Source organism: Micromonospora sp. RTBAU3-60 (genome assembly GCF_054963695.1).
In genome coordinates, this window is the sequence record NZ_JBUEGB010000001.1 from 1 (window position 1) to 115,343 (window position 115,343).

General features: G+C 71.0%; 94 protein-coding genes and 1 pseudogene. 45 read left to right on the forward strand and 50 right to left on the reverse strand.

Annotated elements, in window-relative coordinates; genetic code table 11:
* The 3 genes from ACY34I_RS00005 to ACY34I_RS00015 all read right to left on the reverse strand — a co-directional run.
* Positions 1–796: ATP-binding cassette domain-containing protein (locus tag ACY34I_RS00005; RefSeq protein ID WP_462751145.1), on the reverse strand; the 796-nt coding region annotated here is incomplete at its 3' end.
* 85 nt (positions 797–881) lie between these two features.
* On the reverse strand, positions 882–1,997 hold the full coding sequence (locus ACY34I_RS00010; RefSeq protein ID WP_462751147.1) for a BMP family lipoprotein: 1,116 nt from the start codon (positions 1,995–1,997) through the stop codon (positions 882–884).
* A gap of 320 nt (positions 1,998–2,317) precedes the next feature.
* On the reverse strand, positions 2,318–3,013 hold the full coding sequence (locus tag ACY34I_RS00015; protein WP_462751149.1) for a GntR family transcriptional regulator: 696 nt from the start codon (positions 3,011–3,013) through the stop codon (positions 2,318–2,320).
* Between the two features lie 483 nt (positions 3,014–3,496).
* Here ACY34I_RS00015 and ACY34I_RS00020 point away from each other — a divergent pair, with 483 nt between their 5' ends.
* Positions 3,497–4,708, forward strand: coding sequence for a low temperature requirement protein A (locus tag ACY34I_RS00020; RefSeq protein WP_462751151.1), 1,212 nt, complete (start codon positions 3,497–3,499; stop codon positions 4,706–4,708).
* 504 nt (positions 4,709–5,212) lie between these two features.
* On the opposite strand, the gene ACY34I_RS00025 is transcribed toward ACY34I_RS00020, so the two are convergent.
* From ACY34I_RS00025 to ACY34I_RS00060, 8 genes are all read right to left on the reverse strand, one after another.
* Positions 5,213–5,812 (reverse strand): DUF5317 family protein, encoded by a 600-nt coding sequence (locus ACY34I_RS00025; RefSeq protein WP_462751153.1) that lies wholly within the window; start codon positions 5,810–5,812, stop codon positions 5,213–5,215.
* 139 nt (positions 5,813–5,951) lie between these two features.
* Positions 5,952–6,185 (reverse strand): hypothetical protein, encoded by a 234-nt coding sequence (locus tag ACY34I_RS00030; protein WP_462751155.1) that lies wholly within the window; start codon positions 6,183–6,185, stop codon positions 5,952–5,954.
* Between the two features lie 302 nt (positions 6,186–6,487).
* Positions 6,488–6,970, reverse strand: a complete 483-nt coding sequence (locus ACY34I_RS00035) for a hypothetical protein (protein WP_462751157.1) — start codon at positions 6,968–6,970, stop codon at positions 6,488–6,490.
* Positions 6,971–7,199: 229 nt separating this feature from the next.
* Positions 7,200–7,868 carry a YcnI family copper-binding membrane protein gene (locus ACY34I_RS00040; protein ID WP_462751159.1) on the reverse strand — a complete coding sequence of 223 codons (669 nt, stop codon included), beginning with the start codon at positions 7,866–7,868 and terminating at the stop codon, positions 7,200–7,202.
* Positions 7,869–7,995: 127 nt separating this feature from the next.
* Complete coding sequence (locus ACY34I_RS00045; protein WP_462751161.1) at positions 7,996–8,748, reverse strand: hypothetical protein; 753 nt, start codon at positions 8,746–8,748, stop codon at positions 7,996–7,998.
* A 15-nt stretch (positions 8,749–8,763) separates the two neighbouring features.
* The gene (locus ACY34I_RS00050) at positions 8,764–10,554 is read right to left on the reverse strand and encodes a copper resistance CopC/CopD family protein (RefSeq protein WP_462751163.1); all 1,791 of its coding nucleotides are present in this window, start codon (positions 10,552–10,554) and stop codon (positions 8,764–8,766) included.
* A 5-nt stretch (positions 10,555–10,559) separates the two neighbouring features.
* Entirely contained in the window at positions 10,560–11,726 is a 1,167-nt protein-coding gene (locus ACY34I_RS00055) for a branched-chain amino acid ABC transporter substrate-binding protein (RefSeq protein WP_462751165.1), read from the reverse strand.
* A gap of 85 nt (positions 11,727–11,811) precedes the next feature.
* Positions 11,812–13,242, reverse strand: a complete 1,431-nt coding sequence (locus ACY34I_RS00060) for an LVIVD repeat-containing protein (protein WP_462751167.1) — start codon at positions 13,240–13,242, stop codon at positions 11,812–11,814.
* Positions 13,243–13,606: 364 nt separating this feature from the next.
* Here ACY34I_RS00060 and ACY34I_RS00065 point away from each other — a divergent pair, with 364 nt between their 5' ends.
* The 7 genes and pseudogenes from ACY34I_RS00065 to ACY34I_RS00095 all read left to right on the forward strand — a co-directional run bounded on the left by ACY34I_RS00065 (position 13,607) and on the right by ACY34I_RS00095 (position 24,442).
* On the forward strand, positions 13,607–14,299 hold the full coding sequence (locus ACY34I_RS00065; protein WP_462751169.1) for an ABC transporter ATP-binding protein: 693 nt from the start codon (positions 13,607–13,609) through the stop codon (positions 14,297–14,299).
* 78 nt (positions 14,300–14,377) lie between these two features.
* Complete coding sequence (locus tag ACY34I_RS00070) at positions 14,378–17,425, forward strand: FtsX-like permease family protein (RefSeq protein WP_462751171.1); 3,048 nt, start codon at positions 14,378–14,380, stop codon at positions 17,423–17,425.
* Entirely contained in the window at positions 17,422–20,406 is a 2,985-nt protein-coding gene (locus ACY34I_RS00075; protein ID WP_462751173.1) for an ABC transporter permease family protein, read from the forward strand. The genes ACY34I_RS00070 and ACY34I_RS00075 overlap by 4 nt, the downstream gene beginning before the upstream one ends.
* Positions 20,403–21,242 (forward strand): ABC transporter ATP-binding protein, encoded by an 840-nt coding sequence (locus ACY34I_RS00080; protein ID WP_462751175.1) that lies wholly within the window; start codon positions 20,403–20,405, stop codon positions 21,240–21,242. The genes ACY34I_RS00075 and ACY34I_RS00080 overlap by 4 nt, the downstream gene beginning before the upstream one ends.
* Positions 21,243–21,605: 363 nt before the next feature.
* Positions 21,606–22,145, forward strand: a complete 540-nt coding sequence (locus ACY34I_RS00085; RefSeq protein ID WP_462751177.1) for a cyclophilin-like fold protein — start codon at positions 21,606–21,608, stop codon at positions 22,143–22,145.
* A gap of 262 nt (positions 22,146–22,407) precedes the next feature.
* Positions 22,408–23,415 (forward strand): PQQ-dependent sugar dehydrogenase, encoded by a 1,008-nt coding sequence (locus ACY34I_RS00090; RefSeq protein WP_462751179.1) that lies wholly within the window; start codon positions 22,408–22,410, stop codon positions 23,413–23,415.
* A gap of 320 nt (positions 23,416–23,735) precedes the next feature.
* Positions 23,736–24,442: pseudogene (locus tag ACY34I_RS00095) on the forward strand (SDR family NAD(P)-dependent oxidoreductase).
* A 149-nt stretch (positions 24,443–24,591) separates the two neighbouring features.
* On the opposite strand, the gene ACY34I_RS00100 reads toward ACY34I_RS00095, so the two are convergent.
* From ACY34I_RS00100 to ACY34I_RS00130, 7 genes are all read right to left on the reverse strand, one after another.
* The gene (locus tag ACY34I_RS00100; RefSeq protein WP_462751181.1) at positions 24,592–25,044 is read right to left on the reverse strand and encodes a RidA family protein; all 453 of its coding nucleotides are present in this window, start codon (positions 25,042–25,044) and stop codon (positions 24,592–24,594) included.
* The gene (locus ACY34I_RS00105; RefSeq protein ID WP_462751183.1) at positions 25,037–26,647 is read right to left on the reverse strand and encodes a gamma-glutamyltransferase family protein; all 1,611 of its coding nucleotides are present in this window, start codon (positions 26,645–26,647) and stop codon (positions 25,037–25,039) included. Before ACY34I_RS00105 ends, ACY34I_RS00100 begins: the two co-directional genes overlap by 8 nt.
* A gap of 5 nt (positions 26,648–26,652) precedes the next feature.
* On the reverse strand, positions 26,653–27,063 hold the full coding sequence (locus ACY34I_RS00110) for a Rieske (2Fe-2S) protein (RefSeq protein WP_462751185.1): 411 nt from the start codon (positions 27,061–27,063) through the stop codon (positions 26,653–26,655).
* Complete coding sequence (locus ACY34I_RS00115) at positions 27,060–28,496, reverse strand: aldehyde dehydrogenase family protein (RefSeq protein ID WP_462751187.1); 1,437 nt, start codon at positions 28,494–28,496, stop codon at positions 27,060–27,062. Before ACY34I_RS00115 ends, ACY34I_RS00110 begins: the two co-directional genes overlap by 4 nt.
* The gene (locus tag ACY34I_RS00120) at positions 28,493–29,713 is read right to left on the reverse strand and encodes an NAD(P)/FAD-dependent oxidoreductase (protein WP_462751188.1); all 1,221 of its coding nucleotides are present in this window, start codon (positions 29,711–29,713) and stop codon (positions 28,493–28,495) included. The genes ACY34I_RS00115 and ACY34I_RS00120 overlap by 4 nt, the downstream gene beginning before the upstream one ends.
* Positions 29,714–29,720: 7 nt before the next feature.
* Positions 29,721–30,098 (reverse strand): Rieske (2Fe-2S) protein, encoded by a 378-nt coding sequence (locus ACY34I_RS00125; RefSeq protein ID WP_462751190.1) that lies wholly within the window; start codon positions 30,096–30,098, stop codon positions 29,721–29,723.
* Positions 30,099–30,191: 93 nt separating this feature from the next.
* Positions 30,192–30,905, reverse strand: coding sequence for a TenA family transcriptional regulator (locus ACY34I_RS00130; protein ID WP_462751192.1), 714 nt, complete (start codon positions 30,903–30,905; stop codon positions 30,192–30,194).
* A gap of 241 nt (positions 30,906–31,146) precedes the next feature.
* Here ACY34I_RS00130 and ACY34I_RS00135 point away from each other — a divergent pair, with 241 nt between their 5' ends.
* Together ACY34I_RS00135 and ACY34I_RS00140 are read left to right on the forward strand one after the other, a co-directional pair.
* The gene (locus tag ACY34I_RS00135; RefSeq protein WP_462751194.1) at positions 31,147–31,857 is read left to right on the forward strand and encodes a DUF1275 family protein; all 711 of its coding nucleotides are present in this window, start codon (positions 31,147–31,149) and stop codon (positions 31,855–31,857) included.
* A gap of 158 nt (positions 31,858–32,015) precedes the next feature.
* The gene (locus ACY34I_RS00140; RefSeq protein ID WP_462751196.1) at positions 32,016–32,792 is read left to right on the forward strand and encodes a M12 family metallo-peptidase; all 777 of its coding nucleotides are present in this window, start codon (positions 32,016–32,018) and stop codon (positions 32,790–32,792) included.
* Between the two features lie 78 nt (positions 32,793–32,870).
* Here the strand turns inward: ACY34I_RS00140 and ACY34I_RS00145 are convergent, their stop codons facing one another.
* The gene (locus ACY34I_RS00145) at positions 32,871–34,550 is read right to left on the reverse strand and encodes a glycosyl hydrolase family 28-related protein (RefSeq protein ID WP_462751198.1); all 1,680 of its coding nucleotides are present in this window, start codon (positions 34,548–34,550) and stop codon (positions 32,871–32,873) included.
* Positions 34,551–34,812: 262 nt separating this feature from the next.
* The gene (gene uxaC, locus ACY34I_RS00150; RefSeq protein ID WP_462751200.1) at positions 34,813–36,240 is read right to left on the reverse strand and encodes a glucuronate isomerase; all 1,428 of its coding nucleotides are present in this window, start codon (positions 36,238–36,240) and stop codon (positions 34,813–34,815) included.
* A gap of 179 nt (positions 36,241–36,419) precedes the next feature.
* Between uxaC and ACY34I_RS00155 the strand changes: the two genes are divergently transcribed.
* The 10 genes from ACY34I_RS00155 (at position 36,420) to ACY34I_RS00200 (ending at position 47,418) form a co-directional block, all read left to right on the forward strand.
* Positions 36,420–37,409 (forward strand): LacI family DNA-binding transcriptional regulator, encoded by a 990-nt coding sequence (locus ACY34I_RS00155; protein WP_462751202.1) that lies wholly within the window; start codon positions 36,420–36,422, stop codon positions 37,407–37,409.
* Between the two features lie 66 nt (positions 37,410–37,475).
* Positions 37,476–38,696, forward strand: a complete 1,221-nt coding sequence (locus tag ACY34I_RS00160; protein WP_462751204.1) for an ABC transporter substrate-binding protein — start codon at positions 37,476–37,478, stop codon at positions 38,694–38,696.
* Positions 38,693–39,838, forward strand: coding sequence for an ABC transporter ATP-binding protein (locus tag ACY34I_RS00165; protein ID WP_462751206.1), 1,146 nt, complete (start codon positions 38,693–38,695; stop codon positions 39,836–39,838). The genes ACY34I_RS00160 and ACY34I_RS00165 overlap by 4 nt, the downstream gene beginning before the upstream one ends.
* A complete protein-coding gene (locus tag ACY34I_RS00170; protein WP_462751208.1) occupies positions 39,835–40,761 on the forward strand; it encodes an ABC transporter permease in 927 nt (308 codons plus the stop codon). Before ACY34I_RS00165 ends, ACY34I_RS00170 begins: the two co-directional genes overlap by 4 nt.
* A complete protein-coding gene (locus tag ACY34I_RS00175; protein ID WP_462751210.1) occupies positions 40,761–41,654 on the forward strand; it encodes an ABC transporter permease in 894 nt (297 codons plus the stop codon). The genes ACY34I_RS00170 and ACY34I_RS00175 overlap by 1 nt, the downstream gene beginning before the upstream one ends.
* Entirely contained in the window at positions 41,651–42,265 is a 615-nt protein-coding gene (locus ACY34I_RS00180; RefSeq protein ID WP_462751212.1) for a bifunctional 4-hydroxy-2-oxoglutarate aldolase/2-dehydro-3-deoxy-phosphogluconate aldolase, read from the forward strand. Before ACY34I_RS00175 ends, ACY34I_RS00180 begins: the two co-directional genes overlap by 4 nt.
* Positions 42,262–43,470: a D-mannonate dehydratase ManD gene (gene manD, locus ACY34I_RS00185; RefSeq protein ID WP_462751214.1), complete on the forward strand. Its 1,209-nt coding sequence runs from the start codon at positions 42,262–42,264 to the stop codon at positions 43,468–43,470. Before ACY34I_RS00180 ends, manD begins: the two co-directional genes overlap by 4 nt.
* Positions 43,464–44,417: a sugar kinase gene (locus ACY34I_RS00190; protein WP_462751216.1), complete on the forward strand. Its 954-nt coding sequence runs from the start codon at positions 43,464–43,466 to the stop codon at positions 44,415–44,417. Before manD ends, ACY34I_RS00190 begins: the two co-directional genes overlap by 7 nt.
* A complete protein-coding gene (locus ACY34I_RS00195) occupies positions 44,414–45,934 on the forward strand; it encodes a UxaA family hydrolase (protein WP_462751218.1) in 1,521 nt (506 codons plus the stop codon). Before ACY34I_RS00190 ends, ACY34I_RS00195 begins: the two co-directional genes overlap by 4 nt.
* Complete coding sequence (locus ACY34I_RS00200; protein WP_462751220.1) at positions 45,931–47,418, forward strand: mannitol dehydrogenase family protein; 1,488 nt, start codon at positions 45,931–45,933, stop codon at positions 47,416–47,418. The genes ACY34I_RS00195 and ACY34I_RS00200 overlap by 4 nt, the downstream gene beginning before the upstream one ends.
* Before the next feature lie 54 nt (positions 47,419–47,472).
* Here the strand turns inward: ACY34I_RS00200 and ACY34I_RS00205 are convergent, their stop codons facing one another.
* From ACY34I_RS00205 to ACY34I_RS00215, 3 genes are all read right to left on the reverse strand, one after another.
* Positions 47,473–48,906: a glycoside hydrolase family 28 protein gene (locus tag ACY34I_RS00205; RefSeq protein WP_462751222.1), complete on the reverse strand. Its 1,434-nt coding sequence runs from the start codon at positions 48,904–48,906 to the stop codon at positions 47,473–47,475.
* Positions 48,907–48,978: 72 nt separating this feature from the next.
* On the reverse strand, positions 48,979–50,394 hold the full coding sequence (locus tag ACY34I_RS00210) for a glycoside hydrolase family 28 protein (RefSeq protein ID WP_462751224.1): 1,416 nt from the start codon (positions 50,392–50,394) through the stop codon (positions 48,979–48,981).
* 10 nt (positions 50,395–50,404) lie between these two features.
* Positions 50,405–51,676 carry a glycoside hydrolase family 28 protein gene (locus ACY34I_RS00215; protein ID WP_462751226.1) on the reverse strand — a complete coding sequence of 424 codons (1,272 nt, stop codon included), beginning with the start codon at positions 51,674–51,676 and terminating at the stop codon, positions 50,405–50,407.
* A gap of 668 nt (positions 51,677–52,344) precedes the next feature.
* Between ACY34I_RS00215 and ACY34I_RS00220 the strand changes: the two genes are divergently transcribed.
* A complete protein-coding gene (locus ACY34I_RS00220; RefSeq protein ID WP_462751228.1) occupies positions 52,345–53,358 on the forward strand; it encodes a LacI family DNA-binding transcriptional regulator in 1,014 nt (337 codons plus the stop codon).
* 1 nt (position 53,359) lies between these two features.
* Here the strand turns inward: ACY34I_RS00220 and ACY34I_RS00225 are convergent, their stop codons facing one another.
* Complete coding sequence (locus ACY34I_RS00225) at positions 53,360–54,328, reverse strand: LacI family DNA-binding transcriptional regulator (RefSeq protein WP_462751230.1); 969 nt, start codon at positions 54,326–54,328, stop codon at positions 53,360–53,362.
* 87 nt (positions 54,329–54,415) lie between these two features.
* Positions 54,416–55,861 (reverse strand): glycoside hydrolase family 28 protein, encoded by a 1,446-nt coding sequence (locus tag ACY34I_RS00230; protein ID WP_462751232.1) that lies wholly within the window; start codon positions 55,859–55,861, stop codon positions 54,416–54,418.
* Positions 55,862–56,045: 184 nt separating this feature from the next.
* On the opposite strand from ACY34I_RS00230, the gene ACY34I_RS00235 reads away from it, so the two are divergent.
* Positions 56,046–57,542 (forward strand): pectinesterase family protein, encoded by a 1,497-nt coding sequence (locus ACY34I_RS00235; RefSeq protein ID WP_462751234.1) that lies wholly within the window; start codon positions 56,046–56,048, stop codon positions 57,540–57,542.
* 24 nt (positions 57,543–57,566) lie between these two features.
* On the opposite strand, the gene ACY34I_RS00240 is transcribed toward ACY34I_RS00235, so the two are convergent.
* A complete protein-coding gene (locus ACY34I_RS00240) occupies positions 57,567–61,781 on the reverse strand; it encodes a HEAT repeat domain-containing protein (RefSeq protein ID WP_462751236.1) in 4,215 nt (1,404 codons plus the stop codon).
* A gap of 304 nt (positions 61,782–62,085) precedes the next feature.
* Here ACY34I_RS00240 and ACY34I_RS00245 point away from each other — a divergent pair, with 304 nt between their 5' ends.
* Complete coding sequence (locus tag ACY34I_RS00245) at positions 62,086–63,057, forward strand: SCO2521 family protein (RefSeq protein WP_462751238.1); 972 nt, start codon at positions 62,086–62,088, stop codon at positions 63,055–63,057.
* On the opposite strand, the gene ACY34I_RS00250 is transcribed toward ACY34I_RS00245, so the two are convergent.
* From ACY34I_RS00250 to ACY34I_RS00265, 4 genes are all read right to left on the reverse strand, one after another.
* Positions 63,036–63,962 carry an SCO2522 family protein gene (locus ACY34I_RS00250; protein ID WP_462751240.1) on the reverse strand — a complete coding sequence of 309 codons (927 nt, stop codon included), beginning with the start codon at positions 63,960–63,962 and terminating at the stop codon, positions 63,036–63,038. The genes ACY34I_RS00245 and ACY34I_RS00250 overlap by 22 nt on opposite strands.
* Before the next feature lie 35 nt (positions 63,963–63,997).
* Positions 63,998–64,927 carry an SCO2523 family variant P-loop protein gene (locus ACY34I_RS00255; protein WP_462751242.1) on the reverse strand — a complete coding sequence of 310 codons (930 nt, stop codon included), beginning with the start codon at positions 64,925–64,927 and terminating at the stop codon, positions 63,998–64,000.
* Complete coding sequence (locus ACY34I_RS00260; protein WP_462751244.1) at positions 64,928–66,769, reverse strand: SCO2524 family protein; 1,842 nt, start codon at positions 66,767–66,769, stop codon at positions 64,928–64,930.
* A 317-nt stretch (positions 66,770–67,086) separates the two neighbouring features.
* Positions 67,087–67,932, reverse strand: coding sequence for an SMP-30/gluconolactonase/LRE family protein (locus tag ACY34I_RS00265; protein ID WP_462751246.1), 846 nt, complete (start codon positions 67,930–67,932; stop codon positions 67,087–67,089).
* Between the two features lie 129 nt (positions 67,933–68,061).
* On the opposite strand from ACY34I_RS00265, the gene ACY34I_RS00270 reads away from it, so the two are divergent.
* The 11 genes from ACY34I_RS00270 (at position 68,062) to ACY34I_RS00320 (ending at position 79,092) form a co-directional block, all read left to right on the forward strand.
* Complete coding sequence (locus tag ACY34I_RS00270; protein ID WP_462751248.1) at positions 68,062–69,081, forward strand: substrate-binding domain-containing protein; 1,020 nt, start codon at positions 68,062–68,064, stop codon at positions 69,079–69,081.
* A gap of 65 nt (positions 69,082–69,146) precedes the next feature.
* Positions 69,147–70,679 carry a sugar ABC transporter ATP-binding protein gene (locus ACY34I_RS00275; RefSeq protein ID WP_462751250.1) on the forward strand — a complete coding sequence of 511 codons (1,533 nt, stop codon included), beginning with the start codon at positions 69,147–69,149 and terminating at the stop codon, positions 70,677–70,679.
* Positions 70,676–71,683, forward strand: coding sequence for an ABC transporter permease (locus ACY34I_RS00280; protein ID WP_222870673.1), 1,008 nt, complete (start codon positions 70,676–70,678; stop codon positions 71,681–71,683). The genes ACY34I_RS00275 and ACY34I_RS00280 overlap by 4 nt, the downstream gene beginning before the upstream one ends.
* A complete protein-coding gene (locus tag ACY34I_RS00285; RefSeq protein WP_462751252.1) occupies positions 71,683–72,801 on the forward strand; it encodes a zinc-dependent alcohol dehydrogenase family protein in 1,119 nt (372 codons plus the stop codon). The genes ACY34I_RS00280 and ACY34I_RS00285 overlap by 1 nt, the downstream gene beginning before the upstream one ends.
* Complete coding sequence (locus ACY34I_RS00290; RefSeq protein ID WP_462751254.1) at positions 72,794–74,092, forward strand: DUF4380 domain-containing protein; 1,299 nt, start codon at positions 72,794–72,796, stop codon at positions 74,090–74,092. The genes ACY34I_RS00285 and ACY34I_RS00290 overlap by 8 nt, the downstream gene beginning before the upstream one ends.
* Positions 74,089–74,844 carry an SDR family NAD(P)-dependent oxidoreductase gene (locus ACY34I_RS00295; protein WP_462751256.1) on the forward strand — a complete coding sequence of 252 codons (756 nt, stop codon included), beginning with the start codon at positions 74,089–74,091 and terminating at the stop codon, positions 74,842–74,844. The genes ACY34I_RS00290 and ACY34I_RS00295 overlap by 4 nt, the downstream gene beginning before the upstream one ends.
* Entirely contained in the window at positions 74,841–75,605 is a 765-nt protein-coding gene (locus ACY34I_RS00300) for a FadR/GntR family transcriptional regulator (protein ID WP_462751258.1), read from the forward strand. Before ACY34I_RS00295 ends, ACY34I_RS00300 begins: the two co-directional genes overlap by 4 nt.
* The gene (gene dgoD, locus ACY34I_RS00305; protein WP_462751260.1) at positions 75,595–76,740 is read left to right on the forward strand and encodes a galactonate dehydratase; all 1,146 of its coding nucleotides are present in this window, start codon (positions 75,595–75,597) and stop codon (positions 76,738–76,740) included. Before ACY34I_RS00300 ends, dgoD begins: the two co-directional genes overlap by 11 nt.
* Entirely contained in the window at positions 76,734–77,372 is a 639-nt protein-coding gene (locus tag ACY34I_RS00310) for a bifunctional 4-hydroxy-2-oxoglutarate aldolase/2-dehydro-3-deoxy-phosphogluconate aldolase (protein WP_462751262.1), read from the forward strand. Before dgoD ends, ACY34I_RS00310 begins: the two co-directional genes overlap by 7 nt.
* Positions 77,369–78,316 carry a sugar kinase gene (locus tag ACY34I_RS00315; RefSeq protein ID WP_462751264.1) on the forward strand — a complete coding sequence of 316 codons (948 nt, stop codon included), beginning with the start codon at positions 77,369–77,371 and terminating at the stop codon, positions 78,314–78,316. The genes ACY34I_RS00310 and ACY34I_RS00315 overlap by 4 nt, the downstream gene beginning before the upstream one ends.
* 131 nt (positions 78,317–78,447) lie before the next feature.
* A complete protein-coding gene (locus ACY34I_RS00320) occupies positions 78,448–79,092 on the forward strand; it encodes a dihydrofolate reductase family protein (RefSeq protein ID WP_462751266.1) in 645 nt (214 codons plus the stop codon).
* Positions 79,093–79,259: 167 nt separating this feature from the next.
* Here ACY34I_RS00320 and ACY34I_RS00325 read toward each other — a convergent pair whose 3' ends face one another.
* A complete protein-coding gene (locus ACY34I_RS00325; protein ID WP_462751268.1) occupies positions 79,260–80,054 on the reverse strand; it encodes an SCO2525 family SAM-dependent methyltransferase in 795 nt (264 codons plus the stop codon).
* A gap of 182 nt (positions 80,055–80,236) precedes the next feature.
* Positions 80,237–81,877: a RecQ family ATP-dependent DNA helicase gene (locus tag ACY34I_RS00330; protein WP_462751270.1), complete on the reverse strand. Its 1,641-nt coding sequence runs from the start codon at positions 81,875–81,877 to the stop codon at positions 80,237–80,239.
* Between the two features lie 161 nt (positions 81,878–82,038).
* Here ACY34I_RS00330 and ACY34I_RS00335 point away from each other — a divergent pair, with 161 nt between their 5' ends.
* Together ACY34I_RS00335 and ACY34I_RS00340 are read left to right on the forward strand one after the other, a co-directional pair.
* Positions 82,039–83,331: an exo-beta-N-acetylmuramidase NamZ family protein gene (locus ACY34I_RS00335; protein WP_462751272.1), complete on the forward strand. Its 1,293-nt coding sequence runs from the start codon at positions 82,039–82,041 to the stop codon at positions 83,329–83,331.
* A 332-nt stretch (positions 83,332–83,663) separates the two neighbouring features.
* Entirely contained in the window at positions 83,664–84,761 is a 1,098-nt protein-coding gene (locus tag ACY34I_RS00340) for an L-dopachrome tautomerase-related protein (protein ID WP_462751274.1), read from the forward strand.
* 69 nt (positions 84,762–84,830) lie between these two features.
* On the opposite strand, the gene ACY34I_RS00345 is transcribed toward ACY34I_RS00340, so the two are convergent.
* A complete protein-coding gene (locus ACY34I_RS00345) occupies positions 84,831–86,468 on the reverse strand; it encodes a carboxylesterase/lipase family protein (protein WP_462751276.1) in 1,638 nt (545 codons plus the stop codon).
* 165 nt (positions 86,469–86,633) lie between these two features.
* On the opposite strand from ACY34I_RS00345, the gene ACY34I_RS00350 reads away from it, so the two are divergent.
* Both ACY34I_RS00350 and ACY34I_RS00355 read left to right on the forward strand, forming a co-directional pair.
* The gene (locus ACY34I_RS00350) at positions 86,634–87,410 is read left to right on the forward strand and encodes an aminoglycoside adenylyltransferase domain-containing protein (RefSeq protein ID WP_462751278.1); all 777 of its coding nucleotides are present in this window, start codon (positions 86,634–86,636) and stop codon (positions 87,408–87,410) included.
* A gap of 117 nt (positions 87,411–87,527) precedes the next feature.
* Positions 87,528–88,706 (forward strand): hypothetical protein, encoded by a 1,179-nt coding sequence (locus tag ACY34I_RS00355; protein ID WP_462751280.1) that lies wholly within the window; start codon positions 87,528–87,530, stop codon positions 88,704–88,706.
* Positions 88,707–88,827: 121 nt separating this feature from the next.
* Here the strand turns inward: ACY34I_RS00355 and ACY34I_RS00360 are convergent, their stop codons facing one another.
* The 10 genes from ACY34I_RS00360 to ACY34I_RS00405 all read right to left on the reverse strand — a co-directional run bounded on the left by ACY34I_RS00360 (position 88,828) and on the right by ACY34I_RS00405 (position 97,938).
* Positions 88,828–89,202 (reverse strand): VOC family protein, encoded by a 375-nt coding sequence (locus tag ACY34I_RS00360; protein ID WP_462751282.1) that lies wholly within the window; start codon positions 89,200–89,202, stop codon positions 88,828–88,830.
* A gap of 228 nt (positions 89,203–89,430) precedes the next feature.
* Positions 89,431–89,973 carry an OsmC family protein gene (locus tag ACY34I_RS00365; protein ID WP_462751284.1) on the reverse strand — a complete coding sequence of 181 codons (543 nt, stop codon included), beginning with the start codon at positions 89,971–89,973 and terminating at the stop codon, positions 89,431–89,433.
* A 14-nt stretch (positions 89,974–89,987) separates the two neighbouring features.
* Positions 89,988–90,614, reverse strand: coding sequence for a VOC family protein (locus ACY34I_RS00370; RefSeq protein WP_462751286.1), 627 nt, complete (start codon positions 90,612–90,614; stop codon positions 89,988–89,990).
* Between the two features lie 24 nt (positions 90,615–90,638).
* The gene (locus tag ACY34I_RS00375) at positions 90,639–91,247 is read right to left on the reverse strand and encodes an alkylhydroperoxidase domain protein (protein ID WP_462751288.1); all 609 of its coding nucleotides are present in this window, start codon (positions 91,245–91,247) and stop codon (positions 90,639–90,641) included.
* Positions 91,244–91,849, reverse strand: coding sequence for a CMD domain protein (locus ACY34I_RS00380; RefSeq protein ID WP_462751290.1), 606 nt, complete (start codon positions 91,847–91,849; stop codon positions 91,244–91,246). Before ACY34I_RS00380 ends, ACY34I_RS00375 begins: the two co-directional genes overlap by 4 nt.
* A complete protein-coding gene (locus tag ACY34I_RS00385) occupies positions 91,846–92,883 on the reverse strand; it encodes a putative FMN-dependent luciferase-like monooxygenase (RefSeq protein ID WP_462751292.1) in 1,038 nt (345 codons plus the stop codon). The genes ACY34I_RS00380 and ACY34I_RS00385 overlap by 4 nt, the downstream gene beginning before the upstream one ends.
* On the reverse strand, positions 92,880–94,496 hold the full coding sequence (locus tag ACY34I_RS00390) for a dipeptide ABC transporter ATP-binding protein (protein WP_462751294.1): 1,617 nt from the start codon (positions 94,494–94,496) through the stop codon (positions 92,880–92,882). Before ACY34I_RS00390 ends, ACY34I_RS00385 begins: the two co-directional genes overlap by 4 nt.
* Entirely contained in the window at positions 94,493–95,344 is an 852-nt protein-coding gene (locus ACY34I_RS00395; protein ID WP_462751296.1) for an ABC transporter permease, read from the reverse strand. Before ACY34I_RS00395 ends, ACY34I_RS00390 begins: the two co-directional genes overlap by 4 nt.
* The gene (locus ACY34I_RS00400) at positions 95,341–96,285 is read right to left on the reverse strand and encodes an ABC transporter permease (RefSeq protein ID WP_462751298.1); all 945 of its coding nucleotides are present in this window, start codon (positions 96,283–96,285) and stop codon (positions 95,341–95,343) included. The genes ACY34I_RS00395 and ACY34I_RS00400 overlap by 4 nt, the downstream gene beginning before the upstream one ends.
* A 15-nt stretch (positions 96,286–96,300) precedes the next feature.
* A complete protein-coding gene (locus ACY34I_RS00405; protein ID WP_462751300.1) occupies positions 96,301–97,938 on the reverse strand; it encodes a TIGR04028 family ABC transporter substrate-binding protein in 1,638 nt (545 codons plus the stop codon).
* A gap of 570 nt (positions 97,939–98,508) precedes the next feature.
* Here ACY34I_RS00405 and ACY34I_RS00410 point away from each other — a divergent pair.
* Positions 98,509–98,898: an MmcQ/YjbR family DNA-binding protein gene (locus tag ACY34I_RS00410; RefSeq protein ID WP_462751302.1), complete on the forward strand. Its 390-nt coding sequence runs from the start codon at positions 98,509–98,511 to the stop codon at positions 98,896–98,898.
* A gap of 52 nt (positions 98,899–98,950) precedes the next feature.
* Here ACY34I_RS00410 and ACY34I_RS00415 read toward each other — a convergent pair whose 3' ends face one another.
* Positions 98,951–99,832 (reverse strand): alpha/beta fold hydrolase, encoded by an 882-nt coding sequence (locus ACY34I_RS00415; protein WP_462751304.1) that lies wholly within the window; start codon positions 99,830–99,832, stop codon positions 98,951–98,953.
* 109 nt (positions 99,833–99,941) lie between these two features.
* Between ACY34I_RS00415 and ACY34I_RS00420 the strand changes: the two genes are divergently transcribed.
* The 3 genes from ACY34I_RS00420 to ACY34I_RS00430 all read left to right on the forward strand — a co-directional run bounded on the left by ACY34I_RS00420 (position 99,942) and on the right by ACY34I_RS00430 (position 102,207).
* Positions 99,942–100,499 carry a TetR/AcrR family transcriptional regulator gene (locus ACY34I_RS00420; RefSeq protein WP_462751306.1) on the forward strand — a complete coding sequence of 186 codons (558 nt, stop codon included), beginning with the start codon at positions 99,942–99,944 and terminating at the stop codon, positions 100,497–100,499.
* 66 nt (positions 100,500–100,565) lie between these two features.
* Complete coding sequence (locus ACY34I_RS00425; RefSeq protein WP_462751308.1) at positions 100,566–101,009, forward strand: MmcQ/YjbR family DNA-binding protein; 444 nt, start codon at positions 100,566–100,568, stop codon at positions 101,007–101,009.
* Positions 101,010–101,196: 187 nt separating this feature from the next.
* Positions 101,197–102,207, forward strand: coding sequence for an alpha/beta hydrolase (locus ACY34I_RS00430; RefSeq protein WP_462751310.1), 1,011 nt, complete (start codon positions 101,197–101,199; stop codon positions 102,205–102,207).
* Between the two features lie 72 nt (positions 102,208–102,279).
* On the opposite strand, the gene ACY34I_RS00435 is transcribed toward ACY34I_RS00430, so the two are convergent.
* The gene (locus ACY34I_RS00435) at positions 102,280–104,853 is read right to left on the reverse strand and encodes a M36 family metallopeptidase (RefSeq protein ID WP_462751312.1); all 2,574 of its coding nucleotides are present in this window, start codon (positions 104,851–104,853) and stop codon (positions 102,280–102,282) included.
* A 690-nt stretch (positions 104,854–105,543) separates the two neighbouring features.
* Here ACY34I_RS00435 and ACY34I_RS00440 point away from each other — a divergent pair.
* A complete protein-coding gene (locus ACY34I_RS00440; RefSeq protein ID WP_462751314.1) occupies positions 105,544–107,259 on the forward strand; it encodes an LVIVD repeat-containing protein in 1,716 nt (571 codons plus the stop codon).
* An 83-nt stretch (positions 107,260–107,342) separates the two neighbouring features.
* Here ACY34I_RS00440 and ACY34I_RS00445 read toward each other — a convergent pair whose 3' ends face one another.
* A complete protein-coding gene (locus ACY34I_RS00445) occupies positions 107,343–107,981 on the reverse strand; it encodes a DUF305 domain-containing protein (protein WP_462751316.1) in 639 nt (212 codons plus the stop codon).
* A 430-nt stretch (positions 107,982–108,411) separates the two neighbouring features.
* Here ACY34I_RS00445 and ACY34I_RS00450 point away from each other — a divergent pair, with 430 nt between their 5' ends.
* Both ACY34I_RS00450 and ACY34I_RS00455 read left to right on the forward strand, forming a co-directional pair.
* Positions 108,412–108,708, forward strand: coding sequence for a phosphopantetheine-binding protein (locus ACY34I_RS00450; RefSeq protein ID WP_462751318.1), 297 nt, complete (start codon positions 108,412–108,414; stop codon positions 108,706–108,708).
* Positions 108,705–109,919 (forward strand): cytochrome P450, encoded by a 1,215-nt coding sequence (locus ACY34I_RS00455; protein WP_462751320.1) that lies wholly within the window; start codon positions 108,705–108,707, stop codon positions 109,917–109,919. Before ACY34I_RS00450 ends, ACY34I_RS00455 begins: the two co-directional genes overlap by 4 nt.
* A 21-nt stretch (positions 109,920–109,940) precedes the next feature.
* Here ACY34I_RS00455 and ACY34I_RS00460 read toward each other — a convergent pair whose 3' ends face one another.
* From ACY34I_RS00460 to ACY34I_RS00475, 4 genes are read right to left on the reverse strand one after another with little or no spacing between them, the layout of a single operon-like run.
* Complete coding sequence (locus ACY34I_RS00460; RefSeq protein WP_462751322.1) at positions 109,941–111,464, reverse strand: amino acid adenylation domain-containing protein; 1,524 nt, start codon at positions 111,462–111,464, stop codon at positions 109,941–109,943.
* Positions 111,461–112,714 (reverse strand): condensation domain-containing protein, encoded by a 1,254-nt coding sequence (locus ACY34I_RS00465; protein ID WP_462751324.1) that lies wholly within the window; start codon positions 112,712–112,714, stop codon positions 111,461–111,463. Before ACY34I_RS00465 ends, ACY34I_RS00460 begins: the two co-directional genes overlap by 4 nt.
* Positions 112,715–112,739: 25 nt before the next feature.
* Positions 112,740–114,038, reverse strand: a complete 1,299-nt coding sequence (locus tag ACY34I_RS00470) for an MFS transporter (protein ID WP_462751326.1) — start codon at positions 114,036–114,038, stop codon at positions 112,740–112,742.
* A gap of 7 nt (positions 114,039–114,045) precedes the next feature.
* Complete coding sequence (locus tag ACY34I_RS00475; RefSeq protein WP_462751328.1) at positions 114,046–115,290, reverse strand: condensation domain-containing protein; 1,245 nt, start codon at positions 115,288–115,290, stop codon at positions 114,046–114,048.
* Positions 115,291–115,343 lie beyond the last annotated feature (53 nt).

Consider the following 115,343-nt stretch of genomic DNA (forward strand, 5'->3'; position numbering starts at 1 on the left):
GCTTAGGGCCGGCTGGCTGGCCGGCGTCCCGAGCGACGTCGAGACCGCGGATGGTGAGGACGGCGGGACCCGGCGTGCCGGCGGGAAGCGGCGGACGATCGGCCATTCGATCGCCGACCATCAGGGTCACCAGGTGGTCGGGGGTCGCCTCCGCGATGGTTCCCGAACCGCTCACCGCGCCTCGGCGCAGCACCGTGTACCGGTCCGCGACGCTGAAGACCTCCGACAGCTTGTGCGAGATCAGGATGACTGCGTGACCGGCGGCGGCAAGCCGCCGCATCAGGTTGGCGAGTTCGTCCCACTCGCCCGGGCTCAGCGCGGCGCTCGGCTCGTCGAAGATCAGGATCCGGGCGCCGCGGCACAGCAGCTTGACAATCTCCAGTCGCTGCCGCTCCCCCACCGACGCGTCGGCGACCAGCCGGTCGGGCGTGATCCGCAGGCCGGTTGCCGCCGCCACCTCCTGCGACCGGTGGCGTGCCTCGGTCAGACCGTTCCGCCACGGAACGGCGGCTGGTGCGATAGCGAGGTTCTCCAGCTCGGTCAGGGTCGGCACCAGCGTGAAGTGCTGGTGGACCATCCCGATTCCGGCCCGCAAGGCGTGCTCGGGCTTGCGGAAACGCACCGGCTTTCCGTCGAGTTCGATGCCACCCTCATCCGAGGTGTAGAGGCCGGTGACGATCCGCATGAGCGTTGTCTTGCCCGCACCGTTCTCGCCGAGGAGGGCGTGGATCTCACCCCAGGCGATGTCGAGGTCAACGGCGTCGTTGGCGACGAAGGAGCCGAACCTCTTGGTCACTCCGGTGAGCCGGAGAGCAGATGCTCCGGTGCCCGTGTCGCGGCGGACGGGGCCGGAATCGGAACGAGTCTTCATCGACGGCGGCCTAACGCTGCTCGAAGTGGTAGGCCGGCTTGGGAAGGAGAACACCCTTGTCTGCGACGATCTTGCCGTCGGTGATGTCCTTGGTGATCTTTTCGACGAGCGCCTTCTCCTCCGCCGTCCCCTTGCCTGGGCAGAACTCGAAACGCAGCGCGCCGGTGCCCAGGCCGTAGCTGATGGCGCCAGCCGGCAGCTTGCCAGCAGCGGCGTCGGAGACAGCGTTCTTCAGGATGTCGGACCAGCTCACTACGCCGGAGCCGATGATGTGGGGACTCGAGTCGCAGTGCAGGGCGAAGACGTCGTACACGTCGGCGGGGCTGGCGGAGCCACCGGCGGCCTGGTAGACGCCCCCGGAACCGCTGTCGAGGTCGGACAGGATCGAGTCGACTCCACTGGCCATCATGGCTTCGGCAGCCTGCTTGGCCTTGCCGACGTCGTTGTAGTCGCCGGTGTAGGTCTGCACGACCTTGGTGTTCGGATTTTCCAGCGCGGCGCCCTGAGCCATGCCGTAGTACCACGCGGTCGACGCGGGAACCTGGAGGCCGGCGATCATCCCGAGTTTCTTGGTCCGGGAATGGGCCGAGGCGACAGCCCCGACGACGATGGCGTTGTAGCCGACGGCGGCGCTGACCGAGGTCACGTTCTCGGCGTAGGCGTCGAGGTCGGCGGCCACCAGGATGAAGTGCACCTTGGGATACTTCGGCGCCACGACGGCGACGGCCTTGTTGAACGAGGCGCCGTCGGCGACCACGATCTGGTTCTTCGCGGCCAGCGACTCCAAGCCCTGGATCTGCTCCTGTGAGTTGGCGGCGTTGTCAACGATGGAGGACAGCTTGAGCTTCTTGTCAGCCTCGACCGCCGCGTTCACGCCGGCCAGGCCGAACTGGGTGAACCCGCCGTCGTTGCGGGGGGCCTGGGAGATGAAACCGATGTTCTTGGTCCCGTCGGCAGCCGCTGCGTCGCCCGAGGACCCGCAACCCGAGAGTGCGAGGGGTATGGCGGTTACGGCTGACACGATCGCGATCTTGGTACGCATGCGAAGCCCCTTCGTCGGCTGCTGCCCGTTCGGGTAACAGGGGGGTGAAACGGACCGGTTGAAAGACTGGTATGGCAGATGCAAGCGCGTTTACTGCGGGGGAGCGGTAACGTGAACCAGATACTGCTGATCTGACATACCAGTTGTCAAGAGGTTGATCCGACCCGAACTTCGGATGACGTGCCGCAGGTCAGGCGACCCAGCACCGGGACAGACACGGCAGCGGAGGCGAGGGCCAGCCAGGCCGGCACGACTGCGCGCACGCTCCTACCGGGCGCGATCAGCGGCTGTGGGTCGGCGCCGGGCTGGGCTCGCGTGCGAGGTGGCGCTGCGCGCTCCGCTCACGTCCGACGACGAGCCTCTCCTGGCCACGCCAGGGTCGGGCGCGGAAGGCGCCGGACCGGTCAGCGACCGAACTTCGCCGTGACCTCGTCCTGGAGTTCGAGGCGGCCCTGCTGCACGTGGGCGCGCATGGCCTGCTCCGCCGCATCGGCATCCCGCGCGCGGATGGCGTACACCACGGCGCGGTGCTCCGCGAGCGACCGCCGCATTCGCCCCTCTCGCCTGGTCACGATCGACGACAGCAGGCCGCGGTTCAGATGCTGGACCAGCAGCCGGTAATGGTCGCTCAACCGTTCGTTGCCGGCACCCTCGGTGATGAGTTCGTGCAACCGCGCGTCCATGGCGCTGTAGCCGTCGGTGTCGCCAGCCTCGACGCAGTCCTGCATCGACGCCATCACCTCGCCGATCCGCGCGATGAGTTCGTTGCTGGCGCGGTTCGCGCACAGGCGGGCGGTCATCCCCTCGACCGCCTCACGCACCTCGAAGAGATCGAGGATCTCGTGCCGGCTAAGACTCTTGACGAAAGTGCCACGGCGCCGCTCGATCGAGACAAATCCGGCGCCTTCGAGTTCCTTGAACGCCTCACGCACCGGCATCCGGCTGACCCCGAACCGCTCGGCGAGACGCGCCTCTGAGAGCTTCTCCCCCGGCGCGATGGCCCCGGACACGATCTCCTCACGAAGCCTCTGGACGATCACGTCCTTCTTCGAGACGTCGTTGTCGGTGACCCCAGCGGATGCCCTCTGCGCCGCCGACATAGCTCCCAAACTTCCTCTAGACCACTGCCCGAACTCCCCCTGAGCTTGATGCATGATAACCGCTTGCGGTGGCCGTGCCAGCACGGGCGGCGACGGTCCCACTGCCCGCCAGCTACCGGATCTTGCTGCACCGCGAGCAGGAAACCAGGCCGCCGCGCTCCCACAACCGCAGTTGGCAGCGCCCGCCACCAGCGGTAACATCCCTCGACACCTGTTCACAGCGTGTTTTCGGATCGTTGGTTGCTGGTTGGCAGCGTTTCACGCTGTCTTGTGCCCCGTATGTGCCCCAGGCGACTCGCTGGCCCAGGCAAACGATCATCTCGGCGACGAGGTTGACCGCGATCAGTGATTCGGGCATCTACGGTGTGGCCGGCTGCCACACTCTGTCCTGTGGTGAGTGAGGACGACGGGGCGTCCGATGGCAGGTCAGCGCGAGGGCCGCGCGGCGTTCGACCACTACGCGAGGGCGTCGGCGTAACCAGCGTGGAGCTCTTCTTCGATCTGGTGTTCGTCCTCGCGTTCATCCAGGTCGTTGCGTTGATGGACGACACCTTCACCAGTCACGGCGTGCTGAACGGGATGCTTGCGCTGGCCCTGTTGTGGTCGACGTGGTCCATCTATGCCTGGTTGGGCAACAGCCTCCAAGCTCGGGTCGGGCTGATCCGGATCGCGCTGCTGTTTGTGACGGTGGTCGCCCTTGTGATGGCGGTGGCGGTCCGGCAGGCATTCACCGACCTCCCGGGGGCGGCTGTCTCCGGCCCGGTGGTGTTCGTCGCGTGCTTCATGGTCGTTCGGCTGGTTCATCTGGCGCTGCGCTGGTACGCCATTCCAGACACGGGGCCGCGCATCGTCCTGCTGATCGCCGCGCCACTGTTTGTCGCCTCCGTCCTTCTGTTCTCCGCCGCCGTCGTGCCGCAGCGACTGTTTCACGACCCGTGGCTGGTCAAGGCGAGCCAGACCGGGCTCTGGGTGCTCGCCATCGTCATCGACTATGGCCGCGCCCTGGCGATGCGGTCGTGGGGGTGGCACATCATCTCGGTCCGGCACTGGGCGGAGCGGCACGGCCTCATCGTGCTCGTCGCCCTTGGCGAGTCGCTCATAGCGGTTGGCCTGACCAGCAGCGGCGTGCCGATGACTGGGGGGCTCGTCGCGGCCCTCGTCTTCGCCATCGTTACCGCCGCCGCATTGGGCTGGACCTATTTCGACGTCGTCGCGATCGCCGCCGAGCGGACGCTGATCCAGAACCCCGTCCAGCGCCGGGTCGCCTACGCCCGCGACGCCTACAGCTATCTGCACCTGCCGATGATCGCCGGCATCATGCTGCTCGCCCTCGGACTGCACAAAGTGGTGACGATCATCAAAGACAACGAAATTCACCATTCGACCGCGCGACTGGAGAGCCTGGGCCTCTACGCGCTCTACGGTGGAGCAGCCCTGTTCCTGCTCGCCCACGTCGGCTTCCAACTGCGGATCACGCGCCTGCTCAGTCGGGTCATCTGGCCGCGATTAATTACCGTGGCGCTGCTGGTGGCGCTCATCCCGGCCGCCAGCCAGCTATCGGCGGTAGTAGCGCTCGGCCTGCTGGCGGCTGTCTGTGCCAGCCTGGTCAGCACGGAGGTCCTCGTCGCCGGCGGGCGGCGTAGAGAACTGCGCGAAGCTGCTCTAGCCGGGGGATTTCGGCCAGAGGGCCCCTAGATCGGGCCGGCGCCGCCCAACCGACTTGGGAATCGGATTTGATCTCCGGTACGAGCAGCCAAGCCCACGTCCGAAGCGATGACCCGCTGGCCGCGATCAACGGCATGATGTGCCGTCTCGCCCGGGGCGGGCCCGCCGTCAGCACGCCCGATGCGTGCCGAGCCTTCAAAGCCGTCTTCGGGCCATACATCGACTTCCTGCGCCCACGGTTCGGTGCGCGCAGGTCACCGTCCCCGATGACGCCAACTTCTACGGCTACACGCTGAAGACCTGCGGGCGCTCGCCGCACCGCAGACAGTAAAACCGAGCCGTTGTCCTGACAGACCGACTGCAAGGTAAACGCAGAGAAGCGCGCCGGCTGGGGCACCTGCCAGACTGTGCTCCAGCCGGCGAGGATCTGCTAGCTTCCCTCCGTCAGCGGTGCGCCCACGGTGTAGAGCAGCAGTGCCAGCGATGCGAGCGTGAACATCGCCAACACGACGCGGCGCCAGTTGATAGACAGAGTCATGATTCACCCCCCTCGGTCTGTGATGGAACAGGTAGTCCCCGCCGGCGGCGGCACATGGCCAGCACGACCACCGCGCAGGCGCCGCCGCCGATCAGGACATCGCCAGGGCTGATGACCTTGTGCAGCGGTGCGATCGGGATAGTGTCGCCGAGGAACGGTAACCGTGTGTCGGCGTCGGCAGGTTCGTTCTTGGGCGTCGCCAGGCCCGGACGCAGACCCACTGCGGCGGCCACGGCGGGTTCGTAAGGCATCCGACCATTGAGCGCGATGGCCAGACCGTTCGAAGCAGCGCCCAGCGCGATGAACACACCAGCGAAGCGGATCGCCACCGGCCAATGTCGGAGGTTGATAGCGAGCCACCCCAGCACGAGAGCGAACACGATCGCCAGCATGGACATGCCGACTCGCTGTTCGATGAAGCTCCGTACGCCCGTCACATAGTACTGCGCGGCCTGCACGAGTGCGGCCAGCCACACCAACCAGAGCGCTCCCAGCCGGATCGTGCCGAACCCGGACAGGCGGCCGCCCAGGAGATAGCCGATAGCGACACCAGCGGCCGGCGGCGCAACGAGCAAGACCAGACCGTGGATCGACAAGCTTCCTCCTCGCAGCATCCGCAACCCGGTTCGTTGCCGTCTTCCCTACGCTCCGCAGCGACCGCATTGACGATCTGCGGATCCGCCGGTGCGCGCCTCCCCACTCCTAACCCGAACGTGCAAGCCGCCACCCTTCTGGTCACCCAGGCGGGGACTCATGCAACGTTGAACGCTCCTCGTACCTCGCTTCGGCTTCTGGAGTGGGCACCCACGAGATGATCACAGCATCTACCCCGTCAGACGGCCCTTGGCCTGTGCCCAAGTTGATGTCCCATTCCTGTACCGACTCGCCGCTCTCGCTGATGCCGAGTATTTCGACCGGGGACCGGGGATCCTGCGAGGACAGCCACTCTTTCAGCTCGCCGACGTTCATGCCGTCATGCTAGGGAATGCGCGCCGCAGAGCCATGGAACCCTGCGCATGGGCGGTCATAGGTTGAAGCGGAACTAAGAGCCGCTAGCCCGCCACCAGCGAGAACAGCGCTCGACGCCTGTTCGCCCGGCGTCTGCGTCTGACATGGCTGCGGGCTGGTTGACGACGTTTGACAGTGTCTCGTGCCCCCCTGTGTGCCCCACGCGGCCGGTCCGTCTCCCGACGCCAGGGGTGCCAACCACATCCGTTGGCCGAGCACGCTAGCGCCCTGGGAGCCCCGAGCTCGTCCGCCAGGCGGCTGGCTCAGCTCGGTGTCGTCTTTGGCGTCGTTACAGTAGCTTCCGGCGATTCGGCGGCCCTCGTCAATTTCCGAAGGTCGCAGTCGTCCCATATCTCTTCCGCGAAGCTGTACAAGTATTCCAATCTGGAGACCGGCCTGACCTGTGCCACGTCAATCTTGTTCCATGCGCGTTCGGTGCCGTCCGCATAGACGAACGTCAACTGAACGTCGCTGACGCCCGGCGTACGCTCATTTTCCTTTGACGACGTCTGGTTCAGCGACCAGACGCCCTGTCCGGAAACCAGCTTGGTCTTGTCGCCGTCCTTCTCGCGTAGTTCGGCGGCGATGAAACTACCGTCGGCGTTGAGCTTGATCGTGCCCGCGCCCGGTCCGCTCCACGTGCCAGCAACGTCCGCCATTGTGATGTCCTCGGTGCCGTGACTACCGCATTCGGCGGCGGTCTCGCCCAAGGAGCACGCCAGCATCGAGGGCGCGATCAGAACCATCGCCAACACAGCAGCGCATCGCCTATTCACTGACACACTCGCACATCACCTGGCGTCCGCACACCGCCAAAGTCGCACATCCGGCCGCACGCTCGGCGTCGCGCGGTCCACAGGTTCGCCCTCGCCCGGGCTTCGCCTGGGTTGCCGCGCATCCGCTGGTCCCTTCGACGACCTTGCCCGGGCGCTACACCTTCGCGATGGCCGTACTTCACGACGTGACCGTTGTGGGTTATCGCGCCCGGCGCGACCGCACGGCGATCGCCGCGCCCAGGAGGCTGATCACCAGCGAGGCCACGGACAGCCCGAGCGCCCACCAGACCCCCGCAACCGACTGGGTCGCAGGCGCGCTGCCCACGGCCAGGGCCGCCTGCCCGGTGCCTGTCGCCGTGGGCGATGCCGCGGGCACGAGCCGGAGCACTGGTGCGGGCCGCTCCGGCTCGTCGGCACCGGGGGCTGCCTCCTGGATCCAGCGCACGACCTCGCCGTCGCTGTAGTGCTGGAGCGTCTTGAATACCAGTTGATCGGTCGCGGGCAGCGGTCCGCCGCTCACGGAGAACTCGTCGTACTCACCCGGTTTGATCGCCGACTGCGGGTCCGCCGCAGTCCAGGTGACCTTGTCGATGACCTCGCTGATCTGCGCGCCGTGCGCCTCGATCGGCGTGGCCAGCTTCTTCTTCGTGATCTCGTACGACCAGCCCGGGTGTGGCTTCATCGAGACCGAGGCCAGCGGGAAGTCGGCCGGGAACTGCACCTCGATCTTGGTGGTGCTCGCGTCGTCGCTCTCGGTGGGAACGCGGAACGTCAGGGCTGCATAGCCGCCCTGGGTGGCAGTGCCCGGGTTTACCGTCACATGCGCGAACGCCGCCGTCGGTATGACGCCGACCAGGCAGGCCGCCACGCCTACGGTTACCAGGCTACGTACGGCTCGGCGAAGCAGGTGCATTCTCCAGTTTCCATTCATCGAGAATCATCATTCGAACAAGCGAGCTGCAGCCGCCATACGCACTACGGCACAGATACTCGCGCTAGCCGAGGCGGGCCAGCGTGGTCTTCAGCAACGCCTTGACCTTCTCGTCGGAGTCGGCGCGCTTGCCCACGGCCTTGATCTGGGCGTAGCCGACATAGAGGATGGCGTTCTCCTTGTGCACCACGACGGTGACCAGATCGTCGTAGGTGTCCGGGTTCACCTCCGGGGGCGAGGTGTGTACGAGGTGCTGGGCGAACCCTTTCCACCCGTTGATCTCGATCGACCGGCTGCCGACCTTGTAGTCGCCCACCACGGACGGCGGCCCGCCGAGCACGCTGAACGTCGCCGGGCACTTGGTGGCCTCGGCCGCCACGGTGTTCATCGTGCCGTCGACGAGCGAGGCGCTCTGGAAGACCACCGCACCCTGCGTGACTACCGGTAGTGACGACGGTCCCACGATCTGCGGCGCGACGATGATCCGTCCGGTCGGATTCCCACCCACCGGCTCGACCGCTGGCTCCACATTGACCTCGACGTCCTCGGAACGCTGGACGTACGGGCAGGTCGGGATGCTGTTCGGGGGCGTGTAGACGACGTGCGAGGAGTGGCCCTCGTCCTTGATCTCGGTCGCGCCTTCGCCCAGGTCACTGGGGCTGACGAGGCCGAACCGAATGGAGTCCACGGTGTAGGGCGGCTTGGTCAAGGGTTCCGGACTCCCGCTGGAGCAGCCGGCCAGGACGCCGAGGGCGAGCAAGCCGGCGGCGAACGGGGTCCATCTGCTCCGGGACCCCTTCCGGTCAGCGCCTCGCATGTGTCACCAAACCTTTCAGCGTGCCGTGAACTGGACGCGCACGGGTGTCTCGTCGAAATCGGAGACTCGGATGTCCAGCCGCAGCACCCACACCCCGGGGAAGGGGATGGACATCGAGTTCGCCACGTAGTGGCCGGGTTCGGCCGCGGTGACGGTGATGGGCAGTGCCGGGACCTCGCGGTCGGGTGATTCGAGCTGACCGGAGATCTCGGGTACCGCGACCAGCGAGCCGTCCGGGCCGGTGAGGTAGATGTCGGCCACGTTGCTGCCCGACCTCGCCGGCTCGATCTTCACCTCGACCGAGCTGTCCCGCAGCCCGGCGGCCGAGCCGGCCGCGGCGGCGGGAATGGGGACGGTGGTGTGCACCGGCGGCGCGTAGCTGGTGCGGGCCGGGGCGGTGTTGACGAGGACGGCCGTGATCGACACGACCGCGACCCCGAGCAGGATCTCGCCCACGACCGAGCGGCGCAGCCAGCGCACCGCGGCGGCGGGGGCGGCGTCGAGGCCGAGGGGTTCGCGGCCGCGCCGCCGCACGAACCGCCGCGCTCCGGCGGCGAGACCTACCACGGCGAGGACGACGGCGAGCTTGCCGAGAAGCAGCCGCCCGAAGTCGGTCGCGCCGAGCGCGGCCCACGTCCCCACCTGCCGCCAGGACAGGTAGACGCCGGTCGCCGCGATCACCGCGAAGCAGACCTGCGCGAGCCGGGAGAACCTGGGCAGCGCGGGCTCCAGGGTGATGACCTTGCTGGTCTCCCGCCTCCCGGTCGGGATGAGTACGCAGGTCGCGAGCGTGATCAGGCCGCCCAGCCACAGGGCCATGGCGAGTAGGTGCAGGCTGGTCGCCGGCACGGCCAGCCAGGTCTGCACGCCGGTCTGCGCGTGATCCGCCAACGCCCAGGTCAGCGTCAGGGCGACAGCGCCGACCGCGACGACTGCGGGCAGGACGATCCGGCGGGTGGCGCCGGCGCCGGCCGTCGCGGCCGTGGCAGAGGGAGAGTTGGGGCGTACGGCGATCCCGAAGGCCACGCCGAGGGCGAGCACGATCACCAGCCGCGCCAGCAGCGCGTGGCCCAACCGGGTGGACAGCGCCGCGCCGAGCAGGTCCGGGTCGAACACTCCGGCCAGCGACGTGCCGGCGGCGTACGGCCCCTGTACGAGCAGGACCACCACGGTGCCGGCGGTCAGCACGCCGAACCCTGACCACACGATGCGCCGGCCGCGGCGGTCGGTGCGGCCAGCCGGCCAGAGCACGGCCACGAACAGCGCGCCACCGAGGGCGAGGGCCACACCGAGAAAGGCCAGGGCGCGGCCGACCGCGTCGACGACGAGGACGGCATGGTCGGCGTCCTGCTCCACCGGAGCGGCCGTAGCGCTCGGGTGGCCGATGCTGAAGCTGAACGCACCCGACACCACGTGCGAGTCCGCGGATGTGACCCGCCAGGCCAGGACGTAGGTTCCCTCCGTCAGATCCGTGGGCAGGCTGACCCGCGCCGTGTTGGCCTTCCCGTCCAGGTGACCGGGGGTGCCGATCGCCAGCTTCTTCGCGTTCGTGTCGAGCAGCTGGATCGACCGCTCGTTGAAGCTGATCGCGTCGTCGAAGCGAAGCCGGACCTCCGCCGGGGGCGAGGCCAGCACCTCGCCGTCGACCGGCGAGGTCTCCAGCAGGTAGGCGTGGGCGTACGCCGGATGTGTGGTCGCGGTGGACGCGAGGTCCGTGACCAGGCCGCCGGTCGCGAGGAGGACGACCACCGCCAGCCGCGTGACCAGCCGGGCCCAGCGATGGCGTGCGGGGTGCATCTGCGTCATCCGACCTAGTCCGTACGCAGCTTGCTGGCCAGGATGAGCTTGCCGCCCCTCACCTGGGCGATGATGTAGTTGTCGTACGTCAGGGAGTGATCGACGGCGAAGCGGAGCGTTCCGGTGAAGGTGGTGAAGTTCTCGAGCCGCGGGAGGTTGTCGACGACCTTTGGGGGTGCCGTGTCCCCCGCCTGGCGCACCGCCTGCGCCAGCGCGCGGAGCGCGTCGTAGGCCTGCATGGCGTCGCGGCCCGGGTCCCGCCGGTAGCGGTCCTTGAAGCGGGCAGCCCAAGCCGCCGCTGCGGGGAGAAGCCGTGGGCCCGCGGCCATGGCGAGGTATGCGTCCTCGGCCGCCGCGCCGGCCGCCTGCAGAAACTCGGGGCTGTCCGACTCAGCGGAGGCCATGAAATGGCCGGCGTAGCCGTCCTGACGTAGTGCGCTCACCAGTCGTCCACCTGGTTCCGCGGCCCCCGCCCAGTAGACGAAGTCCGCCTTGGCAGCGGTCACGGTGCTGGCAAGCTTCGCGAGATCAGGAGCGTTCGCTTCGGCGCTCTGCCTGCTCACCGTCAGGCCGTCTGCCTTGACCCGGTCGGTCACCAGGCCGGACAGCCGCTGTGCGGCCGGCGAGCCGTCATCGAACACCGCCACCCGCTGCGGGCTCCGGTAGCCCATCCAGTGCACCGCGGCCAGCGCCTCCTGATAGACCGTCCCCTCCATCGGGAACACCGACGGCACCCCGGCCTCGATCAGCCGGTCGGCGCGGGCGGAGGAGACCAGGAATGGCGTGCCAGCCGGGGCCACGGCGTTCGCCGCCGCCACCGCCGCGTCCTCACACAGCCCGCCGACCACCCCCACGACCTTCTTGGCGGCCAGCCTGGTTGCCCCCTGCTCGCCGGTCGCCGGCGCGCAGCCGCCGTCCTCGACGGCCAACTTCACCCGCCGCCCCAGCACACCGCCCTGATCGTTGATCTCAGCGGCGGCCAACTGCGCCCCGTCGACGAGGTCCTGCCCACGCTCAGCCAGGTCGCCTGACAGCGGGGCCAGCACCCCGAACGTGATCTCGCCCCGCGGCCTCGGGGCGCCCCCGCCCTCGTCAGAGGCAGAGCACGCGGCGAGCAGACCGCTCACCACCAGCGCGGTCGCGCCCAGCGCGGCCACGCGCACGGCACCTCTGCGTCGCACCGTTCTACCTCCATGTCCGTCACCACCGAAAGCCGGCCCGGGCGCAGCGGTCGCCGCGCTCGGGCCGGTGCTTTCGCTCAGACGGTTACTTGTCGCACGAGTTCCAACAGATCTTGTCGTCCGGCGCGCCGGCCAGCTTGCCGTCGAACCGCAGGACGTCGACGCCCCGGTTGTAGTCCGCGACGTAGACCAGCCCGTTGTGCCAGTAGACGGCCGACGCCGAACCGCCGGTCACGCCCTGGCCCGACGGCACGCGGAAATAGCCGACCTGGGTCGGGTTCCTCGGATCCGACACGTCGAGGAAGCGAGTGCCCTGCCCGTACCACCCCTGCGCCACGATGTTGCCGTTCACCGTGAACCAGTGCGCGGAGCAGCTCCCCGTGGTGGCCGACCCTTCCTTGCCCCACGGCGACCAGTGGCTGAGCAGTTCCAGCCGGAATGGGTTCTCGGGCGTGGAACGCCAGCTCTCGCCGTCGTAGCTGCCCTTCAACGAGGCGATCTTGAACTCACCCGCCTGCGCGCAGGACGTGACGTTCTCGTTGGTGATGTAGAGCAGCTCGCCCTTGTCGAAGGAGCCGACCTTCTCGGTGGGGTGATAGGCGTTGTGGTCGAAGAAGTCGTAGAAGGCGGTGCCCGCCGGGTTGATGGGAGTGACGGTCCCGCCCGCGTACGGCACCGGGTCGTACGCCGTCGCGACGCGGTTGCGCTTCTGCACCGGGTCGTAGTGGTTGCCCTCGGTCCAGTAGCCGCGTACGCCACCCTCACCGGAGACCCAGGCGATGCCGTCCTTGTCGACGTCGACGCTGTGCACGTAGTCGGTGACCCCGTCGAGCCGATCGAGATCGACCGCCCGGTCGAAGGTGTACGGGTGCTTGATGTCGTGGATGTCGGTCACCCGCACCGGGACGCCGTTCCAGGAGGGGTCGTGACCTGGCGTCCCCGTGTTGGCCGGACCGACCGACCACAGGTACTTGCAGTCGTTGATGCAGGTGGACGTGTGCCCGGCCGGAATCGGGTGGAAGGTGACGATCTCCGGCTTCCACGGATTCTTGACATCGACGATGTAGACGCCGGACTGACCGGTCTTGACGGTGCCGCCGAAGCCGCGCGGGTCCCGAATGAGGAAGACCAGCTTGCGCTTCGGGTCGACGGTCATGTTCTCGCCTTCCCAGAACCTGTCCTGGGTGTCCCCCGGCAGGCGCAGCTCGGCCGCCGTGATCTTCGAGACCAAGGCCGGGTGCTGGGGGTCCTCCAGCGACCAGACGGCGAGGCCGCCGGTGCCGTTGGCGAACATGAAGTCGTAGCCGTACTTGTCGTACTTGATGAAGTTCAGCGCCGAGTAGCCGCTGACTCCCCTGACGTTGTCGATGAACGTGACGTTCTTTGCGACGGCGGTCGTCGGCACGTTGTGGATGTCGTCGAGGACCGCGCCGCCATGGGCGGAGTTGTCCGACGGGCTCGATCCTGGCGGCTCGGCGGCGGATGCCGCGCCAGCTCCACCCAGCTGCACTGCCACAGCCGTCGCCAGAGCGACGGCACCCGCCACGAGGGGTTTCGTTTTCACCACGTTTCTCCCTTTGGCATTTCTCCCTTGGCGACCCTCAGCGCAGCTTGGGCACCGCGCGGCCGAAGAGCGCACGTGGCACGACACTAAAGACGACACGAGCGGGGCGTCATGGTGCAGTTGTCGAGAACGCCGCCGTACAGCTCCGTCAATCGTCGTGATCATGCAGGGGAGCATCACGCCGGTCAACCCGTTGCCAGCAAAACCACCGACGCCATCGTGACTGCTTCCCGGGCGGGAATACCGGCGGTACGCGCCGGTCCACGTACACTCGCACCGCCGTGAGATGCGGTCCGAACCCCAGGGGGAATGCTGCATGCCGTTGACTCTTGTGGCGGACCGCGTCACCGTAGGTTACGGCGAGGGTCCAGCGGTGTTACGTGACGTGTCGATCACGGTGCCCTCCGGCCAGATGCTCGCGGTGACCGGGTCATCCGGGGCCGGCAAGACCACGCTGTTGCGCGCCATGGCCGGGCAGCTTCGGCCCACGGCCGGCGCGGTCGCGGTGGCCGGCGAGCCGTTGCGGGACCGCGATCATGCGGTGGCCCGGCAGGTGGTGCTGATCCCGCAGCACAATGGACTGGCGACCATCCTGACCGCCGAAGAGAACCTGCAGGTCGTGCTGATGGCAAACGGGGTCGCCACCGACGACGCGCGCCGGCGCACCGCCGAGTGGTTGGAGCGGGTCGGCCTCACCGGCCAGGCGAACCAGCTCGTCGAGGAACTCTCCGGCGGCCAGCAGCAGCGTACGGCGATCGCCCGGGGCCTTGCGCTGCGCGGCGACGTGCTGCTGGCCGACGAGGTGACGAGCGAGTTGGACGCGGCGAACCGGCAACGGGTGCTCGACCTGCTGCGGGCCGAGGCGAGTCGGGGCGCGGCGGTCGTCGTGGCCACGCACGACCCGGAGACGGCGGCGGCGTGCGAGGTCGAACTGCACCTGACGGACGGCCTCGCCGAGGTGGTGCGCCAGGGGACCGGCCTGATCGACGGGCTCACAACGATGCCATAACGGCCTGGCCCGAAACCTCGTGTCGACAAATGGTCTCCCGTTAGCCTCTGCGGACGTCCGTCGACGACGAGGGTGGCCATGCTCCACTTGGTGTTCGGTGTGCTCGCCAGCCGAAAACGCCAGGCGTTGAGTCTCGCCTTGCTGGCCGTGCTCGCGCTCGCGGCGGGCACCGCGGCGCCCCTGTACGCCGCCGCTGCCGACCGCCAGGTGGTCTTCGCCGAGGTGGCGGCGGCGACCCCGATCGAACGCAGTGTCGCCGTGACCGCGCAGGTCTCCTCCTCGGCAGGCGCCGCCGCCGCGCTCGCCGACCTGGTCAGCCAGCTCCGAGGCGCCGTGCTCCAGTCCGACCTGACCGAGATCACCGGGGGCTGGGTACGCGGCCGCGCGGTGGTCGCTGATGCGCCGACCGGGCCTCTGGGCGTGTCACTGGCCGTCCGCGACGAGGTCTGTCACCACCTCGCCCTGTCCGGCGCCTGCCCGGGCAACGCGAACGAGGTGGCGGTCAGCACGCCGACCGCACGGCAACTCGGGCTCCACACCGGCGCCGAGTTGAGCTACCAGGTGGACGGACGGGAGCAGCCACTGGCGCTGCGCGTCGTCGGCATCTACGACCCGGTTGGGCCGAGCGATGGTGGGCGGTACGCGACACCGGTGGCCGACCCGTACTGGGCCGGACGGCACGAACTCGCGCCACAGCCGGTGCGCGCGGCCAACCCGATCTTCACCTCGATGACGACGCTGAGCGCGGCCGAACTCGAAACGATGGTCGGCACGGTGGATCTGGTCGCCGGGGAGCACGCGCTCACCCCCGAGAGCGTCCGCCGGCTCGCCCCGGCGTTGGCCCAGGCCAGCTACGGACCTGGTCTCGAGGTGGCCAGTGGCCTGCCCCAACTGCTGGCGCGCATCGAGCAGACCCGACAGGTGCTGCACCTGTCGGCGCCGCTGGGCGCGCTGCAACTGCTCGTGCTGTCCTGGTTCGTACTGCTGCTGGCGGCGGGCTACGCCGCGGCGGAGCGCCGCACCGAGACGGCGCTCACCACCCTGCGTGGCGCACCGACCCGCCACCGCATCCTGCTCGCGCTCGGCCCCACCGCGCTGGTGCTGGCGGCCGCCGCACCGTTCGGGTTCGGCCTTGGTTGGCTCCTCGTACGTGCGATCACCGGGACCGTCTTCACCGATTCCGGTGCGGTGCCGGTCGAATCGACGAGCCTGACGGCTGCCGGTGCCACACTGCTCGCGGTGCTCGCCGGCGTCGCGATCGCGGAGCGACGCTCGCACGGCGGACCGCTCATCCACGCTCTGCGGCAGATTCCCCCACGCCGCAGGGTACCCACCGGCCTGGTCGAACTCGGCGCGATCGTGTTGGCGCTCGCCGCGGTCGCCCAGTCGATGACGAGTCGCCAGGCACCCGGTGGCGGCCTCCCGCTGCTCGTCCCGGTACTGCTGGCGCTGGTCGCCGGGATCCTCGCCGCGCGGTTGATGCGGTCGATCGCCGCCGCGCTGGGCGCGCGCAGCCTCCATCGCGGCCGGGTCACCGTCGGACTTGCGGCCATCCAGATCGCTCGGCGTCGGGGGGCAGATCGACTCGTCGCGCTGAGCGTGGTCGCGTTGGCGCTGTTAGGTTTCGCGGCGAGCGCGTGGGATGCGCGGGGCCAGGCGATGCGCGACCGCGCCGCCGTGGAGTTGGGCGCCGCACGGGTGCTCACCGTGCACGCCGTGTCTCGCCCGGCTCTGCTCGCCGCGGTCCGCGCGGCCGACCCGGACGGCCGCTGGGCGATGGCGGCGGCCAGGCAGACGACCAGCGACACCACGCTCGTCGCGGTGGACAGCCCTCGGCTGGCCGCGGTCGCCCTGTGGCCGAGCGCCGCCGGCGCGTCGCCCCCGACGCAGGTGGCCGCGACCCTGCGGCCGGCGGCGAACCCGCCGGTGCAGCTGACCGGGGCGGCGTTGGCTCTGGACGTCACCGTGCGCGAACCGTTGAGCCGGCCGTTGCCCGTGACGGTGGCGCTGACCGGCCCGCGCGGGGAGCCACAGACCGGCAGCTTCGAGATCACCGCCGACCCGGGCCGGCGCCAGTACCGGATCGAGGTGCCAGCCTGCGTCCAGCCGCCGGGCTGCCGCCTGGGGTGGCTGAGCTTTGCCAGGTCGCCGGACCGCCTCGTCCTGAACCGGATCGGGCAACTCGCACCGGAGCGACCGATCCTGGAGGGCCGCGCGCTGGCGGCTGCCGCGCGGTGGCGATCGGCCATCGGCGCCGAGGACGCGGTGCGCATCCACGGTGGCGATGAGGGCGTGGTGCTCCACTATGCGCCGCCGCGCGACGCACAGACGGCCAGCACGGACATCCGGCTGCAGGTGGCCGACGCGCCGTTGCCGCTGCCCGTGGTCGCGGCGGCGCCGGCTCGCCTGGCTGATACGCAGGAGCTTCGGACGGCGCCGGTGTTCGCCGGGCTACGGCGGGTCGAGGTGGCTCAGGCGCTGCCGGTGCTGCCCGGCGTCGGCAGCCACGGGATCCTGGCCGACCTGGAGTACGCGGACCGGCTCAGCGATCAGCAGGACAACGAGGCCGAGCTGCAGGTGTGGCTCGGCGCGGATGCCCCGGCCGACGCCGTTGCCCAGCTGCGCGCTGCCGGCCTGGTCGCGCTGCGCGACGAGACCGTCGTGGATCGTGCGGCCCGCTACCGCATGCAGGGGCCCGGGCTGGGCCTGCTACTGCAGCTGATCGCGTCGATCCTCACCGTACTGCTCGCGGCGCTCGCCGTGGTGGTCCTGGCCGCCACGGACCGGCCACGGCGGGCCGTCGACCTGGACGCGCTGCGCCTCCAAGGCGTCGACCGGCGCACCGTCGCCCGCGCGATTCGCGGCTGCTACCTCGCCCTGGTGGGCGTCGCCGTCCCGGTCGGCGCCCTCGCCACCGGCCTGGCGTGGGTCGCCGGACGAGGCGCCCTCGGGGCGTTCGTCGACCTGCCGAGCGCCCTCGCGATGCCCGGACCGCGCCTGGCGGTGGTCGTGCCGGCACTGCTCGGCGCCGCCGCCCTGCTGGTCGGCGTGGCCCTCCTGGCCGCGCACCGGCTGACCAGAGCGACCGAGGCGCGGCCGCTCGACGCGGCGGAGGCGCGCGGATGACGACGCTGCTGTGGTCCATGGTGCGCGCGCGCTCGACGGTCGCCGCGATCATGCTGGTTATCGGCATGGCCGCTGCGGCGGCCGCTGCCGCCGGGCCGCTCTACCGGCAGGCGGCGGGCGCCGCCACCGTGAGCGTCGAGGTCGACCGGGCACCCGTGGCCGAGCGGCTGCTCAGCGCACAGCGCGTCGGAGATAACCAGAATCCACTGCTCGACGGCGAACCGCCGCCGCTACCCCACATGACCGGCTTCCGCACGATCAGCGGCCGTCAGGTCACCGGATCCGTCCTCGGCGACGCCGGCGGCGATCATCTCCGCCACAAGGTGTGGCTGGCCACCCGGACCGGTTACTGCCGTGAGGTGGTGCTCACCGCGGGGCGGTGTGCGGTCGCGGACCATGAGGTGTTGGTGCGCGCGGACACCGCGGAGCTGACCGGCGCGCGGGTGGGCAGCGAGGTCGTGTTCGACCCCGCGGATACCCGGTCGCCGGTGTCGTTGAGCGTGGTGGGCCTCTATCGGACACCGCAACCGCAGGATGCCTACTGGGCTCAGCGGCGCAGCCTGGTGGGTGCTGACGGCGGGGTGTTCCTCACCACTGAGCGCACCGTCGAGCGAGCCAGCCGAACGGGTTTGCAGACGGTGGACCTGGTCGCCGGCCCGACCGCCTTCGCCGACCTGCACCGGCTTCGGGTCGAGATCACCCGTGCGGCGGAGACGTTGGTGGCGGGCGGCTACACATTCGACACCGGCATCCGCGACCTCGCCGATCGGGTCGATCGCAACCGGCGAACGCTGGGCGACAGCCTGACCGTCGCCATGCTGCCGCTCGTACTGCTGTGCTGGTTCGTGCTATTCCTAGCGGCGGCGGGTGCGGCCGAGCAACGCCGCGGCGAACTCGGTCTGGCGGTGCTGCGCGGAGTACCGACGAGGCTGCGCTGGCTGTTGCCGAGCGTCGAGACCGCACTGCCGATGCTGCTCGCGGCGGTGCCGGGATACCTGGTCGGCCTCGGCGCGACAGCGGCCTACTCCGCGCTGGTGCTGCCGGGCGCCCCCGGCGTGAGTCCCTCTTGGACGTCCATGGCGTACGCGGCCGCGGCGGTGCTGGGCGCGCTGCTGGCCGGCCTGCTGGCGCAGGTACGCATCCTCACCGCGCCACTACTGAGCCTGCTGCGCCGGGTGAGCGCCAGGCGTCGCTCCGGCCTGGTCGGAGCCGCTGAGGTCGTGATCGGCGCGCTCGCGATCGCCGCCGGCTACCAGCTCTCGCTCGCCGGCGGCGAGGTCGACAGCGGTGGCGGTGGGGTCGCCCTGGTCGCACCGCTGTGCATAAGCCTCGGCCTGGGCCTGGTGGCATCCCGCGCTCTGGTGTCGCCGGCGGACCGGCTCGGCCGCTGGGCACTGCGACACGGCCGGCTGGCACTGGGCATCGCGGCGATGACGCTCGCGCGGCGCCCCGAGTCCAACCGGATCGTGGCGCTGCTGACGGTGGCCCTCGGGCTGGTGGGTTTCGCGGTGACCGCGAACGACACCGCGCAGCGGGCATGGACGCAGCGCTCCCGGCTTGAGACCGGCGCGGCGCATGCCCTGTCGATCCAGCAGGCGTCGGTACCGGCCCTGCTGACGGCGGTACGCACGGTCGATCCGCAAGGCACGTACGCGATGGCGGTGGCCGGCTTCCAGGTGCCCGGCACGCCACCCGTGCTCGGCGTGGACAGCGCCCGGCTGGCCAACGTGGCGATCTGGTCGTCGGAGTTCGGGCCGCTCTCGCCCGCCGACGTGGCACAGCGGCTACGGCCGGCCCCGCCTCAGCCACTGGAGCTCCGGGCCGCCCGACTGGAGCTCACCGTTACCCTCCTCGACATCGCGCCGGGCGCGACGGCGCGCGTAGGCGTGCGGCTGACCACGCAGAGCGGGGCGGTGGTGGTGGCGCGAACCGACGAGCTACGCCCCGGCGAGCATCGCTATTCGATCGCGGTGCCACCGTGCGCGGAGGCCGCCTGCCGGCTCGACGAGATCGCGCCGGAGATGTCCGTGACGCGGCGGCACCGCATCAACCTGATCCTGGGCCCGATCCGGGACGGTACCAACGGCGCCCTCCTCGCCGATGCCGCCCGCATCGCCGAACCGGACCGGTGGCGGCAACCGACACCCAGCGCCGCCCGACCGGTTGCTGAACTGCGCGGCACTCCGGGCGGACTCGGCATGGCAGTGGACTCGCCCCTCTGGGCCGACCTGCGGATCTTTCCCGCCGCGGTCGCGGAGCCGTTGCCGATGGTGGCTACCGCACCGCTGCCCGACGACGTCCTCGGCCACGGCGGCGCGCGCCGCATCGAGGTCACCCGGGCTGGGGAAGCGGCCCTCGTGCCCCGCCACGGTACGGCTGGCGCACTGGTCGATCTCGAATACGCCGACGAGCTGAGCCTGGACGTCGACCCCGGTTCCATGGAGGTGTGGCTCGCCGCCGACGCACCCGCCGATGTGGCCGATCGGTTGCGGGCAGCCGGCTTGACGGTGACGGATGACCGCAGCGTGGTGGCGCGGCGGGCCGTCCTCGCCAGCCAGGCGCCCGCATTTGCCCTGCGGTTCCTGCTCATGGCCGCGTACGCGGCGGTGGTCTTCGCCATGGGCTCGATCCTGGTGACCGCGGCCCTGGAACGCGGCCACCCGGCCGACGGCCTGGCGGCGCTGCGGGAGCACGGCGTCCCGGTGCGGACCCTGCGCGCGGTTGCCGTTTTGCGTCGCGGCGGCCTCGTCATCCTGGCGGCCGCACTCGGACTGGCCGCCGCCGCCGTGTCATGGTGGTTGGCCAGGGACGTGCTACCGATGTACGTGGCGGCGGAGCGGACAGTGGCGGTGCCACCCCCGGTGGTGCCGACCGTCGCGGGGGTGGCGGTGCCGGTGGCAGGCGCCGTCCTGGTTCTGCTCCTCACCTGCTGGTTCACCGGCCGGATGGCGAGCGGCGAGAGAGAAGGGCGCGGCACATGACCGGACTGGCCGTGGTGTGCCGCAGGGTGATGCACATCTATCGCGCCGAGGGCGGCGACGTGGTGGCGCTCGCCGGTGTCGATCTGGACATCGCGCCCGGGGAGACCCTCGCCCTCGTCGGGCCCTCGGGATCCGGCAAGTCCACCTTGATCGCTCTCCTGGCCGGGCTGATGCGGCCGAGCGCCGGACGGGTCCAGATCGGAATGGTGGACATCGGACGGGTCAGCGAGGTCGAGCTCGCCCGGTTGCGCGGCACGGATCTGGGCGTGGTGCTGCAGGGGGCCCGGCGCAACCTGCTGCCGTACGCCACCGTGCTCAGCAACCTGTGGCTCGCCCAGCGCCGCGCCGCCCAGGTGCGGCCGGCCGATGTCGAGCCGCCTGAGCGGATCCTGGCACTGCTGGGGCTGACCGGGCTCGGTCATCGGCGTGTCCGGGACCTCCCGCCAGGCACGGCGCAGCGCGTCGCGATCGCCGTCGGCATCGCCGCCTCGCCCGGCCTGCTGCTCGTCGACGAACCGACCAGCCAACTGGACCGCGGAGCCCGCGACGAGGTGCTGAACGCGCTGGCCACCGTCAACCAGGAACGCGGTACGACGATCGTCGCGGTCACTCATGACCCGGAGGTGGGTGCCCGGCTCGGCCGGGCCGTGACCATCCGCGATGGCCGGGTCGGCTCCGAGGGCCGCAATGGGCGGGAGTTCGCGGTGATCGCCGGCGATGGCACAGTGCAGCTGCCTCCCGAGGTATTGGATTCCTTCCGGCCAGGCGCGCTGCTCTCGATAGAGCACACCGACGGCCGGGTCACGCTGATCGCCGACGATAACGGATCGGGCTGACCGGCCCGCCCGGCGCACTTCACAGCCCGCGACGGAGACCGAACAACAACCCCAGGCGGTCCACCTGGTTGAAATCCTCGAATACAAGGTTGAGCGGGAGCATTCCGGCGAGTTCTCGCGCCACCGAACAGTTCACCCTCGACGCGGGTTTCGCCGATCGTGAGCTCGATCTTCATGCGGTCACCCTTTGTCGTTTTGTGCTTCACGGTAGTGGCGAGATTGCGTGTCGGGCGGGGCGTCAGGGGTGCCCTGCCGGTACGCCTTTCGACAGGGACTCCCTGCGCGCGGAGGAGGCAGGTTGGATAGCAGCGAACTGTCCACGGTCTGAACGACCAAGGCCTGACTGGCAAGGAGTCTCATCGCATGCGGAAGAAGAATCTCACGGGGGCACCGGCTCTCGCGCTGACGCTTTCCCTCGCCGCGTGCAGTGCGCCTTCCACCGGCGAGGCCGCTCCCACCGCCGCGTCGTCCACGCCGGGTGCGTCGTCGACACCCCAGAGCAGGACAAGCACGGCACCGCCCAGCACCGATCAGGCCATTGTGGGCACCGTTGTCCGGTTCACGGTGGCCTCGGAGTCGGTGGACGTGACCATCGGTGCGGACAGCCCAGCGACCCGTGACTTCCTGAGCATGTTGCCACTCACCCTCACGCTCGAGGAGTTCAATGGCCGCGAAAAGATCGCCGATCTTCCGCGAGCTTTGAAGTACGAGGGATCGCCAGGGTCGGACCCGAAGGACGGCGACCTCATCTATTTCATTCCGTGGGGCAACATCGGCTTCTACTACAACACCGACGGCATCGGGTATTCCGATCAGACCCTCCACCTGGGCACCTACGACGCCACGGCCGAGGAACTCGAACGTCTCGAAGGCCAGAAGGCGACCGTAGAGATCGTGCGCTGAACTCACCACTCCGACTTCTCCTCCGCGGGAAGCACACACCGCTTGTCCCCGTACTCGCTGGCAGCCCACGACGCAAGCAACGGCATCCGCTCCGCCGAAGACGACCCGGGCTCCCCACTGGTTCTGAAGGAAACGAATGGCGATTGTCACGACAAACAAACGGTGGCGTGCGGCGTGGGTTGCGCTGCTCGTGGTAGGCGCGATCGCCGGCTGTGACAGCGGCCCCAGTAGCGGGGACCAGTCCGGTCGAGCGCCGCAGGGCGTGGCCACCACCGCCGCCGTCAGCACGCCGTCGGGCCGTCCCGATCTCGACGCCGGCGAAGAGATGGCGCGAGGCATCGACGTACCGTGGGGTCTGGCGTTCCTGCCGAACGGCGACGCACTGGCCGGGGAGCGGAACACCGGTCGGGTGCTGCGGTTGAGCCCGGGCGGCGGAGACCCCCGGCAGGTGTACGAGGTGCCGGGAGTGGTGGCGGGCGGTGAGGGCGGGCTGCTCGGCCTTGCGGTTTCGCCGAGGTTCGCCGACGACAACCTGATCTACGCCTACTTCACGGCGGAGCAGGACAATCGAATCGTCCGGTTCCGGCTCGACGGCGGACGCCCCGAAGTGATCTTCGACGGTATCGCCAAGGCCAGCTACCACAACGGCGGACGCATCGCCTTCGGACCGGACGGCATGCTCTACATCGGCACAGGGGACGCCGGTGACACGCAGCGGTCGCAGGACCCGGCGAGCCCCAACGGCAAGATCCTGCGGCTGGCCCCCGAAGGCTCCCCTGCCCCCGGAAACCCAAGCCCACTTTCCCCGATGTACAGCCTCGGACACCGCAACGTGCAGGGCCTGGCCTGGGACTCGGCGGGACGGCTCTTCGCCACCGAGTTCGGGCAGAACGAGCTGGACGAGGTCAACCACATCGAGCCGGGACGCAACTACGGCTGGCCCCGGGTCGAAGGAACCGGCGACACGGACGGTGGGCGGTACACCAACCCACTCGTCACCTGGCCCGTCCGCGAGGCCTCGCCGTCGGGCATGGCCATCGCCGGCGACACGGCGTACGTGGCGGCGCTGCGAGGCGAGCGGCTGTGGACCATCCCCCTCAGCGACGGCACCGCCGGCGAGCCGTCGGCGCAACTGGAGGAACGCTACGGCCGCCTGCGGACCGTGCAGATCGCACCCGACGGAGCGCTGTGGCTGACCACCTCCAACACCGACGGCCGCGGTGACGTACGGGACGGTGACGATCGCATCCTGCGCTTCCCCGCCCGATAGGTGGGCCAGGGAACTCGTCACCCACACCGCGCCCGGCACGCAATCGCCCCAGGCCTCGCCGCCTCGCGCCACCAGAAGTACGTCGGCAGCCCGTTCCGTGCCTCGATAATCAGTGGGCACGCGTGAGCCCGACGGTGAAGATCACCCCGCCGGCTGCCCCACGCTGACGTGCCCGAACCACGCCTATCAAGCCTCAACGATCTGACACCGACCGCTGAGCCCACCGACCCGACGGGTCGCCAACCATTGGAGTCCGGATGCCTATGCCTACCTACGATTTCACCGGACAGGCCGCTCTCGTGACCGGTGCGAGCGCCGGTATGGGCGCAGCCACCGCGCGCGCCTTCGCCGAAGCGGGGGCAATGGTGGCGTTGCTTGACCTCAACGGCGACGCCGTGCACGAGCTCGCGGCGAGCTGACCGGGCAGGGGCAGCAGGCGTTGGCGGTACGGTGCGACGTGTCCGACGAGGCCGAGGTCGCCAACGCGGTGCGGAAGACCGTCGAGGCATTCGGGCGGTTGGACATGGCGTTCAACAACGCAGGCATCATGCTCCCCCCGACCGATGCCGCCGACGAGCCCGCGGATGCTTTCGACGCGATCACCGGTGTGAATCTGCGCGGCGTGTGGACGTCGGTCAAGCATGAGCTGGCGCAGATGCGCACTCAGGGGTCGGGTGCGATTGTGAACTGCTCGTCGCTGGGCGGCCTGGTCGGTGGAGCCGGGCGCGCCACCTACCACGCCACCAAGCACGGGGTGCTGGGGCTCACCAAGAGTGTGGCGCTGCAGTACGCGCCGCTCGGCGTGCGGGTGAATGCGGTGTGCCCCGGCACCATCGCGACGCCGATGGTTGATCGGATGACCGCAAACGGGGAACTGGACCTCGACGACACACTCGCCGCCACCCCCATGCGCCGTCTCGGGCGCCCGGAGGAGATCGCCGACGCGGTCCTGTGGCTGTGCAGCCCGGCATCCAGCTACGTCACCGGTGTAGCGCTGCCCGTCAACGGCGGGTACACCGCCCAATAGTCAAGTCTTCGGACAGCGCCCAACGGTGTCCGAAGGCTGACCAATTTGATGAGGAATCGTCCGTGACCATAGCTGCCAAGGCGCTGACCCTCGACGATGCGCCACAGGCAGGCGGCGGCGCGGGCGGGGAGTGAACCCGACACCAGGGGTCAATCCGCGGTCACGGCGACGGTGAGCTCCACCTCGACCGGCGCGCCGGACGGCAGGCTCGCCACCCCGACGGCCGACCGGGCCACGCCGCCGCGTTCGCCGAGCCAGTTCCGCAGCGCCTCGGACGCCCCGTCGGCGACCGCCGAGTGCTGGGTGAAGTCGGGACGGCAGGCGACGTACACGGTCATCCGCAGGCAGCGGCGCACCCGGTCCAGTCCCCCGACCGCCTCGGCCACCGCGGCGAGGGCGTTGCTGGCCGCGAGGCCGGCTGCGGCCCGCGCGTCGGCCACGGTCAGGTCCGCGCCCACCAGGCCACGCACGGCGAGCCGGCCGTCCACCCGCGGGGTCATGCCCGCCGTGTACGCGGTGCCGGCGTGCACCACCACCAGCACGTAGTGGCCCTGTGGGGCCGGGGGCGTCGGCAGCGTCCCCCGGGCGAGTGGTTCAGCCACCGAGCGCCACCCCGTCCTGGCGGGGGTCGGCGCCACCGGCGAGGCAGCCGAGCCGCTGGTCGACCGAGACCACCAGGGCACTGCCGCCGGCGTCCCACGGCCCGACCACCCGGACCGGGTGCCCGGCGGCGCGCAGCCCCGCCAAGGTGCGCCCGCCCAGCCGCGACTCGCAGATGAGTTCGTCGGGCGCCCCCACCACGTCCGCGTCGCTGCCGGGGAACACCGTGAACCGCGGCGCCGAGACCGCCTCCTGCGGATCCAGGCCGTGGTCGATCAGGTGCGACAGCACCTGCATGTTCCACTGCACCTGCCCGTCGCCGCCGGGCGTGTTGCCCACGTGCCGCAGGGCTCCCCCGGCGTCGGTCACGAGCCAGGCAAGGCAGGTGTGCAGCGGGCGGCGCCGCGGTCGTACCTGGTTGGCGTGGTCCTCGATCAGGTAGGCGCCGCGCCCCAGCCGGTTGTTGAGCATGATCCCGGTGCCCGGGATGGTGAGCCGGGCGCCGAAGGTGAAGGCGAGCGAGTGGATGAAGCTGACCGCGCGGCCGTCGCCGTCGACCGCGATGGTGGTCGTGGTGTCCCCGTCGGGCGTCAGCCCGGCCATGGCCAGAGGCTGCCCAGCGGCCAGCTTCGCCCGCACGTCCGCGACCGTCTCGGGCCGCAGCAGCGCCTGCCAGGCGTCGGTGTCGGCGCCGCACCGGTCCCACCGGTCCCGGAAGGCCTGGCGGGCCGCTCCGGCGAGCCAGCCGATCGCCTCGGCGCTCAGCCACGGCAGCCCGGCGAGCATCCCGTCGCAGACAGCCGCCTGCTGCAGCACCATCCAGCCCGGCGTGGGCGGCGGCGTCGTGTGCACGATCAGGTCGCCGTACCGCACGGCGATCGCCTCACCGTCGAGCGGTACGCCGGAGGCGGCCCACTCGTCGCCGCTGAAGGGAGCGCCGGCCGACGCCAGTGCGGCCACCGCCCGATCGGCCAGTTCGCCGGTGTACAGGGCGCGGGGATCGGCCGCCAGCAGCCGCAACGAGTCGGCGAGCTCCGGCTGTGGGAGCCACTGCCCGACCTGCGGCGCCCGGCCGTTACGCAGGAACGTCCATCGGGCCCCCTCGTCGGCACGCAACTGCGTCTCGTGCTCCAGGATGTCCGCGCGGGTCTTCCGGGTGCAGGGCAGGCCGCGTTCGGCTGCGGCGATCGCCGGCGCCCACAACTCGGGGAGGCTGCGCGTTGCCCCGCGGGCGTGCAGTGCGGCGATCGCCGCGACCGCACCCGGAGCCGCCACGGCGAGCGCCCCGGTGAGGGGAATCGCGGGCAGGCCCTGCCCGCGGTAGAACTCCAGGTCGCCGCCGTCCGGTCCGTACCCGCTGCCGTTGATGGTCCACACCGACCCGTCCGGCTCGCGGACCACGGCGAAGGCGTCGCCGCCGACGCCGCACTGGCCGGGCAGCGCCAACCAGGACATCGCGGCCATCGCCACCGTCGCGTCGATCGCGGTGCCGCCCTCGGCGAGCACCCGGTGGCCGACGGCGGTGACCGCCGGGTGGCTTGAGACCGCCATGTGTTCGCCGGCGAGGACCGCGTTACGGGTCGGTGCCGGCCAGTCCGCACTCATGCCCATCACCTCACCGGTTTGCGGCGGCGCGGGCCACCGGTCGCGATGTCTTCCGGCGTCACGCCCACGTAGATCTGCCCCTCCTCTTCCCGCACGGGGAAGGTCTTGATCGGTTCGGTGGCGGGCGGGCAGACCGGCTCGCCGGTCTCGAGATCGAAGACGCTGCCGTGGCAGGAGCAGCCGATGCCGTCGTCGACCAGCTTGCCCGACGACAGCAGGCAGTCCAGGTGCGTGCAGTAGTTCGACGTGGCATACGCCTTGCCCTCGAAGCGGGCGACGCACAGCTCCAGGCTGTCGGCGTAGAAGCGGCGGACGTAGCCGTCGGGCACCTGACCTGAGCGGGCGACGCAGACGAACCTGACGGTGCCCGGCTCCGCTCCCGCTGGCGCGGCGCCGGCGGCCTCTGGCGCGCTCATGATCCCACGTACACGGTCTTGTCGACGGTGTAGAAGTGCATCATCGTCTCCCCTGCCTGTTCCTTGAACGTCTGCGTGCTGGAGTTCTTCAGCCCACCGAAGGGCGCGTTCATCGCCATGCCCGTGGTGGGCTGGTTGACCTTGACCAGGCCACTGTCGACCCGCCGGGCGAATTCGAGCGCACGACCCAGGTCGCGGGTGACGATGCCGGCCGACAAACCGTACGCCGTGTCGTTGGCGAGGCTGATCGCCTCGTCGAAGCTGCCGACCCGCAGCACGCCCAGGACCGGCCCGAACACCTCGTCCTGCGCCAAGGGCGACGAGGGGTCGACGTCGGCGAAGACCGCCGGACGAACGAAGTTGCCGTGCTCCAGGCCCGGGCCGAGCGGCTCGTCACCGGCGCGGAGACGGGCGCCGGCAGCCGCGGCGAGGTCGAGGTAGTGCCGGGTCTTGTCCAGTTGGGCGCGGGTCGCGAGGGGGCCCATCTGTACGCCGTCGGCGAGCCCGTCGCCCACGCGGCGGGCGCGGGCGAGTGCGACCACCCGCTCGACGAGCGCGTCGTGCACGGCATCGTGGACGATCAGTCGGCTGGTGCCGGTGCACGCCTGGCCGCTGAGGCCGAACGCCCCGCGGACCACGATGTCGGCCGCCCGGTCCAGGTCGGCGTCCTCCAGCACGATCACCGGGTTCTTGCCACCCATCTCCAGTTGGCAGCGCTGGCTGGGTCCGACCGTGCGGTGGATGGCCGCCCCGACGTCGTAGGAGCCGGTGAAGGTCACCGCACCCACCCGTGGATCCGCGACCAGCGCCGCGCCGGCCTCCCCGCCGCCCTGCACGAGGGCGAGCGCACCGGCCGGGACACCCGCCTCGAGCAGCGCCTCAACCAGCCGCTGCCCCATCAGCGGGGTCACCTCGCTCGGTTTGAACACCACCCCGTTGCCCGCGGCCAGGGCGGGGCCGAGCTTGCGGGACGGGATGTTCAGCGGGAAGTTCCACGGGGTGATGGCCACGACAACGCCGACCGGCTCTCGGGAGGTGTAGACGAGGCTGCCGTCGCCCGTGGCGTAGGTGCGGCCCGCGATCCGCATCGCCTCCCCCGCATAGAAACGGAGGTTCGACGGGGTACGACGGGTCTCGGTGAGCGCCTCCGCAAGCGTCTTGCCCTCCTCGCAGACCAGTTCCCGGGCCAGGTCGTCGGCGCGGGCGGCGAGGATGTCCGCGGCCCGGTGCAGGACGTTCGCCCGCGCCTCCGGACCGCGCTGCGCCCATTCCCGGTAGCCGGCGGCGACCGAGGTCACCGCGTCGTGGGCGTCCTTCGCGTCGGAGTCCGGGAACACGGCGACGACGTCGCGCTCGTCCGCCGGGTTACGTCGCTCGCGGGTACGCCCGCTGGCCGAGCCCACCCACTCGCCACCGATGAAGTTGCCCTTCACAGTTGCTCCTCCAATGCCGTCAGTTCCGCCAGGTCGAAGTCCTCGTCGGCGAGGACGCTGGCCTCGACGCTGACCTGCGCGGCGATCAGTTCCTTGGCGACGAGGACGTCCCCGCCGCGGTCGACGGCGAACGCCGCCCGGACCAGGCCGCCCCGCAGGTAGAACGCCGAGAAGTCGCGCTCCTCGACCGAACCGCGCACGACCAGCTCGTCCCAGACCGGCGCGTGGCCGGTGTACTGCAGGTTGTGTTCGTACTGGTCCGACCAGAACCAGTGCGGATCCGCGTATACCGTGCTCCGGCCGATCATGTTGTTGGCGGCGGCGGTCGCTTGCCGGCTCGCGTTGTCGAAGTGCTCGACCCGGATCCGCTCGCCGAAGAGCGGATGCCAGTGGTTGGCCACGTCGCCGGCGGCGTACACGTTCGGCACCGCGGTCCGGCAGTACTCGTCGACGAGGATGCCGTTGTCGACGGCGAGGCCGGACCGCTCGGCCACGGCGGTGTTCGGCGTGATACCGATGCCCACCACCACCAGGTCGCCCTCGATGCGGCCGCCGCTGGTGGTGACGACGACACCGGTCGGTGTCTCGACGACGGACTCGACGGACTCTCCCAGCCGGAGCGCGACGCCCTGCTCGCGATGGATCGCCGCGCAGGTGGTGCCGATCTCCCGGCCCAGTACGCGCTGCAGCGGCACGTCCAGCGCTTCCACCATGGTCACCTCGGCGCCCCTGCCGCGGCTGGTGGCGGCGACCTCGGCGCCGATGAAACCCGCGCCGATCACGATCACGTGGACGCCCGGGTGCAGCTCGGCGCGGAGGCGGTCCGCGTCCCGCCGGGTGCGCAGGTAGTGGACCCGCTCACCCCCGACGTCCCGGAGGCGGCGGGGGCTGCCACCGGTGGCGAGGAGAACCCCGGCGGCGGCGACCTCGGTGCCGTCGGCCAACTCGACCAGCCCGCGCTCCGGCCGGATCACCACGGCCGGCTGGCCGAGCCGCAGGTGCACGTCGTTCGCCGCGCACCACTGCTCCGACAGCAGGTCCAGGCCGCAGTCGTCGTCGCCGGCGAGGTACTCCTTCGACAGCGGTGGCCGCTGGTACGGCGCTTCCGGTTCGGCGCCGAGCAGCTCGATCCGACCGTCGAAACCGCGTCGACGCAATGCGCGAGCGGCGACGGCGGCGGCCTGACCGGCACCGACGGTGACTATGGTCCTCGTCATCGGCGTGTCACCCCGCAACCTCGACCCGGTGCCCTGCGTCGGCGGTCTGCGCGCGCCGGGCGCGCGGTCGCGGGTCGACGTAGACGTTGCCGTCCGCCACCCGGACGTCGTACGTCGGCTGGCACTCGGTCTGGTCTGCCGCCTCGCCGGTGGCCGGGTCGAAGGACCACTGGTGGCCGGGGCAGATGATCCGCCCGTGCAGCACCGTCCCCTTGCTCAGGGAGCGCTGCTTGTGCACGCACACGTCGTGCAACGCGAAGACCCGGCCGTTCACGAGGAAGAGCGCTACCGGCGTACCGCCGACTACTACCTGCTTTTTCTTGCGACGCGCGAGCTCGGACAGCTCGGCGACGAGCACCCACTCGACGGGGTCAGGCTCGCTCATGTGCGACTCCCTCCGGGTCTGAAGCAGCGGAACTGCGGCCGCAGCTGCCGGCGGGTGGGCCAACAGTCGACCCACCCGTCCGGCGGCTTGCGATCAGGCGGTGACCAGGTCCGGTGCGACGTAGGTGTCGTAGAGCGCCTTGGTGTAGGCGAAGCGCATCTCCGCGCCCCAGCGGACGAACTGCAACGATCGCTGCTGCAGTTCGGGCGTGTTGGCGTGGTCCAGGACGATCTGGTAGCCGCGCTCGCCGTGTACCTCGTCGGAGGTGATGTGCAGGTCGAAGAACTCGATCTCGTCCTCGGTAAAGCCGTACACCTCGCGCAGCGGGACGATCTGCTTCTTGTAGATGCTCGGCACCTGGGACTCCAGCCCCACGACCAGTGCCGCGGTCGCCACCGCGAAGTGCTCGCGCATGGCCGTGGCATAGCACCACGCCTGCAGGCCGCGGGTCACCGCGTTCATGTTGTTCGGGTCCTCGATCCGCTCCCGCGTCGTCCCGCACGCCTCGGCGAAGCGGATCAGCAGGTCGGTGTGGCGGATGTCGGCCAGTTCCTCCTCGTACATGTTCTGCAGCAGGAAGTCCTTGGCGTCGGTGCAGGTGTCGGGGGTGTTGGCGTAGACGTAGGCCAGGTAGTCGGCGAACGGGCCCACGTAGTGGTAGTGGTTCTCCGCCCAGCGGGCGAAGTGGTGCCGCTGCAGCTTGCCGTCGGCCCAGGCCTGGCTGAACGACGCGTTCTTGGCCTCTCTGCCCTTGATCGCGTCCTCGAGGGCAGCGCGGAACTTGTCGCGGGAGAGCAGCTCGGTCATCTTGTCGCCTCTCTCTGTGATGCGTCGGGGCGGTCCCGGCAGCTCGGCGTAACGCCATGGGTGTCTGGGGTGCCACCAACGCTAGGGAGCCCACGACCAGCGCCCCACGGCTAAGGTGCACATGCTTCGCCGTGCTCTTCTGTGCAATCAGCCCACGGCTTCCCGTCGGCCGGTTTGTCATCGTGGACCAATGCCCACGATCAAGAGCACGCTTCCGCGCCGAACCAGGTGGACGCCAACCATGGGGGCGCGGAGCAGGGATCAGCAGCGCCGGTGGCGAGAGGTGCTGGCCGTCGTGCTGGCGGTGAACAGCGGAGCCACCGACGCGATCGGTTTCCTCGCCCTGGGCGGCGCCTTCACCAGCGTGATGACCGGGAACATGGTTCTGCTCGGGATCGCCGCTGCCGGGGCCGACGGTGCACTGGCCGTGCACACCGGCGCGGCGATCGCCTGTTTCATCCTCGGCTGCTCGCTCGGCACCCGCATCGCCGGCACCCCCAGCCCCGACGACCCGGTCTGGCCGCGGGCGGTGACCCGCGCACTGGCCGTCGAGGGCGTGGTGCTCGGGGCGTACGCGGTGGGCTGGTGGCTGAGCGGCGCCCACCCGTCGGGGCAGCTGCAACTGTTGTTGCTGGTCCTCAACGCGATCGCGCTCGGCATCCAGAGCAGCACCGTGCAGCGCTTCGGGGTGGCGGGGCTGTCGACCACCTATCTCACCGGAACGCTCACCACCGTGATCGCGCGTCTCACCTCCGGGCACCGGCTGCGCGACGTCGCGCAGAGCATCCTCACTCTGCTCGGGCTGATCGCGGGCGCAGCGCTCGGCGGGTTGCTCGCGGTACGCGCGCCGGCATGGGCGCCCCTGGTGCAGCTGGCAAGCCTCGGCATCGTGCTGGCTGCGGCCGTTGCGGTGATCCAACCGGCGCCCGAGCGCGACCTCCGGGTCACGTGACCGGGCGCAGCGGGATGACGCGGCCGCGTCGCCATCCAACGTCAAAATATCCACAATAATATGTTTCTCCCCCGCGTCATATTCATCTCCCCCCATGTCATCTGGCAGGGTTGGACGACGCACCGCCCGTGCGTAGAGCTCGACATGGGGGAGTTCATGTGAAGAAAACAGGTCGATCCATCGGCGGGGTCCTCCTCGCGGCCGCAGGCACCATCGTCGTCGCCCTCAGCTCCACCGCCCAAGCCATCGGCGCCCCGCCGATGCAGGACCGGGACGCGGTGGTGGTCTCGGTGCAGAAGAACCTGGACGGCACGATCACCGAAACCGCCTACACGCCTGCGCCGGGGGTTACTCCCAAGGATCTGGCCGCCCGACTCACGGCACGGGGGGTGCCGAACGTCACCGTCGCCGACGAACCCGACATGGGTGCGCTCGTCGACGCCTGCTCGTCCGGGACCGCCCGGACCTGGCCATCGTCGGCGACGTGCTTCGTCCGTTGGGCGTACAACGGCTACGTGCGGCCGCAGGTCTACTTCATCGACCACTCCGGATCGGAGTGGCCCGTCGGTCGCTCAGTGACCAAGTGGAACGAGACCTCCGGCATCGACTCGGTGTATCGCATCCCGAGCTCGGGTTGCCCGGGCGGCGGAATCCACTGCGTCCACGTCTACAGCGGAAACTACGGTTCCGGCTGGACGGGTCAGACGAGCCGCACCCTCAACGCCGCGGCAACCTACTACGCCGGTGCGACGGTCCAGCTGAACACCTACTACAGCGGCACCGAGTACGAGCGCTGGAACACCGCCTGCCACGAACTCGGGCACGTGCTCGGCCTGGGGCACAACACGTCAACCAGTAGCTGCGTTTACGCGTACCGCAGCTCGCAGCGGTATCCGAACACCGACGACTTCAACCTGTTGGAACGCTACTACTGAGCGGTCGCGTACGGGCCCGGCCAGACTCGGTCGGGCCCGTCGCCGTCGCGGTGCGTCAGGCGCCGCGGGGCTGCCGTATCAGGGCCGTCCGCGCTGCGCGACATACAGGTCCTCGACCGACGGCGCCGTCCCTTGGACGGCGAGCAGCGATTCGAGGTCGCCGGAGAAGTCGCGGGGCAGCCCGCTGCTGGTGTCCTCGACGCCCTGCACGCACACCGTGACGCTGCGCGGTGCCACGTCGGCGATGATGACCGCGTACTGGCGGCCGTTCGTGATCCGGACGTTCCAGTGCACCATCCGGGCGCCGAAGAGGGGACCTGACGCGGCGGAGCCACCGACCCGTCCGTTGTTCTCGAGTGTGATGTTGGTCCGGGCGTTCTCGAAGGGCATGGCTCGGTGGGAGTCGAACGTCCCCTCCGCCATGCGCCCACTGCAGTAGACGTTCCCGGCGGACAGTCCCTCCAGGTTCAGCCCGTGATGGATGGCACCGGCGGGAACCGGGACGGTGAACCGTTCGATCTCGAAGTCTTCCACCAGGTTGTCGTTGGACTGCATGCGGCAGGCGAAGCTGTGGTGGGCGGCCCGTCCGCCGACGGTCACGCCCGTGATGGTGACCGACTTGGCGGAGGTGAGCCCGAAGCCGAGGTCGCAGTTCTCCACGCGTACGTCCCGCGCCCAGCAGTCGTGGACCGCTTGAAAGCACACGCCGTTCGAGCCCGGATGCCTGTTGTGCGCGGTCTGTGGGACGAGTTCGTTCCTGATCGTGAGGTGCTCGACGCCGGCGTCGTGAACCGTGGGGCCGATGGCACGCAGCCGGGCCGGCCATCCGGGCCGCAGGTCGTACTTGGGGGGCTGGGCCAGCCGGACGATCCGCTCGCCGAGCACCGCGTCGACCCGCACCGGCCATTGCAGGGTCGCGTACTGCACGTACTGCCCGCCGGATCCGGTGACGAGTTGGGGCGCCCCGCGTGGCCAGTCGTAGTCCCGGGTGCCGGGAACGTCGCCGGCGAGGTGCTTCAGCAGGCTCGCGTCCGGCGGGTTCTGGCACTCCAGGACGACCATGTCCCCGGGAGTCAGCCGGGTCGTGCTGGACACCATGAGGGTCCGCTGACCGCGGGAGGCGACGCCGACCTCGGCGAGCACGTCGCCGAGCAGCCACCCTTCGGTTCCCGCGTAGTCCTCGGCCTCCGACCGGGCGCGGCGCTCGGGCGAGACGAACCAGATCTGGCCGCCGGTCCAGGACCAGCGGCTGTTTCCGTTGGACTGGCGGTTCGGTCGGTAGCCGTCCTCCAGGTGACGGGTGAAGTGCAGGACGGTGGAGTCCCGACCTGCCCCGCGCAGCACCACTGCGGACCAGTGCATCCAGACCGGCCCGGACAGCGTGTAGGTCCCCGGCGGCACGAGTACCACTCCCCCGCCGTGCTCGCCCGCGTGAGCTACGGCGGCGTTGAATGCCGCGGTGCAGTCCGTCCCGTCGGGGCGGGCGCCGAAGTCGGTGACCTTCGCGATGACCGGAGGCGCCGGCGGCCGCTCGCCGAGCCGGTAGCCTGCGGCGGACACGTCCGGCACCAGCGGGTGGCAACCGGGGGCCGCCCGCCACTGTTGCAGCAGATCGGTGGAGACGTCCCCCGGCGACCCTGCGGCCTCCGCCGCTCGCGCCGGCCGAGCGGTGCCGGCGAGCGTCGTGGCGGCCGTGGCGGCCGCCCCCAGGCCGAACAACCCTCGTCGGGTGATGGCGGGCTGCGTGATCGGCGGCATGGCAACTCCTCCACGCGTACGGGTGAAACCGTTTGCGGTGCGAGGTTCACGACACCAAAGGGTTGGCCGGCGGTCAATGCGTCACGAGACTGAAACTTGTTTCAATCTCGATATTCCTCCGCGGCGTTGTCGGTCCGCCGGCGACAACGCACGGCCACGACGATCTGCCGCCCTCGCTCTCGTTGCCGCGCACCGGCCCGGCTCACCTGAATCGCGCGAGCCGGGCCGCGGCGTTGACATGCCAGGGCGCGGACGACCGCGGCTACTTCCCGAGGGCAGCAGGGGCGTACGCCTGCTGCGGCAGGCGGTACGCCAGGTCGATCGCGGTCTCCACGGCCTCGTCCTCGGAGAGCCGGTGCTCCAGCACGAGACGGGCCAGGTAGCCGGCGTCGATGCGCCGGGCGAGGTCGTGGCGGGCGGGGATCGAGAGGAACGCCCGGGTGTCGTCCACGAAGCCGGAGGTGTTGTAGAAGCCGGCGGTCTCGGTCACCAGCTCACGGAAGCGGCGCATCCCGTCGGGGCTGTCCAGGAACCACCACGGCGCTCCGAGCCGCACCGAGGGGTACACGCCGGCGATCGGGGCGAGCTCGCGGGAGTAGACGGTTTCGTCGACGGTGAACAGGATGAGCCGGAAGTTCGGGTCGCGCCCGAACGCGTTGAGCACCGGTCGCAGCGCCCGGGTGAACTCGGCGCTGACGGGGATGTCGAATCCCTTGTCGGTGCCGAAGGCGGTGTGGATGGCGGTGTCGTGGTCGCGCAGCACGCCGGGGTGGATCTGCATGACCAGGCCGTCGTCACGTGACATCCGCGCCATCTCGTACAGCATGTGGCCGGCGAAGGCGGCCGCGTCGTCGTCGCGCACGCCGCCCTGGAGCGCCTCGGCGTAGATTCGCCTCGCCCCCGCTGGCGGCAGGGGTTCGGCGGCGGCGGTGAGGTGACCGTGGTCGGTGGCCCGCGCCCCGGCCTGCAGGAAGGCTTCGCGCCGGCGGCGCAGTGCGGCAACGAAGCCGTCGTAGTCGCCGGTGTCCACTCCGGAGAGCTCCTGGAGCCGCTGGACCCGGTGGGTCCAGCCGGTGGAGTCGACGTGGGTCAGGGCGTCCGGGCGAAACGTGGGGATCACCCGTGCGCCGAGGCCCGCCGCGGCGAGCCGGGCGTGATCGCCGAGCGCCGAGGTGGCCGGGTCGGTGGTGGAGATCAGTTCGATGTTGAAGGTGTCGAGCAGCGCCTGCGGCCGGAAGCCGGGCTCGGCCAGGCGGGCTTCGATGAGGTCGTAGAGCAGGTCGGCGGTGTCCGGACCGGGGGCCACGTCGATCTTGAGGACCTCGGCGATCTCGTGCTCGAGCCAGTAGCGGCTGGGCGTGCCGCGGAAGAGGTGCCAGTGGGCGCAGAAGCGCCGCCAGATCTGCCGGGGGTCGCGCTCGACCGCACCCCCGTCGACCCTGGGAACGCCGAGCTCCTCCAGCGGCACGCCCTGGGACACGAGCATCCGGGTCACGTAGTGGTCCGGCACCACCAGCAGCTGCGCCGGGTCGGTGAAGGGCTCGTCGTCGGCGAAGACGGCCGCGTCGACGTGCCCGTGCATGCACAGCAGCGGCAGTGCCTGCGTCGACTGGTAGATCCGGCGGGCGACGGCGCGGATGTCGTCTCCGGCTGGCAGGGCTCGGTCGGGGTGCAGACGCAGCTGTGCCACGCAGGTCTCCTCGGGCGGCTAGGGCTGAACAACTCCTGCAAAGGATTGCATTGACCTCGTCCACCTTCAAGGGGAAGCCGACGGCCTCCTGGAAACATTCACGTAACCGAGTATTGACACAGAACTGCAATCGGTTTCAGACTGCGAGGCACGCGCTTCACGGAGCAGGGAGGTGAGCCGTGCGAGCGACGATCCGCGAGGTGGCCCGCGAGGCGGGTGTCTCGGCATCGACCGTGTCGCGGGCGTTGTCGACGCCCGAGATGGTCAACGCCGCCACCCGGGAACGGGTCCTGCGAGCAGCCGAACGACTGGGCTACGCGCCCAACCGCGCTGCGCGTGGTCTGATCACCGGCCGCACCGGCAACCTGGGACTGATCGTCCCGGACCTGACCAACCCCTTCTTCCCCAGCGTGGTCAAGGGGGTGCAGGCCAAGGCGCGGGAGGCGGACTACGCCGTCTTCCTCGCCGACACCGACGAGGACCCGGCTGCCGAGATCGGGCTGGTGCGGGTCCTCGCCAAGCAGGTCGACGGCCTCATCCTCTGCTCCCCTCGGGCCCGCGAGGAGGAGATCCGCGAGCTGACCGAGCACACGACGCTCGTCATGGTCAACCGCCGCTTCGGCAACCTTCCGTCCGTCGTCTTCGACAACGCGGAGGGCATCCGGCAGGCGATCGCCCACCTCCAGGCGCTCGGTCACCAGCGGGTCGCCTGGGTCGGGGGGCCGCGGACCTCATGGTCCACCCGGGACCGGATGCGCGCCATGCGCGCAGCGACCGCCGCCGCCGGCATGGAACTGTACGTGGCCGGTCACTTCCCGCCCTACTTCGAGGGCGGGGTCGCGGCGGCCGATCTCGTCATCGCCTCCGGCGTCACGTCGGTCATCGCCTACAACGACGTCATGGCCCTCGGCCTGCTCAGCCGGCTACGGGACCGTGGCGTCGACGTGCCGGGCGACATCAGCGTGATCGGCATCGACAACATCCAGATGTCGGCGATGTCCTCCCCGGCCCTCACCACCGTTTCGCTCACCAAGGAGCAGGCCGGCCGCGCCGCGGTCGACCTGTTGCTCGCCCTGCTGTTGCAGCCCGACAGCGTGCGCAACACGCGTCGGGAGCTGCCCGCTCAACTTCTCGTGCGCGGCTCCACCGGGGTTGCGCGAACCACCTGACCACCACCTCCCCGACTGCAGGGCCACGGCCGCGACCTTCGGGGTGACCGAGGAAGGGACGTTTTCATGGGTATCACCCGGCGCAGTGCCTTGATCGCCACCGCATCGTCCGTACTCACGTTCGCCGTCGGCTGCGGGGCGCCGAGCGGCCCCGGCGGGGACAGCGGCGACAGCAGCGGGCCCGTGCCCGACAAGCCGAAGAAGGCCGTCACGCTCAACGTCCTGGACGTGGCGGGCAACCTGCAACTGACGCAGGGGATGATCGACGAGTTCGTGCAGAAGAACCCGGACGTCATCTCGCGGGTCACCTACTCCAAGTCGCCCGCCCCTGAACTGGCCGGCAAGATCAAGGCGCAGCAGAACGCCAACCGGGTCGACATCGGCCTGGTCCTGACCGGCGTGGACGGCCTCGCGGCCGGCATCGACCAGAACCTGTGGACGGACCTGCTGCCCACGTACGCGGACCGGCTGCCGGGGATGAACGACTACCTGGAACCGGCCGCCGCGATGCAGAAGTTGGCCGGCAACGCGGGCGTGACGGTCACCTACTACCCGTCCGGCCCCCTCCTGGAGTATCTGCCGGCGAAGGTGCCCAACCCGCCGACCAGCGCCGAGCAGCTTCTCGCCTACGCCAAGGCGCACCCGGGCAAGGTCCAGTACGCCCGCCCCTCCAACTCGGGCCCCGCCCGGACCTTCCTGATGGGACTGCCCTACATCCTCGGCGACAAGGACCCCAAGGACCCGGTGAACGGGTGGGACAAGACCTGGGCCTACCTCAAGGAGCTCAACCAGTACGTCGAGTACTACCCGAGCGGCACCAGCGAGACGATGAAGAACCTCGCCAACGGGTCCGTCGAGGTGATCGCCTCGACCACCGGGTGGGACATCAACCCGCGGGTGCTCGGCACGGTACCCAAGGAGGCGAAGGTCAGCTCGCTGCAGGGCTTCCACTGGGTGACCGACGCCCACTACGCCGTCATCCCCAAGGGCGTCTCCACCGACACCCAGGCCGCCGTGCTGGCCCTGCTGAAGTTCATGCTCACCCCCGAGCAGCAGGCCAAGGCGTTCGACCAGGGCTACTTCTACCCCGGGCCTGCGGTGAAGGGCGTCGACCTGTCGATGGCACCGCAGAAGAGCCAGGACGCCATCAAGGAGTTCGGCCGCCCGGAGTACGAGCAGCTCATCGCCAGCAACCCGACCGAGGTGCCGCTGGACGCGAAGGCTCTCGTCGCCGCGTTCGACCGCTGGGACCGCGAGATCGGCAGCGGAAAGGTGAAGCAGGGATGAGCACCGCGACCTCGGGCTTCTCCGAGCTGCGGCTGGACGGTGTGTCCCGCCGCTTCGGTAGCCAGGACGCGCTCAGCGACCTCGACCTGACCATCCGGGCGGGCGAGTTCATCGCCCTGCTCGGGCCGTCCGGTTGCGGCAAGTCCACCGCGCTGAACTGCCTCGCTGGGCTGCTGCCCCTGACCGCGGGCAGCATCTGGCAGGACGAACGCCGGGTCGACACCCTGCCGCCGGAACGTCGCGGGTTCGGGATGGTGTTCCAGAGCTACGCGCTGTTCCCGCACATGTCCGTCCGCGGCAACATCGCCTTCGGTCTGCGGATGCGGCGGCTGCCGAAGGACGAGATCCGCCGGCGTACCGCGGAGGCGGTCCGCCTCGTCCGTCTGGAGGAGCACGCCGACAAACTGCCCGGGCAACTCTCCGGCGGACAGCAGCAGCGGGTGGCGATCGCCCGCGCGGTCGTGCTCGAACCGTCGCTGGTGCTCATGGACGAGCCGCTGAGCAACCTGGACGCGAAGCTCCGCCTGGAGATGCGCACCGAGATCCGCCGGCTGCACCAGTCGCTGGGACTGACCACGGTCTACGTGACGCACGACCAGGAGGAGGCGTTGTCCCTGGCCGACCGCCTGGTCGTGCTCCGGGGAGGCCGGGTGCAGCAGATCGGGTCGCCCGAGGAGCTGCACACCCGGCCGGGCAACTGGCACGTCGCGGACTTCATGGGCTACCGCAACCTCTGGCCGATGCGGGCGCAGTCCGTACGCGACGGCCTGGTCACGGTGGAGGCCGACGGGCTGCGGCTCGTCGGCGACCCGGTCGGTGAGATCGCCCCGGGTGACGCGGTGGTCGCCGGGGTGCGCCCGGAGGATGTCCGGGTCGACCAGCCGGGCGCGCCGGACGGGGTGCCCGCCGAGATCGAGGTGGTCGAGTACCAGGGCCGGGAACTGGCGGCCGAGGCCCGCACCGCCTCGGGGCTGCAGGTCCACGTCCGCACCGAGAAGCGGCTCGCCCCCGGCGACGCGGTCTCGTTGCGCGTGTCACCGCGGCGGCTGCTGGTCTTCCCGACCGACCCGCACGAGCTGCCCCCCGCCGCCCCCGGCGACCCGGCGGACGCGGTGGTCAAGGAACCGGGGCTGGTCGGATGAGCGTCACGGCCACCCGCCCCACGACATCCGCCGCTGCGCCGCCGCCTCCTCGGGCGCACTGGCGGCACCGCCTGGCCGAACGGGGCGTCGACGCGCAGCTGTGGCTGCTCGCGCCGGCGGTGCTCTTCGTCGTCCTGCTGTTCCTGTACCCGTTCTTCTACGGCCTCGGCCTCTCCTTCCAACCCACCGAGGGCGGCCCGTTCGACGACTACTCCCGCTTCTTCGGGGACGCCTACCAGCGGGACACGATGTGGATCACGCTGCGCCTCGCGCTGCCGGCGGCCCTGCTGAACGTGCTCGCCTCGGTGCCCATCGCCTACCGGATGCGGGGGCGGTTCCGCGGCAAGCGGCTGGTCACCATCCTGCTGGTCGTACCCATCACGCTCGGGACCGTGCTGACCGCCCAGGGTCTGCTCAACTTCCTCGGTCCCACCGGCTGGTTCAACCGCGTGCTGCTGGCGCTGCATCTAACGGATGAGCCGGTACGGCTCGTGCACAACTACTGGGGCGTCTTCTTCTCCCTGGTCATCACCGGGTTCCCGTTCGCCTTCCTGCTCGTGCTGTCGTACCTCACCGGCATCGACCCGACGCTGGAGCGGGCGGCGGCCACCCTCGGCGCGGGTTGGTGGCAGCGGTTCCGCATGATCACCCTGCCGCTGCTGGCACCGGGGCTCGCCACCACGTTCTGCCTGACCTTCGTGCTGGCCTTCAGCGTGTTCCCGTCCGCCGTGCTGGTCGGCAACCCGGCCGGCGAGACCCGGGTCATCTCCATCGCCGCGTACCAGGCGGCCTATGAGCAGTACGACTACCCGTACGCGTCCGCGATCGCCATGATCATGGGCCTGATCGAGCTGGTCGTCATCTCGGTGGTGCTGCTGGCCCGCACCCGCCTCTACACCGGATCGACGGGAGGTAAGGGCTGATGAGCGCCGTCACTGGCATCCACCACGGCGACGCGACCGCCGCCGGCGAGACCCGGCCGCGACGGCGGCTGGTCGCGCGCCCCGCCGCCTGGCTGGTCTGGGGCGTGGTGGTCTTCTTCTTCCTCAACCTGCTCGGGGTGGTCGGCTCCGTCCTGGTCAGCTCCTTCGGCCAGCGCTGGTTCGACACGTGGCTGCCGGACGGCTACACCGGGAAGTGGTACGGGGAGGCGTGGCACGAGTTCGCGCTCTTCGACGTCATCGTCGTCACCCTGCAGGTCTCCCTGCTGGTCGTGGCGCTGTCGCTGGTGATCGGGGTGCCAGCGGCGTACGTGCTGGCCCGGCGCAACTTCCCCGGCAAACGGCTGGCGTACCTGGTCTTCCTGCTGCCGATCCTGATGCCGCCGATCACCTATGGCATTCCACTGGCGACGGTGCTCTACAAGTTCGGCCTGGCCGGTCACCTCTCCGGCGTCGTGCTGGCGAACCTCGTGCCGTCGGTGCCGTTCGTGATCCTCACCATGACGCCGTTCATCGAGCAGATCGACCCGCGGATCGAAAGCGCCGCCCGGATGTGCGGCGCCGGGCTGTGGTCGGTGTTCCTCCGGGTGCTGGCGCCGCTGCTGCTGCCCGGGATGCTCGCCTCGGCCATCCTCGTCCTGGTGCGCACCGTCGGCATGTTCGAGCTGACCTTCCTCACCGCCGGCCCGGACTCCCAGACCCTGGTGGTCGCCCTGTACTACTCCATGTCCGCGGCGGGTATCCGCGCCCAGCAGTCGGTGGACGCCATGGCCGTGATCTACACCGCCATGATGCTGGTGCTGCTCGTGATCAGCCTGCGCTACGTCAACCCGACCCAACTGGTCGCCCGGGTCAAGGAGGAGCCGGACTCGTGAGCGACCTGATCACCCTGCTGCGCGGGCAGCGGGTCCTCCCGGTGCTCCGACTGCCGACCGCGGCCGAGGCCACGGCCGCCACCGCCGCCATGTTCGGCCACGGCCTGCGGGTGGTCGAGTTGACCGCGACGACCCCGGGCTGGGCCGGCGCGGTGCGCGACACGCGCCGCGGCGCGCCCGACGGCACACTGGTCGGCCTCGGCACCGTCACCAGCGGGGCGCTGGCCACGCAGGCGGTGGAGGCGGGCGCGCAGTTCCTGGTCAGCCCGTGGCCGGCGCCCGACGTCGGGGCCGTCGCGGCGAGCGCCGGACTGCCGTTCCTGGAGGGCGCGTTCACCCCTGGCGAGGTGGCGGCCGCGGCCGCGCGCGGGCCGGTGAAGGTGTTCCCCGCCCACGTGGGTGGCCCGGCCTTCCTGACCAGCCTGCGGCAGCTGCTGCCGGACGCCGACCTGGTGCCCACCGGCGGGATCGCGCTCGACGCGGTGCCGGAGTGGCTACGGGCCGGCGCGTGCGCGGTCGGCGTCGGCAGCGACCTGCTGCGGCCGGGCGCGGCGGACCGGCTGCGGTCGCTGCTGGACGCATTCGAGGACGGGAGCGAGGAGCCGTCATGAAGATCGTCGACGCTCGGGTGATCGTGACCTGCCCGGGCCGCAACTTCGTCACCCTGAAGATCATCACCGATGAGGGTGTCACCGGGGTCGGCGACGCCACCCTCAACGGCCGCGAGCTGGCCGTCGAGTCGTACCTGCGCGACCACGTCGTCCCGCTGCTGATCGGGCGCGACCCGGCGCGGATCGAGGACACCTGGCAGTACCTCTACCAGGGGGCGTACTGGCGGCGCGGTCCGGTGACCATGAGCGCCATCGCCGCCGTGGACACCGCCCTGTGGGACATCAAGGGCAAGGTCGCGGGGCTGCCGGTCTACCAACTGCTCGGCGGCCGCTCCCGCGAGGGCGTGACCGTGTACGGCCACGCCAACGGCGAGACGGTCGACGAGGTGCTCACCGAGGTGGCGCGGTTCGTCGACCTCGGCTACCGGGCGGTGCGGGTGCAGTGCGGCGTCCCAGGTCTGGCCAAGACGTACGGCGTCAGCGGCGACAAGATGTTCTACGAGCAGGCCGACGCGGCGCTGCCCACCGAGGCGACCTGGTCGACCGAGCGGTACCTGGCGCACATCCCGTCGGTCTTCGCGAAGGTGCGCGACGAGTTCGGCCCGACCCTGCGGCTGCTGCACGACGTGCACCACCGGCTGACCCCGATCGAGGCGGCCCGGCTCGGGCGCAGCCTGGAGCCCTACGCGCTGACCTGGATGGAGGACCCGGTCCCCGCCGAGCTGCAAGACGGCTTCCGGCTCATCCGCCAGCACACCACCACCCCGATCGCCACCGGCGAGATCTTCAACTCCGTCTGGGACGCGACCCAGCTCATCCGCGAACAGCTCATCGACTACATCCGCACCACGGTGGTCCGCGCCGGAGGCATCACCCACCTTCGGCGCATCTTCGACTACGCCGCCCTGCACCACGTCCGCAGCGGCTCCCACGGCGCCACCGACCTCTCCCCCGTCTGCCTGGCCGCCGCGCTGCAACTCGACATCGCCATCCCGAACTTCGGCCTGCAGGAGTACATGCGGCACACCGCCCAGACCGACGAGGTGTTCCCGCACGACTATCAATTCGCCGACGGCTTCCTGCATCCCAGCGAGGCGCCGGGGCTCGGGGTGGACATCGACGAGGAGGCGGCGGCCCGCTTCCCCTACTCCCCCGCGTACCTGCCGGTGAACCGGCTCGAGGACGGCACGGTGCACCCATGGTGAGCACCGCCCCGGACGTACTCGTCCTCGGCGAGATCCTCGTCGAACTGACCGCGCTCGAACCGCTACGCGACGGCGCGGCGCTGCGCCTGGGCTTCTCCGGAGACGCGCTGAACGCCGCCGCCGCGGCCGCCGCGGCCGGCGCGCACACCTGCCTGCTGGCCCGGGTCCCGGAGGACGAACTGGGCGACGAACTGGTGGCCCGGGTGGCCGCGCTCGGCATCGACACGTCGTGCCTGATCCGCACCCCCGGGCAGCACGGCCTCTACCTGCAGCACGCCGACCCGTCCGGGCAGCGCGAGTTCGTCTACGTCCGGCGCGGCAGCGCCGGCTCCTGCCTGTCCCCCGCCGACGTGTCGCAGGACCTCGCCGCACGCGCGGGCGTGGTGCTCTCCAGCGGCGTCGCCTGCGCGATCTCGACCACCACCTTCGAGGCGGTATGCGTGGCCGCCCATGCCGCGAACTGCTTCGTGTACGACCCCAACTGGCGGCCACGACTCGTCGACGCGGACACCGCCGCCGGCCACCTGCGGGCGCTGGCCCCGCACGCCCGGCTGGTCACACCGGCGTGGCCCCGCGAAGCCGCGGCGCTGCTCGACGCCGCGGTCACGGATCCCGCCGAGGCGTGCGCCGCGTTCCGCGCGCTCGGAGCGACCGCGGTCGCCCTCACCCGGGGCGCCGACGGCGTGCTGCTGGACGATGGCGGGCAGCGGACCGAGGTGCCCGCGTATCCCGCCGAGCGAATCGTCGACCAGACCGGCGCCGGGGACGTGCTGGCCGGCACCGTCGCCGCCCGGCTCGCCCTCGGCGACGACCTGCCCGACGCGATCCGGCTGGGCGCGGCCGCGGCGGCGCTGTCGCTGCGCGGCCACGGCGGCACGGGATACCTGCCGGCGCTCGACGAGTCCCGCCGGCTGGTCGCGCAAACCGAAGTGGAGGTGGCGGGATGAGCCTGGTGGTGTTGCACGAGGGCGACGACGTCGCGGTGGCGACCACGGCGATGCCGGGCGGGACGTGCGTCGCGGTGCGCGGGGCCGGCGAGGTGACGCTGCGCGGCGACCTGCCCGCCGGGCACAAGGTCGCCCTGCGGGACCTGCCCGCCGGGGCGCTGGTGCGCAAGTACGGCCAGGTGATCGGCCGCACCCTCGCCGAGGTCCACGCCGGCGAACACGTGCACGTGCACAACCTCGGCATGCCGGAGAACGCCGCCGTCCGGACGGCACAGGGGGAAGCAGGTTCGGCCCCTGCGCTGCCCGCCGACCTGCGGCGGACGTTCCACGGCTACCGCCGGCCGGACGGTCGGGTGGCCACCCGCAACTACGTCGGGGTGCTGACCACCGTCAACTGTTCGGCGACCGTGGCACGGAAGGTCGCCCGCCTCACCGAGGACCTGGCCGAGGAGGTCGACGGAGTCGACGGGGTCGTCGCCCTGACCCACGGCACCGGCTGTGGCATGGCCGCCCAGGGTGACGGCTGGGAACTGCTGCGCCGCACCCTGGCCGGGTACGCACGCAACCCGAACATCGGTGGGCTGGTCGTCATCGGACTCGGCTGCGAGGTCAACACGGTGACCGGCCTGATGGCGGACCTCGGCGTGGCCGACCACGTACCGGTGTCGTCGTACACCATCCAGGAACTGGGCGGCACGTCGTCGGCGGTGCAGCGCGGCGTGGCACTGGTCCGGGGCATGATCGACGACCTGGCCGGCGCGGCACGTACCGAGGTCGACGTGGCGGAGCTCGTCCTCGGCCTGCAGTGCGGGGGGTCCGACGGCTGGTCCGGCCTGACCGCGAACCCCGCCCTGGGCGTCGCCTCGGATCTGCTGGTCGCCGCCGGCGCGACCAGCGTCCTGGGTGAGACGCCGGAGGTGTACGGCGCGGAGCACCTGCTGGCCGCCCGGGCCACCGACCCGGCGGTGGCGGACGCGCTGATGGCCCGCATCCGCTGGTGGGAGGAGTACACCCGGCAGCAGGGCACGACGCTGGACGCGAACCCCTCACCGGGCAACAAGGCCGGCGGCATCACCACCATCCTTGAGAAGTCGCTGGGCGCGGTCGCCAAGGCAGGCCACAGCCCCCTCGCCGCCGTCCGCGAGTACGGCGAACCGATCCCCCGGCCGGGCCTGGTGTTCATGGACACCCCCGGCTACGACCCGGTCTCGGTGACCGGGATGGTCGCCGGCGGGGCGAACCTGATCTGCTTCACCACCGGCCGCGGTTCCGTCTTCGGCAGCCGCCCCGTGCCGACGGTCAAGCTGGCCACCAACGCCGAGCTGGCCACCCGGATGGCCGGCGACATCGACCTGGACTGCTCGGCGGTGGTCGAGCAGGGCGTACCGCTGCCGGAGATGGGCCGCCAGGTGTACGACCTGCTGCTCGACGTGGCGTCGGGCCGGCGCACCGCCAGCGAGGAGATGGGCCTGGGCGGCGAGGAGATCGTGCCGTGGCAGCTCGGAGCGGTGCTGTGACCGCCGGGACCGCGCAGCGGCTACGCCTCGACACGTTGGCGCGCATCACCCGACCGGGCCAGAGCTGGCGCGGCCCGCAGGTGGACCCGCGCGCGCTGCGGGTCGGCATCGTGCACCTGGGCATCGGCGCCTTCCACCGGGCCCACCAGGCCGTCTTCACCGAACTGGCCGCCGCGGCCACGGGCCGCGACGACTGGGGCATCACCGGCGTCACCCAGCGGTCGGCGTCCGTGCGCGAGCAACTGACGCCGCAGGACGGCCTCTACTCGGTGCTCGAACGGTCCACCGACGCGGCATCGCTGCGCGTCATCGGCAGCGTCCGGGAGGTCGTCTTCGGCGGCGCCGACCCGGCGACGGTGGTCGACCGGATCGCCGACCCCGCCGTACGCGTGGTCACGCTGACCGTGACCGAAAAGGGATACCGCCGCGACGGCGCCGGCGGCTTGGACCGCTCCGATCCACAGGTCGCGGCCGACCTCGCCGGCCGGCCGCCCGGCACCGCCGTCGGCCAGCTGGTACGCGGGCTGCAGCACCGCCGGTCGCGAAGCGGCGCACCGCTCACCATCCTGTCCTGCGACAACCTGACCGGAAACGGACAGGTGCTGCGCGCACTGGTGCACGACTTCGTGGACGCGCTGCCGCCGTCGCAGGCAGCGGGGCTCGCCGACTGGATCGCGACGTCGGTACGTTTCCCGTCCTGCATGGTCGACCGGATCGTGCCGGCCACCACCGACCAGGACCGCGCCGACGTCCACCGGATCCTCGGCCTCGAGGACCAGGGCGTCGTGGTCGCCGAACCGTTCAGCCAGTGGGTCATCGAGGACGACTTCGCCGCCGACCGACCCGCCTGGGAACGCGCCGGCGCCGTCCTCACCACCGACGTCGCCGGATGGGAGGCGGTGAAGCTGCGCAACCTCAACGCGAGCCACTCGCTGCTCGCCTACCTGGGCGCCCTGTCGGGACACGACACCATCGCCGGCGCGCTGTCCGACGACCGGCTCGCGGCGGCCGCCGAAGCCCTGATGGTGCAGGACGTGGCACCCACCCTGCGGGTGCCGGACGGACTGGATCTCGACGACTACCGGCGTCAGGTGCTGACCCGCTTCGCCAACCCCGCGCTGCGGCACCGCACCGTGCAGGTGGCGATGGACGGGTCGCAAAAGCTGCCGGTGCGACTGTTGGGCACCGTTCGGGACCGCCTGTCCGCCGGCGAGGTGCCGAGGCACGCGGCGCTCGCGGTCGCGGCCTGGATGGTGTACGTCGCGCGGGGCCGCGACGTACGGGGACGAGAGCTGCCACTGGACGATCCGATGGCCGACCGGCTGCGCGCCGCGGCGGGGCCGGCCGACGGTGACCCGCAGCGTCTGGTCGACTCGCTGCTGGGCGTACCGGAGATCTTCGGCGCGGACCTTGCCCAGCACGACGGCTTCCGGGCGGCGCTGATCGACCACGTCGCGCGGTTGATGAAGGGCGAGCCAATCTGACCCGGCGGCACCGCTGGTCCCTGGGGGGATCAGCGGCGCCGTCGGTCGTCCCGCTCAGAGGAGCTGGCGGGGATCGGTGACCTGGGTGCCGTTGACCTGGAAGTTGTGGAAGGCGATGTCGACGTCCTGCAGGGTGCTCGGCTGGGCGATCTCCTCGAACGTGCAGTTGACGATCCGGACATCCTGGATCGGCGAGCGGGGATAGCCGGTCATGGAGAAGGCGTTGCGGGCCCGGCCCACCCGGACGTTGCGCAACTCGACGTTACGCACCCGCGGGGTCAACGGGCCGGTGTCCCCCTCGCCCCGGTAGAAGTTGCAGGAGATCACTTCCTTCGTCAGGTTCGAGATCTCGATGTCCTTGAGGAAGATGTTCTCGGCGAAGCCGCCCCGGTGAGAGTTCGTCTTGATGTACAGCCCGAAGTAGAGGTTCGGCCCGCCGATCCGGCAGTTGCGTACGAACACGTTGCGGACCCCGCCCGTCATCTCACTGCCCAGCGTGATAGCGCCGTAGCGGATGTTCATGGTGCACTGCTCGATCAGAATGTCCTCGGAGGGCACGTTGACCCGCAGCCCGTCGGCTTCCCGGCCCGACTTGATCGCGATGCAGTCGTCGCCGACGTCGAACGTGCAGCCCCGCACGACCACGTACCGGGAGGACTCGACGTCGACACCGTCGTTGTTCGGTCCCCGGGTGTCGATGTGCAGGTCCTCGATGGTGACGTTGCGCGACAGCACCGGGTGCACCTCCCACATCGGGGAGCGAACCATCCGGACCCCGGAGATGAGCACATTCGTGCACCGGTACGTCTGGATGAAGCTCGACCGCAGGTAGTAGCCGGGACCGAAGACCCGCTCGGACACGGGGACGCCCTGCTCGGCCAACTGACCGAGCCGGGTCACCCCCTCGCTGGCCTGGCTGCCCCAGGCCCACCAGTTGTCCCACGACGCCTGCCCGTCCAGCGTCCCGGTGCCGGTGACCGCCACGTTCGTGCACCCGTTGGCGTAGATGAGGGGCGAGTAGTTCATCAGTTCGACGCCCTCGAACCGGGTGAGCACGACCGGCAGGTAATCGCGCGGCTCGGTGCTGAAGAGCAGGGTCGCGCCGTCGGAGACGTACAGGTTGACGTTGTCGGCCAGGTGCACGGCACCGGTGAGGAACGAGCCAGCGGGGACCACGACCCGGCCGCCGCCGCTCGTGGTGCAGGCCTCGATCGCCGCGCGGATGGCGGCGGTGGCGGGCGTGACACCATCGCCGACCGCCCCGTAGTCGGTGATGTCGAAGTCGCGCAGCGGAAACCGCGGCGGCTGCACGTTGCGTAGGACGCGGCCGACGTCGCTCCAGGCGTCGGCGCCGGTGCTGGCACCCGGCCCGGACTCGGTGCTCCCGGACGCCTCCGCCGGCGCGCCGCCGGCCAAAGGCAGCAGGGTGGCGCCGGCCGCGGCACCGGCCAGTCGCAGGAAGTCCTTACGGCTCCATCGGGTGGACACGCGCATGCTCCTTCATCTCGTGTGCTGGGGGCCGGCCGGGTCGGCGGGCGAGACCGCCGACCCGGCTCCGGATCAGTTGTCGATGCGGATCCCGTTGACCCACACCTGGTCGAGTGCAAGCGCGTCGACGTCGCGGGCGACGTCAGGCTGCGTCACACCGTCGAACCGGCAGGCGTGCAGCCGGATGTCGCGCAGCGGGTGGCCGGGGTTGCCGAGCAGGGTGTACGCCTGCGGCGTGGAGGCCGCGGTCACCTGGCTGAGCACGATGTCGTGCACGTCCGGGTGGTGGTCGCCGGTGGTGACGTTGGCGTAGTTGAGCACCATCTCGACGGCGACCCCGCGGGCCACCCCGACGTCCACCCGGTGGATGTAGATGTTCTCGATGGTGCCGCCGCGTTGCGGGTTGCTCTTGAGCCGGATGGCGCGTTCCAGGCGGGGGCTGCTCATCCGGCAGTCCCGGACGAAGACGTTGCGGATGCCGCCGGTGGTCTCGCTGCCGAAGGTCACGCCGCCGTTGCCGTCGGCCATCTCGCAGTCGAGCACGACGACGTTCTGGCAGGGCACGTTGACCCGGCGGCCGTCGGCGTCCTTGCCTGCCTTCAGTGCGATGCAGTCGTCGCCGGTGCTGATCCGGCAGTTCTCGATCACCACGTCCGTGCAGGACTCGGGGTCGATGCCATCGTTGTTGGGGCCGTGCGGGCTGTCCACGGTGACCGAGCGGATGGTGACGTTGCGGCAGAGCACCGGGTGGATGTTCCACATCGGTGAGTCGCGTACGGTGACGCCCTCGATCAGCACGTTCTGGCACGAGTAGAGCTGCACGAGGTTGGGCCGCAGGTAGTGCCCCTCGCCGAAGACCCGCTCGGCCACGGGCACACCGTCGGCGGCCATCCTGGTCAGGCTGGTCTTGTCCGGCCCCTCGTTGGGTGGCGGGCCGCCGGTCCAGTCCCACCAGTGCTCGGCATCGGCGCGGCCGTCGAGCACACCGCTTCCGGTGATCGCCACGTTACGCTCGCCGTAGGCGTAGACGAGAGCCGAGTAGTTGAACAACTCGACACCCTCGTAGCGGGTGTAGACCACCGGGAGGTACGCGGCCGGATCGCGGCTGAAGGCGAGCGTGGCGCCGTCGGCCAGGTGCAGATTGACGTTGCTGAGCAGGTGGACGGCGCCGGTGGCGTAGGCCCCGGCGGGGACCACCACCCGGCCGCCGCCGGCCCGGTGGCATTCGGCGATGGCGGCGCGGATGGCCGTCGTGCAGTCGCTCGTGCCGTCGCCCACCGCGCCGAAGTCGGTGATGTCGAAGTCTCGGTCGGGGAAGGTGGGCGGTTGGACGCGTCGCAGGATCCGTGCGGCTTCGTCCCAGGCCCGGTCCGCCGCGCCGGCCTGGCTCGGTACCGCCGTCGCTGCCGACGGGCGGATGAGTGTGCCTACCGTCAGGGCGAGGCCGGTCACGGCCAGCAGGTCCCGACGTCGAAGGTGGTGAGTCATGCTGCGGCGCCTACTTCCAGTCGAGATTGCCGTCGACCCGGTCGCCGTTGATCATGAGGTTGTCGAAGCGGAGTCGCTCGACGTTCTCGAGGACGAACGGCTTGTCCGCCTTCTTCACCACGATGTCCTTGAGCAGGACGTCCCGCAGCGGCGCGGCCTGCGGGCCATGGGCTTCGAGCACCTGGCCGGCGGCTTCGACGGTGATGTCGGAGAACACGATGTCGCGGTACACCGGCGGGAAGTTGCCGCCCAGTTCGCCGGGGTAGTTCAGCTGGAACCAGATGAAGGTGTCGAAGGACTCGACCGTCATGTTCCGCACGCGGATGTGCTCGACCGTGCCGCCCCGGTCGAGGTTGCCCTTGAACCGGATGGCGGAGGCGCCGGTGCGCAGCACGTTGTCGGTGAAGTAGACGTAGCGGATGTCGCCGGACATCTCACTGCCGAGGGCGATGCCGTCCTCGCCGCCCATGTCGTTGTTGCGCACGACGACGTATTCACTCGGCCGGCCGATGGCCCGCCCGTCGAGGTCTCTGCCCGACTTCACCACCACGGAGTCGTCGCCGGTGCGGAAGGTGTTCTTCTCGATGAGCACATGCGTGCTCGAGTCGACGTCCACGCCGTCGTTGTTCGCCCGGTGGCTGTCCACGACGAGGTTGCGGACGATGGCGTCGTCGGTGTAGACGAGGTGGTTGATCCAGAATGGGGAGTTGTGGATCGTGTAGTCCTCCAGGAGCACCCGGGTGGCGTGGAAAAACTGGATGGCGCTGGGCCGTAGGTAGGTGCCGGCGCCAAAGATCCGCTGCTGGACCGGCACGCCGGTGAAGCCCATCTGACGCAGCTTCAGCTGGTCGTTCTGCTGCTTCCCCGTCCAGCTGTGGAACTCGTGCTGCTCGTTGCCGTCGATGACGCCCTTGCCGGTGATCGCCACGTCGTGCACGTCATTGGCGTAGATCAGCGGTGAGTAGCCGAACAGCTCGGTGCCCTCCCAGCGGGTGTGCACGACGGGCAGGTAGTCCTTGGCGGCCGGGCTGAACAGCAGCGTGGCTCCCTCGGCCACGTGCAGGTCGATGCGGCTGGCCAGGTGGATCGGCCCCTTGCTGAACCAGCGTCCGGCGGGCAGGACCACCCGCCCGCCGCCATCCTGAGAGGCGCGCTTGATGGCGGCCATGATGGCCGGTCGCGCGTCGGTGCTGCCGTCGCCCACGGCGCCGAAGTCGGTGACGGCATAGTCCCGCCTCGGGATGGCGGGTGTCTCGATCTTGTCGACGATTCGCTGGATCATCGCCGAGTCGGCGTTGGCGCTGGCTCGGGGGCTCGCGTCGGCTGCGGCAGCCGCGGTGACTGTCGAAGCGAGGGCCAGGGTCAGCAGGACCAGGGCGGCACGGGGACGTCGTGGGCGTCGTGATGCTCGCCTCGGTCCCGACGATGGGGTCGTCACGGCATTCCTTTCGGTTCGGGGAACGGACAGGTGGTGACGGTGGTGCGCGTCTCGTACGGCGTCGGCCCGGCCCTGCCCCTGCGGCACCGGTCGGGATCTGCTCATTGCCGGGGAGCTCGGGAGTCCGGAGGTGACCGTCCACCGGCGATCGAGCATGCAAACGTTTGCATGGATTATTCGACCGCCACCGAGCCTTGTCAACGGTCCTGAGGCGACAGATCCGTCGGCCAGCGCAGATCAGGGCCGGCTGCCCGGGCGCCGGGGCGTACGATGCTCCTGACGGCCGCAGCCCCTTGCGCCGATCCGAGCAAACGTTTGCAGGAGAATGGCGGCTGAGGGTGCTCCGCGCCTCCGTCGCCCCGGTCGTACAGTGGCGACCAGCAACAGCTGGTTCGACGTGACCCGCGCCGACGCGGTCGACCGGGAGGACTCACGGCGCACCACATCCGGACCGGCGGCGACCGCGTCCGGATGAGCCGAAACTCGGCCAGCCACGATCAGGAGGAGCGGGTGTGACGAGCGGAAGGCGGGTACGTCTCGTCGACGTCGCACGCGAAGCGGGCACGTCGGTGTCGACAGTCTCCCGGGTCCTCAACGGCTCGGAGCAGATCTCGTTCGAGGTGAGCAATCACGTCCGCTCGGTCGCCGCGCGGCTGGGTTACCGGGCCGACGGTGCGGCGAAGGAACTCAAGCTCGGCCGGGTCCGCACCATCGGAGTGACCGTGCCCGACCTGGCCAACCCGTTCTTTCCCGAGGTGCTCAAGGGCCTCGGCGCCGCAGCGCGCGCGGCGGGCTACCGACTGCTGATCAGCGAGAGCGGAGAGGACCCCGACGAGGAACTGCGGCTCGCGGAGGAGCTGACCAGCCATGCGAGCGCCCTGGTGCTGTGCAGCTCGCGGCTGCGACCGAAGCACCTCACCAAAATCCTCGACGGGCCGATCCCGGTCGTCTGCGTCAACCGGACGGCGGAGCAGGCCGGCGTGGTCTGCGTCGACTACCGCTCCGGCAGCCGACAACTGCTGGACCACCTCGCGACCCTCGGCCACCGGCGGATCGCGTACGTGGGTGGGCCACCCGCCTCCTGGTCGGACGGGCAGCGGCGCCGCACGTTGCGCACCCTGACCCGGAAGATGGGCATGCGGCTGGAGGAGATCACCGGGGGATGGTCCGGCGACCACGGGTACGCGGCCGGGCCGGAGGTGCTGGCCACCGGCGCGACGGCGGTGATCACCTTCAACGACCTGGTCGCGATCGGGCTGCTGAGCTGGTTGCACGACACCGGCGTCGAGGTGCCTGGCGCGGTGTCGGTGACCTCGTACGACGACATCCCCGTCGCGGCGTACGCGCGACCGCCGCTGACTTCGCTGCGCAACCAGCGCGCGCAGCTCGGCCGGCTGGCCTGGGGTCACCTGTCGGCGCGCCTGGCCGGTGACCAGTGGCCACCGCCGGTCATGCTCACCCCGACGCTGACGGTCCGCGCCAGCACCGGGCGCCCCCCGGCGGACGGCGGGCCCGATACCCGCTGAGCTACCCGCGCCCCTGCCAGGGTGGGGCGGTGGAGCCGCGGACGGCGAGTTCGACCGGCACGTTGATCGCCGTCGTCGACGCTCCGGTCCCCTCGGTGGCAAGCCGCTGCCAGGCCAGCCGCCCGACCGTCCGCTTGGGCACGGCGACCGTGGTGAGCCCGGGCGGGGTGAGGGCGCTGAGCGGGATGTCGTCGAAACCGGTCACCGAGACGTCGTCCGGCACCGCGACGCCGAGTTCGGTGAGCCGGCTCAGCACGCCCAGCGCGACGTAGTCGTTGAAGGCGACGATCGCGGTCGGCTTGTGCCCCAGCGCTTCCTCGGCGACCCGGTGGCCGTCCGGGGCCGTCGAGCCGCACGGGATCTGCACGAGGTCGAGCCCCCGGCCGGCGGCGGTACGCAGGGCCCGCCGGCGCTGCCCGTCGGACCAGGCGTGGGGCGGCCCCTGCAGGTAGACGAGCCGCCGGTGCCCGAGCGATGCGAGGTGGGCGCACAGCTGGGTCATCCCCTGGTGGTAGTCCACCAGCACCGCCGCCACCGACGGGTGTCGTACCAGGCGGTTGACCAGGACGAGGGCCGGGAGCTTGGTGGCCAGTTCCCGGAGTCGGAGGGTGCTCATCCGGGGTGAGCACAGCATCACGCCGTCCACCCACCGGCCCAGTTCGCTGGCGGCCCGGTACTCGACCTCGGGGTCCTCGTCGGTGTCGGCGACGAGGGTGCGCCAGCCGTGCTCGGCGGCCGCCGGCGTCGCACCCTTGAGCACCTCGGCGAAGTAGGGATTCGCGAGGTCGGGGACGACGACGCCGACGGTGTGCGAGCGTCCGCTGAGCAACACCTGCGCCGCGGGGTTGGGCCGGTAGTCCAGGCGCGCTGCGGCGTCGCGTACCCGTTGGGCCAGGTCGGCCGAGACCGGCTTGGCGCCGGTCAGCACCCGGGACACGGTCGCGGTGGACACCTGCGCGAGTCGAGCCACGTCGTGGATGGTCGAGCGGGGCGGTGAGCTGCGGGGCGTTCGCTGCACCGCCACATTTGACCATGCGGCCGCCAGTGCTTCGGACACTCAGGCCGCAGCGGACGCGAGCTCGAGCGGCTGCCCGTTCTCGACGACGTTACGGAGCACGAGGTTGTCGACGTACTGCACCACGTCGGGGTTGCTGGTGATGCCGAAGTCCACGTCGGTGAGGGTCACGTCGGTGATGTGGTCGTCGGCGTAGCCGCGCAGGTTGAGGGCGCGCCCGGCCTGGCCGACGGTCAGGTTGCGGACGTCGATGTTGCGCACGACCGGGTTGAACCCGTGGCCGGGGCCCTCCTCGTAGTAGAAGTTGACGTCGATGACGGCGCCGGCGACCTCGCCGATGCGGATGTCGCGGGCGTAGATGTCGGTGATGAACCCCCCGCGGACGGAGTTCGTCTTGAACCGCAGGGCGATGTCCAGGTTGGGGCTGGACATCTCACAGTTGCGGGCGAAGACGTTGCGCACCCCGCCGGACATCTCGCTGCCGATGGTCACTCCGCCATGGCCGTCGCGCATCAGGCAGTCCTCGATGAGGATGTCCTCGCTCGGGACGTTGACCCGGCGCCCGTCGGCGTTTCGCCCGGCCTTGATCGCGATGCAGTCGTCGCCGGTGTCGAAGGTGCAGCCGCGGATGACGACCATGCGGCTGGACTCGGGGTCGCAGCCGTCGTTGTTCGGGCCGTGGGAATTGACGGTGACGTTCTGCACCAGCACGTTCTCGGACAGCGTCGGGTGGATCTCCCACATCGGCGATCGGACGAGGGTGACTCCCTCGATGACCACGTTCCGGCAGCGGTAGGGTTCGATGAACGACGGGCGTAGGTAGTCGCCCTCGCCGAACACGCGCTGCTCGACCGGGACGCCCTGCTCGGCCATCGCGAACAGCCGGGTTCGGGCGGCGTCCTGCTTCGGGTCGCCGGGCTTCCACCCGTACTCGGTCTTGCCCTTCCATGGCCACCAGTGGCTGTTGTCGGCCTGGCCGTCGAGCACACCCGAGCCGGTGACCCCGATGTTCTCCTGGTCCAGGGCGTAGATGAGCGGTGAGTAGTTGTAGAGTTCGACGCCCTCGAACCGGGTCAGGACGGCTGGCAGGTAGTCGGCGGGGCGCTGGCTGAACAGCACGACCGCCTCGGCGGTGACGTGCAGGTCGACGTTGCTGAGCAGGTGGATCGGCCCGGTGAGGAACCTGCCGGCCGGCACCACCACGTGCCCGCCGCCGGAGGCGTGACACGCCGCGATCGCCTGCCTGATCGCCTCCGTGCTGTCGGTGGCACCGTCACCGACGGCGCCGAAGGTGCGGATGTCGAACCACCGCTGCGGGAAGTGCGGGCGGCGTACCTTCGCGCTGATGTACTCGGCACGGGCCCAGGGGTTGCCGGCGGGCGTCGGATCGGCGCTTGCTCGGCCGGCGGCCAGCGGTGCGAAGGCCGCGGCGGAGGCAGCCACCCCGGCCCATCGGAGGAAGTCACGTCTGCTGTGTTCGGTCGTCATGGAACTCTCCTGATCTCGCCGGGACAGGCGGGTAAAGCTTTTCCTACCGGCTGGACGCATCGGCGTCAACGGATTGACGGACGGGGACCTGCCCTGCGACGGTGGTGTCGGAAAAGCTTTGCCTCCCCAGTCGGGTGCCACGCGCGCCCGGGCCTACCTCCGCCGCCTTCGATGAAGGAGGGCCATGGCTCTCACCAGAGCACTGCTGGTCACCGCCGCCCTGGTGCTGTCGGGTACGTGGCTTCCGCCGGCCGGTCACGCACCCCTCCCCCAGCTGGCCGCCCTGTCTTCGGACACGACCAGCGCTCCGGTCCGTTTGGAGCCGAACGGTCCGACGACCGCGGTGTGCACGGACACTCCCCTGCGGTTGACCTTCGACCACCCCGTGCAGCTCGGCACCGCCGGCCGTCTGCGGGTGCACCGCGCCGGCGGCGCCGTCGTGGATACGATCGACCTCGCCGATCCGGCGACGTACCAGCGTGCTGTCGGCGGCGCACGAACGGACTACGGCCAGATCCACCGCTGGAACTACCAGCCCGTCGTCATCGACGGCGACGTGGCGTCGGTGTACCTGCACACCCGGCTCGCGCCCCGGCAGGTCTACTACGTCAGCGTTGATCCCGGCTTCTTCGTCGGCGACACCGGCGTCACCGGTCCGACCGCCTGGCAGTTCCGGACGAAGCCGGATCCCCGACCGCAGTCGGACCGGCTGACGGTGGACGGCCGAGGGGAGGCCGACTTCTGCACGGTGCAGGGCGCCATCGATTTCGTCCCCGAGGGCAACACGCGGCCCGTCCGCATCGACATCGCACCCGGGGTTTACCGGGAGATCGTCTACGTGTCGCAGGCCCGGCCGCACATCTCGATCACCGGCGCCGGCGCGGGACGCACGACCATCGCCTACCCGAACAACAACCTGCTCAACGGTGACTCGGCGATGAGCGACGTACCGCCGGAGCAGAGCTGGTGCCCACGACGCGTACTCCCCCAGCCGGACCGCTTCAACTGCTGGCGGGCGGCCTTCGGTGTGGACGCCGACGACTTCCGGTTGACCGACGTGACGGTGCACAACCTCACGCCGTATCGCGGCTCCCAGGCCGAGGCGTTCCGGGGCAATGGCGACCGGATCACCTTGGCCCGGGTTCGCCTGCTCAGCTTCCAGGACACCCTACGGCTGCAGGGTCGAGCGTTCGTCACGGACAGCTACATCGAAGGCGACGTGGACTTCGTCTGGGGCACCGGCGGCGTCTTCGTGCAGCACTCGGAGCTGAAGGCACTGCACGCCGGGTACTACAACCAGGTACGAAACACCGACGACGGCCCCGGCAACGTCTTCGTGGACGTACGGCTCACCCGGGGAGCGGAAGCGCCGGATGACAGCGTCTACCTCAGCCGGATCGAGCTCAACCGCTTCCCCACCAGCCAGGTCGTCTTCATCGACACCGCGATGGACACGCACGTGAAGAGGACCGGCTGGCAGATCACGAATCCGAACGACTGCGCCGCGGCCAACCAGTTGCGCTTCTGGGAGTACGGCAGCACCGATCTCGCCGGCCAGCCGCTCGACACCGCCGCCCGGCTGCCCTGCTCGCGGCAGCTCACCACGAGCGAGGCCGCGCGGTTGCGCGACCCGGCGTACGTGCTCGGCTGGGATCCGCGCGCCGACCCAACCGGGCGCTGATGGCCGCCCGTCAGCCACCCATCGTCACGGGAAGTCGTCAGGGTTGGTACCGGGCAGGGCGGCCAGCAGTTGCCCGGCCAGCCGCCGCACGGTGCCGTCGTCCTCCTGGTGGGCGAGCCGGACGAGCACCTCCCGGGTCCGGGTGTCCCCACGGTAGTGAGTGGTCAGCGCGAGCAGCGCGGTCCGGCGGATCTCCCAGTCGTCGTCGTCCGCGAGCCGCAGCAGCAGGTCCCGTACCCCCACCCGGCCAGCCAGCGTGGCGCCCAGCTGCTCCACGGCCCGGCGCCGGACCTCGAGGTCCGGGTCGTCGCGGACCAGGCCCACCAGCAGTACGCGGACCTCCGGATCGGCCCCGAAGTGTTCGCCGAGGGCGGCGGCGATGCGGGCACGGATCGCCGGGTCCTGGTCGGCCAGGCGGCGCATCAGCCGCAGCGTCACCGCCATGGACGCCGAGCCCCGCTCGGTCAGGCAGCGCACCGCCGCGTCGAACACGGCCGGGTCGGTGTCCGACTCGACGCACTCGAGTAGCACATCGGTCACCACGTCGGGGCTCCCGTACGCGCACAGGCTCTGCACCGCGGCCAGCCGGATGCCGGCGTAGCTGTCCCGACGGGCCCGCCGGCACAGCGTCTCCACCAGGCCGTCGGTGTCGCCGTGGCGGGCGAGCGCCTGTGCGGCCGCGCGCAGCACGTTCGGGTCGGGGTCGCGGCTGAGCTGCTCGGCCAGGCACTCCCGCACCTCGGGGTCCGGCGGATCGGCGAGGCGGGTCAGGCTGCGGGTGACCCGCAACCGGACGATCGGGTCCCGTTCCTGGGAAGCCCGGCTGATGAGCAGGTCGCGGGTGGCGTGGTCGACCAGTGGCCGGCCGGTGAGCAGGTCGACCGCGGCGAGCCGGACGCTCGCGGTCGGGTCCCGGCGGGCCCGTTCCAGCAGCAGTTCCCCGGTGCGGTGGTCCGGGTAGGCCTCGGCGAGCGCGCGCACCGCGGCGAGGCGCACGGTCGCGTCCTCGTCGGCACGCGCCACCTGCGCCGCCACCGTCCATCCGGTGTCGTCCACCCGGTCCTGGTCGAGCAGCGCGGTCACCGCCGCGGCCCGCACGGATGCGTCCTCGTCCTGCTCGATCTGGTCGACCAGCCGGGCTCGGCAGCGCCCCTCCGGGTCGGGTACGAGCGCCAGCCGCTGCACGGCGACCGTGCGCAGCCGCGCAGAGGAGGTTGAGCCGGCCAGCTTCAGCAGCAACTCGGTGCTGTCCGGGCTGGGCCTGCCGGGCAGCAGCTCGGTCACCAGGCAGCGGCGTACCTCGTCCGGGGCGTCGCCGGCCACCCGCTCCAGCGCCCGCGTGCGGGCCGCCTCGGCGTGTTCCGGCAGCGCCGACAGGCCTTCCAGCGCGCACTGCACCACTGCGGGGTCGGTGTCGGTGACCAGCAGCCGCCGCAGCGTCTCGGGTGCGTCCGGCAGGTCGGCGCTGCGCGCGGCGAGCACTGCGGCGGCGGCGCGCCGCACCGCGGTGGCGGGGTCTGCGGTGGCGGTCACCAGCAGGTGCCGGACGTCCTGGGGCAGCTCGGGTCGGCCGCCGAGGGACTGCGCGGCGAGCGCGCGTACCGCGGGATCGGGTGCCTCGGCGAGGTCGGACAGCACGTCGACGAGATCGGGGTCGGCGCTGAAGTGGGCGACCAGGGCGCGTACGGCGGCCTGCCGTACCGCGGTGGAGACCTCCGCCTGGGCCTGGGCGAGCAGCAGGTCGCGCCACCGGCGGCGGCTGCGGCTGGTGGTGTCCAGCCGGCCGGCGGCCTCGGCCAGTCCGGCGACCAGGGTGAGGTGGGCCTGTCGCTCGCGGCCCTGGCCGAGTTCCCGGACCAGCAGGTCCTCCAGTTGCTCCGCCGGGGTGGACAGCACCGCGGCGATCCGGGTGGCGAAGGCGGAGCCCGAGCGCCAGCTGGTCCGCACCCCGCGGCGGCGGTACCAGTGCAGAAAGGCGCCCCGGCCGGGCCAGTGCGGCCCGAGTGCCCGGATGGAGGACAGCAGCTCCTGCTCGGTGAGCTCGACCAGGTTCGGGTCGTCGGCGGAGATACCGTGCTCGACCAGCAGCACGATCTGGCGCAGCACGGCTTCGCCCGCACCGGCGAGCTCGGCCGGCTGCGGCGCCTCCGCCACGCACTGGGCGGCCAGCACCAGGTTCCATGGCGGGCCGGCCAGGTTCAGCGGCGGCCAGGGTTGGTTGACCTCGGTGGCGAGGAGCGTGACCAGGTCGTCGGCGGCCGGGGCGGGCAGCGCGCTGGCGACCAGGCGGAGCACCTCCCGCCAGGACGGGTCGGCCCAGTGGTCGCGGAAGAGCGTGCGCAGCTGGTCGAGGCTCCAGGCGTCCGGATCGTGCTCGAACCTGTCCACGATCTCCTCGGCGCAGAAGAACTCCAGGAACGTGCGGTGCACGAACCCGAACAGTCGCAGTCCGTACCGTTCCAGGATGAAGCTTCGCTGGCGCAGTTTGTCGATCATTGAGTAGGCCATGGCGAGTGCCCGCTCGTTCTCGAAACCGTAGAAGTCCACCAGGTGGTCGCGGAAGATGCGCGCCAGCTCGTCGGATTCGATGTAGTTTCCGGCCGGGCCGGACTCCCGGAACTGCATCCAGAACGCCAGGTGGCGCAGCAGCCGTCGCTTGGCCTGGGGGTCCAGCGGCGGCACGTCGCCGTGGCTTTCCCGCAGCTGCTTGGTGACGTCCCACTCGGAGATCAGCACGTCGGTGACGTGCGCGTAGAGCCGGCGGCGGTTGCGTGGCAGCGGGTGGCCCCGGCCGACGATCGCCATCAGCATCAGCAGCAGGGGGTTGCTGGCGATCTCGTGCATCGCCCGGGACCCGCGGACCACGTCGAGGATCTGCCGCCGCTGCCGGTCCGCCTCGGGCGCCGGCGTGGGCATCACATAGCGGTACCAGTTGCCGAGGAACCGGGCGATTCGCTCGTCGTCGAGGTCCTCAAGGGTGAAGTGGTCGAAGCCGGCGTTGGCGAAGGTGTGTCGCAGGTAGCCTGCCGCCCGGGAGGTGACCACCGTCCGCACCCCCGGGTACTCGTTGGCGAACGTGGCGATCTGCGCGGCGACCTCCTCCCGCTGCGCCGGGTCGAACACCTCGTCCAGGCCGTCGAACAGGAACAGCGCCTGGCCGCCCTGTCGCAGGTACGCCTCCAGCACGTCCTGGTCGATTCCGGCCAGGCCCTGCTGGTGGCGGTGGCCGACGTAGTCCAGCAGGCCGTCGCACCGGCCGTCGCCGCAGTGTGCCGCGTACGAGCGCAGCTCGATCAGGACCGGCAGGTGGCGGTCCAGCGCCGCCAGCCGGGGCTCGGCGCAGACTCCGGCCAGCGCCAGCGCCAGGTACCGGGCGGCCGCGGATTTGCCGGAGCCGGGGTCGCCGAGCAGGACGATCGCCCGCCGGCCCGGGTCGCACACCACGTCGAACAGCGCCTGTGCGTCCTTGGCCGCGTACTCCTCCCAGAGCCGCTCCACCTCCTCCGGGTCGACCACGCCGGGCAGCCCGCCGGCGTCACCGTCCGGTGTGGAGCCGGCCCAGCGCCACCATGCCAGCGGCATCTCCGGCCGGGCGTCCTCGTGCACCCGCGGCTCGACGAACACCTTGGGCAGGCCGACCGTGAGGTATCCGATGGTGGGTCGCGGGGAGACGCCGTCCAGGGGCACGGCCTGGTACCTCAGCGCCAACTGCTTGTAGTAGTGGCTGCGTACGACCTCCGGCAGGTGGGTGTCGGGGTCGGCGGGCTCGCGTGCCGGGGATCGGCCGCTGCGCACGTCGGCCAGCGCCACGGTCACCTTGGCCGACAGGTCGTCCACACTGGAGAAGAACGCGCACAGGTGGCGTTCCTTGAGTTCCCGGCGCAGCGCGACGACCTGCTGCCAGTCGGCGTCCCGGTCGATCATGTCCACCGGCCACGGCGTGTCCTCGGCGAGCAGGAAGATCAGGCAGGGCTTCCCGGCGGCGAGCGCCTCGCGGTACTCCAACTCGGTGATGGAGGACTCCTGGCCGGGCGGTCGGAACCCGTACCGCCAGGCGAACAGCCCCACGTAGAGGTCGCAGCGGCGCACGTCGGCCAGGCAGCGTTCCAGGGGTGGCCTGATGTCGGCCCCGTACGCCTCCATGGCCACGTCCTCGATCTCGAGACGACGGGCCACGGCGTGCACGGCGGCGCGATATTCCAGCAGGTCCTTTTGGGTGGCCGAAATATAAACCTTCATGGGACGGCAAACTCCAGGGGGTGGCTGGGGACCGCACCATCGAAAATATCAGTAGACGTCACATCCCTCTGACCCTTGAACCCCCGGGAACCCCGGCCGCACATGGGATTCCCGTCAGCGCGGGGCCTATGATGGCCGCCGGACAGATACGGATCCGGTACGGGACCGAACCCCGTACTTGCAGGTATTTCGGTAATTCCATGCGGATCCGTGTCGGTGCGGGTCACGGCGGCGTACGTCAATCACCATGGGACCGGATTCCGCGGGGCGACCGCGGACCGGTGGCGGCGATGCGGAGGAAGCCATGCTCACGGTGGGTGAGGTGCACACCAGCCTGCTGCAGCACAGCACGGCGCTGGCACAGGAGCAGAGCGCCGAGGTGCTCAGCCTGGTCGAGGGCGAGTCCGTGCTGACCTCCCGGCGCCCGTCGCTGTACGCGGTGTCGCCCGACGTCCGCACCGGTGTTGACTGCTGGCTACCCAGCGCCAAGAAGCGCCAGCTGCGCGGGGTGGGCGCGGTGGTCACCCGGGCCATCATCACCGGCGGCCGAATCGGGCAGGCCAGCTCGGTCATCCAGATCGTCGCCGGAGAGCGCCGCCGGCCGTGGTCGCACTACCTGGCCAATCCCGGCGTCCTGGAGACGGTCGGCAAGCTGGACGCCGCGGACCTGACGGCAGGCTTTCTGCACGGCAACGCCGCCGACGTGCTGAACCTGGAGGCGATCACCGGCCGGGTGCTCGACGGCGTGCAGATGTCGGACCTGCTGGACCGGCGCCCGCCACTGCGCGCGGCGCGCACCCGGCTGCGCTGGGCCGCGCAGGTCGACCCGGACCGGGACGCCTCGGCGGTGGTCACCGTGGAGTCCCCGACGCTGCGCACGGTCGAGCTCGTGGTCGGCCCGCAGGACGTGCCGGCCGCCGTGGCCGGCCTCTGCGAGGACCTCGCCCTGCACGACTGGCTGCTCACCATGCTGTCCGCCCTGGTGGAGGCTGCGGTGACCCGATCGGTCTCCGGGCGGGAGCACGTCGAACGGCTGCGGCCGGTGCTGGAGCACCTGCTGCACCTGTGGCTGCCCGGCGCTCGGGTGGACCCGCGGCTGCGCCCGATCTGGGACCGGCTGGAGCAGGTGCCCGGGTTCAGCCGGCAGTGGAAGTCGTCGGTCAACTGGATCCGTGATCAGATCAGCGTGAGCAACATGGCCCTGCTGCGCGACCTGGCCGGCCGGGTGACGGTCAGCCAGCGCGCAGACCACGCTCACTCGCCGATGAACACGTAGCTCAACCGGTCGACCAGCTCACTGGGCAACTGCAGGCCCTCACCGCCGGCCCGCTTGGCGACCTGCTCGGCGACCGGCGGTGGCACCGCCACCTGGCCGAGGATGGTCCGCACGGCCAGCTCCACCGGCAGGTACTGGGTGTCCATCAGGGTCAGCGTGCGGTACGCGCAGAACGGCGCGGCGACCGGGTTCAGCTGCACGACCGACGGCAGCTCGTCCCAGTCGTTGGGCAGCTCGCCGGCGAGCCGGGACGGCTGGGTGATCGTCTCACCTCGGTGCCGGAGCACGCCCAGCCGAGTCATCTGCCAGACCGAGGCGAGCAGCGCGCAGGCCCACACCCGCGTTTTCGGTTCGTCGGACCACAACTCGACGTCGACGAAGATGGAGTGGCGGGGGTCGCCGGACTGCACCGGCGGGGACCAGGGCCGGGGCAGCGTCATCGCCGGCGCGTCGACATGCCCGGGCGAGCGCTTACCGTTGGACAGCCAGCCCGACTCGCTCAGCGGGGGGCGACTCCCGTTCGTGTGCCGGGGCGGTTCCACCACCAGCGTGTCCACCACCAGCTGGGCCAGCTCGACACCGTCGTACCGGGCGAAGCTGGACTCCCGCGCCACGTAGTCCACCATCAGGCCGTGCTCCGCCGCGGCGCTCTGCACCTGCGGGATCACCTCGCGGGGGGTGCCGAACCGGTGGAAGTAGTCGTCCACCAGGAAACAGGTGCTGATGCGCGGTTGCCGGTGCGGGGGCAGCCCCCGCCGGGCCAGCCCCGGGATCGCCCCCGCCCAGTCCGCGATCCGCTCGAACTTGCGCCGCAGCTCCTGGCACCCGTCGCCGAAGTCCTCCGCGTAGAAGTGCCCCAACTCCACGGACAGGTGCGAGTACGCCACGCTCTCCGTTCGACGCACCGCAGCTGCCTCCTGGAACCTGACATCCACGCCAATCACACGGTCTCCCATGCCGTTTCATCAAAAAGCTTCTCGGTCAGATCCACGAAGGCGTCCACGGTCTTCGCGTTCGCGATCTTCGTCTGCACGTCGTGGTCCGAGATGAGCTGCTCCCGCCACTGCAGCAAGGGATCCAGCGGCACCGCGCCGAGCAGCGTGGTGCGCCCGACCCCCCGCCGCCGGGCCAGCTCCGATAGCTCCGCGTCACACTTGCGCAGGAAGGCCTGCTGGGCGAGATCGAGGTGACCGACCTCGGGACCCCGCGAGTCGATCACCGCGGTGCGGATGAACCGCAGCGACTCGCGCAGCCGCTCCGGCTCGTGGCCGTACTCCTTGCCCATGGCCACGATCCCACCGGCCTCGAAGGCCAGGTCCGCGGCGGCCGTGACGTGCTGGGGAGTCCACCGGTGGAAGACCAACCAGCGAACATTCACCTTCCGCAGGGTCGACGTGGCGGTAGCGGCCAACGCGATCTGGCTGGCGTAGGACCGCCCGGCGCTGAGATCCACCAGCGTCAGGTCGAACTCCTCCTCCAGACGAAGGAAGAGCTCGGCGCAGCGCTTGGCGATGTCGTTGGTGAAGCCGAACTCGCTGCCGTTGCGCTGCCCCGGCAGCAGCACCAGCGGACCCGACCCGATGGGCCGCTGCCGCAGGCTGGCCCGCTCCGAGGTGCCCCACACGTCCAACCGCTCCGGGGACGGGATCTCCCCGCGCAGGTACCGGTGCAGGCCACCCCCGTTCGGCCCGGCGCCCTCCACCCCGTTGACCGCCTGCGGAATCTGGAACGTGATACCGGCCGTCGGCGAGCCGAAATCGTAGTCCAGATAGCAGGTGGGACGGCCGGACAACGCGCTGCGGTAGGCGATGTTCGCCGCGGTCACCGACCGCCCGGTGCCGCCCTTGTGCGACGTGACGAAGACCAGCATTCAGATCCCCTCGCTGGCTTTCTGCTGCCCGGTGGTGACGTCGTTGAGCAGCAACAGCAGGGTGTTCGCCAGGGCGGCCGCCGTGCCCGGACGCTCGTCCACCAGCATCTGCGCCCGGCGCAGGCTGGCCCGGATGCTGCGCATGCTGCGCTGCATCGCCTCACCGGCGAACGTGCCGCGCATCAACTCCCGGTCGAACAGGTACTCGGCCTCGTCGATGAGATCCTGCGCGTACGCGGCGAGCCGGCCGGCCCGCGGGAACGGCCGCTCCCAGAGCAACTGACCGGCGCTGACCAGGGCCTGCACCACCCGCTCGGTCAGATACCACGAAGGCGCTTCCGGCTTCGGCGCCAGCCCCGGGAAGGCGCCACCGGCGTGATCCCACAGCCCCCGGTGCCGGCCGTCCGGCATCCGCCGCAGCAGCAGGTGATCCCACACCTCGTCGGCCAACTCCAGCAGCTCACTGCGCCCGCGGGCGTTGCTCAGCAGACCCGCGACGGTGGCCGCCCGCTGCAGCAGCACGGTGGAGAACTCGTTGACGTTCCACGTCATGATCGGCTTCGACGTGTCGTCGTTCAACGTCACCCGCTTGCCCGGCGCGTGCACGATCAACGCCGACTCGTCAGGGGAGGCGCGCCGGGTGATCCGCGCCCGCTGCGCCAGCTCCACCAGCACCGCGGCGATCCGCCCGAGCTCCTCGTCGGCGCCACGCCCGCCGGCGAGCAGCCCCTTTACCGCCAGCGAGGTGGCCTGCAGGGTGTAGTAGTCGGTCCGGTCACCGTCGGTGGTCCGCCACGGAATGTCCTCGATGGGCCAGCGCCGCCGGTTGTCGAAGGTCGCCACCGTCGCCCAGTAGGTGCGGGTCAGCTCCCATCGCAGCTGCAGTGCCCGCGACAGCCGCTGCTGCTCCTCGTTGAGCAGTCCGAGCAGGCGGGTGCGCTCGGAGTTCAGGTCCTCGATGGCGTCCATCGCGATGACCGTGAAGTAGAGGTAGGGAGCGTTCTCCGCCGCGCCCTCGCGTTGCAGGCCGATCGGTTCGCTGGTCGGGACCTCCTCGGCCCCGGCGATGACCCCCCACGACCAGCCGCACTCGAACAGCATCTCGCTGTTGTCCAGGTCCTCGGTCACCCGGCCGGACCCGATCACCACGCTGCGCAGGCTGGCCATGGTGTCCCGCAGCTGCTCGCGCAGCGCCGCCACGAGTTCGCGGCGCGGCAGCTCGTCCTGGTTGACCATGTCGCACAGCCGCACGCCGTACTCGTCGGACGCGGTGAAAACGAAGGTACTGAAGCTGCGCAGCAGGCCCACCATGGCCGCGGTGAGCCGCGCGCTGGCCATCGCCTCCAGCGTGTCGAGTTGCGCGAGCAGATCGCGTCGCTGGGTGGAGCCACGGTAGACCTTGACGAAACCGATCGTGGCCAGGGTGAGCGTGACGGACACCGCGAACGAGTCGACGATGTCCAGGGAGCGCTGCTCATCCGTGAGCTCCGGACCACCCTCCACCGGGTTGAGGTAGCTGCCACCGCCGAAGAGCGGGGTGCCGGTGTCGTCGGTGTACCGGGTGAAGTAATCGATCATCACGCCGACCAGCCGGCGGGGGATCTCGATCGCCCCACCGATCGGGTTGAGCACCTCGATGACCTCTTCGTCGGTGCGGTCCGGGTCGTCCAGCGACAGCACCGGCACCTTGGCCGCCGGAAGCAGCAGGGTCAGCAGTTGCTCCGCGTCGCTGATCGAGTTGCTGCCGCTCCGGCCACCCCAGTGCCATTCACCGTTCTGCCAGCAACTGCGCACCGTGGCCCGCCAGATGTCGAGGATCTCCTGGCGCGGCTGTATCCGCATGATCCACCGCCGTCTGCTGTAGTCGTCGACTCGAAACTGCTGGTGTTGCCGTGCGCACGATGATCCACGGTGATCCACAATGGTGTGCAACAAACATCGTAGCGGCCCCGTCGAGTACCGGTAGGTCCCCATCGATGCCGCGTGTCGGCGACGGCCTCCGCCCCTCCAGGTGCTGCTCGCGCACTGATCCACCAGGGACGGCCCCCAGCCCGTCGTCTTCGGCGCCGTCGGGTGGACGGAGATGAGTGAGCCGTCTTCAGGTGAGTGGCGGTCGCCTTCGCCGCGTCGGCGGACGGCGCACCGCGTGGCAGCCGCGCTCAGCCGGCGAAGGGCCGCACGGCCTGTCCGGGTATCCCCACCGCCGCGTGGAACAGGCAGCCGGCCAGCGGATCTTCATCGGGCCGCAGACCCTCTCGCGACGTCGTGATGATCAACTCGTCGCCGCGCGGCCCACCGAGGGCACATGCCGTGACCTGACGCGCCGCGACGGTGACCACCGCGTCCAGCCGGCGGTCGGGGGTGTACCGGTGTACGGCGAAGCCGCCCCACAGCGCGACCCACACGCCGCCTTCGCTGTCGACGGTCAGCCCGTCCGGAGCACCCTCATCGGGCGGGATCTCGACGAACGTGCGCCGGTCGGTCAAACCGGTCTCCGGTGCCCAGTCGAACATGTCGATGCGGCCGGTGGGCGTGTCGACGTAGTAGGCGGTGGTGCCGTCAGGATTCCAGTCGAGGCCGTTGGAGATCGTGACTGCGGTGAGTTCGGGGGTCACGGAGAGGTCGGGCGCGAGCCGGAAGAGCGTTCCCTGGCCGGGGCGCGCGTCGTAGGCCATCGATCCGCACCAGAAGCTGCCGTCCGGAGCGCAGCTGCCCTCGTTCATTCGTACGCCGGGGTCGCGCCACAGCGGGTCCAGCGGCCGCAGGCTCCCGTCGGGCTCGCAGAGCGCGAAGCCACGCTCGAGCGCGACGACCGCACCGCCCACGGCGCGGGGGCGCAGCGCGGCGGCGACCTGGCCGACGTGCCGGCGTTCGATCCGGCCGTCGCCGTCGAGGCTGAGTACGTCGCCGGCGAGCATGTCGACCCACCGCAGGGTGCCGTCGGGCCACCAGGTCGGCCCCTCGCCGTGTTGGGCGACGGGTCCGGTCAACGTCTGGGCTCGCACACCGGCCTCCAGATTTTTTCATAAATTATGTTGACCTGCTGTGTCGGTCAGGTTAACACTGGTCAGCGCCTCGCTCGAGGCGGTCGGCGAGCCCTCGGGGGCTCCTGTCTGTTGGAGGTTGGGTTGGGCATGCGTCCCCGACGCTGGGCCACGGTCGCGGCGGCCGCCGCCGCGTTCGTCGTGACCCTGTCGGCGTGCAGCAGCGGCACGTCGAACAGTGCTTCCACCGGTCCGGTCAAGGATCGGTCGCTGCGTGTCGGCGCGGTCTTCATGGACTCCCAGGGCTTCTACGGCGGAGTCAAGGCCGGATTCCAGAGCGCTGCCTCGACGTCCGGGGCCAAGCTCAAGCTCGTCGAGAGCAACCCGGGCGGCGACGTCTCGAAGGAGGCGTCGTTCGTCTCCACGCTGGTGAGCTCCAAGGTCGACGCGCTGATCATCTCGGCCAGCTCCGCGACCGGCTCGGTCCCCGCGATCCGCTCCGCCGCCAAGGCGGGCATCCCGGTTGTCTGCTACAACACCTGCGTCGGCGACGCCGACATCAGCAAGTACGTGTCCGCCTACGTACAGGGCGACCCGGTCGCCTTCGGCCGGGACACCGGCAACGCGGCGGCCGACTACTTCCTCAAGGCCGGGATCACGAACCCGAAGATCGCCGTCGTCAACTGCGAGTTCGTCGAGGTGTGCAAGCTGCGGCGGCAGGGCTTCGAAGAGGCCCTGAAGGCGAAGGTGCCCGGCTACCAGATCGTGTCGAACCAGGCCGGCACCACCCAGGACAAGGCCGTCAGCGTGGCGGGCAACCAGATCCAGGCCAACCCGGACCTCGACGCGTTCTACGGTGAGTCCGGCGGCGCCACCTACGGCGCGTATAAGGCGATCCAGGCAGCGAACAAGTCCGGCAAGATCGTGGTGTTCGGCAGCGACATGACCACCGACATCGCCAACGCCCTCGCCGACGGCACGGTGATCAAGAGCATCACCGACATCTCCGGCAAGGTCACCGGGAAGCTCGCCTGGGAGCAGGTCCAGCGGATCCTCGAGGGCGACAAGTCGCTGGGCAAGATCGTGGACGACCCGATCACCGGATACACCGCCGACGACAAGGCCACCGTGCAGGAATGGCTGAAGGTTCACGCGGACGGTCTGCCGTAACCATGGGATCGCTCAACGATCAACGCAAGGTCTGGGGCGCCGGATCGGAGCACGGATCCGACCCGGTGGCCCAGACCCGGGCAGTGGTCCGCCGCTATCCCGGCGTGCTCGCCCTCGACCACGTCGACTTCGAGATGCACGCCGGTGAGGTGCGCGCCCTGCTCGGCAAGAACGGCGCCGGCAAGTCGACCCTGATCCGGCTGCTCTCCGGCGTCGAGAAACCCGACGAGGGGACCGTCGCGATCGGTGGCACGGTCCTCACCGGCGGCGGCAGCCGCGAGGCGAGCCGGCTCGGCGTCGCCACCGTGTACCAGGAACTCAGCCTGGTGCCACAGCTCAGCGTCGCCGAGAACTACCACCTGGGCGCGCTGCCGGTCGGCCGGGGCGGCCTGGTCCGGACCGGCTGGATGAAGGACTCGGCGGAGGCCGCGCTGGCGAAGCTCGGCGTGCGGGTCGACCCGAACGCGCCCGTCGGCGCCCTGCCGGTGGCCGAGCAGCAGATGGTCGAGATCGCGCGAGCCCTCCAGGGATCGCCGAAGCTGCTGATCCTGGATGAACCCACCAGCTCCCTGGCCGCCGCCGAGGTCGACGTCGTACTCCAGGCCGTGAACCGGATCGCCGCCGCCGGCGTCGGAATCATCTACGTCAGCCACCGGTTGGGCGAGATCAGGCAGATTGCCCACAGCGCCTCGGTGATGCGGGACGGCCGCCTCGTGGAGACCGTCAGGACGAGCGGCGCGAGCAGCGACGACATCGTCGCCCTGATGCTCGGCACCGCAGCGGACGCCACGGTGTCGATGAGTCACCAGTCCCCGGCGCCGGCGACCAGCCGGCCGGTCGCGCTGGCCGTACGCGGCCTGTCGGTACCACCCAAGGTGCGCGAGGTCAGCTTCGACCTCCACGAGGGCGAGATCCTCGGCATCGCCGGGGTCCGGGGAGCCGGTCGCACAGAACTCCTCCGAGCGATCGCCGGTCTCCTGCCGCCCGCCGCCGGCACCCTCACCCTCTTCGGTGAGCAGCTGCGCCGCTGGTCGATCCGCGGCATGATCCGCCGCGGCGTCGGCCTCACCCCCGAGGAGCGCAAGACCGACGGGATCGTCCCGCTGCTCGGCGTCGACGAGAACATCGTCCTCGCCGATCGCCGCACGGTACGCCGCGGACCGCTGCTGTCCAGCCGACTGCAGCGCGGCGCGGCCAGGAAGCTCGTGTCCGCCCTGTCGATCCGCACCCCCGACGTGACCGTGCCGGTCGGCGCGCTGTCCGGCGGCAACCAGCAGAAAGCCGTGATCGCCCGGTGGCTGCATCGCGGTAGCCGGGTCCTGCTGCTGGACGAACCGACCCGCGGCGTCGACGTCCAAGCCAAGGCACAGATCTACGAGCTGGTACGCCAGCTGGCCGACGACGGCGTCAGCATCCTGTTCGTCTCGAGCGAACTCGAGGAGCTGCCGCTGGTCTGCAGCCGCGTCGTCGTGCTGCGCGAGGGCGCGATCACCGCCGAATTGACCGGCGACAACATCACCGAATCGGCAATCTTCGCCGCCACCCTGGCAGACGGAACCGGGAGCGCGGCCCCGTCCACAACTGGGGAGTCAGTGTGAGTTCGACCGTGCAGACGGCACCCGCGCCCACCGAGGTGCAGCAACAGGTACGCCGCATGCGACTGAGCCGTGGCGTCAACGAGCTCGGACTGCTCGCCGCCATCGTCGTGTTGTACCTCGTGCTCGGGACCCAGGCAGGCGGCTTCCTGACCGGCAGCAACCAGCTGGGGATCCTGCGCGACGCCGCGCAGATCGGGATCGCCGCGTGGGGCATGACCCTGGTCATCATCGCCGGAGACATCGACATCTCCATCGGCCCGGCCGTGGCCTTCGGCTCGGTCATGGTGGCCAAGGCCGCGACGGACTGGGGCCTGGGCATCCCGCTGGCCGTCGTCCTGACCCTGGTGATCGGCACCGCCATCGGCGCGTTCGCCGGGTTCCTGCGGGCGCAGTACAACGTGCCAGCGTTCATCGCCACCCTCGGCGTCTACAGCGCCCTACGCGGCCTCGCCCAGTTCATCAGCAACGCGCTGCCGGTCCCGCTGCCGGAGTCGCGGTTCTTCGACTTCCTGGCCGGCGAGGTGGCCGGGGTGCCGACCCCGGCGGTCGTGATGATCGTCCTGCTGGCCGTCTTCCTCGTGATCGCGCTCAAGACCCCGTACGGCCGCGCGGTCTACGCACTGGGCGGCAACGCCCGCGCGGCGGAACTGGCCGGCATCCCCGTCAAGCGGATCCGGATCTCGCTGTTCGCCGTGAACGGCCTCCTCGCCGCCATCACCGGTGTGCTCCTCGCGGCCCGCCTCGGCTCCGGCAACGGCGGCTCCGCGATGGGCCTGGAGTTCGACGTCATCGCGGCGGTGGTGATCGGTGGCACGGCGCTGGCCGGTGGGTCCGGATCCATCCTGGCCACCGCCCTCGGCGTCATCTTCATCACGCTGATCGGCAACGGCTTGGTCCTGATGGGCGTGAACCAGTTCCTCCAGGACGTGGTGCGCGGCGTGATCATCGTGCTCGCCGTCCTCATCAACGTCCTGCTCGGCCGCCGCAGGAGGTTGACCTCCTGATGGCCCTCAGCAACACCGAAACCACGGAAGGCGTGAGCATGTCCGGCATCCCGCAGCGCATGCGCGGCGTCTACCTGCCCGGCGACTGCACTGCGGTCGTACGCGACGTCGAGGTCCCCGAGCCCGGGCCGGGCGAGCTCCTGGTGCGCGTCGGCGCCTCGGGTATCTGCGGCAGCGACATCGGCTACATCTACCGGGGCTACAAGGGCCACCGCGGTGAGGAGGGCGCCGCCTACCGCGGCGTCGTGGCCGGGCACGAACCGGCAGGGACCGTCGTCGCCGCCGGCCCGCAGGTACGCCGCTTCGGCCCGGGCGACCGCGTCCTGGCGTACCACATCGTCGGTTGCGGGGTCTGCCACAACTGTCGGGGCGGCTGGATGATCAGTTGCACCTCCCCGGTGCGTGCCGCCTACGGGTGGCAGCGCGACGGCGGACACGCCGACTACATCCTGGTTGACGAGCGGACCGCGATCGCGCTGCCCGACGACCTGTCGTTCGTCGACGGTGCGCTGATCGCCTGCGGCTTCGGCACCGCCTACGAAGGCCTGCACCGGCTCGGCGTGACGGGCTCGGACGACGTGGTCGTGGTGGGACTGGGCCCGGTCGGCCTGGCCGCCGGGATGATCGCCCGGGGCATGGGCGCCCGACGCGTGATCGGCGTCGAGCCGAGCGCCGCCCGGCGCGGCTGGGCCGACGGCCTGGACCTGTTCGACGCGACAGCCCATCCGGACGACTCCGGGGAGGCGGTCGCCCAGGCGACGGCGGGTGTCGGCGCCCAGGCGGTGATCGACTGCTCGGGCAGCCGGGCGGGCCGCAGCACCGCGATCGAACTGACCGCCGAGTGGGGTCGCGTCTCGCTGGTCGGCGAGGGCGGGACCCTCGAGACCGAGGTGTCCGACGCCCTGCTGCACAAGCAGCTCACGCTCTACGCGTCGTGGGTGACCTCGGTGCAGGGGATGGAGCGGATCACCGCCGACCTGGTGCGATGGGGGCTGCGCCCGGAGGCGGTGGTCAGCGACCGGTTCGACCTCGACCAGGCCGATGAGGCGTACCGGCTCGCGGCGGGAGAGAGCCGCGGCAAGGTCGTGCTGATCCCCGGGCACCGGGACCATGACTGACCTGCTCCCCCACGCCGTGGAGGTGACCGTCGACGAGGCCGGACCCGACGAGGTGGTCTGGCTGCGTGCCGGCGCGGTCGAACTCGGCGCGGTGCCCGCCCTGGGCGGACGCATCCTCGCGCTGCGTCTCGCCGGTCACGAGACGCTGTACCGCAACGACGCGTTGCTCGACGAGCGCCTGCACCGCCGGGCCGACCACGGTCCCGCGCCCGACGGGACGATGGCCACCTGGCGCAACTACGGCGGCGACAAGACCTGGCCCGCGCCTCAGGGCTGGGACGGCCCCGGGCAGTGGGCCGGCCCGCCCGACCCGGTACTGGACTCCGGCCCCTACACCTGGACCGTGGCCGAGCACGGTGACCGGGCGCGGCTGACCATGAGCAGCGCGGCCGACCCGCGCAGCGGACTGACCATCCGGCGCCTCGTCGACGTCGTCGACGGCAGCACCACGGTCACCATCACGCACCGGCTGATCAACACCGGTCCGCACCCGGTCCGGTGGGCGCCGTGGAACGTGCTCCAGTTGCCGGGGCCGGTCGCCGGCACCGGTGACGGCTGGTACGCCGGGGTCGACGGCAGCCCGGTGCCGATCCGCGGGCTGCTCGCCGGTACCGGCCTGCCGTCGTGGGCCCTCGCCGACGGCGTCGTCCACGTGACGGGCCAGGACGTCGTCGGCAAGCTCGCGGTGCCCGGCGCGTCCGGCTGGCTCGCCACGGTCAGCGGTGGCCACCTGGTCACCCAGCACTTCGCCGTCGATCCAGCCGGACGGTACCCCGACGGTGGAGCGCGCGCCGAGGTGTGGCTCGAGTGCCCTCAGGAGCGGGGCATCGAGTCACTCGGTGGCCTGCGGCCGACCGCGCGGATCCTGGAGAGCGAGGTGCTGGGCCCCCTGGTCGACCTCGCCCCCGGCGAACACACCGACCTCACCGTGCGGCTGTCCGTGCTCCGCTGCGGCGCACCGCCGCGTCGGGTCACGCCCGGCGGTGCCGTGCTGCGGCACCTGCACGCCGCGCGTACGGGCCACGGGCTGCAGCTCACCGGCGCCTTCGCCACCTTCACCGACGGCACGGTGCGCTGCCGGCTCCTCGGCAGCGACGGCGCGCCGATCGCCGACCGACCGGTCACGGCCGCGGTGGCCGGTGGCGAGCTGGCGCTGGACGTGCGCACAGAGGATCACCCGGACGCAGCCGCCGTCGAGCTGGTGGTGGTACGTCCGGGAAGCCCTGACGCGGTGCTGGACACGGCCGTGATCAGCCCGCCGCCGGTGGGCTCTGGAAGGATCTCATCGTGACATCCCCGAATCTTGATCGGCGCGTCGCCGTGGTGACCGGCGCGGCCGCAGGCATCGGAGCGGCGGCCGCACGCCACTTCGCCGCCGAGGGCGCCGCCGTACTGCTGTGCGACATCGACCCGCGCGGTGAGCAGACGGCGGCCGACATCAGGGCCGCCGGTGGCACGGCCGCCTACGTGGCCGCCGACGCCGCCGCCGAGGCGGACTGGCAGCGGGTGGTCGCCACCGCTCGCGACCGGTTCGGTGGCGTAGACGTCCTGGTCAGCAACGCGGCCACCGTGGAGGTGTCGCCGGCTGACCAGCTCAGCCTGGCATCGTGGGACCGGCAGCTGGCCGTGAACCTGACCGGAACGTTCCTCGGCGTCCGGGCCTGCCTGCCACTGCTGCGTGAGCGGCGCGGCAACGTCGTCGTCGTGTCGTCCGTACATGCCGTGGTCGGGCTGCCCGGGCATCCCGCCTACGCGGCCGCCAAGGGCGGGCTCACCGCCCTCGCCCGCCAACTGGCCGTCGAGTACGGCCCGGAGGTGCGGGTGAACTGCGTACTGCCCGGACCGATCCTGACCGGCGCGTGGGACCGGGTGTCCGAGCCGGACCGCCGGGCGAGCGTCGAGGCAACCGTGCTGAAGCGGTTCGGGCAGCCCGAGGAGGTGGCCGATGCGATCGGTTACCTCGCGTCCACCCGAGCCTCCTACGTCACCGGCGCCACCCTCACCGTCGACGGCGGGTGGACTGTCGCAAAGGACTCGGCATGAGCGCGCACACCCCGACGCCCGACCGGGCGGACCGTGCCACGACGCACCGCCCGGCGCGCCGCCGTGGGGTGCACGGCGAGGTCGTCGAGATCATCGGCCACCGCATCGTGAGCGGAGCGCTGCCCGAGGGCGCCACGTTGAACGTCAACGCGCTCGAGCAGGAGCTCGACGTCAGCCTGACGGTGGTCCGCGAGGCGCTCAAGGTGCTGGGCGCGAAGGGCCTGGTGGACGCCCGGCAGAAGCGGGGCACCTTCGTCCAGCCGCGCCGCTACTGGCATCTGCTGGACGCGGACGTCATCCGGTGGCGGTTCGTCGACGGCGTCGACCATCGCTTCCTCGCACAACTCGACGAGGTACGCGAAATCATCGAACCGGCGGCGGCCCGGCTCGCGGCCGAACGCCGCACCGACACCGACCTCGAGCATCTGGACGTCGCTCTGCAGGCGATGGCCGCAGCCGACGCACCTGAGCACGTGGTGTCGGCTGACCTGGCCTTCCACCGCGCGTTGCTGGTCGCAGCCCACAACGACCTGCTCGAGCAGATGGAGGTCGTGCTGGAGGCCGGCCTGGCCCAGCGCGACCGGATCGTGCACGCCGCCGGCCACATCGACGACCCGATCCCCAGCCACGCCGCCGTGGTGGCCGGGGTCCGGGACGGAGATCCGGACGCCGCCGAGCGGGCGGTGCGGGCACTGCTGAACAAGGCGCGCGTCGACTCGCACCGGGCAATGGCAACAAGGGAGACCCGACGTGAAGATTGAACGGATCGAGACCTTTCTCGTTCCGCCACGGTGGCTGTTCTGCCGCGTCGAGACGGACGACGGGGTGGTCGGCTGGGGCGAGCCCGTCGTCGAAGGTCGCGCCGAGGTCGTCCGCACCGCGGTCGACCTCTTCGCTCAGTACCTGATCGGCCGGGACCCGCTGCGCATCCAGGACCACTGGCAGGTGATGACCAAGGGCGGCTTCTACCGCGGCGGCCCGGAGGTCTCCAGCGCGGTCGCCGGGCTCGACCAGGCCCTGTGGGACATCGCGGGAAAGGCGCTCGGCCAGCCCGTGCACGTGCTGCTCGGAGGTCACGTCCGGGACCGCGTCCGGATGTACTCGTGGGTCGGCGGCGACGAGCCGGCGGAGCTGCGCGACGCGGTCCAGGAACAGATCGAGCACGGCTTCACTGCCGTCAAGCTGAACGCCACCGGCCGCTTCCCCGCCGCGGCGTCGGCCGCCGACACCCGCGCCGTCGTCGCACGCGCCGAAACGGTCCGCGAGGTGCTCGGACCGACGCGCGACATGGCGCTGGACTTCCACGGCCGGGTGAGCGTCGCGGACGCCAGACGACTGCTCACCGCCCTCGAGCCGCTGCATCCCCTCTTCGCCGAGGAACCCGTGCTACCCGAGCACGGCGAGCGGCTCGCCGAGGTCGTCGCCTGCAGCAGCGTGCCGGTCGCGTGCGGCGAGCGGCTCTACTCGCGGACGGACTTCCTGGGGCCACTACGTGCCGGCATCGCGGTGGCGCAGCCGGACCTGTCCCACGCCGGCGGCATCACCGAGGTCCGCCGGATCGCCGCGCTGGCCGAGACGTTCGACGTACGCCTGGCCCCGCACTGTCCACTGGGTCCCATCGCGCTGGCGGCGAGCCTGCACGTGGCCTTCACGACGCCGAACTTCCTGATCCAGGAGCAGAGCGCCGGCATCCACTACAACCGTGGCGCCGACCTGCTCGACTACGTCACCGACCGGCGGCCCTTCAATTTCGCCGGCGGATACGCATCCCTTCCCACCGGTCCCGGCCTCGGCGTCGAGATCGACGAGGAGAGCGTCCGGCTCGCTGACAAGCGCGGGCACGACTGGCGCAACCCGATCTGGCGCGACGAGGACGGAGCGTTCACAGAATGGTAGAAGCAAGTCACTTCCGATCGGTGCTCCGGCAGGACGGGCTACTGGCGATCGTCCGCGGCACCGACCCCGACGCGTGCGTCGCGTCGGTGCGGGTTCTCGCGGAGGCAGGCATCCGCCTGGTCGAGGTGTCGCTCACGAGCACCGACGCGCTCGACGTCATCGCACGACTCGCGGGCTCCGGGCTCCCGCTCACGCTCGGCGCCGGCACGGTGTTGACCGAGCAGGACGCCCGCCGCGCCCGCGACGCCGGGGCTACTTTCGCCGTCACGCCCGGCGCCGGTGCGGGCGTCGCGGAGGCCGCGCGGCTCGGCATGCCGGTACTCGCCGGATGCCTGACGCCCAGCGAGGTGATCGCCGCGGACCAGGCCGGCCACATCGTCAAACTGTTCCCGGCGTCGACGTTCGGGCCGGCGTACCTGCGGGCGCTGCGCGACCCGCTGCCGCGCACCGACGTCGTACCGGTCGGAGGGGTCGACCTCGACGCCGCCCGCCAGTACCTGGCCGCCGGAGCGGCCGCGGTCGGCGTCGGCTCGCCGCTGCTCGGCGACGCCCCGCGAGGCGGCGACCTGGCGGCGTTGGCTGACCGGGCCGCACGGTTCCGGACCGCGGTCGACGAGGCGCGCCGGCCATGACCGACGTCCTCACCGTGGGCGAGACCATGGCGTCGATGCGGGCGTCCACCCCGCTGCGGCTCGGTGGCCCGATGTCCCTGTCGGTGGCCGGCGCGGAGAGCAACGTGGCCATCGGCCTCGCCCGACTCGGCCACACCGCGAGCTGGGTGGGCGTCGTCGGCGCCGACGAGCTCGGGGCGCTGGTCCTGCGTACGCTGCGGGCCGAGGGCGTCCGGACCGACTCGGCGCGAGTCGACGCGGACCGACCGACCGGCGTGATGGTCGTCGAGCGGCGTGTCGGCGACCTGACCCGCGTCATCTACCACCGCTCCGGATCGGCGGGGTCCACGGTGTCCGCCGACGACGTCACGGCCGGCTTCCGCACTCCCCCGTCCTGGGTTCACCTGACCGGGATCACCCCGGCGCTCGGCGCCCGGGCCCGCGAAGCCGTCGACGCCGCCGTCGCCCAGGCGCGCCACGTTGGTGCGCGCGTCTGCCTGGACGTCAACTACCGGGGCAAGCTGTGGTCAGCGGCCGCCGCGGCGGTATGCCTGCGCCAGCTCGCACCGCACGCGAGTCTGGTGGTGGCATCCGAGGACGAGCTGCACCTTGTCGCGCCGGAAGCCGCCGGCAGCGAGGAGGACATGGTGGCATCCCTGCTCGCCGCGGGCGTCGCCGAGGTGGCCGTCAAACGTGGCGCACAGGGAGCGTCGCTCTACTCCGCGGACGGCCGGATCGACTGCCCGGCGCGCACCGTGCGGGTGACCGACACGATCGGCGCCGGTGACGCATTCGTGGCGGGGCTGCTGTCGGCGACGCTCGAGAAGCTCCCCGTCGCCGCCCGCCTCGAGCGCGCGGTCGCCTGCGGAGCGTTCGCCGTAGCGTCCGCCGGTGACTGGGAAGGTCTACCGACCCTCGCCGAACTCGCACTGCTCGACCTCGAGTCCGGCGCGGCGCAACGATGACGTCCGGCCCCTGGTGCCGCCGCCGTAGATCGGTCGACGAGTACGAAGCTGGGTGCCGCCGCGGCGATGAGTCTGCCGGCGCCCACAGGTCTACCCCCCGACCGAGACAACCAACTCATCGGGAGTAAGGCATGGGCCTCATCCACATCGAGCTGTTCGCAACCCTCGACCTCGTCGGGCAGGCGCCCGGCAGCCCCGACGAGGACCCGGTGGGGTTCCCGTTCGGCGGCTGGCAGGCGCCCCTGCTGGACGAGGTCGCCGCGGCGCAGGTCGGTGCCGCGTACGAGGGCACGGACGCCCTCCTGCTCGGCCGGCGGACGTATGACATCTTCGCCGCCTACTGGCCCCATCAGGAGGGCGGCCAGGACAACGAGATCGCCACGCTCTTCAACAGCGTCCCGAAGTACGTGGCCTCCCGCGGCAGGCCCGACCTCTCGTGGGCCGGGTCCACGCAGCTCGGCCCGGATCTGGCCGACGCGGTGCGCGAGATCCGTGACCGGCACGAGCACGTGAAGGTCGTCGGGAGCCTGAACCTGGTGCAGACCCTCCTGCGCGAGAAGCTCTTCGACCGTCTCGACCTCTGGGTGCACCCGATCCTGCTCGGCGTCGGGAAGAAGGTGTTCGACGGTGGCGCGGTGCCCACGAACGTCACACTCCTCGAACCGCCGGTGGCCAATCCGAAGGGCACCGTGTACCTGCGCTACGGGCTCGCCGACGGCACGCCCGGGACGGGCGACATGAGCGCACCCGATCGCGGTGCCGGGCGCGACGACTGAAGCCGCCCCGCGCCAGGTGGGTCCGTGTCATCGGCGGTGAATCCGCCCGGTCGGCATGCCGTCACGGCGTCGGCAGTTCGAGGTGCCGGCGCCGTGACGAAGGCCTCGCCAGCGGGTCGCCGCCGTCACGCAACATCTGGCGGGCCCCGTCGCCCTAGCTTTGATGGCTAGGCACGGGTACGGCCGGTGGCCAGCAGCATGCTCAGGTACCCGTCCCGCAGCGGCGGCGTGGGCCGCACCTCGTGGAGGTCCATGTCGTCGGCGCCGGCCGCGATGCTCGCCACCACGTCGGCGCGCTGCAGTGCCACGGCGGGGAACCAGCGCTGGCCGACGTGGTAGCCGCGGGAACCGAGCATGAACGCCACGGCAAAGGGCGCCCCGGGCCGCAGGGCGCCGAAAAACCGGCCGATGGCGTGCTGGGACTCCGCCGGGTCGGCCGAGATCGAGCAGGCCACGAAGAACATGGTGCCCGCATCCCAGGCATGCTTCGGCAGGTCGAAGACGCTGGTCTGGCGTACCCGGCCCACCTGCGCCAGCCGGATCCGCGGATCGGCCAGCGCCGCGTACGTCGGGTGCTCCGCGCACACCCGCCAGTACGGGTCCCAGAGCTCGTCGTAGTGGTCGATCTGCGTGCGCAGCCAGCTGACGTTCGGCGTCGACCATTCGCACAGGTCCATGCTGTGCGCGAACGGCAGGAGCGACAGCGCCGGGTAGAGATTCGCCCCCGACCCCACGTCGACGCAGCGCACGTCGGACAGTTCCGCGTCGGCGAAGAAGTCTCTGGTACGGCCGAGAATTTCCCGGTCGTCGTCACGCAGTGCCGAGTAGTTGTGCCGGACGTACGCCTGGGGATCGAAGCTGTCCCACTCGACCTGAGAGTTTGCCGGCCTGTCGGACCGGGTCGGTGGTGGTGGGGTCGACGACGCGCCGCAGCCGCTGCCAGCTGCCGGCGTCAACGCCATGGATGGCCCTCCATCGGTGTCGGCGGATCACTCTGGTCGTCGCTCCGGCGCGCTCAGCCCACTGCCCATTGTGTATCGAAGGTGGTACTAACTGGCAAGTGGACGGACGTCATCAACCGCCGGCAATATTGTCGGCCAAGCGACCGTTCCCGCCCGCCAGCGGCGTGGACGGCTCGTTCCCCTCAGCGGCGGCTCGCCTCGAGCGCCAGCAGGCCCTGGGTCTGCACGACGGCAACCGACAGGGTCTTGTAGCCGACGTCGTCGAAGAGCACGGTCATCCGGTCGTTCTCGTAGCCGAGGACCACGCCTGGTCCCCACTTGGCGTGCCGCACCGTGCTGTGCAGCGGGTACGGGCCGTCGTCCGGGATCACCTCGGACGTGCCGCCGTCGCAGTTGTCGCAGTGCCCGCAGGGCAGGCTCAACTGCTCGCCGAAGTAGCCCAGCAACGACTGCATCCGACAGCCGGCGCTCTCCGCGAAGCGGCGCATCATGTCGGTGCGGGACCGCTGCCCAGCCTGGTAGCGGGCGTACTCGGCCAGCGCCTGCCGCGCCGCCTCATCAGGCAGGGGCGCATACCGAGCGACAGTCAGCTCTCCCCTGGGTCCGGTTGCCACCGCGCCGACCTGCTCCAACAGACTGAGGTGGCTGGCCACCTTCCGCGGGCCCAGGCCGGTCTCCTTGGCCAGCGCGGTGCGCGTCAGTGGGCCCCGGTGCAGGGCGGCCGCGACCGCGCGCAACTCTCCCAGGTCGGGCGCGCCGCCGGTGAAGAAGCGTTGCAGGGCGACGTCCTCGGGCCGGTGGAGCAGCAGCGCCCGGGCCGGCATCCCGTCCCGCCCTGCCCGGCCGATCTCCTGCAGGTAGCTGTCGGGTGAGTCGGGCAGCGCCACGTGTGCCACCCAGCGGATGTTGGGCTTGTCGATGCCCATGCCGAACGCCGACGTGGCGACCATGATCGAGACCCGGTCGGCGAGGAAGTCCTCGTGGCGGCGGTGCCGCACCCCCGCCGCCATGCCCCCGTGGTACGCCTCGGCGGGGAAACCGACGTCGGACAGCCGTTCGGCGAGTTCCTCGGCGGCACGCCGGGTCGGCACGTACACGATGCCAGGCCGGTCGGCCTCCTTGAGGAAGCCGAGCAGCTTGCGCCAGCGGTGGTCCTCGCTGGGACAGTGCGTGGCGGCCACGAAGAGGTTCGGCCGGTCCAACCCGCCCAGAACCAGTCGCGGCTTGCGCATGCCGAGCCGCGCGGTGATGTCGTCGCGCACCGGGGGCGACGCGGTGGCGGTCAACGCCACCACCGGTGGTCGCCCCAACTCTCGGATGAGGTGGCCGATGGTCAGGTAGTCGGGGCGGAAGTCGTGCCCCCACGACGAGATGCAGTGCGCCTCGTCCACCGCCACCAGCGCCGGACGCAGCGCGCGGACCTCGGCCAGCCGCTCCGGCGAGCTGAGCTGCTCCGGTGTGATGAACAGGAACGTCGCGGCACCCGAGCGCAGCTCGGCCAGCGCGGCGGCCTGCTTGCGCGGGCTCTCCGCGGAGCTGATCCGAACCGCGCGCAACGCCGGATCGCCGCGCTCGTTGAGGTTGCCGATCTGGTCCTGCTGCAGCGCCAGCAGCGGTGAGATCACCACCGTGGGACCGCGCAGCAGCGTGGCCGGAACCTGGTACACGGCCGACTTTCCGCCGCCGGTGGGCAGGACGACGAGCGCGTCACGGCCGGCCAGCAGCGCCCGCATCGCGCGTAGTTGCGCCGGGCGCAGCTGCTGCCAGCCGAAGTGCCTGCGGGCGGCGCGGCGTAGCCGCAGGGAGCGAAACATGAACATCATTGCCCGGCATGTTAGGTCGTCCAGCCACCTCCGCCGGTGTCAGGTGCACACCCGCCGACGCCGAGGCAGGCCAGCGCGGCGGAGGCTCGTAGGTATCCTTCCTTGACTGACCACCGGGCTGTAGCTAAGTTTCGATGAACTCAGCTGCTTGGAGGCACGCGATGGAGCGCAGGACCTTCCTCACCGGAGCCGGGGCGGTCGCCGGGGGCACCCTCGCCGGCACCCTGGCCAGCTCCCCCGGCAGCGCCGACCCGGGGATTCGCCGGATCGAGACCGGCCTGGACGTCCTGGTGCGCTCCGGCTTCGCGGAGCTGCGCGGGCAGCGGGTGGCAGTGATCTCCAACCCGACCGGCGTCGACTCCGCCTACCGGCACCTGGTCGACCTGATGCACGCCTCGGGCCAGGTCGACGTGGTCGCCGCGTTCGGCCCCGAGCACGGATTCCGCGGCTCGGCCCAGGCCGGCGGCAGCGAGGGCACCGGCACCGACGCGCGGACCGGCATCACGGTCTATGACGCGTACGGCGCCTCGCAGGCCAAGTGGGAGACGATGTTCACCCAGTCCGGGATGGACACGGTGGTGTTCGACATCCAGGACGTGGGCGCGCGCTTCTACACCTACATCTGGACGATGTACACGTCGATGCTCGCCGCGGCTCGGGTCGGCAAGCGGTACGTCGTGCTCGACCGGCCCAACCCGATCGGCGGCCGGGCGTACGGCCCGATGATGACCGCCGGCTACACCTCCGGTGTCGGGCTGAAGGAGATCGTTCAACAGCACGGCATGACCGTCGGTGAACTGGCTCGCTTCTTCAACGCCGAGTTCCTGCCCGCCGAGGTGGGAGGGCCGGTCGAGCTGCAGGTGGTGCAGTGCCGGCACTGGAAGCGGGACCTGGTGGCGGCCGACACCGACCTGCCCTGGGTCATGCCCAGCCCCAACATGCCCACCACCGACACGGCGCTCGTCTACCCCGGCACCTGCCTCTTCGAAGGCGTCGCGTCGATCACCGAAGGCCGGGGCACCTGCCGTCCGTTCGAGCTGATCGGCGGGCTCGCCACCGACTTCGACTACCACTGGGGTGATCGCCTCAACGCCCGTGACCTGCCGGGAGTGCAGTTCCGGGAGGCGTACTTCTCGCCGACCGCGGCCGGCCAGAAGCCGGCGCTGCTCAACAAGCTCTGCGCCGGCGTTGAGGTGAAGGTCGTGGACCGGAGCGCCTACGACCCGATCCGCACCGGGGTGGCGCTGCTGGTGGAGGCACGCAAGTATCCGGCGTTCGCCTGGCGGCAGGACGCGTGGGACGCGCAGCGGCCGTACTGGATCGACAAGCTCACCGGGTCGCCCCGGCTGCGCACGATGATCGACGCGGGCGCCGACGTGGACGACGTGGTCGGCGCCTGGGCCGACGAACTGGCCGCCTTCGACCGCCAGCGCCGGCCCTACCTGCTCTACTGATCGAGCCGGTCCTTCGGTGGCGCCCGATCGGCGAGTCGTGGGCGCAGAAGGACGAGTTCGGTTGTTCGCCAGGGGTCGGCGAGGTTGTCGCTGGCGGCCGCCATACGTACAGGTGGCCGAGCCTCACCCGGACCCGCGCCTCGGGCGAAATCCGAAACGCCCGCGAGAGCCGCACAAAGCCCCTTAATGTTCAGCCGGTCGACAAACGCACGGTGACCGCCGGCACCGGGGATGAGGGCTCAGCCGATCGCCGCTGACGGCTCGCGAGCGATGATCAGGAGGCGGAGCATGGGACCGACGCATCATCCAACGGCCCGGCCGGGTGACGCGGCATGACGCTGCCGGGTGACGAGCCGCTCGGTGAGCTGGAGCTGGTGCACTCCTTCACCGGACCCATGCCCACCGGGGTCAGCGTCTCGCACACCGGCCGCATCTTCGTCAACTTCCCGAAGTGGGGCGACGAGGTGCCGGCCACCCTGGTGGAGCTGCGCGACGGCCAGGAGGTGCCCTTCCCCGACCAGGCGTGGAACAACCCGTCGGGCAACGACGACGCGAACGCGTTCGTGTCGGTGCAGAGCATCGTCGTGGACCCGGCCGACCGGCTCTGGGTGCTCGACACCGGCAGCCCCATGTTCCAGCCCACCAGCCCCGGCGGGCCCAAGCTGGTCCGGATCGACCTGAACACCGACACGGTCGCGCAGGTGATCACCTTCCCGACCGACGTGGCACTGCCCTCGACCTACCTCAACGACGTCCGTTTTGACCTGCGCCGCGGCGACGCCGGCGTCGCCTACATCACCGACTCCTCCGACTCCGGCCCCAACGGGATCATCGTCGTCGACCTCGCCAGCGGCGCCTCCTGGCGGCGCCTGCACGACCACCCGACCACCAAGGCCGAACCGCTGCACATCTTCCGGCCCGTGGTGGAGGGACGGCCGTTCCTGGAGCAGCCCGCCGACGGGGCCGCCAAGCCGGTCGCCATGGGCTCCGACGGCATCGCCATCTCCGCCGACGGCTCCCGCCTGCACTACTGCCCGCTCGCCTCCCGCCGCTGGTACAGCGTGGCCACCGACGCCCTGACCGACCGATCCCGCACCGACGCCGACGTCGCCGCGGCCGTGGTGGACGAGGGCGACAAGGGCGGCGGCGCCGACGGCCTGGAGACCGACGACGCCGGGCGGTTGTACCTGACCTCGTACGAGCACAACGCGGTGCTGCGCCGCCGGCCGGACGGCGAGTTCGAGACCGTGGCGCACGACCCGCGGCTGCTCTGGCCCGACACGATGTCCGTGGCCACCGACCGCCACCTGTACGTCACCGCGAACCAGCTGCACCGGCAGGCGAAATACCAGCGCGGACAGGACCTGCGGCGCAAGCCGTACGCCCTGTTCCGCATCCCGATCGACGCCGGACCGGTGCTGCTGCGCTGAGCCGCCGCAGCGCGGCGCCGTCGCGCTGGTGGCGCGGGGCCGGCACGATCGGCGCCGACCCCGCAATCATCAGCCGTCCAGCGACTGCCAGAAGTCGTAGTGGTGGGCGGCCTTGGCGTCGAGGGGCCGGACGACCTCCGGGGTCAGGGACAGCACGTGCCGCCCGTCATACCGAGCCCAGCTCGGTGCGCCGGGAGCCGTCGGGTCGCCGGTGTACGCGAACCGCGTCCAGTAGGCGATCATCTGCTCGCCCAGCGCCTGCTGGGCGTCGGACAGCGGCTCGGCGTAGCCGACGGTGAACAGGTACGGCAGTTCCGCGGTGTGGAAGGCGCCGAGCGGAAAGCTGGGCGGGTTCGCCCCGACGAAGAACGGTGCCTGCCCGTCGCCGAACTCATACACGTACGTCGGGGTGTGGCGGGCCAACGCGGCAGCGGTGTCCAGGGTGGATCGGACCCAGACGGCGTCGGTGAGCGCGGCGCCCAGCGCCTCGCTCGGCGACGGGTACCTGCCGCTCGGATAGCGGGCCGCGACCATTTCCGCGTCGCGGTGCCACTCCTGGCGGAGCTGGTCGAGGTACTGCGCGTCGGTCAGCGGGCACTCCTGTGGCCGGCCCGGCAGCGTCGGCACACCGGGACCGCAGTTCGCCCCGGACACCTCCAGGCCCCACACGCGCAGCCGCTCCTCGTCCCGGTTGTAGCCGTGGATCACCGGCACCCGGTGGAACCGGCCCGTGGCCAGCGCCTCGGCCGGGTCGATCGGCAGAACCGGGCCACCCAGCACGGGTCCGAGGTCGGGCAGCGACGCCGTTGCCGTCAGCAGGTCGTCGACCGGCTTCGCCCGCAGGCACGCCGCCGCAGTGGCCGCGTCCGGGCAGCCGAGCGACTGTGCCAGAGCCAGCCCTTCCTGCTGCGCCACCGCCCGCGGTCGCGGCGCCGACGTGGTGGCCGGGGTCCACCCCGCGGTGCACGGACCGCTCTGCATGATCACCTTGTCGAACAGTCCCGCCGACGCCGGTGAGGCCAGATGCGCGCAGCTGCTGAAGCTGCCCGCGGACTGCCCGAACAGCGTCACGTTACGCGGGTCGCCACCGAAAGCCGCGGCGTTGCGGCGTACCCAGCGAAGCGCGGCCTGCTGGTCCTCCAGGCCGAAGTTGCCCGACCTGGCCGCACCGGCGTCGAAGGCCGGATGGGCGAGGAAGCCGAGGGCGCCGAGCCGGTAGTTGACGGTCACGACCAGGACATCCCCGCGGGTCACCAGACTCATCGGGGAGTAGATGTCGCCGGCGCCGTAGGTCAGGCTGCCGCCGTGCAACCACACCATCACCGGCCGCGGGCGGGCGCCACCGCCGCGCGGTGTGGTCACGTTCAGGAACAGGCAGTCCTCCGCGGTGCTCGGCCGGCCCATCGGTACGCCGGCGGGCTGGGCGCAGGCGTTGCCCGGCTGCGTGGCGTCGCGGACCTCCGTCCACGGCGTGGGCGGCTGCGGTGAGAGCCAGCGCAGGTCGCCGACCGGAGCCGCCGCGTACGGAATCCCCTGGAAGGACCGGTACCCGCTGGTGACCACGCCCCTGATCGGGCCGCTGTCTGTCACGACCACGGCGGAGGAGCCGCTGCCCGTCGTGGGGTCCGCGGTCGAGGGCGGCGCGAGCGCGACGGCAGCGACGGCCAGGGCGCTGAGGGCGGTGACCGCGATCAGGGCGCCGCGCACCAGCCGCGATGACCGACGTCGCACCCGAGCCGGTTCAGGCAAGTGGATCATGTTCGTCATACCGTCGATCCAACGCGGCGCCGCCCGGCTGGTCAGGAGTGTCAGCACCTCAGCATTGGTGGTGCCAGCACCACCGACCCGTGCGGCACCGCTACGGTCACGTGTGTGATCGAGGAGCTGACGCGGAGCTACCTTCAGGCGGTCGACCGGGCACTGCCCGGCTACGTCCGGGGCCTCTACGTCGTCGGCTCCGCCGCGCTCGGTGCCTGGCAGGCCGGTGCCAGTGACGTCGACGTGGTGATCATGACCTCCCGGCCGGCCAGCGGCGCCGACCTCACCCAGCTCGCGGCCATCCACGCCGACCTGCCCCGGTCACCCCATTTCGACGGCGTCTACCTGGAGCCCGCGTTGGCACAGTCCTGGCCGGCCGACCGGCGCGCCGTGCCGTTCGTTGTCAACGGCGAGTTCACCACCGGCAAACCCTGCGGTGAACTCACGCCGGTGCTGTGGCTGACCCTGCAGCGGTACGGCATCCCGGTTCGCGGCCCGGCCGTCGCCGAGTTGCGCGTACGAGTCGACCCGGAGCAGCTGCGCCGCTACAACCTCGACAACCTGCGTGAGTACTGGCAGTCGCTCGTCGCGACGTTCCCGGCGAAGCTGGCCGGGGTAGGCCCTGACGCGGTCGTGGACGCCGGAATCGTCGCCTGGTTCGCGCTCGGACCCGCACGGCTGCACTACACCCTCGCCCACGGCGACATCATCTCGAAGGCCGCGGCGGGCGACTACCTCGCGCGACTGCTTCCCGAATACGCCGATCTCGCGCACCGAGCCGTCCGCTGGCGCGCGGGCGAAGCGGAACGGTTCACCGCCGCAGACCTCGTCACCGCCGGCGACAGTGTCAACGCGGTGGCGGACGACGCGTGGCGCCGCTTCGGCGATTGACCCCTGCCACGCCCGGTGGCGGATAGCTCACAGTACGTCGGGGCCGCCGCAGCCGCGTCCGCGGCACTCTCCACAATGGGTCGTCGACATCCGCACCGGAAGAGGAGTACGACGTCCATGCGATCAGCACTCGCGGCGAGGACCCCCCGATGGCGCTACCTCACCGCCGCGCTCGCGGCCGCGACAGCTGTCGTGACGGCGGCTGCACCTGCCCATGCCGACTCTCCCAGGTACGTGTCGGCGGCCTCGGTGGAGGCGCTGCACGGCGACCTGTCCACGGTCAGCCCCGCGGTGCGCAGCACCTACCCGGACGACCCGTTGCAAGCCGCCGACTACCTCAAACCGATGGGCCCGCTCGGCCACTACGGGCTGGTCGGCCCCTGGGGACCACTCGGAGTCGCCGGCCCCGTCGGCAACACCGTCTGGAACCCGTCCACGTGGATCACCGGCACGTGCTGGGACGACTGGGCCAGCATGCTCGGCTGGTACCACGGTCCGATGAGCGACTGGGGACCGCTCGGCCCCACCGGCCCGCTCTCCCCGCACGCATACGCTGAGACGCTGCCCGCCCTCGGCGACTTCAGCAAGCAACTCCAGGCCGGGGGTGTCTGGGGTGTGCTGGGGCCTGTCGGACCGCTGGGCCCGCTCGGCCCGTTGGGCCCACTCGGCCCGACCGGCGCGCACGGGTTCCGCCGGACCTCCGACGGAGCGTACGTCGACAGCGGCGGGGACGTACGCCGCGCCGTGGATGTGCCGTACGGCTCCGCCACCCGCCGCTACGAGCTGTACGAGCTCTACCGCGACGAGTACGCCCGGGCCCTCGGGTACGGCAACGACACCTCGTTCATGGTCGAGCGGAGCTACCTGGCGCCGGGCGGGAGCGTCGAGTACCGGTTCACCTCCACCAGCACCCAGTGGGTCACCGTCAACATCGTGCCGATGTGGATGCGCTACGACCTCGCGACGCTGTCCGGCTACGTGACCACCGCGGCAGGCAACCAGCTGAACTACCCGACCGGCGCGGCCCGTGGCAGCGCCCTGGTCGACGACTTCGACCTCGAGTTGACCGACGACACCGGGCGGGTGCTCGCCACGTCCGATTCCGTCGAACTGGCCGACACGATCCAGGTCCAGGTCGCCGCCGGCACCCGGCTCACGCTGCGCGTCACCTACTACCAGCGCGGCTCGTACGTCGGCTACCACGACGGCTACCGACTGCTCGTCACCGGCTCCACGCCCTACCTCACCGGTACCGACATCACCGGAGCCCACCAGCGCCCCGTCGGGACGGTGTGACCCACCGTGAGGTTTCCTGTTTCGTCGCCGATTGCCTCGCCGGGAGGTTTCCCTTGGGGTCTTACATCAGCTCCGCAGGCGTTCTACCTCTCCGCCAGCCCGGCGGCGAGGATGGTTTCAGCTAGCTGTCGCGCTCGGCCTCGCCCCGTTCGATGCAGAACTCGTTGCCCTCGGGATCGAGCAGAGTGACCCAGCCGCGCCCGTCGGCGGTACGGTGGTCCTCGTAGATCTTCGCACCGAGGGCGACGATGCGCTCCACCTCGTCGTCGCGGGTCCGCTCGGTCGGCATCCAGTCGAAGTGAATCCGATTTTTCGCCGTCTTGCCCTCGGGCACCCGGATGAACAGGAGGCCGGGTACGGGTGAGGGCGCCTCGATGAGGACCTCGGCGTCGCCCGGCTCGTCCAGATCCGACACCGGCCACCCGGTGACCTCGCTCCAGAACGTCGCGAGCGCATACGGCTCTGCACAGTCGACGGTCACGTGGCGAAGGATCATGGCGTCAACCATAGCTGGGCGGGGTATCGCAGGGGCCGGCCGCTGCCCGCCCTCGGCTTTCCAGCCGATTCCGGCGTGCCGCCCGACATCCTGATTCCAGGCCGCCCTGCCCGGGGATGAGTTGACGACGAGGGACGTGCCCGGCCCCGGTTCCCCAGGGCCGGGCCCGGACGTCTGACCGGTCCGGCTCTCCCCCGCCGTGCTGAGCTTCGTGAGTTCTGCCCTGGCTCAGGCGGCGCTGAGTTCCTCGGCGGCCGGGCTCACCCGCACCACCGAGCCGTGGATCTCCTGTGGGTTACGGAGCAGGTTGAGGATCGGGCACACCCGTTGCACCTCGGCGTGCAGCCGGGCCAGGTCCTCGTCGGAGGCGGGCGAGCTGACCTGCACCTGGTAGCGGAAGTTGTACGGATGGACGGGCACGTCGACGTTGTCGGGCGCCTGGCCGCGTGGGTCGTACTCCGCCTGCACGTCGACGGCGAGCGAGTCGAGCGGGATCGCCAACTCGGCCGCCTTGATGAGGAAGATGTGCGTGACGCAGCTGCCGAGCACGCCGGCCTGCAGTTCCGGAGAGCCGGGGCCGAGGTCGTAGCCGGCGAGGTCCGGGCGGCTGTCGCTGATGATCTGGAACTCGCGGATCCGGATGCGTCGTACGCCGCTGCGTCCTTCGGCGGTGACTCGCGCACGCAGCGGGACGGGACCGCCGTTCGCGGATTCGCGCCGGGCGGTCAAGGCCGCCCGCTTCTGGGACAGGTACTCGCGCAGGTTGCTCATGGTCTGCTTCCTTGTCAGCGCAGTGTCACGGGGCCGCGCGGCGTGTCCAGCACCGCCTGCAGCCCGGTGTCGGGCCCGGCGGTCACCTTGAGGGTGACGCCGAGGGCGGTGAGGTCACGCTGGGCGGCCGGTGGGTCCGGATGGGTGGCGGTAAACGAGGTGAGCCGCAGCTGCGGCAGGGCGGCCCGCGCGGGGTGCTCGGTGCCGGTCCAGTCGATCAGGAACGGCACCAGTCCTTCCGCGGCCGGGGCCGCCCGTCGGGTGAGCCGCCAGGACAGCAGCACCCCGTCGGGCCGGCGGCGGGACAGTGGCTGGATCTCGCCGGGGTCGTATCCGTGTTCGCGGGCGGCGGTGACGGTCTTGTCGAGGTCTTCCGGGTGCACCGCCCAGGTCACCAGGCGCGGCTCGGTCAGCCGGTCCAGGCCGAAGGATCGGGGCGGTTCGGCGGTGTCCGCGTCCGGGTCCGGGCCGATGATCTCGAGGTACGAGGTCGGTCCGAACCCGACGAGGTAGTTGGCGGTGCCGCTGGGGTGCCGGCCGCCGGGTATCGGGGCGATCCCGGTGCGTGCCGTGAACTGGGCGACGCCGGCGGCGAGGTCGGGCACGGCGTAGACGAGATGGTCGAGCAGGGGTTCGGTCATGTCGCTGCCTTTCTCAGGTCGCTGTCACGCGGTCGGCGGTGGGGTGGGCTCCCCGAGGGAGAGCATGAGCCGGTTGGCCCAGTTGAAGAAGGCTGCCGCGTGCAGGAGGTCGCTGATCGCCAGGTCGTCGAGGCCGACCGCGCGCAGCGCCTCGATGTGCTTGCCGCCCAGCGCGCTCGGTGTGGCCGTGAGCGCCGCTGCGGCGTCGACGAGCGCTTGCCAGCGCTCGTCCTGGGGCGCGTCGACGCCCTGGTCGAGCAGCCGCTGCACGTCCTGGGGGCGGTGGGAGTGGTGCGCGGCGAACCGGGCGTGCACGGAGGCGCAGAAGACGCAGCCGTTGCGGCGCGACGTGGCCGTGGCGGCGAGTTCCCGTTCCGCCCGCGGCAGGCCGCCGTTGGAGTTGTAGAAGATGTCCTTGTCGGTCTTCGTCCGGGCCTGCAGGATCTCCGGGTCGCGGGCGAGCAGCAGGAAGTACGGCGACTGGGCACGGGCCTTGTCGACCAGGGCCGCCCAGTGGACGTCGGTGAGTTCGGCCTCGGTGAGCGGGGCGAGCCAGGGCGCCCAGCCGAGCTGGTCCTGGGTGAAGGCGAGTGGCCGCTCGGCGGCGGGACGGTCGAGCACGGTGTCGGTCACGAGCGGGGTCCTTTCCGGGACGCGGCCAGCAGCCGGAGGCCGGTGACCACGCGGACCTGGAAGCTGAGGAAGGCGATGAGCTGCGACAGCGTCACCACGTCGGTGGTGCTCCAGCCGGCATCGAGGAGCGTCTGCAGCGCCTCGCGGCTCGCCTCCCGGGGGCGGAACACGAGTAGGTGGGCGTGTTCCAGCGCGGCGGCGAGGCGTGCGCCGAGGGCGTCTCGGTCCGCCGCTTGGTAGATCGGCCCTGCCACGCTCTCCGCGGCGTGCGGGCCAGGTGGATACGCGCCGTATGGGCCGGTGGTGCGGGCGGCGTCGACCTCCTTGGCGATCACCGGGGCCAGGCCCGGTGTGTGCTCCGCGAGCCTGGTGGCGTAGAACTCGGCGGTCGCGGGGTCCTGGTGCAGGCCGGTCACGAACGCCGCGACGGCCAGCCGTTCGGTGGCGCTGACGTCGCCGGGTAGGCGTGGCGAGAGGAGCGCCTCGTAGCTCGCCTGCGCGTTCCGGCGGGCGTCCGGCCGCCGGTGGCGTATCTCGTCGAGGTGGGATCCGGGCTCGATGCGGACCAGGTGGTCGATGACGTCGGTGAGGGATGTGCTCATGTTCTGCTCAGTTCTGTTGCGGGGACGGCGGTGGAGTTGGGCGCCCAGCCGAGGGCGGGCGCGACCTCGGTCGCGAGCAGCTCGATCGAGCGGAGGACAAGCGGATGCGGCGGGTCGATCGAGTGCACCTGGAAGACCAGGTCGGTCGCCCGTTCGAGGGTCGGGTCGGCCTGCAGGCTGGCGATGACGTCGTCCGGGGTGCCGAGGTGGACGTCGAACGCGGCGATGAGCTGCTCGACGCCTCCGTCCGGCACCGGGTGGCCCTTCGCCTTGAACTGCCGGGCGGCGCGGCCGAGCCCGGCTTCGGCGAGGCGCAGCGCCTCGGCGCGGTTGTCGGCGACGAACGCCGTACGCGACGCCATGATCCGTGGCGGCACGCCCTGCGGCAGGTTCTCGCGGTACGCGTCGACGATCGGGCGCTGGATCTCCGCCAGCGTCGCGTGCGGGGCGTCCTCGGTCCGTGGCTGGGTCCGCGAGAGCATCAGCCCGTTGCCGGCCTTTCCGGCGCGGACTCCCCCGCTCACCGAGAACGTCGCCTCCCAGACGGCGCCGAGCAGGCGTGGCGCCGCCGGGTAGAGGCGGCTTTCCGCGTCGCCGAGGGGGCGCCCCGACCAGGCGTCGACGAGCACGGCGAGGTGCTGCGCGTAGATGGCGGAGCGGTTCGCGCTGTCGTGCCCAAAGGCACTGAACGACGCGGGATTGCCACCGTTGCCGACGCCAACTTCGAGCCGGCCGCCGCTGAGCAGATCGAGTACCGCGGTGTCCTCGGCGACGCGGACGGGGTTCTCCAGCGGCAGCGCGATGATGCCGGTGCCGAGGCGGATCCGGTGGGTCTGCGCGGCGACGTGGCTGAGGAACACCAGCGGCGCCGGCAGCCCACCTTCGGCCTCGTCGAAGTGGTGCTGCGCCACCCACGCCGAGTCGAACCCATACGCCTCGGCGTACCGGATCTGCTCGGCGGCCAGCCGGTAACGCACGTCAGCGGGCGCGTCGTCGAGCAGCCGGGTGAAGAACCCGAGTCGCGGCCGGCTCACGCCATCAGGTCCGCGACGATGCCGGGTACGGCAGCCAGCAGCTCGCGGGTGTAGTCGTGCTGCGGTGTCTGGAAGACCTGCTGGGTGGTTCCGGTTTCCACGATGTGCCCTTTCCTCATGACCGACACGGTGTCGGAGATCTGCCGCACCACCGAAAGGTCGTGCGAGATGAACAGATAGGTGAGACCGAGTTCGCGCTGCAGCCCGTCGAGCAGGTCGAGAATCTGCGCCTGCACGGTCACGTCGAGCGCGGACACCGCCTCGTCGAGCACCAGCACCTGCGGGTCCACCGCCAGCGCCCGGGCGATCGCGACCCGTTGGCGTTGGCCGCCGGACAGCTCTCGTGGCCTGCGGTCGAGCACCGTCCGCGGCAGGGCCACCCGGTCGATGAGGTCCCGTGCCCGTCTGCCGCGGCCGGCCCGGTCGGCGAGCCGGAAATTGCGCAGCGGCTCGGCCACGATGTCCTCGACCCGTTGCCGGGGATCGAGCGAGCCGGCCGGGTTCTGGTAGACCAGCTGCACGCGGCGGCGCAGCTGGCGAAGTTCCTCGCCGCGCAGCCGCGCCACGTCCGTGCCGTCGATGGTCACCGACCCGGAGGTCGGCGCCGCGAAACGGACGACCAGGCGCGCCGTGGTCGTCTTCCCGGACCCCGACTCACCGACCAGGGCGTGGGTGGTCCCCCGCCGCACCTCGAACGACACCCCGTCGACCGCCCGGAACGGCGTGCGCCCCACCCGGAACTCCTTCACCAGATCGCGGGCGATGATCGCGTACGGCTGCTCGGCGGTGGAGCCGCCGGCGTCGGCGACCAGTGCCCGGAACGGCCGGGGCGTCAGCGAGGGGGCGTCCCGCAGCAACTGCCGGGTGTACTCGGCCTCGGGGTGGGCGAGGACGGCACGGGTCTCCCCCTGCTCCTCGATCCGCCCGTCGCGCATGACGACCAGCCGGTTCGACCGCTCGGCGGCGACGCCGAGGTCGTGGGTCACGAGGAGCACGGCGGTGCCGAACTCCGCTCGAAGGTCGTCGATGAGGTCGAGAATGCGTCGCTGCACGGTGACGTCGAGCGCGCTGGTCGGCTCGTCCGCGATGATCAGCTGCGGTTGCAGGGCGACGGCGATGGCGATGAGTACCCGCTGGCGCATCCCGCCGGACAGTTCGTGCGGATACTGTCGGGCGCGCAGCTCGGGATCGGGCAGCCCGACCCGGGCGAGCAGTTCGACGACCTGCCGCGGGATTGTGCGCCGATCGCCGCGCCGGTGGATACGCAGCACCTCGCCGACCTGGGCGCCGACCGTCTTGACCGGGTTCAACGAAGCCGTCGGATCCTGCGGGATCAGGCCGACCTGAACGCCGCGGACCGACTCCAGTCGCTTCGCGGACCAGCCGGCGATGTCCGTGCCGTTGAGCAGGATCTGGCCGGCGTCGACGGACCCGTTCGCGGGCAGCAGGCCGATGATCGCGTGTGCGGTGGTCGACTTGCCGGAGCCGGACTCCCCGACGATCGCGACGACCTGGCCCGGTTCGACGGCGAGCGAGAGGCCGCTGACCGCCCGGTGGGCCTGGTTGCGCGTGCGGTAGGAGACGTTCAGGCCGCGTACCTCCAGCAGGCTCATCCGTCCTCCCTGCCGATCGAGCGGCTGATGCGGCCGGCGGCGAGCACGACCAGGACGACGACCACGCCTGGCAGGGTGGTCAGCCACCACGAGGTGGCCAGGTAGTTGCGCCCCTCGGAGATGAGCAGCCCCCACTCCGGGTCCGGCGGTTTCGCGCCGTAGCCGAGGAAGCTGAACGTGGAGATGGCCAGGATGGCGGAGCCGAACTGCACCGCGGCGAGCGCCACGACGGGACCGAGGGAGTTGGGCAGCACGTGCCGCCACAGCACGCTGGAGAAGCGGGCGCCGCTGCCGAACGCGGCCTCGACGTAGTCGGCGCGCCGGACGCGCACCACCTCCGCTCGGGCGAGCCGGGCGAACGCCGCCACCGAGCCGATCCCGACGGCGATCGCCACGTTGATGGTGCCGGAGCCGAGCAGGATGATGGCGGTCAACGCGAGCAGCAGCCCCGGGACGGCGAGCAGCACGTCGACCACCCGCATCACCAGTTCGTCGAGCAGGCCGCCGACCGATCCGGCGAGCAGGCCGAGCAGCGTGCCCGCCGCGAGACCCACCGCCACGGCGACGAACCCTCCGGACAGGGAACGGGCCGAGCCGTGTACGACCCGGGCGAACAGGTCCCGGCCCAACGCGTCGGTGCCGAACAGGTGCGCGCCGCTCGGCGGCTGCAGCTTCTCCGCCGGTACGCCGGTGATCGGGTCGTGCCCGGTGAACAGGCCCGGCACGATCGCCCACAGCACGACGAGGGCGATGGCGAGCCAGGCGAGCACCAGCGCGACGTGAGGCAGCGGCGCCGTCAGCCGGACACGGGCCTTGGCGGGCCGGAGCACCGCAGGTTCGGCGGTCATGCGGGGACACCAACCTTCGCCGTCAGTCGCGGGTCCAGGACCGGGTACAGCAGGTCGACCACGAGGTTGACCAGCACGAACACGGTCGCCGAGAGCACCACGATGGCCAGCATCACCGGGGTGTCCTGGGCGGCGACCGCCTGCTCGGTGAGGCGGCCGATGCCGTTGCGGCCGAAGACGGTCTCGGTCACGACCGACCCGGCGATGAGTTCGCCGAAGGTGACCCCGGCGATGGTGAGCGTGGGCAGCAGCGCGTTGCGGGCGACGTGCCGCCAGAGGATCCACCGCCGCGACGCGCCCTTGGCGGCCACCACCGCGACGAACGGCTGCGCCTGGACCTGGTCGAGGCTGCGGGCCAGGACCTGGGCCAGCGGCGCCGAGATCGGTACGGCGAGGGTCAGCACGGGCAGGATGAGCTGCTCGAACTCGGTGCCGCCGATGATCGGCACCAGGTTGAGCTGGAAGGAGAACACCTGGATCAGCACGATGCCCAGCCAGAAGGTGGGGATCGAGATGAACAGGGGCGGCAGCGCCAGCAGTGCGCCGCGGAGCCAGGCCAGCCGGCTGTGGCTGGACACGAAGGCGACCGCGACGGCGATCAGCACGGCGACGAGGAAGCCGAGGGTGGCGAGCTTCGCCGTCGCCGGCAGTCCCTCGGCCAGTCGGTCGAGCACCGGGGTGCCGGTGTCGATCGAGAAGCCGAAGTCACCGTGCAGGAAGCCGTGCAGGGTGTGCAGGTAGCGGGCGACGGCCGGCTGGTCGCCGCCGTACAGCTGGCGGATCTGCGCGATCTGCTCCGGTGAGAGCCCCAGCTCGGGGTTCTGGAACTTGATCAGGATGGCGTCGCCGGGCAGCAGTTGCAGCAGCACGAAGCCGGCGGTGAAGGCGGCCCACAGCACGAGCACCGCCTGCCCGACGCGGAGGGCGAGATACCTGGTCATGAGCCGCCGTCCGCCCTACTTGTCCTTCTTCGACAGCCACACGTTGTAGAAGCTGGGTCGCGCGACCGCCTCGAAGCTGACGCCGTGCACGTACGGCGCGGCCCCGTACACCTGGGGTTCCTCGAACAGCGGGATCGCGTAGCCCTGGTCCACCACGTACCGCTGGATCTCGGCGACCTTCGCGTTGCGCGCGTTCTCGTCGACGAGGGCGGACTCCTCCTCCAGCAGCCGGTCGAGCTTCGCGTCGTTGGACAGCAGCACGTCCCGGTTCTTGGTGTGGAAGTGGCTCTTGATCACGTCCTGGTCCGCCCGGCCCACCATCGAGTGGGTGAGGGGCGTCTTTTCGGCGTTCTTGAGCTCCGCCGCCTGGGTGCCGGAGTCCGCGGGCCGGACGTCGAGCTTCACCCCGATCCGCGTCCACTGCTGCGCCACCAGTTCGAGGGTCTGCTTCGACAGCGGCTGCGGGCCGGAGACGAAGACGCTCAACTCCAGCTTGCGGCCGTTCTTCGCCCGGATGCCGTCGCCGCCCCGGACCCAGCCGGCCTGGTCGAGCAGCGCGTTGGCCTTGGCGGGGTCGTACGCGAGCTGCGCGGACAGGTCCACGTACCCGGCGGCGAGGTGGCTGAGCACCGAGGTCGCCACCGGGTAGCTATCGGTGAACAACGTCTCGACGACCTCCTTGGCGTTGGTGCCCGCCTGCAGCGCCTTACGGACGTTGACGTCCTGCAGCATGCTGTTGGCCGGGCGCAGGTAGAGCCCGTTGTTCACGCCACGGGTCGGCTCGGCGTAGATGCGGTAGCCGGCCGCCTTGACCGTCGCCTCGTCGTACGCCTGCACGTAGCGCACGTAGTCGGCCTGTCCCGACGTCAGCGCGCCCACCCGGACGTTGTCCTCCGGCGTCACGATGATCTTGATCTTGTCGAGGTAGGCGCGGCCCTGATGGGGGAAGGACGGCGGCGCCCAGTTGTAGTCCGGGCGGGCGGCCAGGTCGATCTCCTTGTCGATGACCTGGTTCGCCACCGTGAACGGGCCCGAACCGATGACGTTCTTGAGCTGGCACTGCTCCTCGTACGGCAGCGAGATGGTCTTCTTGGACACCAGACCCGCGCCGATGACGGAGGTGCCCTGCAGGAAGCCGGGCGACGGCTTGGTGAAGTGGAACTTCACGGTGCTCTTGTCGACGACCTCGCTGCGCTCGTAGTTGTTGACGAACTCGGCCACCGGAAGCTTCCGTTCCTTGTCGCCGAGGCCGTAGACGTCGTAGTTCGCCGCCACGGTCTCCGCGTCCAGCGGGCTGCCGTCGCTGAAGGTCACCCCGTCACGCAGGTGGAAGGTGTATTCGGTCGCGTCGGCGTTGACCTCCCACGACGTCGCGATCCAGGGCTCGATCTTGAGCGTCTTCGGGTCCTGCCAGGTGAGCTTGTCGGTGAGCTGGTTGAGCACACCGCCGTTCGGGTAGAAGCCCGCGGCGGGCAGGTAGAGGCAGCTCGGCGGCTGGTGTTCGAGATAGACGAGCGTGCCACCGTGGACGGGGTCGCCGACGTCCGTCACCTCGCCGGGCGAGCCCTGGCCGGAGCAGGCGGTGAGCAGCCCGGCGACGGCAAGGGCGGCAGCCCCGGCCGCCGCGGCGGACCGGAACCTGGATCGTGACATGCGTGATGGCCTTTCGTGCAGGCAGAGAAGGTTGCGCGGAGCGGAATGGCGGATTCAAGCGGTGAGCAACCGGCTCCCACCGGGGCCGCTTCGCGTGGTGGGCCCTGGTGGACAAGCCGGCACCGACCAGGAGGTGGCAGCCGCCGAAACGCCGTGCGGCGGGCGTGGCGACCTGCTGATGCGCTCGCGCGGAGACCGGATGAACCGGCGGCGAGGGCGGGTTCCTGGCTAGGCGATCAGCGGAGACACAGCGCGCTGCAGGTGCGCTGATGGTCGACGTAGCGCCGCACGACCAGGGAAGTCACGGTGAGCTTCCCGGTCATCTGGTGGCTGCTACGGATCATGGTCAGGAAGTTATCCCATAGGGTTGATAGGAAACAAGGCGCGCTCGCATCATGAGACGCACGAAACACCAGGCCGCCTGCCCGCCGGCTGAGTCACGCCTCAGCGGAACCGCTCCCGCGTCCACGCTTCCGCTCTCCGGGCGCACCACCAGGTCGCGCATCCACTGCCGCCCGGCCATGGCCTCGTAAGCTGAGGCCACCCGATCCGACCGCCCCGGGAGGCGACTTGGCCACCGATGACGAGAGCCTGCTGGACGAGATCCGCCGGACCTGCTCGGCCTTCCCGGAGGTGACCGAACGCCCCAGCCACGGCGCGCCGACCTGGTTCATCCGCGACAAGAAGTCCTTCGTCATGCTGTGGCCCGACGGGCACCACGACAACGACTTCCCCCACCTGTGGTGCGCCGCGCCACCCGGCGCCCAGCAGGAACTGACGGCCGCCAACCCGGAGGTCTATTTCCGGCCGCCCTACGTGGGGCACCGTGGCTGGATCGGGGTGCGGCTGGACCGGGACCTGGACCGGGCCGAGGTGGCGGAGGCGTGCGAGGAGGCGTACCGGGCGGTAGCGCCCAAGCGGCTGCTGGCCGAACTGGACAGCCGCCCGTCGACGCGCTAGCCCGGGCGCGCCACGTCAGCGCGGCCCGCACGCGACATGCGCCTGCCGGGGTTCACCCGGCGATGAGGGCGCGAACAGCGGCGGTGACCTCATCGGGACGTTCTTCCGGGAGGAAGTGCCCGCAGGGCAGGACGTGGGTGCGCAGGTCGGGCGCCCAACGTGCCCACACCTGCTGGGGGTCGAACGGCAGCACGATGTCGCCGGGATCCTGCCACATCGCCAGGACCGGCATCGTCAGCCGGCGGCCGGCGTCGCGGTCGGTCCGGTCGTGCTCGGTGTCGACGAACGCGCTGGCGCGGTAGTCCTGACAGATGGCGTGGATCGCTCGTGGCGTGCGGGCCGCGGCCAGGTAGGCGGACCGGATGTCGGCGGGGAACGCGTCCGGCGTGGCCGTCCAGGTGTCCAGGAAGTGCCCGAAGAACGTGTCCGGGTCGGCGGTGATCATCCGCTCGGGCAGGTCGGATGGTTGGGCGAGGAGGTACAGGTGGAACGCGAACACCCCGCCGGCGCCGTGGAGCGCGGCCCAGTTGTCGACCGTGGGGATCACGTCCAACACCGCGAGATGCTTGATGACCTCGGGGTGGTCGAGTGCCGCCCGGAAGGCGACCAGGGCTCCCCGGTCGTGGCCGACGACGCTGAACTGTTCGTGGCCGAGGGCGCGCATCATCGCGACCATCGTCTCGGCCGTGGCCCGCTTGGCGTAGTCGGCGGGGCTGTCGCCTCCGGCGGGCGGGTCGCTGGCACCGTAGCCGGGCAGGTCGGCGCAGACCACCCGGAAGTCCTCCGCCAGTGACGCGGCCACGTGCCGCCACGCCAGATGGGTCTGCGGAAAGCCGTGGAGCAGCAGCACCGGATGCCCGACACCGCCATGCACGACGTGCACACGCGCCCCGTTCACCGGCACCGTCTGCTCGATCAGACCAGGGATGCTCATTGCCCGCCCTTCAGCTGTACGGCGTCCAATTCGTATTGGACACCGTACAGTAGTGGTCGTGGAACGTGGACGCACTCCTGGCCACCGAGCCGGTCTCACCCGTACGGCGGTGCTCGGCGCGGCCCGCGAGCTGGTGACCGAACGCGGCTTGGCGGCCTTGACGATGCGCACGTTGGCCAGCCGGCTCGACGTCGCCCCGAACGCCCTCTACAGCCACGTGGCGAACAAGACCGCCTTGATCGACTACCTGCTCGACGACGTGCTCGCTGACGTCGAGGTGCCAGCAGCCGACATCGACGACCCGGTCGCCGGTTTGCACCAACTCATGGCCTCGACCTACACCGTGCTCCTGACCCACCCCGACCTCGTGCCGCACTACCTGAGCCGTCAGGGCGCTCACGGCCCCAATGCACATCGCCTCGGGGACACCACGACCACACTCCTGCGTCGGGCGGACGTCTCCGAACCGGCCGCATCCGAGGCACTTCGAGTTCTGATCGTCTACACGATCGGCTTCGCCGCGTTCACGAGTCGCCTGCCACCGGGAACCGGCACCGAGCACCAGCCGAGCGCCGCGGAGATGCTCGACAACTTCAAGCACGGCCTGGGCTGGCTTCTCACCGGCATTCAGCAAAGCCGACCCGCAGCCGGCCAGGCGCCAGCCTGAGTCCCGGGCGAGTCAGCGCGGCGACAGTCGGCGGAAATGTCGGAGGGTCGGGCTAGCGTGTCGTCCGTGACCAGCCCTGGAGACGTACCGCCCGAGCTTCTCGACCGGCTGCGGCCCATCTGCCTCGGGCTGCCGGAGACCTACGAGGAGCCGGCCTGGGTCGGCGTCCGCTGGCGCATCCGCACGCGGACCTTCGCCCACGTGCTCACCGTCGACCCCGACCATCAGATGGCGTACGCCCGCGCGGCCGGCACCGACGAGCCCGTCTGCGTCCTGATCTTCCGGTCGCCGGTGGACGAGGTGCACGCGCTCGTCGCCCACGGCGATCCGTTCTTCAAGCCCGACTGGGGCGCTGACGTCCTCGGCATGGTCGTCGACGGAGAGACCGACTGGGACGAGGTCGGCGAGCTGCTCACCGAGAGCTACTGCCTGCTGGCGCCCAAGAAACTGGCGGCGCAGGTCGTCGTCCCGGCCGCACAGCCCGGCCCCGGCCGCCCCGCTCGCGCCTGACCAGTCGTCCAGGAAGGAGCCGGTGCGGTGCGCTCTGCCCCGCCGCGCCGAAGCCACTCGTCGCGCGACAGCGGCCGGTCACCGCTCCCGCCTGCTCGCCGACCGCTCGTCCGCAGCGAATCACTTCGCCCCGTGTCATCGACAGGAAACGATCAGGTTCGACCTGTCACGGTCAGGAGGAGGAGTGATGAGCAGAGCATTCGCCCTCGGCATCGCCGTCGCGGCCGGGCTCGCGTTGGCCGGACTGTCCGCGCCGGCGGCCCCGGCCGCCGCATCCGCACCCGCCCAGGCCTCCGACGGCGCGTACGTGTCGCAGGAGACGACCGTCGGCCCGCGCCTGGTCGATCTCACAATCCAGTCGCCGGCGCTCGGCCGGGCCGCCAACGTACGCCTGCTGACGCCGGACGGGTGGGAGCAGCGGGCGCGCGGGGACCACTGGCCCGTGCTCTACCTGCTGCACGGCTGCTGCGACTCGTACGTCAGCTGGACCCGCTCCACCGACGTCGCCAGCATCCCGGAGCTCAGGGACGTGCTGGTCGTCATGCCGGAAGCCGGCGCCGCCGGCTGGTACAGCGACTGGTGGAACGGCGGCCGCGGCGGCGCCCCGGCCTGGGAGACGTTCCACCTGAGCGAGGTACGCCAGATCATCGAGCGCGGCTACGGCGCGGGCCCGAAGCGGGTGGTGGCGGGCCTGTCGATGGGCGGCTTTGGGGCGATGTCGTACGCGGCCCGTAACCCGGGCATGTTCCGGGCGGCGGCGTCCTTCAGCGGCGTGGTGCATCCGCTGCGGGATGCGTCGTACTGGTTGCCGTTCTTCGGGCGCACCGGGCTGGACCCGCACGCGCTCTGGGGCGATCCGGTGGCGCAGCGGGACGTCTGGCAGGACCATGACCCGTACTACCTGGTCAAGCGGCTGCGGCACACGGCGCTGTTCGTGGCCACCGGTGACGGCACCGCGGGCGGGCCGTTCGACGCGCCGGGTCGGACCGACAGCCTGGAGGCGCTGATCCACCAGGAGAACGTCGACTTCGTCGAGCAGCTACGCGAGCAGGGTGTCTCCGTGACGACCGACTTCTACGGCCCGGGCAGCCACAGCTGGCCGTACTGGCAGCGGGAGCTGCACCGGTCGCTTCCGATGCTGCTCGACGCGCTGGAGACGGGGCGCGGCGTGGCGACCCACGCCTTCGAGCGCCCCTGAGGTCGGTGCACAGACCGGAGGGAGCGTCCCGACCAGGGAACGCTCCCTCCGGTTTCCGGGGGTGCTACCGGTTCAGCTGGTGAACTTGAAGTAGGCGCGGTACTGGAATCCGTCGTCGAGGGTGAGGACGAACTCGCGGCAGGTGCCGGCCCAGGCGGGGTCGGTCTTCCACGGGTAGTTGTACTGACCGGGCGTGCTGACCGACATCGAGGATCCGCCCGGGTTGCGCGCGGCGACCGGGGTCGGCCGCGGGGTGGTCGCCCCGCCCGGGTTGACGGTCTTGAGGGTGTCGCAGTCGACCAACCGCGAGTACGGCGCCCCGGAGGCGAGGATGTCCAGCCCGCGGTCGGCGGCGAGCTTGAACTTCATCGGCACCGCGTCACCGGCGATCACGGTGTTGAGCGCCGGCTGCGCCGAGCGGCCGACGAAGTCACCCCGGCAGGACGGGTGAGTGTCGAACGCCTCGGTGTTGTCGTCCCGGGCGGTCGTGCCCTGCACGGCGCTGTAGCCGAGACCACGGCGGGCGAACGAACCCCAGATGATGCAGGCGTTCTCCCCGCCGGTGAGGGCCGCGTCGGCGGCGATGATCGCGTTGCGGGCGGTCACGAAGCCCGGGCCGCAACCCTGCAGCTTCAGCCCGTCGATGACCAGCTGCAGGGCCAGGTTGTTGCCGCCGGTGTTCCACGACTCGTAGATGTTCGGGTTGAACCCGTGCCGGTCGATCAGGTTCCACATCATGTCCCACAGCACGGAGGTCCAGCCGTGACCGATGCCGTGCGGGGCGGCGAGGGAGGTGCCGTTGAGCCAGCCGCCGGTCTTGATGCTGTCGTAGGTGAACGGCTGGATGTCCATGTTCCGCGAGTACGGGCGCGGGCGGATGCCGCCGCCGTGCCGGTCGTCCTGGAACAGCACGTACGGGCCCATGCCGCGCTGCCCGTCGGCGGTGTCGAACTTGGGGTCGAGCAGCAGGGTGAGCGCGACGTAGTCGCTCCAGCCCTCGCCCATCTGCTCCTGCCCGCTGAGGCAGTTGACGGTCGGGCCGCCGGTGAGCCGGTTCGAGATGCCGTGGGTGTACTCGTGGATGATGACACCGGCGTCGAGGTCGCCGTCCCGGATGCCGGGGTGGTTCGGGTGCTTACGCAACGAGCCGGTGGCGGTGCCGCCGGCGATGGCTGCCTTGATGGTGGCCCCGTCGGCCTGGGTCACGGCGACCGCCGGGATGGTGACCGGCGCCGTGGTCATGGATCCGGTGAGCACCGGCGCGGAACCGGTCGCGTTGTGGGCGACGACGAGGGCCTTGGCGCCGGCGGTCTGGGCGACCTGGGCGCGCTGCAGGTAGGTGCAGGCGGTGGTGCCGCCGTCGACCACGCTGATCCAGCCGCCCGAGGGCAGCGTGGCGGGGTACGCGGCCGCGGTGCAGCCGGTGCCGGCGTAGACGAACTGGTGTCCGGCCAGGCCGGCCGCCGTGGGCGCCGGGGTGAACCGCGACCACGACGCGTCGAACGAGCCGACACCGTCCACGACGACCTGGTTGGGGCTGCCGAACTGGGTGCCCGGCCACAGGTACATCTGCATCCGCGGCGTGCCCACGCCGTCCACCGCCGGCGTGGAGAAGTTCGCGTTGTTGGTGCCGCCGCCGTCGGCCGCCTCGGCGCGGACGTAGTCGGTGCCCGTACCGCCCCGGCCGTAGTTGTTGGCCTGGAAGTTGCCGGACGCCTCGTCGAAGCCGTACTGGTAGGTGACGTCGTGGATGATGTTGTTCCAGTAGAAGAGGTTGGCGGTCGCCGCGTCCCGGTAGTTCTGGGCGTGCTCGCCCAGGTCCAGCGGGAAGTCGAAGTTCAGGTTCGCTCCGCCGTCCGGGCTGCTGCCGAGGTCGGCGGCGTTGTTGTTGTCCTGGTCCTGGTAGGCGTGGACGTTGTTGCCCTGGGTGATGGTGTGCTCGGCGCCCGGGGCGCCGTCGGTGTCGTGCCAGCCGTGCGGCGACGCGGCTCCGTCCGCCGGGTTGGTGACCAGGGTCCGGGGGCCGTCGTTCGGGCTCTCCTTGGGGGCGTTGAACACCCGGTAGCTCGACCCGTCCTGGACCGGGTTCGGCGTGCTGGGGTTCGCGTCCTGGAGCCGGGGCGTCGACGTCGCGGTGCGGCCGAGGTTGCTGGCGATCTCTTCCGCGTTCTCGTGGGTGGTCCAGTCGTCGGCGTTGAGCAGTTTGCCGGTCTGGGCGTCGATGCTGGCGTTCCACAGGTGGGTGTCGGAGGAGTCGTCGATGACCAACTGCCACGCCAGGCGCAGCCCGTCGTCGGTGGGCTGCCAGCCCAGCTTCGCCGGGATCGGCTGATCCGAGATCCCACTACCGGACACCACCGTGCGCTGCGCCGCGCCGGCGCTGCGGCTCATCACCTTCGGGCTGGCCGGCTCCGCCAACTCCAACGCGTCCGCGGCGGCCTGGACCGCCTCCACCGCGTCCAACGACGCCGCGCCGGCGGCCTTGTCCGACAGGCCGGACACCAGACTGTCACCGACGAAGACGACACTGCCGTCCCGGGCGACGCTCACCGTCGCCGTCGCCCCGAACACGTCCAGATCCTGGTACCGCTGCGCCAGGTTCACATGCGTGACCCCGTTGTGCCGACTCGTGTAACTCGACGCCACCGCCAGATCGGACACATCGGCGGCGGCCACACCGTAGTCACCCGGATGCGCCCGCACATAGGACAGCGCGATGTCGTTCGGTGCGCCCTCGTTCGGGCCGGTCAGAAAGATCGGATTCTTCGGACCAGCCCCATCAGGCTCAGCCCAAGCCGGTCCCGACGCCAACGTCGTCACCGACGCGACCAAGGTCGTGGACAGCAACAACGCAGCGCTGCGACGACCACGGGACGGACGCCAATGCACAGGCACCGTAGCTCCTTTCGGGGGTTGGAAAAGACAGCACGGAGCACCGATCCACCACCGCCACCCAGGCGGCCCGCCGCGCCCATCCACGGCACCCGCCCGACAGTCACGTTCGGTAACCAAACCCGTGCGAGGTGAATTGCATCGACGCTACGGTGCCCTCCACAGGCCGATCATCCGACGACTGGCGAAAGATTGGGACCGGCAGGTCCTACGCCTGTCGTGACCTGCAGGATCACGCGGAGATAAAGAGTCGAAGTTGCCTTCGCAAATATGTGCATACCTCGCGCGGCCTTCTTGACCAACGACCGATCGTCGGTACGGTCCTTACTCACACGACGCGTCCTCCCACCATTCGGACCTCGCGTCAGTCCTTCGATCGGAAGGCGGCACATGACACACCAACCAACTACTAGATCACGCAGAGGCCGGCAGGCACTCGGCCTGATGGCCGCGGGGCTGCTCATGGCCGCCGCCGTGCCCGGCACGGCGTCGGCGGCGGAGCCCGATCCACGCATCGGACTCGGCGCCGGCTGGCTCGACGCCCAGTCGGCGATCAGCAACCTCGAGCACGTGGCGCACAGTGACAAGCCGGCGGGTTTCGTCGACCCGACGAACCCGGGTAACGGCGGGTTCTACAACTCGGACCTCGCCTTCAGCGGCAAGTACGCGTTGTCGGGCAACTACAACGGGTTCAACATCATCGACGTCTCCAAGCCCACCGACCCGACCGTGGTCACCAGCGTGGTGTGCCCCGGCGGGCAGGGCGACCTCTCCGCCTACGGCAACCTGGTCTTCATGTCGGTGGAGGAGTCGCGCGGGCGGGTCGACTGTGGCACCAACGCCAGCGTCGGCACCCGGTTCCAGGGCGTCCGGATCTTCGACATCAGCGACGTGCGCAACCCGGTGCAGGTCGCGGGCGTCCAGCTCTGCCGCGGCTCGCACACGCACACCGTGGTGACCGACCCCAAGGACCCCAACAACATCTACATCTACGTCTCCGGCACCACCTCGGTGCGGCCGGCGACGACGATGGAGGGTTGCAACAACAACGCCGCGGACGGTGAGAACCCGTCGCGGTGGCGGATCGACGTCATCAAGGTGCCGCTCGCGGCACCTGAGCAGGCCGCCGTCGTGAACCAGCCGCGGCTGTTCCAGGACCCGGAGACGGGCCGGATCGACGGCCTGCAGAACGGGCCGCAGACCCCCCGGCACCCGTCCGGCAGCACCTGGTCGCCGACGCCGAACACCAACGCCTGCCACGACATCACCGCGTACCCGGAGATCGGGCTGGCCGCCGGCGCCTGCCAGGGCAACGGCATCCTGATCGACATCTCGGACCCGGCCAACCCGCGCCGGATCGACGAGGTCGCCGACCCGAACTTCGCGTACTGGCACTCGGCGACGTTCAACAACGACGGCACCAAGGTGATCTTCACCGACGAGTGGGGTGGCGGTAGCGGTGCCCGCTGCCGGGACACCGACCTGCCGGAGTGGGGCGCCAACGCCATCTTCGACATCGTCGACCGGAAGATGAAGTTCGCCAGCTACTACAAGCTGCCGGTTCCGCAGACGCTGCAGGAGAACTGCGTGGCGCACAACGGGTCGCTGATCCCGGTGCCGGGTCGCGACATCATGATGCAGGCCTGGTACCAGGGCGGCATCTCGGTGTTCGACTTCACCGACTCGAAGAACCCGCACGAGATCGCGTTCTTCGACCGGGGTCCGGTCAGCCCGGACCGGCTCGTGCTCGGCGGGTTCTGGTCGGCGTACTGGTACAACGGCAACCTCTTCGGCAACGAGATCGCCCGCGGCTTCGACGCGTTCAAGCTGACGCCCAGCGAGCACCTGTCGAAGGCGGAGATCCAGGCTGCCTCCGAGGTGCAGCTCGGCCAGTTCAACGCCCAGGGCCAGCCGAAGGTCAACTGGACGCCGAGCTTCGCGGTGGCGCGTGCCCACTACGACCAGCTCGTCCGTGCCGACGCCCTCGGTCACCCGCTGAAGTCCCAGGTCGACATGTTCCTGCAGCGGGCCGAGCGGTTCTCCGCCAACGGCCAGCGGGACGCCGCGGTGTCCCAGTTGCAGGAGATCGCCGGCAAGCTGACCGCTTCGGAGCAGCAGAAGCTGAAGCAGGCGATCCTGGACCTGGCCGGATCGCTGTAATCCGTCCCTGATCGAAGGGCACCTCGGCTCGAACCTCCCGAGCCGAGGTGCCCTTCACCGTTTGTGCCTGAGCCGGGCGGGGGTCAGCCCATCTTGGCCAGCATCTCCTGCATCCGCTGGATCTCGATGCCCTGGTCGGCGTTGACCTCACGGGCGAACTGGTCGCTCGCCGGTTCGAGTCCACCGCCGGTGGCGTAGAGCTCCTCCACCATGGCCAGCGCGCCCTGATGGTGGCGGATCATGAAGGTGAGGAACAGCCGGTCGAACTCCGCGCCGCGCGCCTGCTTGAGCTGGTCGAGCTGCTCGGCGGTGAGCATCCCCGGCATGAGCTTGTCGTGGCTGGCGTGCGCGTTCGGCCCGCTGCTCGGCACGTTCCGCTCCGCGAGCCACCGCTGCATCCGCGCGATCTCGTCCCGCTGCGACACGTCGATCCGCTTGGCGAGCAGGGTCACGTCCGGGTTGGTCGTACGCCCCTCCAGGAGCGCCGCCATCTCCAGAGCCTGCGCGTGGTGCGGGATCATCCCCTGGATGAACAGGCTGTCGGCCGCGGTGAACCCGGGCGGCGAGACCTGCGACAGGTCGTTGCCGGACAGCGACCTGCCCGGTTGGCCCGGCGCTCCCGGCTGCACCACGTGCGCGCTCGGCGGGCGATACGACGGGTCGTCACGGTTCGCCCAGAGGGCGACGCCCACCCCCGAGCCGACGACGACCGTAGCGGCCACGGCGGAAATGACCACGCGACGAGACAGGGGCATGACTCACGTACCAATCCGGGCTTGAGCTGCGCGTCAGTGAACGCCATAGTGCCTCATGTCCGCCGCCCTCACCAGGTCACGAAACGGCTACACCACCCGGCAGGCACGGCCCGGTGGATGGCCGAGTCACCCGAACGACCGATGCCGGTCCACAAGGGGCCGATCAAGGGTCGCGCCTCGCCGGGGTGCGGGGGATCTGCGGGTACGCCGGGATGAACCGGGGGTCAGCGGCCGGGACCGGCCAGGCGCGAACGTGTTGCGGCCGGACTACGCGTACGGACAGCCGCGACCGGCCTGAACAAGCCCGAACGGACCCGAACGGCGGTCGCCTTGCTCGGTCACCCGCGTCGAGCCGAGGCTGGGATCGGCGCAACCCGAGCAGGGAGGTAACGACGGAATGAGCGACGTTTCCCGGGACGAGCTGGCGGTCGCCTCGACGTACGTGGCACCCCGATCCACCGTCGAGAGCCGGCTGGCGGAGCTGTGGAGCAGCAAGCTCGGGGTGTCCCCGATCGGGGTGCAGGACGACTTCTTCGAACTCGGCGGCGACTCGCTGCTCGCCGCCGACCTGCTGATGGACATCTACCACGACCTCGGCGTCGAGATCGACGCGTCGGTGCTGTTCCTGACGCCGACCATCGCCGACCTGGTCGAGGCGATGCCGGCGGCCGAGCCCGAGGCGATCCCCCGGTGACGGCCTCCGTCGACCCGGATCTGGTGGACCTCTCCGATGCCCGGCTGTTCGCACACGGCGAGCCGCACGAGCTGTGGCGGGCGATGCGCGCGCGTCGACCGGTCCGCTGGCAACCCGTCGCGGGCCGGACCGGGTTCTGGGCGGTCACCGGCTACGCGGACGCGGAACGGGTGCTGACCGACCACGCCGGCTTCACCTCCACCCGTGGGGTGTTCCTCAACGTGCTGGGGCGGGGGGAACCCGCCAGTGAGCTGCAGTTCTCCGCCAGCGACCCGCCCCGGCACGGCGACCTGCGCCGGCCGGTGCAGCGCGAGATGACGGTCCGGGCGGTACGGCGCCACACCGAGTCGTTGCGGGCGGACATCGTCCGCCTGCTCACCCCCGCCCTCGACGGTGGACCGGTCGACTTCGCCTCGATCACGAGCGCGCTGCCGACCGCGATACTCGGTCCCCTGTTCGGCATCCCCGCCGCGGACTGGCCACGGCTGGCCCGGTTGGTCGGGATGTCGGTGGCCGAGGACGACCCGGGCTACCGGTTGCCGGAGGGCGTCGAGGAAACCCTGCAGCGGGCGCACCGGGAGCTGTTCGGCTACCTGCTCAACCTGGTCCTGGCGCACCGGCGCCGCCCGCGCGGCGACCTGGTCGACGTACTGGCGTCGATGACGGTGGACGGCCGGCCGTTGAGCCCGGGCGCGGTCGTGGCGAACTGCTACAGCCTGCTGCTCGGCGCCAGCGCGGCGATCCCGCACGTGCCGAATGCGGCGCTGCTCGAGTTGGCCCGCACGGGCGGTTACGCTGAGTGGGCCCGGCAGCCGGAGCTGCTGGACTCCGGTATCGAGGAGGCGGTGCGCTGGGCCGCCCCGGCCCGGCACTTCCTGCGCTGCGCCACCCGGGACACGCAACTGGGCGACGTGACCGTCGCAGCCGGTGATGCGGTGGTCGTCTGGATCAGCTCCGCCAACCGCGACGAGCGGGTGTTCGCCGACCCGCACCGGTTCGACGTCCGGCGCACGCCCAACCGGCACCTCAGCTTCGGCGACGGCCACCATTACTGCATCGGGGCACCGCTCGCGCGGCTGACCTTGCGCACCTTCTTCACCGAACTGTTCCGCCGATTCTCGGCGTTCGAACCGGCCGGCGCCGTCGAGTACGTCCAGTCGGCGTGGCTGGCGGGCATCCGGCGGCTGCCCCTGATCGCCACCCCGCGTTAGGTGCTGTCGCGCGGTCGGTCCTCAGCTGGCCTCGTCGGGACGCCGCCGTGGTGCCTCGTGCACCTTCCCCAACACGTCTCCTGATCGGTACGCCGGGCCTCGGTCGCCGGCTGCCCACCGGTTCAACGCGCCGCGGTCGAGTTTGCCGTTGGGCTGGGTGGGCAGCCGGTCCAGAACGACCCAGCGGGCCGGGACGGCCACCGCCGGCAGCCGGTCCAGCAGATACGCCCGCAACGCCCGGGTGTTCACCGGCTGCTCCGCCACCAGGAAGCCGACCAGCCGCGCCGGGTCGTCGCCGGACCGGCCGACGGCGGCGGCCGTGACGCCGGGGTGGCCTCCGATCGCCTGCTCGATCTCGGCCAGCTCGATCCGGACACCGCCGAGCTTGAGCTGGTCGTCGACCCGGCCGTGGAAGCGCAGCAGGCCGTCGGGGCCCACGCTGGCCAGATCCCCGGAGCGATGCGGTCCGGCGCCGCTCGCCACGCCGGGTCCGTCGATCCAGATCTCGCCGATCATCCCCGGCCGCACCGGTCCCCCACCTCCGGGCGTCCGCAGCGTCACGGTCGCCCCCGGGATCGGGACGCCGATCGGCACCGTGGCCGCCGCCCCGTCGGCCGGGGTGCACCGGTGCACGGTGCTCCAGACCGTGCACTCGGTCGGCCCGTACTCATTGTGCAGCGCGGTATCGGGCAGCACGGCGAAGTGCCGGGCGACCAGGGCGGGCGGGCACACCTCACCCGCGACGACCACGGTGGTGAGGCTGGCCAGCCGCGCCGGGTCGGCCGACCTGAGCAGCAGCGCGTAGAGCGAGGGCACCATCAGCAGGTGCGACGGCCGGTGCCGGGCCGCCGCGCGCTGGACCGCGACCAAGTTCGCCGGCCGGTCGCTGGGGATGATCAGCCGGCCCCCGCTGGCCAGGGTCCAGAAGATACCCGCCACCGAACTGTCGAACGCGATCGACGAGCAGAGCAGGAAGCCGTCGACCGGGTCCGGGTAGTACGCCAGGCGGACCGCCGTCGAGTAGGCCAGCGCGGCCGCCGGCACCGTCACCGGCTTGGCCTCCCCGGTCGTACCGCTGGTGAAGTACGTGTACGCGGCGGGCCCGCGGACGGGATCATCCAGCGGCCCGGCCGCGTCGGTGGCCGGGCCGACCGGCACGGTCCGCCACGGCCCGGGCGGCGACGGAACGCCCGGCTCGGCGAGCACCAGCTTCGCCCCGCTCAGCCGGAACGTGCGCCGCTGCCGCTCGGGCGGGAACGCCGCGTCGACCGGGACGTAGCGCCCGCCGGCCCGCAGCACGGCGAGCAGGGCGGCGACGGCCCAGCCGGAGAGCCGGGCGTGGACGAGGACCGGCTCGCCTTCCGACAGGCCCTGACCGCGCAGGTCGGCGGCGATCCGGCGGGTCAACCCGTCGAGTTCGCGGTAGGTCAGCGTGCCCGCCGGATCGACCACGGCGGGCGCCGCCGATCCGGACCGCAGGTGCGGCTCCAGCAGGTCGAGGATGTGCGCCGGGTACGCGAACGCCGCGGCGGTGCTGGCCGTCACGACCGCACCAGCCGGTCGAGTCGGTCCGCGTAGCAGCTCACGAGGTGGTCGATCGTGTGCCGGGAGAACAGGTCGGCCCGGTAGCGCATGGTCCCGGTGTAGCCGCCGTCGGCGTCCTGCTCCAGCCACGCCACGAGACCGTTGACCGGGATCACCGGGCCGCCCAGCGGCAGCCCGGCGGGCAGCCGGACCGGCCGGTACGCCAGCGGCCCGGCCGCCGGTACCGGCGGCACCTGGATGACCTCGAACTGGGCGCTGACCGGCCCGCCCGGGGCGAAGAAGCGGGCCGCCTCGGGCAGGCTCGACACCAGGTCCGCCAGCGGCATCTCCCGGGTGAACGCGGTGGCGAAGGCGCGGTGCACCCGGCGCAGCGTCTCCCCCGGTGCCGGGTCGCCGCTCAGGTCCACCCGCACCGGCAACGCGTTCATGAACAGTCCGACGGTGTCCCAGTCGGACCGGCCGCGGCCGTAGGTCAGCACCGGCACGGTCAGGTCGGTGGCACCGGTGACCGCGCCGAGCGCGCCGACGAAACCGCTGAGCAGCAGGACGAACGGCGAGGTACGCAGCGCACGGGCGGCGGCCCGCAGCCGCTGGTCGGTGACGGCGACCGGGAAGCGGATCTCGGACGTGCGGGGCGGCCCACCAGGCTCGTCGGCGCCGAGCGGCAGGCCGGGCACGTCGGTCAGCGTCTGCCGCCAGTGATCCGCCAGCCGGGTGCGCTGCTCGTCGGTCACGGCGCGCGGCACCGGCACCCGGTCCGGCGACGCCTGCACCGGGTCGTCATCGCGCTCGCCGAGCCGGTCGGCGTAGCCGCGCAGCAGGTCGGCGATGAGGATCCGCATCGACCAGGGGTCCGCGGCGGCGTGCTGGGCCACCAGCACGAGCGTGGCGTCCGTGGCGTCGTGCCGGGCCAGGAACGCCCAGAGCAGCGGCACGGATCCGGGCGGGTAGCTGCCGGCGACGATCGTGTCGATCAGGCGGTCCGGGGCCACCTCCACCAGCGGCACCGGCGCCGGTGGTGCCACCCGCGGGCCGGGCGCGTCGGGCCCGAGCACGGTTCGCAGCGCCTCGTGCCGCACGACGAGCCGGTCCAGCGCGTCCCGCAGCGCCGGCACGTCGAGCGGGCCGGCGAGTCGGTAGCCGCCGAGGCAGACGAAGCGTGGCCCGAGGACCATGCCCGGGGCGACCTCATCCACCCAGGCCAGGAGCCGTTGCGCCGGGGACAGCGGAACGGTGAGCTGTTCGTGCATGGCTTCTCCTCGATCAACGGACGGGTCAGGACGGCGGCGCGACGGCCGCCGCGCCGGTGGCGGCCGCGGGCGCCGGGTCGGGTGCCGGTGGCTCACCGAACAGCCGGGGCAGGGCGAGCGCGAACACCAGCCAGCCGGCGATGAACGCCACCGCCACCACGGCGAGGGCCGGCCGTACCCCGAGCAGGTCACCGAGCAGGCCGCCGACGACGGCGCCGACCGGCAGCGCGCCCAGGGCGATGGTGCTGAACGCCGCCGTCACCCGGCCGAGCGCGGACGGGTCGGTACGCGCCTGCCGCTGGCTGATGTTGTGGACGTTGAAGACCGTCAGGCCGAGGCCGTACGCGTTGAACGACAGCACGATGAGCGCGACGGCCACGAGCTGCGGACCGCTTGCCAGCGGTACCAGGACCGGGCTACACGAGGCGAACCCGATGGCGACCACGAGGGTCCTGGCCGTCCCCCAGCGCCGCTCCATCCTGCCGGCGACGACCGATCCGACGACCGCGCCGACGCTGCCCAGCGCGATGCACAGGCCGACCTGACCGGCGTCCAGGTCGAGCTGACGGACCGCGTAGATCATGAACAAGGTCAGCAGCGCCTGCTCGCAGAGGTTGAACCAGGCCCCTTCCAGCATCAGCGCGCGTAGCACCCGGTCGCGCCAGAGAAGCCGGACCCCGTGCGTGAGGCGCCGCGCCATCGACTCGTCGTTCCCGGCCGACCGCGCCCGGCGGGGCTCCCGCTTGCGGATCGCGAGCAGGGCGACCACGGAGACCGCGTACGAGGCGATGTCGATGAGGAACGCGATCGTCGGGCTGAGCACCTTGAGCAGCCATCCGCCCAGGCCGGTGCCCGCGAGCTGCGCGACCGAGTAGGAGGTCTGCATCTTCGCGTTGCCCTCGACCAGATGCCGGCGCTCCACCACCGCCGGCAGGTAGGAGTGCCACGCCACGTCGAACGCCGCGGTGAACGTGCCCAGCACGAAGGCGATGACGCACCAGCTCCAGACCTGCAGCGTCCCGGTCTGCAGCAGCGCGATGGCGGCGGCGAGCGTGGCCATCCGGGCCAGGTTGGACCCGACCAGGACCGGACGCCGGCCCACCCGGTCCACCCAGTGACCGGCGACGAGCGTCAGCAGCAGGACGGGCGCGAACTGGGCGGCCGACACCACCCCGAGCTCGGTCGGTGACGCGCTCAGGTAGGTCACCGCCACCAGCGGAAACACCAGCTGGGTCGCGTAGGTGCCGATCAGCGACACGCTCTCGCCGAACCACAGCTTGCGGAAGTCGGAGTGGTGCCACAGTTCCCCGCGCCGATACCTCATCGGCCGCTCAGCCGGCCCGGTCCGCGTCGAGGAGCGCCTGGCGCATCCGGCGGAGCAGCTCCGCGGCGACGGCCGACCGCCCGACCGGGACCCGGAGTTCGCACGTGAGGTCGGTTCCCTCGATGACGCGCAGGTAGCGGCGGGGCCCGACCGACGAGAACGGGGCCGCCCAGCTGACCGTCGCGTCCTCGGCGGCGTCGAGATCCGGGTCCGACGGCTCCGGCTCGTCCGGGCGGCGGGCGATGAAGTTGACCGACCAGGTGCTGTCGTACTGCCCCCTGCGGTAGCCGGCCTCGTCCAGCAGCCGGAACGCCCGGTCCACGTCGTAGACGCCGTGGGCGTACGCGACCCTGGTCCGCGTGACGACCTCTCGGACCAGGTCGGCCAGGCCCGGCCCGGACGGCCGGTCGAACAGGACGGGAATCCACTGGTTCATCGATGTCACGACGTCCCGCCGGTAGGGGTCGAACCGGTTCGACGAGAGCACCCGGACCAGCAGCCGGTCGTCGCCGCCGACCGCGAACAGCCCGGCGCAGAACGCGGACAGCACCACGTTGGCGACGGACACGCGCAGCCGCGCCGCCACCCGCCGCGCCGCCCCGGCAAGCGTCCGGGAGACCAGCCTGGCCTCCACGAACGGCGGCTGCCCGACGGCGGGGGGAGGCACCTCGGTGAGCAGCTTCGCCCAGTAGTCCATGGCCGCCGCGCCACGGCGCTGGCCGGCCGGTGACTGCTCGTGCGCCACGATCGTCCGCGGCCCGGACACGGCGTCGTCCAGCGTGCCGGCGAGCGCCGCGAGGAAGTCCCGCCTGAGGACCCCCGCCGCCAGGCCGTCGGCGACCATGTGGTGGTGCACCAGGACCAGGTGCGTGGGAGCGTCCCCGGCGGCGACGACCGTGGCCCGCCAGGCCGGCTCGCGGACCAGGCTGAACGGTTGTCGGGCCAACTGCTCGCGGACCGTGTCGAGGTCGACCCGCGGGTCGGCGGCCCGCTGCACCGGCACGTCGGGTGTCCGGGGCGGATGCGGGACCTGCCGGGGCGCGGCCGGATCGCTGAGGTCGTACGTGGTGCGCAGCGACTCGTGCCGGCGGACCAGGGCAGCGAGGGCCGCCCGGACGTCGGCGGTCCCGGTTCCGGCGGGCAACTCCCACGCCTGGACGATGTTGGGCTCGTGCCACCGGTCCCTCGGCACGGACTCGACGTCGCGCCAGATGGCGAGCTGACCGAACGTCAGCGGTGCGGACGTGACCAACGAAGCCTCCGGGTGGGTGTCGCGCGTCGGCGAGCCGGCCGAGCAGCCTGCGG

What these genes read in the sequence shown, in the direction of transcription:
- ACY34I_RS00015 (WP_462751149.1), bottom strand. Translation starts at nt 3,013, where the DNA reads ATGTCGGCGGCGCAGAGGGCATCCGCTGGGGTCACCGACAACGACGTC.
- ACY34I_RS00030 (WP_462751155.1), bottom strand. Translation starts at nt 6,185, where the DNA reads ATGAACGTCGGCGAGCTGAAAGAGTGGCTGTCCTCGCAGGATCCCCGG.
- ACY34I_RS00035 (WP_462751157.1), bottom strand. Translation starts at nt 6,970, where the DNA reads ATGGTTCTGATCGCGCCCTCGATGCTGGCGTGCTCCTTGGGCGAGACC.
- ACY34I_RS00045 (WP_462751161.1), bottom strand. Translation starts at nt 8,748, where the DNA reads ATGCGAGGCGCTGACCGGAAGGGGTCCCGGAGCAGATGGACCCCGTTC.
- ACY34I_RS00050 (WP_462751163.1), bottom strand. Translation starts at nt 10,554, where the DNA reads ATGACGCAGATGCACCCCGCACGCCATCGCTGGGCCCGGCTGGTCACG.
- ACY34I_RS00065 (WP_462751169.1), top strand. Translation starts at nt 13,607, where the DNA reads ATGCCGTTGACTCTTGTGGCGGACCGCGTCACCGTAGGTTACGGCGAG.
- ACY34I_RS00070 (WP_462751171.1), top strand. Translation starts at nt 14,378, where the DNA reads ATGCTCCACTTGGTGTTCGGTGTGCTCGCCAGCCGAAAACGCCAGGCG.
- ACY34I_RS00075 (WP_462751173.1), top strand. Translation starts at nt 17,422, where the DNA reads ATGACGACGCTGCTGTGGTCCATGGTGCGCGCGCGCTCGACGGTCGCC.
- ACY34I_RS00080 (WP_462751175.1), top strand. Translation starts at nt 20,403, where the DNA reads ATGACCGGACTGGCCGTGGTGTGCCGCAGGGTGATGCACATCTATCGC.
- ACY34I_RS00085 (WP_462751177.1), top strand. Translation starts at nt 21,606, where the DNA reads ATGCGGAAGAAGAATCTCACGGGGGCACCGGCTCTCGCGCTGACGCTT.
- ACY34I_RS00105 (WP_462751183.1), bottom strand. Translation starts at nt 26,647, where the DNA reads ATGAGTGCGGACTGGCCGGCACCGACCCGTAACGCGGTCCTCGCCGGC.
- ACY34I_RS00110 (WP_462751185.1), bottom strand. Translation starts at nt 27,063, where the DNA reads ATGAGCGCGCCAGAGGCCGCCGGCGCCGCGCCAGCGGGAGCGGAGCCG.
- ACY34I_RS00120 (WP_462751188.1), bottom strand. Translation starts at nt 29,713, where the DNA reads ATGACGAGGACCATAGTCACCGTCGGTGCCGGTCAGGCCGCCGCCGTC.
- ACY34I_RS00125 (WP_462751190.1), bottom strand. Translation starts at nt 30,098, where the DNA reads ATGAGCGAGCCTGACCCCGTCGAGTGGGTGCTCGTCGCCGAGCTGTCC.
- ACY34I_RS00130 (WP_462751192.1), bottom strand. Translation starts at nt 30,905, where the DNA reads ATGACCGAGCTGCTCTCCCGCGACAAGTTCCGCGCTGCCCTCGAGGAC.
- ACY34I_RS00135 (WP_462751194.1), top strand. Translation starts at nt 31,147, where the DNA reads ATGGGGGCGCGGAGCAGGGATCAGCAGCGCCGGTGGCGAGAGGTGCTG.
- ACY34I_RS00145 (WP_462751198.1), bottom strand. Translation starts at nt 34,550, where the DNA reads ATGCCGCCGATCACGCAGCCCGCCATCACCCGACGAGGGTTGTTCGGC.
- ACY34I_RS00160 (WP_462751204.1), top strand. Translation starts at nt 37,476, where the DNA reads ATGGGTATCACCCGGCGCAGTGCCTTGATCGCCACCGCATCGTCCGTA.
- ACY34I_RS00165 (WP_462751206.1), top strand. Translation starts at nt 38,693, where the DNA reads ATGAGCACCGCGACCTCGGGCTTCTCCGAGCTGCGGCTGGACGGTGTG.
- ACY34I_RS00170 (WP_462751208.1), top strand. Translation starts at nt 39,835, where the DNA reads ATGAGCGTCACGGCCACCCGCCCCACGACATCCGCCGCTGCGCCGCCG.
- ACY34I_RS00175 (WP_462751210.1), top strand. Translation starts at nt 40,761, where the DNA reads ATGAGCGCCGTCACTGGCATCCACCACGGCGACGCGACCGCCGCCGGC.
- manD (WP_462751214.1), top strand. Translation starts at nt 42,262, where the DNA reads ATGAAGATCGTCGACGCTCGGGTGATCGTGACCTGCCCGGGCCGCAAC.
- ACY34I_RS00190 (WP_462751216.1), top strand. Translation starts at nt 43,464, where the DNA reads ATGGTGAGCACCGCCCCGGACGTACTCGTCCTCGGCGAGATCCTCGTC.
- ACY34I_RS00195 (WP_462751218.1), top strand. Translation starts at nt 44,414, where the DNA reads ATGAGCCTGGTGGTGTTGCACGAGGGCGACGACGTCGCGGTGGCGACC.
- ACY34I_RS00210 (WP_462751224.1), bottom strand. Translation starts at nt 50,394, where the DNA reads ATGACTCACCACCTTCGACGTCGGGACCTGCTGGCCGTGACCGGCCTC.
- ACY34I_RS00215 (WP_462751226.1), bottom strand. Translation starts at nt 51,676, where the DNA reads ATGATCCAGCGAATCGTCGACAAGATCGAGACACCCGCCATCCCGAGG.
- ACY34I_RS00230 (WP_462751232.1), bottom strand. Translation starts at nt 55,861, where the DNA reads ATGACGACCGAACACAGCAGACGTGACTTCCTCCGATGGGCCGGGGTG.
- ACY34I_RS00235 (WP_462751234.1), top strand. Translation starts at nt 56,046, where the DNA reads ATGGCTCTCACCAGAGCACTGCTGGTCACCGCCGCCCTGGTGCTGTCG.
- ACY34I_RS00240 (WP_462751236.1), bottom strand. Translation starts at nt 61,781, where the DNA reads ATGAAGGTTTATATTTCGGCCACCCAAAAGGACCTGCTGGAATATCGC.
- ACY34I_RS00245 (WP_462751238.1), top strand. Translation starts at nt 62,086, where the DNA reads ATGCTCACGGTGGGTGAGGTGCACACCAGCCTGCTGCAGCACAGCACG.
- ACY34I_RS00255 (WP_462751242.1), bottom strand. Translation starts at nt 64,927, where the DNA reads ATGCTGGTCTTCGTCACGTCGCACAAGGGCGGCACCGGGCGGTCGGTG.
- ACY34I_RS00260 (WP_462751244.1), bottom strand. Translation starts at nt 66,769, where the DNA reads ATGCGGATACAGCCGCGCCAGGAGATCCTCGACATCTGGCGGGCCACG.
- ACY34I_RS00270 (WP_462751248.1), top strand. Translation starts at nt 68,062, where the DNA reads ATGCGTCCCCGACGCTGGGCCACGGTCGCGGCGGCCGCCGCCGCGTTC.
- ACY34I_RS00285 (WP_462751252.1), top strand. Translation starts at nt 71,683, where the DNA reads ATGGCCCTCAGCAACACCGAAACCACGGAAGGCGTGAGCATGTCCGGC.
- ACY34I_RS00290 (WP_462751254.1), top strand. Translation starts at nt 72,794, where the DNA reads ATGACTGACCTGCTCCCCCACGCCGTGGAGGTGACCGTCGACGAGGCC.
- ACY34I_RS00300 (WP_462751258.1), top strand. Translation starts at nt 74,841, where the DNA reads ATGAGCGCGCACACCCCGACGCCCGACCGGGCGGACCGTGCCACGACG.
- ACY34I_RS00310 (WP_462751262.1), top strand. Translation starts at nt 76,734, where the DNA reads ATGGTAGAAGCAAGTCACTTCCGATCGGTGCTCCGGCAGGACGGGCTA.
- ACY34I_RS00315 (WP_462751264.1), top strand. Translation starts at nt 77,369, where the DNA reads ATGACCGACGTCCTCACCGTGGGCGAGACCATGGCGTCGATGCGGGCG.
- ACY34I_RS00320 (WP_462751266.1), top strand. Translation starts at nt 78,448, where the DNA reads ATGGGCCTCATCCACATCGAGCTGTTCGCAACCCTCGACCTCGTCGGG.
- ACY34I_RS00325 (WP_462751268.1), bottom strand. Translation starts at nt 80,054, where the DNA reads ATGGCGTTGACGCCGGCAGCTGGCAGCGGCTGCGGCGCGTCGTCGACC.
- ACY34I_RS00330 (WP_462751270.1), bottom strand. Translation starts at nt 81,877, where the DNA reads ATGATGTTCATGTTTCGCTCCCTGCGGCTACGCCGCGCCGCCCGCAGG.
- ACY34I_RS00335 (WP_462751272.1), top strand. Translation starts at nt 82,039, where the DNA reads ATGGAGCGCAGGACCTTCCTCACCGGAGCCGGGGCGGTCGCCGGGGGC.
- ACY34I_RS00340 (WP_462751274.1), top strand. Translation starts at nt 83,664, where the DNA reads ATGACGCTGCCGGGTGACGAGCCGCTCGGTGAGCTGGAGCTGGTGCAC.
- ACY34I_RS00355 (WP_462751280.1), top strand. Translation starts at nt 87,528, where the DNA reads ATGCGATCAGCACTCGCGGCGAGGACCCCCCGATGGCGCTACCTCACC.
- ACY34I_RS00360 (WP_462751282.1), bottom strand. Translation starts at nt 89,202, where the DNA reads ATGATCCTTCGCCACGTGACCGTCGACTGTGCAGAGCCGTATGCGCTC.
- ACY34I_RS00365 (WP_462751284.1), bottom strand. Translation starts at nt 89,973, where the DNA reads ATGAGCAACCTGCGCGAGTACCTGTCCCAGAAGCGGGCGGCCTTGACC.
- ACY34I_RS00370 (WP_462751286.1), bottom strand. Translation starts at nt 90,614, where the DNA reads ATGACCGAACCCCTGCTCGACCATCTCGTCTACGCCGTGCCCGACCTC.
- ACY34I_RS00380 (WP_462751290.1), bottom strand. Translation starts at nt 91,849, where the DNA reads ATGAGCACATCCCTCACCGACGTCATCGACCACCTGGTCCGCATCGAG.
- ACY34I_RS00390 (WP_462751294.1), bottom strand. Translation starts at nt 94,496, where the DNA reads ATGAGCCTGCTGGAGGTACGCGGCCTGAACGTCTCCTACCGCACGCGC.
- ACY34I_RS00395 (WP_462751296.1), bottom strand. Translation starts at nt 95,344, where the DNA reads ATGACCGCCGAACCTGCGGTGCTCCGGCCCGCCAAGGCCCGTGTCCGG.
- ACY34I_RS00400 (WP_462751298.1), bottom strand. Translation starts at nt 96,285, where the DNA reads ATGACCAGGTATCTCGCCCTCCGCGTCGGGCAGGCGGTGCTCGTGCTG.
- ACY34I_RS00405 (WP_462751300.1), bottom strand. Translation starts at nt 97,938, where the DNA reads ATGTCACGATCCAGGTTCCGGTCCGCCGCGGCGGCCGGGGCTGCCGCC.
- ACY34I_RS00415 (WP_462751304.1), bottom strand. Translation starts at nt 99,832, where the DNA reads ATGAGCATCCCTGGTCTGATCGAGCAGACGGTGCCGGTGAACGGGGCG.
- ACY34I_RS00430 (WP_462751310.1), top strand. Translation starts at nt 101,197, where the DNA reads ATGAGCAGAGCATTCGCCCTCGGCATCGCCGTCGCGGCCGGGCTCGCG.
- ACY34I_RS00440 (WP_462751314.1), top strand. Translation starts at nt 105,544, where the DNA reads ATGGCCGCGGGGCTGCTCATGGCCGCCGCCGTGCCCGGCACGGCGTCG.
- ACY34I_RS00450 (WP_462751318.1), top strand. Translation starts at nt 108,412, where the DNA reads ATGAGCGACGTTTCCCGGGACGAGCTGGCGGTCGCCTCGACGTACGTG.
- ACY34I_RS00465 (WP_462751324.1), bottom strand. Translation starts at nt 112,714, where the DNA reads ATGCACGAACAGCTCACCGTTCCGCTGTCCCCGGCGCAACGGCTCCTG.
- ACY34I_RS00470 (WP_462751326.1), bottom strand. Translation starts at nt 114,038, where the DNA reads ATGAGGTATCGGCGCGGGGAACTGTGGCACCACTCCGACTTCCGCAAG.